The sequence below is a fragment of the Bacillus sp. FSL M7-1020 genome, from assembly GCF_038050415.1.
GTDB lineage: Bacteria > Bacillota > Bacilli > Bacillales > Bacillaceae_G > Bacillus_A > Bacillus_A toyonensis.
Window position 1 is genome coordinate 1 of sequence record NZ_JBBOTW010000002.1, and the last position, 115343, is coordinate 115343.

Annotated in this window: 91 protein-coding genes, 17 pseudogenes and 1 other annotated feature (1 of these 109 running past the window's edge); of the genes and pseudogenes, 57 read left to right on the forward strand and 51 right to left on the reverse strand. The window is 32.4% G+C overall.

Annotated elements, in window-relative coordinates; all coding sequences use genetic code 11:
- On the reverse strand, positions 1 to 613 hold a 613-nt coding region (locus tag MHB70_RS26690), incomplete at its 3' end, for a CPBP family intramembrane glutamic endopeptidase (RefSeq protein WP_341343700.1).
- A gap of 360 nt (positions 614 to 973) precedes the next feature.
- Between MHB70_RS26690 and MHB70_RS26695 the strand changes: the two genes are divergently transcribed.
- The 3 genes from MHB70_RS26695 (at position 974) to MHB70_RS26705 (ending at position 5008) form a co-directional block, all read left to right on the forward strand.
- Positions 974 to 2314 (forward strand): erythromycin esterase family protein, encoded by a 1341-nt coding sequence (locus MHB70_RS26695; protein WP_061530449.1) that lies wholly within the window; start codon positions 974 to 976, stop codon positions 2312 to 2314.
- A gap of 204 nt (positions 2315 to 2518) precedes the next feature.
- Positions 2519 to 3097 (forward strand): sensor domain-containing protein, encoded by a 579-nt coding sequence (locus tag MHB70_RS26700; protein WP_061530448.1) that lies wholly within the window; start codon positions 2519 to 2521, stop codon positions 3095 to 3097.
- Positions 3098 to 3211: 114 nt separating this feature from the next.
- Positions 3212 to 5008: a helix-turn-helix transcriptional regulator gene (locus MHB70_RS26705; RefSeq protein ID WP_061530447.1), complete on the forward strand. Its 1797-nt coding sequence runs from the start codon at positions 3212 to 3214 to the stop codon at positions 5006 to 5008.
- Between the two features lie 588 nt (positions 5009 to 5596).
- Here MHB70_RS26705 and MHB70_RS26710 read toward each other — a convergent pair.
- Positions 5597 to 5728 (reverse strand): annotated as a pseudogene (locus tag MHB70_RS26710) (NAD-dependent epimerase/dehydratase family protein); the annotation flags it as partial.
- Here MHB70_RS26710 and MHB70_RS26715 point away from each other — a divergent pair.
- From MHB70_RS26715 to MHB70_RS26735, 5 genes and pseudogenes are all read left to right on the forward strand, one after another.
- Positions 5722 to 6280 (forward strand): annotated as a pseudogene (locus MHB70_RS26715) (LysR family transcriptional regulator substrate-binding protein); the annotation flags it as partial. The pseudogenes MHB70_RS26710 and MHB70_RS26715 sit on opposite strands and share 7 nt — an antisense overlap.
- 137 nt (positions 6281 to 6417) lie before the next feature.
- A pseudogene (locus tag MHB70_RS26720) lies at positions 6418 to 6651 on the forward strand (GNAT family N-acetyltransferase); the annotation flags it as partial.
- A 283-nt stretch (positions 6652 to 6934) separates the two neighbouring features.
- Complete coding sequence (locus MHB70_RS26725; protein WP_061530445.1) at positions 6935 to 7609, forward strand: response regulator transcription factor; 675 nt, start codon at positions 6935 to 6937, stop codon at positions 7607 to 7609.
- Positions 7606 to 8973 carry a sensor histidine kinase gene (locus MHB70_RS26730; protein WP_061530444.1) on the forward strand — a complete coding sequence of 456 codons (1368 nt, stop codon included), beginning with the start codon at positions 7606 to 7608 and terminating at the stop codon, positions 8971 to 8973. Before MHB70_RS26725 ends, MHB70_RS26730 begins: the two co-directional genes overlap by 4 nt.
- A 186-nt stretch (positions 8974 to 9159) precedes the next feature.
- Positions 9160 to 10014: pseudogene (locus MHB70_RS26735) on the forward strand (alpha/beta fold hydrolase); the annotation flags it as partial.
- 81 nt (positions 10015 to 10095) lie between these two features.
- Here MHB70_RS26735 and MHB70_RS26740 read toward each other — a convergent pair.
- Entirely contained in the window at positions 10096 to 10668 is a 573-nt protein-coding gene (locus tag MHB70_RS26740; protein ID WP_061530443.1) for a recombinase family protein, read from the reverse strand.
- A gap of 349 nt (positions 10669 to 11017) precedes the next feature.
- On the opposite strand from MHB70_RS26740, the gene MHB70_RS26745 reads away from it, so the two are divergent.
- From MHB70_RS26745 to MHB70_RS26760, 5 genes and pseudogenes are all read left to right on the forward strand, one after another.
- Complete coding sequence (locus tag MHB70_RS26745; protein WP_061530442.1) at positions 11018 to 12079, forward strand: alpha-xenorhabdolysin family binary toxin subunit A; 1062 nt, start codon at positions 11018 to 11020, stop codon at positions 12077 to 12079.
- A gap of 173 nt (positions 12080 to 12252) precedes the next feature.
- Positions 12253 to 14574, forward strand: coding sequence for a hypothetical protein (locus tag MHB70_RS26750; RefSeq protein WP_061530441.1), 2322 nt, complete (start codon positions 12253 to 12255; stop codon positions 14572 to 14574).
- A gap of 47 nt (positions 14575 to 14621) precedes the next feature.
- A complete protein-coding gene (locus MHB70_RS26755) occupies positions 14622 to 15485 on the forward strand; it encodes a hypothetical protein (protein WP_061530440.1) in 864 nt (287 codons plus the stop codon).
- A 16-nt stretch (positions 15486 to 15501) separates the two neighbouring features.
- A pseudogene (locus MHB70_RS31195) lies at positions 15502 to 15738 on the forward strand (hypothetical protein); the annotation flags it as partial.
- Between the two features lie 76 nt (positions 15739 to 15814).
- Complete coding sequence (locus MHB70_RS26760) at positions 15815 to 16687, forward strand: hypothetical protein (RefSeq protein WP_061530438.1); 873 nt, start codon at positions 15815 to 15817, stop codon at positions 16685 to 16687.
- A gap of 143 nt (positions 16688 to 16830) precedes the next feature.
- Here MHB70_RS26760 and MHB70_RS26765 read toward each other — a convergent pair whose 3' ends face one another.
- Positions 16831 to 19833 carry a Tn3 family transposase gene (locus tag MHB70_RS26765; protein ID WP_061530437.1) on the reverse strand — a complete coding sequence of 1001 codons (3003 nt, stop codon included), beginning with the start codon at positions 19831 to 19833 and terminating at the stop codon, positions 16831 to 16833.
- 137 nt (positions 19834 to 19970) lie between these two features.
- Between MHB70_RS26765 and MHB70_RS26770 the strand changes: the two are divergent.
- The 3 genes and pseudogenes from MHB70_RS26770 to MHB70_RS31200 all read left to right on the forward strand — a co-directional run.
- Positions 19971 to 20102 (forward strand): annotated as a pseudogene (locus MHB70_RS26770) (alpha/beta hydrolase); the annotation flags it as partial.
- Between the two features lie 916 nt (positions 20103 to 21018).
- Complete coding sequence (locus MHB70_RS26775) at positions 21019 to 22395, forward strand: alpha/beta hydrolase (protein WP_061530436.1); 1377 nt, start codon at positions 21019 to 21021, stop codon at positions 22393 to 22395.
- Positions 22396 to 22551: pseudogene (locus MHB70_RS31200) on the forward strand (alpha/beta hydrolase); the annotation flags it as partial.
- A gap of 242 nt (positions 22552 to 22793) precedes the next feature.
- Here the strand turns inward: MHB70_RS31200 and MHB70_RS26780 are convergent.
- Positions 22794 to 23123 (reverse strand): hypothetical protein, encoded by a 330-nt coding sequence (locus MHB70_RS26780; protein ID WP_061530435.1) that lies wholly within the window; start codon positions 23121 to 23123, stop codon positions 22794 to 22796.
- Positions 23124 to 23795: 672 nt separating this feature from the next.
- On the opposite strand from MHB70_RS26780, the gene MHB70_RS26785 reads away from it, so the two are divergent.
- The 4 genes and pseudogenes from MHB70_RS26785 to MHB70_RS31205 all read left to right on the forward strand — a co-directional run.
- Positions 23796 to 24059 carry a DUF3937 family protein gene (locus MHB70_RS26785; protein WP_033666947.1) on the forward strand — a complete coding sequence of 88 codons (264 nt, stop codon included), beginning with the start codon at positions 23796 to 23798 and terminating at the stop codon, positions 24057 to 24059.
- 243 nt (positions 24060 to 24302) lie between these two features.
- Positions 24303 to 24608 carry a barstar family protein gene (locus tag MHB70_RS26790; RefSeq protein WP_061530434.1) on the forward strand — a complete coding sequence of 102 codons (306 nt, stop codon included), beginning with the start codon at positions 24303 to 24305 and terminating at the stop codon, positions 24606 to 24608.
- A gap of 242 nt (positions 24609 to 24850) precedes the next feature.
- Positions 24851 to 25351, forward strand: coding sequence for a GNAT family N-acetyltransferase (locus MHB70_RS26795; protein WP_061530433.1), 501 nt, complete (start codon positions 24851 to 24853; stop codon positions 25349 to 25351).
- A 456-nt stretch (positions 25352 to 25807) separates the two neighbouring features.
- Positions 25808 to 26089: pseudogene (locus MHB70_RS31205) on the forward strand (hypothetical protein); the annotation flags it as partial.
- A gap of 766 nt (positions 26090 to 26855) precedes the next feature.
- Here the strand turns inward: MHB70_RS31205 and MHB70_RS26800 are convergent.
- The 3 genes from MHB70_RS26800 to MHB70_RS26810 all read right to left on the reverse strand — a co-directional run bounded on the left by MHB70_RS26800 (position 26856) and on the right by MHB70_RS26810 (position 28874).
- A complete protein-coding gene (locus MHB70_RS26800; RefSeq protein ID WP_080451894.1) occupies positions 26856 to 27560 on the reverse strand; it encodes an anthrax toxin lethal factor-related metalloendopeptidase in 705 nt (234 codons plus the stop codon).
- Between the two features lie 542 nt (positions 27561 to 28102).
- The gene (locus tag MHB70_RS26805) at positions 28103 to 28540 is read right to left on the reverse strand and encodes an SMI1/KNR4 family protein (RefSeq protein ID WP_061530431.1); all 438 of its coding nucleotides are present in this window, start codon (positions 28538 to 28540) and stop codon (positions 28103 to 28105) included.
- A 22-nt stretch (positions 28541 to 28562) separates the two neighbouring features.
- On the reverse strand, positions 28563 to 28874 hold the full coding sequence (locus tag MHB70_RS26810; protein ID WP_061530430.1) for an HNH/ENDO VII family nuclease: 312 nt from the start codon (positions 28872 to 28874) through the stop codon (positions 28563 to 28565).
- Positions 28875 to 29260: 386 nt separating this feature from the next.
- Here MHB70_RS26810 and MHB70_RS26815 point away from each other — a divergent pair, with 386 nt between their 5' ends.
- From MHB70_RS26815 to MHB70_RS26830, 4 genes and pseudogenes are all read left to right on the forward strand, one after another.
- On the forward strand, positions 29261 to 29467 hold the full coding sequence (locus tag MHB70_RS26815; RefSeq protein WP_000788736.1) for a helix-turn-helix transcriptional regulator: 207 nt from the start codon (positions 29261 to 29263) through the stop codon (positions 29465 to 29467).
- On the forward strand, positions 29464 to 29895 hold the full coding sequence (locus MHB70_RS26820; protein ID WP_061530428.1) for a hypothetical protein: 432 nt from the start codon (positions 29464 to 29466) through the stop codon (positions 29893 to 29895). Before MHB70_RS26815 ends, MHB70_RS26820 begins: the two co-directional genes overlap by 4 nt.
- Positions 29896 to 30340: 445 nt before the next feature.
- Positions 30341 to 30580: pseudogene (locus MHB70_RS26825) on the forward strand (alpha/beta hydrolase); the annotation flags it as partial.
- 102 nt (positions 30581 to 30682) lie between these two features.
- Positions 30683 to 31669, forward strand: a complete 987-nt coding sequence (locus MHB70_RS26830) for a choloylglycine hydrolase family protein (protein ID WP_061530426.1) — start codon at positions 30683 to 30685, stop codon at positions 31667 to 31669.
- Between the two features lie 215 nt (positions 31670 to 31884).
- Here the strand turns inward: MHB70_RS26830 and MHB70_RS26835 are convergent, their stop codons facing one another.
- Positions 31885 to 32829, reverse strand: coding sequence for a nucleoside hydrolase (locus MHB70_RS26835; protein ID WP_061530425.1), 945 nt, complete (start codon positions 32827 to 32829; stop codon positions 31885 to 31887).
- A 359-nt stretch (positions 32830 to 33188) separates the two neighbouring features.
- Here MHB70_RS26835 and MHB70_RS26840 point away from each other — a divergent pair, with 359 nt between their 5' ends.
- From MHB70_RS26840 to nheC, 9 genes and pseudogenes are all read left to right on the forward strand, one after another.
- On the forward strand, positions 33189 to 33887 hold the full coding sequence (locus MHB70_RS26840; protein ID WP_061530424.1) for a DUF1963 domain-containing protein: 699 nt from the start codon (positions 33189 to 33191) through the stop codon (positions 33885 to 33887).
- Positions 33888 to 33917: 30 nt separating this feature from the next.
- Complete coding sequence (locus MHB70_RS26845) at positions 33918 to 34187, forward strand: hypothetical protein (RefSeq protein ID WP_061530423.1); 270 nt, start codon at positions 33918 to 33920, stop codon at positions 34185 to 34187.
- A gap of 181 nt (positions 34188 to 34368) precedes the next feature.
- On the forward strand, positions 34369 to 34674 hold the full coding sequence (locus MHB70_RS26850; protein ID WP_000836234.1) for a hypothetical protein: 306 nt from the start codon (positions 34369 to 34371) through the stop codon (positions 34672 to 34674).
- A 58-nt stretch (positions 34675 to 34732) separates the two neighbouring features.
- Positions 34733 to 35170, forward strand: coding sequence for a GNAT family N-acetyltransferase (locus MHB70_RS26855; RefSeq protein ID WP_061530422.1), 438 nt, complete (start codon positions 34733 to 34735; stop codon positions 35168 to 35170).
- A gap of 470 nt (positions 35171 to 35640) precedes the next feature.
- On the forward strand, positions 35641 to 36114 hold the full coding sequence (locus MHB70_RS26860) for a DUF1203 domain-containing protein (RefSeq protein ID WP_061530420.1): 474 nt from the start codon (positions 35641 to 35643) through the stop codon (positions 36112 to 36114).
- 184 nt (positions 36115 to 36298) lie between these two features.
- Positions 36299 to 37684, forward strand: a pseudogene (locus MHB70_RS26865) (IS4 family transposase).
- A 937-nt stretch (positions 37685 to 38621) separates the two neighbouring features.
- A complete protein-coding gene (gene nheA / locus MHB70_RS26870; RefSeq protein ID WP_061530419.1) occupies positions 38622 to 39782 on the forward strand; it encodes a non-hemolytic enterotoxin subunit A in 1161 nt (386 codons plus the stop codon).
- Positions 39783 to 39836: 54 nt separating this feature from the next.
- Positions 39837 to 40973: a non-hemolytic enterotoxin subunit B gene (gene nheB, locus MHB70_RS26875; RefSeq protein WP_061530418.1), complete on the forward strand. Its 1137-nt coding sequence runs from the start codon at positions 39837 to 39839 to the stop codon at positions 40971 to 40973.
- A gap of 272 nt (positions 40974 to 41245) precedes the next feature.
- Positions 41246 to 42334, forward strand: coding sequence for a non-hemolytic enterotoxin subunit C (gene nheC, locus MHB70_RS26880; protein WP_061530417.1), 1089 nt, complete (start codon positions 41246 to 41248; stop codon positions 42332 to 42334).
- A 213-nt stretch (positions 42335 to 42547) separates the two neighbouring features.
- On the opposite strand, the gene MHB70_RS26885 is transcribed toward nheC, so the two are convergent.
- Together MHB70_RS26885 and MHB70_RS26890 are read right to left on the reverse strand one after the other, a co-directional pair.
- Positions 42548 to 43807, reverse strand: coding sequence for an MFS transporter (locus MHB70_RS26885; RefSeq protein ID WP_061530416.1), 1260 nt, complete (start codon positions 43805 to 43807; stop codon positions 42548 to 42550).
- 80 nt (positions 43808 to 43887) lie between these two features.
- Positions 43888 to 44144 (reverse strand) — a binding site (T-box leader).
- A 273-nt stretch (positions 44145 to 44417) separates the two neighbouring features.
- Complete coding sequence (locus tag MHB70_RS26890; RefSeq protein WP_061530415.1) at positions 44418 to 45896, reverse strand: FAD-dependent oxidoreductase; 1479 nt, start codon at positions 45894 to 45896, stop codon at positions 44418 to 44420.
- A 491-nt stretch (positions 45897 to 46387) separates the two neighbouring features.
- Here MHB70_RS26890 and MHB70_RS26895 point away from each other — a divergent pair, with 491 nt between their 5' ends.
- The 5 genes from MHB70_RS26895 to MHB70_RS26915 all read left to right on the forward strand — a co-directional run bounded on the left by MHB70_RS26895 (position 46388) and on the right by MHB70_RS26915 (position 50180).
- The gene (locus MHB70_RS26895) at positions 46388 to 48175 is read left to right on the forward strand and encodes an ABC transporter ATP-binding protein (protein ID WP_255298220.1); all 1788 of its coding nucleotides are present in this window, start codon (positions 46388 to 46390) and stop codon (positions 48173 to 48175) included.
- Positions 48176 to 48197: 22 nt separating this feature from the next.
- Positions 48198 to 48728, forward strand: coding sequence for a thioredoxin fold domain-containing protein (locus MHB70_RS26900; protein WP_061530413.1), 531 nt, complete (start codon positions 48198 to 48200; stop codon positions 48726 to 48728).
- A gap of 19 nt (positions 48729 to 48747) precedes the next feature.
- Positions 48748 to 49320 (forward strand): MauE/DoxX family redox-associated membrane protein, encoded by a 573-nt coding sequence (locus MHB70_RS26905; protein WP_053446106.1) that lies wholly within the window; start codon positions 48748 to 48750, stop codon positions 49318 to 49320.
- A gap of 33 nt (positions 49321 to 49353) precedes the next feature.
- Complete coding sequence (locus tag MHB70_RS26910) at positions 49354 to 49911, forward strand: TlpA family protein disulfide reductase (RefSeq protein ID WP_061530412.1); 558 nt, start codon at positions 49354 to 49356, stop codon at positions 49909 to 49911.
- A gap of 113 nt (positions 49912 to 50024) precedes the next feature.
- On the forward strand, positions 50025 to 50180 hold the full coding sequence (locus MHB70_RS26915; protein ID WP_000919787.1) for a hypothetical protein: 156 nt from the start codon (positions 50025 to 50027) through the stop codon (positions 50178 to 50180).
- 643 nt (positions 50181 to 50823) lie between these two features.
- Here MHB70_RS26915 and asnB read toward each other — a convergent pair.
- Both asnB and MHB70_RS26925 read right to left on the reverse strand, forming a co-directional pair.
- Positions 50824 to 52647, reverse strand: coding sequence for an asparagine synthase (glutamine-hydrolyzing) (gene asnB, locus MHB70_RS26920; RefSeq protein WP_061530411.1), 1824 nt, complete (start codon positions 52645 to 52647; stop codon positions 50824 to 50826).
- Between the two features lie 95 nt (positions 52648 to 52742).
- Positions 52743 to 53404, reverse strand: a pseudogene (locus tag MHB70_RS26925) (SDR family NAD(P)-dependent oxidoreductase).
- Positions 53405 to 53576: 172 nt separating this feature from the next.
- Between MHB70_RS26925 and MHB70_RS26930 the strand changes: the two are divergent.
- From MHB70_RS26930 to MHB70_RS26940, 3 genes are all read left to right on the forward strand, one after another.
- Positions 53577 to 54470: a LysR family transcriptional regulator gene (locus tag MHB70_RS26930; protein ID WP_061530410.1), complete on the forward strand. Its 894-nt coding sequence runs from the start codon at positions 53577 to 53579 to the stop codon at positions 54468 to 54470.
- A gap of 1106 nt (positions 54471 to 55576) precedes the next feature.
- The gene (locus tag MHB70_RS26935) at positions 55577 to 55729 is read left to right on the forward strand and encodes a hypothetical protein (protein ID WP_230306537.1); all 153 of its coding nucleotides are present in this window, start codon (positions 55577 to 55579) and stop codon (positions 55727 to 55729) included.
- Between the two features lie 412 nt (positions 55730 to 56141).
- Positions 56142 to 57425, forward strand: a complete 1284-nt coding sequence (locus tag MHB70_RS26940) for a D-alanyl-D-alanine carboxypeptidase family protein (RefSeq protein WP_061530409.1) — start codon at positions 56142 to 56144, stop codon at positions 57423 to 57425.
- Positions 57426 to 57687: 262 nt separating this feature from the next.
- On the opposite strand, the pseudogene MHB70_RS26945 reads toward MHB70_RS26940, so the two are convergent.
- A pseudogene (locus tag MHB70_RS26945) lies at positions 57688 to 57835 on the reverse strand (IS4 family transposase); the annotation flags it as partial.
- 159 nt (positions 57836 to 57994) lie between these two features.
- Here MHB70_RS26945 and MHB70_RS26950 point away from each other — a divergent pair.
- Entirely contained in the window at positions 57995 to 58816 is an 822-nt protein-coding gene (locus MHB70_RS26950; protein WP_061530408.1) for a peptidoglycan-N-acetylglucosamine deacetylase, read from the forward strand.
- A 434-nt stretch (positions 58817 to 59250) separates the two neighbouring features.
- On the opposite strand, the gene xerS is transcribed toward MHB70_RS26950, so the two are convergent.
- From xerS to MHB70_RS26965, 3 genes and pseudogenes are all read right to left on the reverse strand, one after another.
- The gene (gene xerS / locus MHB70_RS26955) at positions 59251 to 60327 is read right to left on the reverse strand and encodes a tyrosine recombinase XerS (RefSeq protein WP_061530407.1); all 1077 of its coding nucleotides are present in this window, start codon (positions 60325 to 60327) and stop codon (positions 59251 to 59253) included.
- Between the two features lie 1089 nt (positions 60328 to 61416).
- Positions 61417 to 61517, reverse strand: a pseudogene (locus MHB70_RS26960) (DUF4879 domain-containing protein); the annotation flags it as partial.
- Positions 61518 to 61572: 55 nt separating this feature from the next.
- Positions 61573 to 61701, reverse strand: a pseudogene (locus MHB70_RS26965) (colicin E3/pyocin S6 family cytotoxin); the annotation flags it as partial.
- Positions 61702 to 62053: 352 nt separating this feature from the next.
- Between MHB70_RS26965 and MHB70_RS26970 the strand changes: the two are divergent.
- Positions 62054 to 62815 (forward strand): hypothetical protein, encoded by a 762-nt coding sequence (locus tag MHB70_RS26970; RefSeq protein WP_061530406.1) that lies wholly within the window; start codon positions 62054 to 62056, stop codon positions 62813 to 62815.
- Positions 62816 to 63254: 439 nt separating this feature from the next.
- Here MHB70_RS26970 and MHB70_RS26975 read toward each other — a convergent pair whose 3' ends face one another.
- From MHB70_RS26975 to MHB70_RS26995, 5 genes are all read right to left on the reverse strand, one after another.
- Positions 63255 to 64607, reverse strand: a complete 1353-nt coding sequence (locus MHB70_RS26975; RefSeq protein WP_061530405.1) for an ANL family adenylate-forming protein — start codon at positions 64605 to 64607, stop codon at positions 63255 to 63257.
- Between the two features lie 38 nt (positions 64608 to 64645).
- Entirely contained in the window at positions 64646 to 64963 is a 318-nt protein-coding gene (locus MHB70_RS26980) for a hypothetical protein (RefSeq protein WP_061530404.1), read from the reverse strand.
- A gap of 167 nt (positions 64964 to 65130) precedes the next feature.
- Complete coding sequence (locus MHB70_RS26985; RefSeq protein WP_061530403.1) at positions 65131 to 66219, reverse strand: hypothetical protein; 1089 nt, start codon at positions 66217 to 66219, stop codon at positions 65131 to 65133.
- Between the two features lie 28 nt (positions 66220 to 66247).
- On the reverse strand, positions 66248 to 67570 hold the full coding sequence (locus tag MHB70_RS26990; RefSeq protein ID WP_061530402.1) for an alpha/beta hydrolase: 1323 nt from the start codon (positions 67568 to 67570) through the stop codon (positions 66248 to 66250).
- A gap of 171 nt (positions 67571 to 67741) precedes the next feature.
- Positions 67742 to 69826, reverse strand: coding sequence for an alpha-amylase family glycosyl hydrolase (locus MHB70_RS26995; protein WP_061530401.1), 2085 nt, complete (start codon positions 69824 to 69826; stop codon positions 67742 to 67744).
- Positions 69827 to 70777: 951 nt separating this feature from the next.
- Between MHB70_RS26995 and MHB70_RS27000 the strand changes: the two genes are divergently transcribed.
- Positions 70778 to 72031, forward strand: coding sequence for an MFS transporter (locus MHB70_RS27000; RefSeq protein ID WP_061530400.1), 1254 nt, complete (start codon positions 70778 to 70780; stop codon positions 72029 to 72031).
- Between the two features lie 113 nt (positions 72032 to 72144).
- Positions 72145 to 72726 (forward strand): hypothetical protein, encoded by a 582-nt coding sequence (locus MHB70_RS27005; protein WP_000162402.1) that lies wholly within the window; start codon positions 72145 to 72147, stop codon positions 72724 to 72726.
- A 226-nt stretch (positions 72727 to 72952) separates the two neighbouring features.
- Here MHB70_RS27005 and MHB70_RS27010 read toward each other — a convergent pair whose 3' ends face one another.
- The 4 genes and pseudogenes from MHB70_RS27010 to MHB70_RS27020 all read right to left on the reverse strand — a co-directional run bounded on the left by MHB70_RS27010 (position 72953) and on the right by MHB70_RS27020 (position 77247).
- Entirely contained in the window at positions 72953 to 74080 is a 1128-nt protein-coding gene (locus MHB70_RS27010) for a hypothetical protein (RefSeq protein ID WP_061530399.1), read from the reverse strand.
- A gap of 361 nt (positions 74081 to 74441) precedes the next feature.
- Positions 74442 to 74519 (reverse strand): annotated as a pseudogene (locus MHB70_RS31210) (SdrD B-like domain-containing protein); the annotation flags it as partial.
- A 40-nt stretch (positions 74520 to 74559) separates the two neighbouring features.
- Entirely contained in the window at positions 74560 to 75981 is a 1422-nt protein-coding gene (locus tag MHB70_RS27015; RefSeq protein WP_061530398.1) for an MBL fold metallo-hydrolase, read from the reverse strand.
- A gap of 66 nt (positions 75982 to 76047) precedes the next feature.
- Positions 76048 to 77247: an NAD(P)/FAD-dependent oxidoreductase gene (locus MHB70_RS27020; RefSeq protein WP_061530397.1), complete on the reverse strand. Its 1200-nt coding sequence runs from the start codon at positions 77245 to 77247 to the stop codon at positions 76048 to 76050.
- Between the two features lie 1285 nt (positions 77248 to 78532).
- Here MHB70_RS27020 and MHB70_RS27025 point away from each other — a divergent pair.
- From MHB70_RS27025 to MHB70_RS27035, 3 genes are all read left to right on the forward strand, one after another.
- Positions 78533 to 78766 (forward strand): hypothetical protein, encoded by a 234-nt coding sequence (locus tag MHB70_RS27025; RefSeq protein ID WP_000718494.1) that lies wholly within the window; start codon positions 78533 to 78535, stop codon positions 78764 to 78766.
- Between the two features lie 225 nt (positions 78767 to 78991).
- On the forward strand, positions 78992 to 79237 hold the full coding sequence (locus MHB70_RS27030; RefSeq protein ID WP_000477969.1) for a hypothetical protein: 246 nt from the start codon (positions 78992 to 78994) through the stop codon (positions 79235 to 79237).
- A 31-nt stretch (positions 79238 to 79268) separates the two neighbouring features.
- The gene (locus tag MHB70_RS27035) at positions 79269 to 80246 is read left to right on the forward strand and encodes a CgeB family protein (RefSeq protein WP_061530396.1); all 978 of its coding nucleotides are present in this window, start codon (positions 79269 to 79271) and stop codon (positions 80244 to 80246) included.
- A gap of 215 nt (positions 80247 to 80461) precedes the next feature.
- On the opposite strand, the gene MHB70_RS27040 is transcribed toward MHB70_RS27035, so the two are convergent.
- On the reverse strand, positions 80462 to 81046 hold the full coding sequence (locus MHB70_RS27040) for an ABC transporter permease (protein WP_061530395.1): 585 nt from the start codon (positions 81044 to 81046) through the stop codon (positions 80462 to 80464).
- A 569-nt stretch (positions 81047 to 81615) separates the two neighbouring features.
- Here MHB70_RS27040 and MHB70_RS27045 point away from each other — a divergent pair.
- Complete coding sequence (locus MHB70_RS27045; protein ID WP_061530394.1) at positions 81616 to 82113, forward strand: hypothetical protein; 498 nt, start codon at positions 81616 to 81618, stop codon at positions 82111 to 82113.
- Between the two features lie 94 nt (positions 82114 to 82207).
- Here the strand turns inward: MHB70_RS27045 and MHB70_RS27050 are convergent, their stop codons facing one another.
- The 10 genes from MHB70_RS27050 to MHB70_RS27095 all read right to left on the reverse strand — a co-directional run bounded on the left by MHB70_RS27050 (position 82208) and on the right by MHB70_RS27095 (position 92311).
- Positions 82208 to 82495: an ArpU family transcriptional regulator gene (locus tag MHB70_RS27050; protein WP_230306536.1), complete on the reverse strand. Its 288-nt coding sequence runs from the start codon at positions 82493 to 82495 to the stop codon at positions 82208 to 82210.
- Positions 82496 to 82976: 481 nt separating this feature from the next.
- Entirely contained in the window at positions 82977 to 84026 is a 1050-nt protein-coding gene (pseI, locus tag MHB70_RS27055) for a pseudaminic acid synthase (RefSeq protein WP_061530392.1), read from the reverse strand.
- On the reverse strand, positions 84019 to 84579 hold the full coding sequence (gene pseH / locus MHB70_RS27060; protein ID WP_061530391.1) for a UDP-4-amino-4,6-dideoxy-N-acetyl-beta-L-altrosamine N-acetyltransferase: 561 nt from the start codon (positions 84577 to 84579) through the stop codon (positions 84019 to 84021). Before pseH ends, pseI begins: the two co-directional genes overlap by 8 nt.
- 1 nt (position 84580) lies before the next feature.
- Positions 84581 to 85681, reverse strand: coding sequence for a UDP-2,4-diacetamido-2,4,6-trideoxy-beta-L-altropyranose hydrolase (pseG, locus tag MHB70_RS27065; protein ID WP_061530390.1), 1101 nt, complete (start codon positions 85679 to 85681; stop codon positions 84581 to 84583).
- Between the two features lie 39 nt (positions 85682 to 85720).
- Positions 85721 to 86716, reverse strand: a complete 996-nt coding sequence (locus MHB70_RS27070; protein ID WP_061530389.1) for a glycosyltransferase family protein — start codon at positions 86714 to 86716, stop codon at positions 85721 to 85723.
- Positions 86717 to 87922, reverse strand: coding sequence for a UDP-4-amino-4,6-dideoxy-N-acetyl-beta-L-altrosamine transaminase (pseC, locus tag MHB70_RS27075; protein WP_061530388.1), 1206 nt, complete (start codon positions 87920 to 87922; stop codon positions 86717 to 86719).
- Positions 87922 to 88884, reverse strand: coding sequence for a dTDP-glucose 4,6-dehydratase (locus MHB70_RS27080; RefSeq protein WP_061530387.1), 963 nt, complete (start codon positions 88882 to 88884; stop codon positions 87922 to 87924). The genes pseC and MHB70_RS27080 overlap by 1 nt, the downstream gene beginning before the upstream one ends.
- Positions 88881 to 89906, reverse strand: coding sequence for an SDR family NAD(P)-dependent oxidoreductase (locus tag MHB70_RS27085; protein WP_061530455.1), 1026 nt, complete (start codon positions 89904 to 89906; stop codon positions 88881 to 88883). The genes MHB70_RS27080 and MHB70_RS27085 overlap by 4 nt, the downstream gene beginning before the upstream one ends.
- 229 nt (positions 89907 to 90135) lie before the next feature.
- On the reverse strand, positions 90136 to 91539 hold the full coding sequence (locus MHB70_RS27090; protein WP_061530386.1) for a CDP-glycerol glycerophosphotransferase family protein: 1404 nt from the start codon (positions 91537 to 91539) through the stop codon (positions 90136 to 90138).
- A 4-nt stretch (positions 91540 to 91543) separates the two neighbouring features.
- Complete coding sequence (locus MHB70_RS27095) at positions 91544 to 92311, reverse strand: glycosyltransferase family 2 protein (protein WP_061530385.1); 768 nt, start codon at positions 92309 to 92311, stop codon at positions 91544 to 91546.
- A gap of 281 nt (positions 92312 to 92592) precedes the next feature.
- On the opposite strand from MHB70_RS27095, the gene MHB70_RS27100 reads away from it, so the two are divergent.
- From MHB70_RS27100 to MHB70_RS27110, 3 genes are all read left to right on the forward strand, one after another.
- Positions 92593 to 93879: a glycosyltransferase family 2 protein gene (locus MHB70_RS27100; protein WP_061530384.1), complete on the forward strand. Its 1287-nt coding sequence runs from the start codon at positions 92593 to 92595 to the stop codon at positions 93877 to 93879.
- A 368-nt stretch (positions 93880 to 94247) separates the two neighbouring features.
- Entirely contained in the window at positions 94248 to 95363 is a 1116-nt protein-coding gene (locus tag MHB70_RS27105) for a response regulator aspartate phosphatase (RefSeq protein WP_061530383.1), read from the forward strand.
- A complete protein-coding gene (locus MHB70_RS27110; protein WP_061530382.1) occupies positions 95363 to 95524 on the forward strand; it encodes a hypothetical protein in 162 nt (53 codons plus the stop codon). The genes MHB70_RS27105 and MHB70_RS27110 overlap by 1 nt, the downstream gene beginning before the upstream one ends.
- Before the next feature lie 266 nt (positions 95525 to 95790).
- Here the strand turns inward: MHB70_RS27110 and MHB70_RS27115 are convergent, their stop codons facing one another.
- The 3 genes and pseudogenes from MHB70_RS27115 to MHB70_RS27125 form a co-directional block, all read right to left on the reverse strand.
- Entirely contained in the window at positions 95791 to 97773 is a 1983-nt protein-coding gene (locus tag MHB70_RS27115) for a methyl-accepting chemotaxis protein (protein ID WP_061530381.1), read from the reverse strand.
- Between the two features lie 844 nt (positions 97774 to 98617).
- Positions 98618 to 98908 (reverse strand): hypothetical protein, encoded by a 291-nt coding sequence (locus MHB70_RS27120; protein ID WP_061530454.1) that lies wholly within the window; start codon positions 98906 to 98908, stop codon positions 98618 to 98620.
- An 85-nt stretch (positions 98909 to 98993) separates the two neighbouring features.
- A pseudogene (locus MHB70_RS27125) lies at positions 98994 to 99130 on the reverse strand (IS1595 family transposase); the annotation flags it as partial.
- A 473-nt stretch (positions 99131 to 99603) separates the two neighbouring features.
- On the opposite strand from MHB70_RS27125, the gene MHB70_RS27130 reads away from it, so the two are divergent.
- Positions 99604 to 99978 carry a hypothetical protein gene (locus MHB70_RS27130; RefSeq protein ID WP_061530380.1) on the forward strand — a complete coding sequence of 125 codons (375 nt, stop codon included), beginning with the start codon at positions 99604 to 99606 and terminating at the stop codon, positions 99976 to 99978.
- 325 nt (positions 99979 to 100303) lie between these two features.
- Here the strand turns inward: MHB70_RS27130 and MHB70_RS27135 are convergent, their stop codons facing one another.
- The 4 genes and pseudogenes from MHB70_RS27135 to MHB70_RS27150 all read right to left on the reverse strand — a co-directional run.
- Positions 100304 to 100639, reverse strand: a complete 336-nt coding sequence (locus tag MHB70_RS27135) for a hypothetical protein (protein ID WP_061530379.1) — start codon at positions 100637 to 100639, stop codon at positions 100304 to 100306.
- 1558 nt (positions 100640 to 102197) lie between these two features.
- On the reverse strand, positions 102198 to 103466 hold the full coding sequence (locus tag MHB70_RS27140) for a glycoside hydrolase family 5 protein (protein WP_061530378.1): 1269 nt from the start codon (positions 103464 to 103466) through the stop codon (positions 102198 to 102200).
- 372 nt (positions 103467 to 103838) lie between these two features.
- On the reverse strand, positions 103839 to 104075 hold the full coding sequence (locus tag MHB70_RS27145) for a hypothetical protein (RefSeq protein WP_061530377.1): 237 nt from the start codon (positions 104073 to 104075) through the stop codon (positions 103839 to 103841).
- A 176-nt stretch (positions 104076 to 104251) separates the two neighbouring features.
- A pseudogene (locus MHB70_RS27150) lies at positions 104252 to 104821 on the reverse strand (peptide MFS transporter); the annotation flags it as partial.
- A 224-nt stretch (positions 104822 to 105045) separates the two neighbouring features.
- On the opposite strand from MHB70_RS27150, the gene MHB70_RS27155 reads away from it, so the two are divergent.
- On the forward strand, positions 105046 to 106038 hold the full coding sequence (locus MHB70_RS27155) for a DUF4046 domain-containing protein (RefSeq protein WP_061530376.1): 993 nt from the start codon (positions 105046 to 105048) through the stop codon (positions 106036 to 106038).
- A 282-nt stretch (positions 106039 to 106320) separates the two neighbouring features.
- On the opposite strand, the gene MHB70_RS27160 is transcribed toward MHB70_RS27155, so the two are convergent.
- Entirely contained in the window at positions 106321 to 106914 is a 594-nt protein-coding gene (locus tag MHB70_RS27160; protein WP_000053752.1) for a TasA family protein, read from the reverse strand.
- Positions 106915 to 107792: 878 nt separating this feature from the next.
- Between MHB70_RS27160 and MHB70_RS27165 the strand changes: the two genes are divergently transcribed.
- Positions 107793 to 108200 (forward strand): hypothetical protein, encoded by a 408-nt coding sequence (locus MHB70_RS27165; protein WP_061530375.1) that lies wholly within the window; start codon positions 107793 to 107795, stop codon positions 108198 to 108200.
- A 357-nt stretch (positions 108201 to 108557) separates the two neighbouring features.
- Here MHB70_RS27165 and MHB70_RS27170 read toward each other — a convergent pair whose 3' ends face one another.
- The 3 genes from MHB70_RS27170 to MHB70_RS27180 all read right to left on the reverse strand — a co-directional run bounded on the left by MHB70_RS27170 (position 108558) and on the right by MHB70_RS27180 (position 110130).
- Positions 108558 to 108785 carry a hypothetical protein gene (locus MHB70_RS27170; RefSeq protein ID WP_061530374.1) on the reverse strand — a complete coding sequence of 76 codons (228 nt, stop codon included), beginning with the start codon at positions 108783 to 108785 and terminating at the stop codon, positions 108558 to 108560.
- Positions 108786 to 108864: 79 nt separating this feature from the next.
- On the reverse strand, positions 108865 to 109464 hold the full coding sequence (locus MHB70_RS27175; RefSeq protein WP_061530373.1) for a hypothetical protein: 600 nt from the start codon (positions 109462 to 109464) through the stop codon (positions 108865 to 108867).
- Between the two features lie 447 nt (positions 109465 to 109911).
- Positions 109912 to 110130 (reverse strand): hypothetical protein, encoded by a 219-nt coding sequence (locus tag MHB70_RS27180; RefSeq protein WP_000622781.1) that lies wholly within the window; start codon positions 110128 to 110130, stop codon positions 109912 to 109914.
- Between the two features lie 363 nt (positions 110131 to 110493).
- Between MHB70_RS27180 and MHB70_RS27185 the strand changes: the two genes are divergently transcribed.
- Positions 110494 to 111594 (forward strand): response regulator aspartate phosphatase, encoded by a 1101-nt coding sequence (locus MHB70_RS27185; RefSeq protein WP_000217978.1) that lies wholly within the window; start codon positions 110494 to 110496, stop codon positions 111592 to 111594.
- Positions 111594 to 111752, forward strand: coding sequence for a Phr family secreted Rap phosphatase inhibitor (locus MHB70_RS27190; protein ID WP_000721406.1), 159 nt, complete (start codon positions 111594 to 111596; stop codon positions 111750 to 111752). Before MHB70_RS27185 ends, MHB70_RS27190 begins: the two co-directional genes overlap by 1 nt.
- 483 nt (positions 111753 to 112235) lie before the next feature.
- Here the strand turns inward: MHB70_RS27190 and MHB70_RS27195 are convergent, their stop codons facing one another.
- The 3 genes from MHB70_RS27195 to MHB70_RS27205 all read right to left on the reverse strand — a co-directional run.
- A complete protein-coding gene (locus tag MHB70_RS27195; protein WP_048538690.1) occupies positions 112236 to 113414 on the reverse strand; it encodes an FtsW/RodA/SpoVE family cell cycle protein in 1179 nt (392 codons plus the stop codon).
- A 492-nt stretch (positions 113415 to 113906) separates the two neighbouring features.
- Positions 113907 to 114698, reverse strand: a complete 792-nt coding sequence (locus MHB70_RS27200) for a 5-deoxy-glucuronate isomerase (protein ID WP_061530372.1) — start codon at positions 114696 to 114698, stop codon at positions 113907 to 113909.
- Positions 114699 to 114803: 105 nt separating this feature from the next.
- A protein-coding gene (locus MHB70_RS27205) for a class II fructose-bisphosphate aldolase (protein WP_061530371.1) crosses the window boundary here: on the reverse strand, positions 114804 to 115343 show its 3' portion. 306 nt of this gene lie beyond the right edge of the window; the window shows 540 of its 846 coding nt (coding positions 307-846); the start codon falls outside the window, past its right edge — the gene reads right to left on this strand; the stop codon is at positions 114804 to 114806.

Below are 115343 nucleotides of genomic sequence, written 5' to 3' on the forward strand. Positions count from 1 at the left end.
GTCCCTCTACGTATAGACCAGCAATAACAATTGGAACATGCCACGTTGCCCAAATCAATCCACTAATAAGGATGGGGCGTGAAAACTCTGCATCGACTAGCCTTGTAAGCATATAGCCTCGCCAACCCATTTCTTCTCCCAAAACTGGGATTAAGCTAAGCAAACTTCCGAAAATGCCGCTCAATACTACTAGATAAATGAAACTGAATGGGGCCGTTAGATACTGAAGCCCAAGTATATTGTAGATTGGTTCTAGCATACCTCCTTCGGGATTCTGAAACCCCGCAATTCCGCTCAACCAGGCGATAGAATAAGTAATTCCACAAATAATCATAGGGATTAGCAGAGCAAAACCAATCCCCTTCCATATCTTTAAGTTACCGAGACTAAAAGATACATCTTTAAACCCTTCTTTCAGTATTATGCGAGTCAAAATAGAAGAAATTGCTGGGGTAAACATATATACCACAATAAGCGGCATACTTTTCGTAATCATTATTACTACATTTAGGATAATAGAAGTAATGATTAAGATACTCAGAAAGAGTTGCAGTCCTATTTTAGCACGTTGAATTTTATCTTTATTGTGGAACGATTTTGCGTGTAATATCATTGTAATCCGCCCTTCCCCTTTAATTCACTTGTTTATCGAATTTACTTCTTGTCATTTCCACAGACACAACTTAGAATAAAAATATTTTGGCACACAGATTAATTCATCTTTAAAATCCCTCCCAAATTTATAATCTAGTCTTACTTGCGACTCATCAATGTAATTATTATTTATAAGTTGTCATAGCCGATAGTACAAAAGTGTAATGATTAGTCTATGACCTGTGTCAATTAACCTTATGACAATATGTAACTAGAAAATATGATATGGGATAGATAACAATTGAATTAGGGCAATTGATTCGTGCAAGTACATGAATCAATCTTGTTTTTAAAAATAATTCAATTGAGGTGGAAAAAAATGAATAAGAAAAGAATAATTACAATGGTTAGTACAGCTTTATTAGTCACAGGATGTGGAGAAGTAGGAAAAGCTCAAACAGTAGCAGTCGAAAAAGTAGCAGTCGAAAATTCAGGTCAATCAATCCAAAAAAATATAGTTAAATCAATACAATCACAGGCTTACCCATTAAAAACGATAGAGCCGTCAAAATCATTTGAGGATTTAAAACCACTTAAGAAAATGATTGGGAGCACACAATATGTAGGATTAGGAGAGAATACTCATGGAAGCTCTGAAATTTTCACTATGAAGTTTCGCCTTGTGAAATATTTGGTTACAGAGATGGGTTTTACAAATTTCACAATGGAAGAAGATTGGGGAAACGGCTTAAAACTAAATGAATATATCCAAACAGGAAAAGGAAACCCTAGGGAATTTTTAAACTTGTTATATCCTACTGATGAAATTATAGCCATGATTGAGTGGATGAAAGATTATAATGCTGATCCATCCAATAAAAAAAAGATCCAATTTATCGGGCTCGACTTAAAGGAATTGGACCAAGGTTGCTTTAATAAAGTAATTGATTATGTAAGGCTGCATCGACCAGATTTGCTGGCAGAAGTAGAAGAAAATTATAAAGAATTGCCGTCTTTTACGGGAAGTGTACAGGAATATATGAAACTTGCTCCTGAAATGAAAGAGAAGTTCAAAGCAAATGCTGAGAGAGTAGCTCGATTACTAAAAGATGAGAATAAGCAAGCCAACACAGAAATAGCTTCACCCGAGTACATCTGGGCGAAAGCAACGGCAAGTGCAATAGAGAAATTTACCACAATGCTAATTCCTAACGACTATCCAAGTATGTTAAAGCTACATGAGCAATACTTGGCCGATCATGCAATGTGGGCACAAGAGACATTGGGTGGTAAAACGATGGTATGGGGACACAATGTTCATATAGCTAAAGGAATTATCGATGAGAAATTATACCCTTATGTTGCGGGGCAGTATTTGAAGGAACGTTTAGACAATAATTATGTCACAATTGGCAGTACAACTACGGAGGGGAATTTCACCTTATACAACGACACCGCAGATGAGATTATAACGGATCTGATTCCACAAGATGTAAATAGTTTCAATTATACCCTCGGAAAAGTACCATATAAAATGTTTTTATTGGATAACCGTCACCTTAAAGGACCAGCAGAGAAATGGGTTAAAGCAAAAAGGCCATTACTAAGTATTGGGGGGCGACTCGTACCGAACGAATCGGCATACTTTGATAAGTCATTGCTTGAGCAATTTGATATTATTTTTCATATTCGAAAAACAAGTCCATCTCATATTAAATAAAAGTACAAAACAATCCCGTTCTTGCATCTGCAAGAACGGGATTGTTTTGTGGAGGTTAATAAAAGCATCTTTTTTTAACCAGAAGTAGGTTACTCTCCCCTTTTTAGCATCATTTAGAAATGTCATATGACACTTTTACACTAGTGAGAATGACAAAAAAAGCAGTACAATTCGGTTATTACATAGATAGGAGCGATGAACTTTATGAAATCAAGATTCATCCAGAATGGTTATTTTTTATTGCTAACTTTCGTTACAGGATTGTTTTATTTTTGTTTTTATCTAATAGCTCTGCTATTCAGCTTCACCCTTTCATTTACGGTAATTGGGATTCCGCTAGTTATACGCGTACTACAGACTACTACACCTTTTATCCAATTCGAGCGCATACAGACGAAAATTTATACAGATATTTCAACAGACTCTTATGACAGAAGTATAACAATAGATACATCGAACTGGACTCAGGTGAAATTAGTGCTTACCGATCGTCGCAATTGGTCTGCTGTCTATTGGTTAATGCAGAAATTAGTGATTGGCATTTTTAGTCTCATTTGTGCAACCATTTTTTATATAATGCCACTTATGTTGCTGTTGGCACCACTACTGTATCGCCACATCGAAATGAATATTATATTCATACAGATAGATACTTTTGCCAAGTCACTCTTTGTAATGTCTATGGGTATAGTATCTATCGCCATAAGTATTAGAATAGTAGATAGATTGACAAAGAAAATTGGGGGCTATACACGTAGCATGATTCGGCAACTAAATCGATAGAAGTTTGCCTTCTGTGAGAGAATTGCAGTGTGAAATTAAAGAGTATAACAATGTATGAAGGATTAATTCATAATATAGGAAGTAAAAAGGTAGGCTACTTAGGGGGTAAATAACTTGTTAGATATGGTTAAGTATTGGTTTTGGTACGATTGGATTATGTTAGGAGTCCGTATACTTGCTAGTGTCTCTATCGTCGTAATCACATTAGATTTTCAGGATGTTTTAACATTGCCACTTTGGATTATTACTTTTTGGGAGGTTGTTGCCTTCTCTATTCCATGGGTAGCCTTACTGTTCAATTACAAATATTACTTGTTCACAGAAATACCGCTATATGGTGGACTGTGTATGTATTTAATTTCTTTATTTCCGGAAGCTAACAAAGCATTTCTTATATCGGTTTTTCTGATTGCTGCGAATAGTAAGCATTTGTCCTATTATTGGACAGCTCCAACAACAGTTTTTGTAATAACTGGAATTTTCTATGCGGTTGCGCCGAGTAATAGCTATTGGATTATGGTTACCTACTATGGACTTGCTTATGTAATGGGCTTCGCTTTCCATTTATTAATCGTCAATCATAAGCAAAATGAAGCGATTCGTAAACAGAACGCGGTACTTGAGCAGTATATGTCTCAGATTGAACGCATTACACTGGCAGAGGAACGAAACAGACTGTCGAGTGAGCTTCATGATACAGTTGGTCACGCTTATACTTCTATTATTATGGGAATGGAAACGTTGCGCACCGATCTTGCTACTGAAATGGGTATACAGAGGCTAGATTCTTTGCTTGAAATGGGACGTAAAAGCATCGAGGACGTGAGAGGTTACCTACATCAAATGGATTCTCCGTGTCAATCGTCTTCCTTGATTCAATCTCTACAAAATCTTGGAGCCGAATTTCAGGAGCACGCTCAGGTAAATGTAAGTTTTAGGACATTCGGAGAGGAATATCAACTGTCTCAGCAAGCGAAGTTCGCATTCATTCGTTGCTTACAAGAATCTCTTACAAATGCAGTACGTCATGGTCAGGGGACTGAAATTATAGTTTCATTGCAGTTTGAACAACAATATACGAGGTTAGAAGTTCAAGATAATGGAAAAGGAAATGTAGAATGGCAGGAAGGCTTCGGTATGAATGCGATGAAAGAGCGGGCAATGAACTTGCAAGGTCAATTTTCTGTATATACAAAGCCAGAGGAAGGAATGCTTGTTACATGTACCATACCGCGACAAACTGAAATAAAAGATGGACTTATTCGTTTATTAATTGTAGACGATCAGCCATTTGTTCGGGAAAGTTTGAGGACACTACTCGATAGATATGAAGATTTAAATGTAGTCGGTTTGGCTGAGGATGGCAATCAAGCCATCGATTTGTGTGGACGCCTTCAACCTCATGTTGTACTTATGGATTTAGATATGCAGCACATGGATGGAGTCGAAGCAACCAAAAAGATTAAGCAACAATGGCCACATATACGCGTATTGATATTTACAACGTTTCAAGATACCGAACAGGCGTTGGAATCGCTTCGCAACGGTGCGGATGGTTTTTTACTCAAATCTATTGAAACGTTGGAGCTAGCTAATACGATCCGACTAATTCACAAAGGTGGGACACTAATTGATCAGGGAATGTCTCACAAAATATTTGAGAAGTTTGATGAGCAAAAAGAGACACCACAATCAAAAGCAACTGCTTATGAGCTAACAGCTAGGGAGATAGAAATATTGCAGCTAGTAGCAAAAGGACTTCGATATACTACCATAGCATCAAGGTTATATCTATCGAATGGTACGGTCAGAAATTATGCTTCCACAGCTTATACAAAGCTAGGAGTCCGTAACAAAGAGGAAGCTGTTCAAAAGGCTCTAGAAATTGGAATTATTAGACCTCTTCGATAATTAAAGCTTTTATGATAAATTAGTGTAAAAAAAAAAGAGGTTGTTATGAATATCTATGAAAAAAGTCACAAACTATCCGATGGAGAGTTCAAGTGTCTAATGGGGGTGCAAAGAGAAACCTTTGAAGAAATATTATAAAAGAAAGAGGTAATTATATATACAAACCCATTTTGTATGCCGTGTATTTGGGTTAAGAATTGGCTCGATTCTAAAAAATCAATTACGCTGAGAAAGGGGTAGCGCCACATCGCTATCAACCTAAGAAATTAAATGTTCCTCAAAGTGAAAAAATGGACTAAATTCTCATGGACACTTATGAAAAGGCAAAAACTTTCGTTTTGGGGTACTATAAAATTTTGGCTTGATGGGCATGTGACGGTACCCCTTGTTAAACTAAAAAAATCATGGTTTTGGACAAACTTCTCACCTTGGAGAGTTTGTCCTTTTTTAATCTGCCTCCATGCACTTCTATTTAAATTTCTTGTACCTAAACTGTTTATACTATTTGTAGGATTTTCTGTTTTTTTGTCGAATATATCTTTAAAGCAAGGAGGGACAATACATGATTATTAAAGACTATTGCCTTTCTCAAGAATCAAAGAACTTAATACCACTTAGTACAAAAGCATCAAAACTTGAGCTATAACCAACTAACTTTCTTGTTCCTTCAATATCAATTCGTTTAAACCTGTTGTTAGATACACCATATAAAATTGAAAATAGAAGAAAAGTTTCTAAATATTAAAATCTAATTACTGGAAGGAAACTATGCTGAGGTTGAGAATTGGTTACAAAACGGGAGATTAGATTGTGGATTTATTAATAATAATACTTACTTTGAATTATTTGAAAAATTATTTGAACTCGTACAATTGAAGAGGGATCAACTTTTATGTGTTGTATCTAACCAATCCCCATTATGTAAGGAAAGCCAAGTATCAATACAACAAATAGAAAATGTACCTTTTATTATGCCAACATATCAGTGTTATGATGATATTCAAAAAAAAATTTAGGGAGAATAAAGTTAGCCCCAATATTTGATTCGAAAATATGAATGAATACTCAGGGATCTCCATGGTGGAGAATAATCTAGGAATTAGTATATTGCTATAAATGATTATATCGACATCAAGAATTTCTTTTGCAGCCATTCCACTTGAAAGTGATAGCTATTGAACTATTGGATTAGCTATAAGAAAACCAACCTCACTCGCGACTAAGAAATTTTCTGAGATTACTAAAAGATGGGTATCATTTGAATCAATTTAATTTTGCCAAAATCTGAGTTATTTAAACTGATATGGTTCTTCTTGAACGGAGCAGATTAGTTCAAGAAGCAATGAGAAAAAGTTATATATTATGTGTCGATGTAGAACTATAATATACAAAAATCAGGAGGTAATTATATGGTGATATATACAAATTATACGACAGAACACCCTAATAACTTCGACTAATTACTAAACCTATATGAATCTGTATGATGGAATTCACTTAAATTAACAAGTAATGATTTGGAACGAATGTGCAATCAAAGTTGATACACCATTTACGCATTTGATGAAAAATAATTAGTGGCTATGGGACGTGTTATTTCAGATGGTGTAATTACTGGGGTAGTTTGGGGGAAATGCGTTGTTCAATCAGTTATTCACAGCTATAATTGCCTATGCTTTACTGAAATTTCTTCTTGCACAAGGCCAAAAGACAAAACAAACGCTTGTCTTTTTCAGGTTTCACACGCCTGTTTCTTTGTGAAGCCTTGTCAATTGAGTGGCAAATTAGTTTGAAAGAACCACTTGAATTCTATAGGTCGATAAATCAAGAAACTGTATTACTTTGGTTAATCAAGATACGTGTTAATTTATAGTATAATGATTTACTTGAAATAATGCGGTGGAAAACAGGGAAAAGAGGGAACCGATGCCTACTATACTAGTTGCTGACGACGATGCGAACATTCGCGAACTCGTCTGTTTATTTCTACGCAACGACGGATTCGCAACAGCTGAAGCAGCGGACGGCAAGGAAGCACTGGCCGTATACAGCTCAACGAATGTCGATCTTGTCGTACTTGACATTATGATGCCGATTATGGATGGTTGGACGTTAAGCAAGGAGCTTCGAAGAGCCAATCCTGATCTACCTTTACTTATGCTGACTGCGAGAGGAGAAACATGGGAGAAAGTGAAAGGTTTCGAACTTGGGGCGGACGATTATTTAACCAAACCATTCGATCCGTTAGAGTTGACGGTTCGTGTTAGGGCACTACTCAAACGATACAAGATTGGCTCCACGCAGACGATCCATTTCGGGAACGTCATCCTTGATCGACAGACCTATAAGGTGATGAAAGGAACGGAGTCGCTTACGTTGCCGCTAAAGGAATTCGAATTGCTGTATAAGCTCGCTGGAACACCTGGACAAGTCTATACGCGCGCGCAGTTGATCGATCAGATTTGGGGTATTGATTACGCTGGAGATGATCGAACGGTAGACGTACATATTAAACGGCTGCGTGAACGGTTCGCGACAACACCCGATTTTCGGATCGAAACGGTGCGCGGGCTTGGGTATCGGCTTGAGGTTTATGAATGATCAGGTCCTTATATATACGTGTTGTCCTGACATTTTTAGTCTCCATCATCGGGGGCACGATCATTTCTTTTTTTGTGTCAACTTGGATATTCGAAGATAAATTGAACGAAAACGCTCAAATCAACTTACGTAACTTTGGCCAAGACATCGTCCGGATTTACAAGACCCTTCCGTTACATGAAGCCGACTTGTTCGTAAGTGAAATGAAGCAGCTCGATTCTTATTATATTCGAATTTACGAAGCAACAGGTCAGTTCAGGTCTTACGGTAAACTTCACGAACACAAATCTGCGCCTGTGACGATGGAGCAACTAAAGAAAGTACTAGATGGAGGTGTTGTTCGGGACACTCCTAATGGTATTGCCACGGTCCTCTTAGGGTTGCCGTTGAAAACAGAAATGGGAACGAAAGCGATATTTTTGGAAGCGCTCGCCCCTCCTTCAGCCTCTTTTGTCACAAAGTGGGCATTGGCCTTTGCAACATGTTCGTTGATTGCAGGAAGCTTATTGATTCTAGTTGCCTCTGTATTCCTGGTAAGACCGATCAAAAAGCTGACAAAAGCGACCAAGCGGATAGCATCTGGAGATTTCAACGTCAAGTTGAATATTAAGCAAACGAGTGAGCTGGGTACTTTGGCTCGCAGCTTCGAAGAAATGATGCACGATCTGCAGCAACTTGAGCAGATGCGCAGGGAATTTGTAACGAACGTGTCGCACGAGGTTCAGTCTCCGCTCACTTCGATATCCGGTTATGCTCTAGCGCTTAAGCAAGTTGACCTTTCAGAATACGAACGAAGCCGTTATCTTGATATTATCATCGCTGAAGCGAAAAGGATGTCCAAAATGAGCGATAGCCTGCTAAAGCTGAGTTTGCTTGAATCACAGTCAAAGCAACTGCGGCTCGTCACACTCAGCCTCGATGAACAAATCCGACGGATAATCGTGGCGCTCCAGCCACAATGGTCTGCTCGGGATATACATTTCGAGCTTGATTTACAGACAGTTAAAGTAACGGCTGATCATGACCTGTTAAATCAGGTATGGACGAATATCCTCAGAAATAGCATCAAATTTTCCGAGGATGCCGGCGTGATTAACGTAAGCATCAAACAAGATATCAAAAACGTGACAATCCTAATATCCGACACTGGTATTGGTATTCACCTTGACGACCAGAAGCGTATATTCGAGCGTTTTTTTAAGGCCGATCGTTCCCACAGTCGTAAGTATGACGGAAGTGGTATGGGACTCGCTATCGTTAAACAAATCGTGTCGCTTCATCAAGGTGACATCGGAGTGAAAAGTGAACCTGGTCAAGGAACAACCTTCATTGTCACCTTGCCAATCACTACACCAACAGATTAGTTAGATTCATTCTCTATGCTACGACTCATATGCAAGTAAACTTGCATATGAGTCGTAGCATTTTTTTTTGACAGTTCATATTCAGTTCATATTGTCGTTATGGGGAGTACATCTTCATTGGCTAAGGTTTCATTACAGGCACATGAAGGAAGGCAAACAAACAGATCAGGACAGGAGAAGATGACAGTGACACAACAAGAGGAAGAGAAAACGCTGAGTGGAATGAAAATAAAGAAAGTACGAAACATCTTACTTAAAATCATAGGAGCAATCGTTCTAGCCATTGTACTTTTTTTAGGTATTGTTTATATCGCAAATGTGATGAGTAGTCATTCGGAGCAAAAACGAATAGTGCCCTACGGACAGCACGTATCTGTAGACGGGAAAAACATGAATGTGTTAATTCAAGGTGAGGGCGAGGAAACGATCGTGCTCCTGCCTGGTTATGGAACAGCTACTCCAGGGCTTGATTTTAAGCTTCTTATCGATGAATTATCTCCATTTTACAAAGTTGTTGCGGTAGAGCCTTTCGGTTATGGATTAAGTGATGAAACTGTAAAAGAGCGAACCACGGAGAATATGGTAAGTGAAGTTCATGAAGCTCTACAGCAGCTTAATATTAACAGATACATGCTCATGGGCCACTCCATTACAGGCATTTATGGAATTGATTATGTGAATAAATATCCAAACGAGGTGACTACATTTGTCGGAATCGATAGCAGTGTTGCAACACAACCGGGTATGGATATCAATTTCCCATTAAAAACGTTTGCATATCTCAAAAAATCAGGTCTCTTAAGATTGACTATGAAAATCAGTGCTGACCCCTATGCTGGACTAGCATTTGATGAAAAAACCGTAGAGCAAATGAAAATGATTTCGAATAAAAACATGTATAATGACACAACCTTGAATGAGATGGACCATATTTCGTCTAATTTTAAAGGGGCTCAAGGTTTAACCTTCCCTAAATATCTTCCACTTCTTCTCTTTGTACAAGCAAATAATGAAGGTGTAGCAGGATGGATACCTCTTCATGGCCTAGTGACAGGGTTGCTGCTCTAGTCCGCAATAACATATCCAAAATAAAGGAATTAGCAAAAGGTATAATGTATTCGTTTATTTTGAATCGTGTATCTTCCTATATAAAGAGGACCTGGATACACTCGTGATTTCGCAAATCTGTTTTACTGTCATATTTCCTTCTTCATAAAGCTTCATTGCATAATTCATTCCTGCATGTTTCTCATGGTACTTTTGAACTCGGCCTTGATATTTCCCTTCTTTTTTAGCAAGATTAATTCCCTCACGTTGGCGCATTCGGATTAAATCCCGTTCTAATTGATTTACTCCTCCCATTACTGTCATTAAGAACTGACTATATGGGTTTTCCTCAGATAAGTCTAACCAAGTATCTTTTAATGATTTTAAGTTTGCTTGTTTATTTTTTATGTAATCAACTAATTCAAATAAATCTCTTGTACTTCGAGTAATTCGAGTTAAATCTGTTACATAAATAATGTCTCCTTCTTTAAGGTCACCCAGCATATTTTGAAGTTCAGGTCTATCTTGCGTAGCACCTGATACTTTTTCTTGATATATGATATCTACTCCGATTTCTTCCATTTGCTGTAACTGCCTCTTCGGATTTTGATCTACAGAACTTACTCGTACATAACCTATTTTTCTCATATTTCACACTCCTATTTTGAAACAAGTCATATGGGACACTCTGAGATACCATTATACCAGACTTATAGAAATATCCCAATAGAGTAGACTCTATTGGGATGAAGATATGTTGAATAGAATTACACCTCGCAATTAATTTAATATTTTGAATTTTCTTGAAAAAAATCATACCTTTCATATCATGGATATATTTCTCTTTAGATTCGTATATAATTTTCATTATAAAATATTTACATTGGAGGTAATTATATGAATTCATATATTTCTTTTGCATTTTATTAAAATATGAAATTGTACTTAAAAAATTTAATAAATATAATACTTTATAAATTAGAGAGGGAGTATTGTAATGGTAAAACGAGATATTTCTCCAAGAAATCTTGGAGGTAAAGAAGATTCCCCGTTTTTACTTTCTAAAGAGGAATGGATTACGATTCAAAAATATACAGGTGATGGAGCCTATGTACCTGTGAATGAAGCTGAAATGCGTAAAGCTTTAGCACTTTCAGCTTCAGACGAGATTCCAGATTTTAATGAATTATATTCTGTTTATACAAATGTTAAAAATCATTGTCAAAACTGGACAGATAACACATATAGAGAAGTTCTTGGAGTTGCTAATGAAATTGTAAATTATGCAAGAAGAGCAAAAGTTTACTACAAGCCATTACTCGATTATTTACCAGCTATTATAGATGGTGATACTGAAGCTTTAGAAATGTTTAAGAAAATTTGTGAGAGGCTAGCAAAGGAAGCAGCTGAATTTCGTGATCATGCCGGTGCATTGGCAACCATGATTGGAACATTTGCAACTGATACGGCAAATGATTATCAGAGTTTAACAGTAGTTAAGGATAAATATGATAAAAAGTATGGAGAACATAGTGAAGAAGTAAAACAGCTTAGAGCTTCGGTAGAGCGATTAAGAGAAGATCTAGAGAAATATATGGATGAGTATGAGGATTATCAATCTCAATCATGGTTATCGTTGTTACTTGGACCTATTTTTGGATTCGCATTAAAGGGAATTCTCGACAGTACAAAAGGCAAAGCATTAAAAGCGAGAATTGATGCTACAAAACAACAAATCGAAGAATCCGGTAAAATAATCCAAAGGAATGTTTATCTGATGTCTTTACTTGATAAAACTGATACAGGAACGGATAAAATCCAAGAGCAAATGGCTGCTGCGTTACCTATAATACAGAAAATTCATGGCATTTGGAATTCTCTTCATAGTGATCTTGATGAACTATCTAAAATTGTTATGGAAGATATTCGTGATGATCCAGAATTTGCTGATCTTGGAGTTGAATTGGCTATTATGCAGTGGGAAGCTGTTGGGAAACAAGCGGATGACTTCCGAGTTAATGCAGATGTTGGATTTGTTGTTGAACAATACACAGCTTAAGTATGAAATAGTAATGTCACCTATAATACAAATCGCTCTTATATAGGAATAAATGATAAAAATACAGTTCGGGATATAAATCTAGAGACAAAAGAAGAATAAAAAGGATAAATTTTCATTTATTCCCTACATTCTTTCTTTTGTCTCTCATTTTTTAAATGGAGGAATTCATAATGGTTAGTAGTATTGATTATAAAGTTTTGTATGAGGAATTGTTAACAAATCAACAAATTCCCGGAACATCTTACTTAAATGCAACAAGAACAAAATATGAGATTCGTGATTTATTCGTTGATTTAGGAGAAGTATTTAAGTCTATTGAAGATAGTAAATTAACACCAAGTATGATTTCAATTTTTGCGGATGTAGTCCGAATTCCTAACAAATTCAGGTGTACTTTAAAAGATATGCAATTAGTTATTCGAGCAAGAAGAGTGGAAATAAAATCAGAAGGGACCGCAGAGATTTTACTAGACTATAAGAATGGAGGCAAGTTAGCTCAGTTGACGATATATGGTATTGAACTTTCTGGAGTGTTACATGCAACTCCAATTTATAATCAAAGTTCTCCACCTCCTTATTCTATAGAGCTCAAAAATAAAGGCGTAAGATTGTCCGATAAGGATGGAATATTTACTGCAGAAGAAATTACACACGTAGTCCCAACACCACAACTTCCAAAGCTTTTTATTTCAGTTTTCCAAGTAGCATGTCTATTTTTTGAATCAAGGCCTGATATTGCAGCCAATCAGTTAAATTGGTTAAAGATATTTACTACCCAATATGACGGACTAACTTCATTGTGTGTACAAAGCACTTCATTGTTGGCTATTTTAACTGCTAATCGTGGTGATAATACGTTTGTGCCCCTTTTAGATAAAGAACTCTACAGAGATGAAATTAATGCTTTTTTGGGAGCTGCACAGCAATTTGAGGCACAATATCATCGTTACTTAGATAAAAATTTGTCAATTGAAGATCGCAAAAATGCAGCCTTGCTCATGCTAAAACATGAACAAGATACCTTATTATTTAAAGAAACATTAATTAATCAAGCAAAAAACAATTTAAAAAATTCTCGAGATGCCATTGAGACATCTTTACGCCAATTTGAGAAACAGCAACATGTCTTAACATTAGCTAAAATTGAGTTCGAGTATGGACTTAAGAAATATGAATATGAACAACAGATGAGATTAGCTTTTAAAATGGTAAGTACTGTACTAAATTTCGCACAATCTATGGGTTCCATAATTGCTTCAGGAGGAGCTTCTGCCCCTGGAGAAATAATAGGGATAATTAATGCTTTAAAGGAAATTATAGAAGCTGGTGGTGAGCTATCAGCATTAGCTCAAGCATTAAAAGAAAATATGGAGAAACTAAATGACCTCGTTGAATTAATTAACAAGGTATATACATTAGCAGAAGATATATCAGAGGCATCAGGAGATATGCAATTCCCAGATAATTTATTTGAAAAAATTAAAGATACGGAATGGGATATTCCTCAAGAAGATTTAACTGGTAAAGCAACTTGGGACATATTTAAGTTAAAGACAGCTGCAGCTTTAGACGATGCAATTAAGAAAGAAATTGAAGGTGCTAGGGCATATCTACTAGAGTTAGACATTTTAGCTGTTTATGGACAAACACTTGCTTCAATTCAAGTAGCTGTCATTAGTTGTGGTCAAGAACTATTCCGTCTGTTAATTGAAAAACATATCCATCAAGCTGACCTTGCAAGATTAGAAGAGTATATTAGAAATCTAGAGGGACAAGAATCTGAAAATGAAGAAATGGAACAAAAGTTGTATCAACGCTATATAGACATGAAGCAAATTCTATTTGTGGCATTAGCAAATTACAAACATGCTTATAAATATTGGGCTCTCCGAGACTCAGATGTAAATCCAAATATCTTAAAAGATGTATCCGAACTAAAAGTGGATGTGGCAACAATACAAACTGACTGTATGCAGGCTTTAAAACAATTTAATCCACCTCCTCAACGCTTTCAAAATAGAATAGTAGAAATTACAGATTCAAAAGTTCTAGAGTCATTGAAGGAACAAAGAGAAGCTTCGTGGGAAATCAATTTAAACGATACTCTTTTTGAAAATGAGTATCGTGTGCGCCTCAAATTAATGCGAATTTGGTTAGATGGAATTGACGCTACTTCTAAAGTACAAATACGGATTACGAATTCAGGCCATTATTATGATAATTATATGGAGAAAAAGTTTCAATTTAATTCGGAATCCTTTAATCGAGGATTTAGTTATCAAGGAACTACCATTATTACTGATGGAATCATTGCGGACGAATTTGCTTACGATTACTTTATTCCAAACCCTTACACAACTTGGACAATTAAAGTTCAGGATGGGCCAGACCTTTCTAACGTGACAAAAATCAGAATGGAATTAGCAGGTTCTCTTGTTACTAATTACAAGAAAAATAATCTAGTTTTAAATGATTTAATAGAATCTGTCTAAAAAGCAATGAGTAAATACAACTAACCATTATCTAGAGGGGTATTCATATGAACCATTTAGCCTTTTCTCCACGAGAATTAGGAGGGAAAGATTCTCCTTTTCTCCTTACGATAGAAGAATGGCGTTCATTCGCTAATTATTTGAACAAATGGATCTCAGCACCGACTAGTATCGATCAAGTGAAAGAAAGAATATATCTCATACTCGACGGAAAAGTCAAAAGTAATTGGGATAGACTCATCACAACTTCTACTTTTCGTAGATTAGTTGAAGAAGCAATTGCAACTAAGTTAAACGTTATAGAAAAATGTAGATTCTGGGAAAATGGAGGGCATAAAGATATACTTATCATTGCTCAAAATATTGTTGCCTTTGCGGATTTAATTTCTATTAAATATCATAATGATCTTAATCAAGTAATATCGGAAGCACAAACTGGTAAATTATCTCCCAATACAAAATCTAAATTCATAAATATATGTAAAGATCTATCTAGTCACGCACAAACATATTATCAACAGTCTCAATCTATGGAAACATCCCTTTCCGAATTTTATTCAGAGATTCAAAAATACGAAGAAACAGTACAAACTTGGTCATATCTGATGTCACAGTTACCACTGCAAAACTCAAATGATTTTGTTGTCGCACAAAACACGGTTGTTTATTTAGTAGCTCCAGTCATGAGTTTGGTTCAGTATAAAGAGTCCGTGTGCACTGTTATTCGAAAAGTCCATAGAATATGGAGCGCTATATCTTATGATTTAAAAGAACTAGCAGATAATATTGAGGATATCGAAAATTTGGAGGAGTTCATTGCTGCTTTAGAGCTAGAATTGGCCTTTGAAGATTGGAAAACAATTCGGGATGAAGCGGAAAATTTTTATAAAAATGCAGAGAACTTTTCTTGAAGAAAAACATTTATAAATGGAGAAAAAGTTTCAATTTAATTCGGAATCCTTTAATCGAGGATTTAGTTATCAAGGAACTACAATAATTACTGATGGAATCATTGCGGACGAATTTGCTTGCGATTACTTTATTCCAAACCCTTACACAACCTGGACAATTAAAGTTCATGAGGGAACAGACCTTTCTCATGTGTCAAAAATTAGAATGGAATTAGCAGATCCCCTTGTTACTAATTATAGAAAAAATCTATAAATGTAATTAAACGTGTACAGATAAATTTTTAAAATAAAATGATTCATTAATCAAAAAGGAATAGTGAGGGATTTATATGAATTATGCTGCAGCATTTTCAACACATGAATTGGGAGGAAAAAATTCGCCATTTCTCCTCTCAGTAGAAGAATGGAGAGATTTTTCTAATTATATGAAAAAATGCATCTCACTACCAACAACTCAAAGTATTCTACAGGAGAGAATATCTAAAATAAATAACGGCCAATTAACACAAAGTTGGTTTAACCTCATAGAAAGAAGCACTTCATATTCTACATTGGTATTAACAGGTACAGAGATGACTACTAGGGTAAAAGAAGCCTCTGAATTTTGGGACAATGGAGGACGTGCATCAATAATTGCTCTCGCTCAAAACATTGTAGCTTATGCAGATCTGATTTGTATTAAACACCGTGATGATCTTAATCAAGTACTATTGGAAGCGCATAATGGAAATATGTCTCCAAGTACTAAAACTAAATTTATAAATATATGTAATGATTTATCTGAACATGCCCTAAAATATCATCTGCAGTCTCAAACGATGCTGACATATCTATCTGATTTTTATACAGTCATTGGAGAGTGTAAAGATACGCATCAAAGTTGCCTAAATCTAATTTCACAGATAGCGATAAGAGATCATCTTGAATATGCGGTTGTACATAATACGGTAACGTTTTTATTAGGTGCAATTAGTAGCGTGATCCCTTCTGAAACAAAAATTTTACCTGTAATTAGAAAAATCCATTTAATATGGAGTGCTATCTCTTATGATTTAAAAGAATTAGGGGAGAACATGAGTGAGGATTTGGTTAGTCTTCCTGATATTATTGCTGCTCTAGAGCTTGAATTAGCATTTGAAAATTGGAGTGCAATTCGTGAGGAAGCTGAAGATTTTTACAAAAATGCAGAGAACTTTTCTTGAAGAAAAGCATTTATAAGTAGATATTGATAGAAGTCACATTATAAAAAAACTCAGAAACCTCTGTTTTTGAGCTTTTTTGTTTTTTCTATTTATTTGGCTTAGGTGAACGATTATCATATCGAACCGTAGCATCTTAAAAAAATTCATGCTATTTTCAGTTTAATAGGGATTCTTTGATTCATATTTAATTTAAAGGTGCCGTATGGATTAATATGATTATAAAATAATGGTGTTAACCCACGGAAATCTTCAGGAGTCATTTTGTTAAGTAAATATTTATTATTGTCATACAAGACTTCTTGAACCATTAATGTATTCATAAATACCAAACAATTTTGTAATAATTGGAGTGATAATGCAGATACTTCTTGGTCTTCTAAAGAATTAGACCGAATTTCGCTATTTTTCCCATAAAATATATAGCTATTAACGGAATTCCAATGTTCAACAGTGTTTAAACCTTCATGAATTTCTCGACGAATTTCTTCAAAATGTAAATAATCACACAAGAAAATCGTTTTCATTGCTTTTCCTAATTCACACAGTGCTTGATAAGTTGGATGTTGTGTATCTCTAGTAAATCTTTTTAAAATCGATTCTGCAGAAGCTGTTCCTAACCGTAAAGCAGTTGCAAACTTAATAATCTGTTCATATTGTTGACGAATGATATCCCAGTTAATTGGTCTACTTAAAACATCTTGTAATTGAGGATACGCTTCATTCATGCCAGTTTCCGGACGATATAACTTTTGAGAACCGATATTTTTAAAACGTGGCATCAGTTTAAAACCAAGTAAATGACAAAAAGCAAAAGCAACAACACTTTGTCCGTGTGTATCCACATAATTACGATCAATTTCCATGTCTGTACAATGACGGAGAACCCCTTCCATCATGGAGGCTACTTCAGATGATAGACAAGATTTCACCTGAGAGTAAATACATGCAGATTTTCGATCGGTATGCCAATAAATCATAATGCCACGCCCCTTATAACGAGGATGCCATTCGGTAAGTAAATTTTGATCCCATGTACCAAATTTTTTTGAATCTGATGCACAAGCTGTTGTAGCTGCCCCCCATACTTCTTGCATTCGATGAGAGATAATATGGTTTGTTACAGTTGCATTTGCTTTGCGTAAATGATCCTTATGTATAAATTTATGCCGAATGTAGCGTAGTTCTCGATAACTATCCTTATGGCTACCAGTCGATACAGCTTTCAAACCTGTATTGGTACCTAAACCAAATAAACTAAGAAGAAGTCTTTTTTGAACAGTTTCTCTATCTAATATCTCCCGATTCGCTGTTGTTTTAAAGTGTTTCGTAAACCCTGTATGAAAATCTGTTTCTTTTACTAAATCCAGTAAATTTATATCAGACCAACGGTCTTTAATTTTATTTTTAATTTGCACTAAAGATTGAGGTTCTGGCTGTTTATCTAATGGAGTAACTCGAATCCATCCTTTCTTATTTTTTGTAATAATCTTTATTTTTTGGTTACTTTTATCTTCTAATCCTTGGTTTAGCATATTTAACCTTTCTTTCATGGTTTGTACGACCTGTGAAATGAAAGGTTCTACATCAAGTGGCATTTTGAGAGCTTGAAAATAGTTCGTTTTTTGTTCTTCAAAATCTTGAGGCAAGTCTTCATCAGGATTACGATAACGATTTGCACCTTCGATCCAAATCTCTTTACACCGAAGACGAATGCGAAGAGATTGTAAAACAGCAATTTCATATCTCATCTTATTTATTCTTTCTATGCCGTTATTATCTTTTTCGATAATAATATCTTTCCATTTTGGCTGGATTACACCATCTATAGGAACTGCATCTTTTACTAAAAAATACCGTTGACCACTTTTTTCATGATCACAAATAAATTGAACTGCCTCAATAATTGGTTGATGAGATGGATTATTGGAACGAAAAGTAAGGTTTGTTAAAATAGCAAAAAAGGCATTTCTATAATGTCCCCGATAAGAAGAATGCATCTTCATATAAATTTTCTTCTTATATTCTTGTTTCGTTCTTTTCATTTCTTTAATAATATCCTGGATGGTTTCAGAATTTACAATAGGATATAAAATATCTTGAATGACGCCGTTTGGATTTTCTACAGTTGCTTCTAAAAGATTTATAATATATTTATTTTTCCCTTGAACTCGCTGTAACTCTTCTATCACTTCTGTATGAGTTTTATTTTTCGCCCTATTCCCAAACTTATGAGTCATTTCATCAAGTAGATCTGTTAAATAATCGATCACCTCAGCAAGGCGCTGCCAAAATAAAATTGCAAGCAAAGTATAACGAATATGTTTTGGATGAGCACATAATTCAGTAACCGTCTCAGTCGCTGCACGGAGACTATATTTCGTTATTAATTTAGGGGGGATTTGTTTAAATAAACCTGAAGGAATTTGAAGATGTTGAATGGCCAAAAGTTTTTTAACTTCTAGCTCCATTGTATTTACACTTCCTTTTCCTGGTGAAGACAACAATTGCCGAAATGTCAAGATATCATCTTGTTCCTCAGTGTAGTATTCTGATTCCACCGCCTTATGAGATTCTTCATCAAAATGAGAGTGTAGTAAATCGTCTAATCGGGAACATGTCGTGGGAGATAGTTGCTTGTAAGTGGTTGTATATAAATCTTTTTCAAACATGTCAATGGCAGACTCAATCATTCGTTTTAAGCTTCCTACAGAAGGGGGTTCAACTTTCCACATACGAAATAAACTGTACGCTTGAATTTGTAAGTATTCTGTATCATGTGTAGATTGAACTTGTTCTTTTAACCACTCAAAAAAGCGTTCCTTATCTTTCGCAGTAAGTTCTCGAAACTCAAACAGATTACGTATTTCTTTTCGATGAGCTGTGTAGCTCCGCTCCTTGCCACCCCAACCGTATGTATCAAAAAAATCAGTATCAGCAATATCAATTTGATTCGCTACATATTGTACAACAACTGTGGGTACATCATGTTTGTCATTAGGAAATCGAGCTTCTTGCTGAAAGTATTTAAGTAGAATAGCAAAACCCAGCCTGTTAGCATTTGTTCGTTTATTCATTATTAAGTTCATTTCAGTTGGAAATAAGGTGAAGTGTTCTTCTAGTTCAAGTTGACTCCAGTTTCTTTTCAATGATTGTACCCCTTTTCTCTATATTGTTTTTAAACAGTATAAACCTCAATATAGAGAATGAACAATCTGTGCTTAAGAATAAAATCCATTATTAGGAAGCGTTATTGCGGACTAGAGCAGGGACCCTGTCACTAGGCCTTCATGAAGGGCAGATCAAAGACTCGGTACATGGAAAAGTAGTAATCATGGATGGATCACATTATTTACACCATACCAAATTCAAAGAAATCGCTGAAAACGTTAGACTATTTATGAAAGAAGTAAAGTAAGTGTTCAGAGAAAGGTTCATCCGTTATTTTATGCATTTGTCTACAGTCTGCAAGACCATCATTTTCGATGGTCTTTTTTATGTCCAAACAGCAGTATATTTCCAAACCAAGATTATACTTTCATCTGAAAGACATTGGGTTTCATTTTCATATTAACTAACGAGGCAGGTGTGCGGCCGAGCCTAGGTCGTATTATATAACGGGTGGGATTCCCGTCGAGTAAGAACTAGCGATTCGCTTGTAGCGAGTCTTGGAGGGCTAAAGGTAACTTTAGTCTTTAAGTGTAGACAGTTAGGGGCGGGCCGAAAGCCAAATGGTTGAAGGGATTGAGCTCCATAACGTTAGTAAATCGAGAGGGCTGATGCTTTACCTGCAGCAGAAAGCTACATTTTATCCTTCGTTTAAGGCAAGATGGATAAAACCTCTCTGGATTCAGAGACCTTGGCACGTTACACATTGATATGATACGGCAACTCGGGAGACCCTATCGGTCTTTTCTTGTTAGGAGAGTATGGTGTACAAACGATAAAAAGTAAGGAAACCAAATGCCATTGTAGGGAGTCGGATAGCAGCGTAGTACCAATGAAGTTGGATAATGGGGTAGAGCACCACATATCCATAAAGTTAAGGTTTTAAAATTTCACAAAAACAAAAATTTTATACACTTAAGGAATTTGTAAGTATCAAGTAAGAAAAACGAGAGCTTTGTTTCGTATAATCAAAATATAAAGTGAAGGAAGAAAGATTATTTCTGGGGTTAATATGCATGCGGAAAAAGGAGAAATCTACGGCTTTTTAGAGTAATAATATCAGTATGTTCAAGTCTTGGAGATTACTTGCAAACATTTTGAAGTTTTTGCACAAAAACCCTAATTACCATACCTGTTTTTTACCATCACATATTGGAGGTTAAAACATGAATAAAAAAAAGAAAATACAAAAATCAGTACTTTCCTTTACCCTACTCTTTTCTTTAGGCGTTTCATCTTTCCCACTTACAACAGCTATTCACGCAGATATACGTGAGGAACAATCTGCAGCAAAGAAACTAGTCTCTTTAACGGAGCGTACATTATTATTTTTTGAATATCTCCAGCAAGGCAAGTATGCAGAGGCACTCCAGTTGACGTCTGCTGCTTTTCAATCCAAGTTTACAGCAAACACATTACAAAACTGGTGGACACAAAGTGGGATAAAAATCATGGGAAAACCTGTAATAAAAGAACGAAACTTGGTCCATCAGACGGTGGAAATTCCAGGAGCTATTGAAGGAACTACCATACCGCTACTCATTAAATTCACACCTGGCGGGAAAGTAGATGAAGTTGGAGAAAGGCCGCCCCAGGAATCTTACATTCCGCATCCTAGATATGACCAACCTGCTTCCTATCAAGAACGTGAAATCGTCATTGGAAATTCTACTTATCCATTACCAGCCACATTAACAGTTCCGAAACATAAGCCTGGTGAAAAGGTACCCGTTGTTGTTCTTGTTCATGGTGCTGGCATCCATGATCGCGATGCTACCTATTTGGGAACAAAAATCTTACGAGATCTTGCGGTGGGCCTTTCATCCAACGGAATTGCAGTGTTACGCTATGAAAAACGTACCTTAGAACATGCATTAAAGATGAGTGCAGAACCTGTTACGTTAGACCGTGATACTACAGATGATGCCATATATGCAGCAAAGTCAGTAGCGCAGCAGGAAGGCATTGATCCAAATAATATTTTCATTCTCGGACATAGCCAAGGAGCTGGCACAATGCCGCGTATACTGAGCAAAGCGCCTTCCTCACTTGTTCGAGGAAGTATCTTACTCGCACCACCTGCACGCCCTTTGACTGACACTGCCATTGATGTGAGTCAATACCTTGGGGCGCCAAAGGAAGTAATCGATGAACTAAAAAGACAGTTCGCTTTTATCCTGGATCCTACTTTCAATCCTGACCATCCGCCAGCTGGCTACAATTTTCCGTTTTCGTCTCCTCATTTTATGTATGATGTTACTAGGTGGCGTCCAGTTGAAGAGGCAAAATTACGAAAAGAGCCTTTGCTGATTCTGCAAGGGGCACGCGATTATCAAGTAACAGTAAAAGATGAATATACAAAATGGCAGGAAGGACTTTCAAACCGCGGGAATGTTCAGTTCAAAGAATATCCGAAATTGAATCATTTCTTCACGGAGGGTGACGGGGAATTGAGTCTTCCAAGTGAGTACGAAATCCCTGCAAATGTTCCCGAGTACGTCATCCAGGACATTATTACATGGGTCAACGAGACAAAAAAATAAGATAACATTGATTATCGACTATATCCAAGGTTAAATCACTTCTTCACAGAAGGAGATGGGGAATTAAGTAAACCAGATGAGTATTATAGCCCTGCAATTATTCCTGAGTATGTTATAAATGATATCGCTGCTTGGGTGCAAGGAAGATCTAAATAGCATTAGCAATGATACTCTTTAATAGCCAATTTCAGTACTTAAGATAGAACTATGTTTATTAATTAAATCTACCTGAAAGATAAAAAAGGTCACTTTGAAATAACCCGCATAGCCATTAAGATGAAGTAGTATATAGTAGATATATAAAATAAAAAAAGCAGCCAGGTGGGTGCTTTTTCTTCGCAATATAATTAGAATATTTTTAAGTCAAACCTTAGAGAGGCAGGCTATTCAAAATTGATTTACTTTTTCTTTACGTCTTCTAAATTTTTATATGTTTCTATAAAAAGGTCTTCATAATAAGGATGTTTAGTTGAACGGGCAGCGTCATAACCCTCAACAATATTTTTATAATATTCGGAGGATGGTTTATGTTTACATCCCCTCAAAAATTCGAATAGACATAATTCACAAAGTGTAAATTCTATCTTTTCATTGTCAAATGGACTAGTGTAACCAAAGTAAACGCTCATATTATGGAATAGATTTGATGTGAATTCATCATCATCTATATCGAAAATAAAAAATCGACCACACTTATTACAGCATAATTCATCGCCACGTTTAGGCATAAATAAACGTCTCCATTCCGCATAATTATATTATTTTTATATATTATATTTAATGATCAATACGTTAGCACGACTAATTTTTAATTGCAATTTAGATGAATTAAAAATGAAATATAAATTTATCCAATTGCATCCGTTGTAGCGTTATTCGGTGGGTGTTTATTATGGTAGGTAGCCAGGAACGGGGATTCTCGTTGATAAGTCGTGTGGGGATTGGCTATATAGTTGTTTAAATGATTCCGTTGGTTATGAAACTTCTTGTTGAAATCGCAAAAGCGATATAAAAGCTTTAATAAACTTTATATGAATTAAATAAATTATAATGGGTGTATCAAAAGTTGAGGTAGATGAATTTGATAATTTTCACCATGTTATTTCTTATAATTACAGGTTCAATTTCTAATAAGTACGAATCCCAAATGGGTCAACCCACGATGGGGTGCGGGATATTACTAATTGCTTTTGTTATATCTATTATACTTATATGGCCTTAAATATAACGTGCTAAGAACCAAGCCCTATATATCAGGGCTATTTTCTTTGTAGGAATTTCTTAAACAGCATGGAATACTGTCAATACAATATGCAAATATGCATATTGTATTTATTTGGATTTTTTGTATGTTAAAATTAAATATAGGGATTTTTGTATATGATTAACAGGAATATTCAATGAATTTTGCGAGGTGTTATATGTTTACAAATAAGAAATTAATTCGAATTGGCCTAACGTTATTTGTATTTTTAAGTATAATTAGTTTTACAATCGGTTATTTTCAAACTTATCTTGAATCGGCAGCAGATATTAAATGGGTAATGCCAGAAATTTGGAAAACTATTTTAATAGATGTTCCTCAAGGTATACTTGTTCTTTTAGGTGCAATCGCTTTGTATGATTTCACAAGGGAGACATCCAAAAAAGACGCATCAATCTAATTACATCCTTCTTCAATTAACAATTACATGACAGTCGTCTTGCAAAAAGCCCTGATAGGGGCTTTTTTTATATGCAGGAATTTTCTAAACATGATGGAATACTGTCACTAGGAGGTGTCGTGACGTTATGACGGACGAGATTGTTTATTCTGCTAGTGTGAAGTATACAAACGACTAGGAATAAGTGATATCTTGTAAAATAATGATAAAATATAAGTCTAATATGTTAATGGAGTGTATAATTTGAGTAATGAACATGAATCAATTATGGTTATAGATGTAAGCAACATTTATAATGCAAAAGAATTGCATTTACTTCTTAAAGAGAAGCTCGAGTTTCCTGATTTTTACGGGGAAAATTGGAATGCCTTTTGGGATTGTATTACAGGATTTGTGTTTCCTTTGCCAAACAAAATGATTTTTGACGGATGGTCAAAGTTAGAAAAAAGGTTACCGAGAGATACAAAAATAATGAAAGAGTGTCTTCTTAATTATAATAAAGAGGATAGAAAAGACCCTGAATGGATAAGCGAATTCTTATTTAATTAAATAACAGGAAATCTTTTATTATAGAATAAGAGGCTCTAAATAGGGCTTTTTTATATGCAGGAATTTCGGGATGAGGTTGCTGCTGTGAAAGAGAAGAAGCCGTGGTGGAAGTTTTGGTGAGAACAAGGAGGTTTCCTTGTGAGAGTAGGGTACGTCCTTATCCTTGCTATCGATAATGATGCGTTACGTTAAACCCACTGAAAAAAGTATATTTTAAGTAAAACATTAGGAGGGACGTACTTATGTCTAATGAAATTTTGCCTTTCGCGGTAAGAATAGCTACTTCAGAAGATTTTTGGGATATATCAAATATAAACAAGCAAGTTCAACAGTTACATATAGAGGGAAGACCAGATATTTATTCTGATACTTCAGCTTCTATGGATTACAATGCATACGAAGAATGGCTTATTGATACAACCATAGAGATATTTGTAGTAGAGGGCAATAATAAAGAGATTCTTGCTTACATAATCTTAGATATTAAAGAACCATCCGAAAATCCCAAGTTAGTTGAGCGAAAGGTACTCTTTATCCGCAATATTGGTGTAAGCGAAATATGCCAAGGAACTGGAATAGGAAAAATATTAGTACAAAAAGTATTTGAGTATGCTAAAGAAATACAAGCAACAAGCGTAGAATTAAATGTTTTAGAATTTAACAAGAAGGCTATACGATTCTACGAAAAACTTGGGTTTAAAACACAGAGTAAGCAAATGGAATTTGTATTACCTGATGCTTAAAACTACTTCTCCTTATACTACTTGTAGCTTTGATATGGTGGTTTATTTGCAAGGGCAAAGAAAAAATCGATACATAGAATTTTTACCAGCTTTGATTGATATCGCGACCCTAAGCAAATTGTGTTTAAATCATTAGAAATGTAGCATCCTGATGGGTGCTTTTTTCTTTTGGAATAGAAATCCGCATGTTAACTATATTTTATATATAATTAATAATTACGGTGCATGAAATTTTATAGAGTGGACAGCTATGAGTTTACATGTAATAAAAATAGGGAAGAATAGCATGTTAGAGTATTAATTAAAAGTATTTACTATTATACAAAAGGAGGAGTGTTATGAACGCATTTTTTAAAGAGTGGAAACGGTCTTTAAACGTGATAGGAGCTGCCAATACATATTTAGATAGCTTATTGCAAACTAAAACGTATCTGCAGCTCCTAATACTAATCTTATTTTGTATCGCTATTATTCTTTTGGCGCAAGATTACACGAACCTTCATAATAAGTCCCATTACTTCAATTACAACCTTTTTAATATTGTCTGGAAGCTCATTTGGACTACTCCGTCTTTCTGCATATAATTATAAACGGATGCAATGTTTAACTATCATCGGTATACCAGCTATCGCTCAAATGATTTTCTTTCTAGTATTTAAAAATATCCATATGGGATATTTACTTCACTTCAATTACAATTTAATTAGTATACTTTTTAACTACATAGCTTCTATTTAAAATATTTTATAAATAAAAACAAAAGAAAAGGTACCCCTGCTGCAAGGTACCTTTTCCAAGGGGTATAACTCATTACCTAAGCGACCGTTGGTTAAGTATACCGCTTAATCTATTACATGAGTTATAATTTTATTATACATTGATCATAACAAAAATATTATCAATGGTGAAAATAACTTTAATTATTTATCATTTTAGGGGTAGCACCCTATGCTCATCAAGTTAAGGTAAATCTGTATTCCTATAACGAAAAAATGTCATCCTTTCTAGTCTAGATTTTTTAGAAAGAATAACGTTTTTTTACACTTGGGGATAGCGAAGATTTTTAAGTTGATGGGCATGGGGCGGTACCCCACATCCATCAAGCTAACATTTTGAAGTGCCCCCAAAGTGAAAAATTTCATCTTTTCATAGGTGTCCATAAGAATTGAGCCCATTTTTTACATTTTGGGGGTATCTGTATTTCTTAGCTTGATAGCGATGGAGCGTTGCCCTTTTTAGAACAAAAAATAGGATTCCCCTGGCCAGGAGAATCCTATTATATACCTTAAAATTATAATAAATAATGGCATAAATAAATTATTTTATAAAGTGAAAATCAGTGATCACAGCTTTTTTCGTACCAATATTGACACCTAGCAAGCATTAAATGGATAAAAAGGCTTTTCTTTAAGTAGCTCAAAAAAGAAGGAATTCTTGCCGTACCCCTTTTTGAATTCCGTTTCTATAACTTGGGAATCCCATGATTATGGAAAATTCTATAATTCTACTTATTTGAATGCTTTTCCGATGGGATATTCCGCTGCAACTCATTAATAAATTTATAAGTTAATGGAGCTTTTTCTTCTAACTCAGCCTTCGTGTCTGGACCAGCATAAAAATAGGCAAGGGCTTCGGCGAAATATTCTTCCTTGTAATCGAAATATGGATTGTCATTAAAATCATCATGCTCCAAAGCGTGAATTTCAGTAAACTTATTTGAATAACTAATATTGTCAAATACATAACGATCAATGGAATGGGCTGTTTCATGCAGCTCAAGGCTTACAGAACTATGCATCTTTTTATAGCTGTAACCGATTCGAGCAACAACCGTCTGCCCACCTGCACCTGGCACATCATCCCACGTATATGGAGTATGTTCCCATCCCCTAGGAACGGTTCCCCTTAAATATTCATACTCCGGCAAATCAGTAAGAGGGAAATTAATCAGTTTAACCTGAACTCCCTGTTTATGCATGGTGATCAATATATTAGTTGGGATGCTCCAGAGACGATCAACCATATTTTGGGTCTCTTCACGATCAAATTCCCCCTTTGTTTCAACCGTCACAACCCTTTCAAGAACATTGTTCATTTTAAGTGATTGGGTAGTTCCGGATTCTCCAAATGCAGCAGTAGAAAATGAGAATGTTAAAACTGTGGCCAATAATAACGCGGAAAATACTTTTTTCAATAAGTTACTTTTCATAAGCTCCTCCTAAATTTAGTATTTTATAGTTAAATATTTGACAATTAATTTTTTTTCCCTTTATAGGGTATGACACATGCCCATCAACTTAAGAAAACAAATCCACCCCAAAACGAAAAAAGAGCTTTTTTATTACAAGTTAGGACAAAATCTCGTTCTGGGAGAGTAGTATTTTCTTAGCTTGATAGCGATGGGGTAGTACCAAAAACACGAATTTCGTACGCTAAGCAAAATTTCATAAAGAAAAATTCGATTTTCTAGATGGGTAAGAATTATACAGTGTTGTAGGTAGAAAACATATCCAGATAATTTAAATCCGCTCATATTAATTTGGTCAATAATCTTTAAGGGAATCCACTCTAAGTAAGTTGGGTAATGAAGAAAAGCCTTGAATCTTATTAAAATATAAAAGGAGTAGAAAAAATTTTCTGCTCCAATCTCTTTTTGGTAATTTGTATTTTATTTCATTTAAAAAATGTACTTTATGCTTTGATATTCAATATCTTTAATGCTATGATAATTTTTTTAATAGCTATGACCTATTAATCCTCATAATCTTCAATTGCACTTTTCAATTTCCTAGATAAGAACTCATAGAAATCTTTAGCTTCAAGTACTGTCTTCTTACTTACAAAATCCCACGTTACCACTGGGCATTCACTATTTACAAGACTTGTTGTATCTAGGCAATATACGTATTCACCTACATCCCATATCACAACATAACTGTTAGGAAGTCCTATTTTACGATGCACTCCAGTTTCTGAAAGTATTGGTGAATTATCTATGTAACCTGCACATGTTAAATCTATTCCGAGTATACCTCCGCCACCGTAATGCTTTAAAAACCAGCGATAGCTATCTGGAAATTTACAATCTAATCTTTTTTCAAGTTGGTTAATAAATTCATCTTCAACTGCTCCAAAAAAATCTCCTTTTTCCTCCCGTTCGGAAAAAATGTTAGCAATCCATTCCTTCATTTATATTACTCCTTCTTTTATTTTATTTTTGATAATCTTGTGCTCTTTGTTTCCAGTAATACTCACGAAATCTCTCATACTGAGCTGTTAAAACTGGATCATTTCTAAAACTATCTCCATCCTCAATTGTACCATCAAGCTGCTTTGAGTATTTTCGATGTTTACTAGCCGGTAATTCAACCATGCTTCCTGGTTCTCGCTGAGTCGTATGGTGCAGTTGAATTTGTATATCATCCTTGTAAAAAGGATTCCTCTCTTTTTTTGCTAGTTCTAAATTTGATAAACCTTTCGCTCGCGGGTTTGATGATACATAATTCCAATCAATATCTTTCATCTGATATACACGTCTATCTAAATTTTCGTTATAAAGGAATAGATGGAAAAGAGACTGTAACAAGACATGGCTATGAGGAGTATATCTCAACTGATAAAAATAAAGTTATTTCACACGTAGCAGTTCTTGCCTTACCAAATGTAAATTTACATTGCATAATGCCTGTATTTTTAATAGAAATACAAGCGAGTAAGTTTACACGAAAAACAAACGAAGAAGGAGCAGATTCTTCATTACTTAAAAAGGAACAAGTGTCTCTTTGTGGACACTTGTTTTTCTTTTTTACTAGAGAAATATATGTACAAAGTACAAATCGGTACGAGATTAAAGTAATATATACTTTACATTAAGTAATATATAAGTTACATTTATATAGGAGGTTGCATATGAAAAATCACGTGAAGCTTGCTCGAGTAAAAGCAGATATGACCCAGCAGCAATTAGCTGAGGCAGTTGGGATTACCAGACAAACTGTTAGCCTTATTGAAAAAGGGAAGTACAATCCTTCATTAAAGTTATGTTTACAAATTTGTTATGCCACAGATGCAACATTAGACGAAATCTTTTGGATAGAACAGGAGGATTATGAATGAAGAAAATTACAGATGAAAGACTTGTACTAAGGAATCTACAAAATATCCGTATTCTATTCTTTGTACAAACTATGGGTATACTCTGCATTCTTGGATATGATTTGATACATGGCGGTTTTGAACATATGCGTGATAATCCGCTATGGATGCTATTTATTATCACTTCGGTCGTGTCAGCTTATTTATCCATGAGCATCAATGTGCAGCAAGAACATACGAAAAAGAATCCTAAAAAATCACTCCTTACAAGTTTACTCGTATTGGTAGTGATTGTACTTGGCACATCTTACCTTACATCGATCAGCCCAGAATCTAGTACAAGAGATGGGCTACTGTTAGGCATTATCTTATTTATTTGCGGACTCATTCCAATATTGTATGTTTATAAGTTACGAATGAAACAACTTGCTGATTTAGAAGAGGAATAATACATATTCATATACTTTTACTCGTACTACCAAACCACTTGGACACTTGTCTAAGTGGTTTATTTTTTATGAAATTTGTTGCAACTCGAGTAGTGAACACAAAAACAGTACAGTAACAACATGTTTGAATGATTGACTCGTAATTACAAATATGACTTCTTATATTTATCCCACCCTTCTGAAAATTTCCAGAAAACATAAATTTCCATTCACTAGGAGTTGGAGCTAATCAGCAAGAAGCATTTGCAATAAATAATTCTGTTTTAGATAACATCCAATCACTCAAAAAATCCAGCCATAAAAAAGAGGGAGAAGGCATCTTTTATTGAAGTTTGTTTATAATAGTTTTTTAATTTGTTAGGGGGAATCGTAAAGGAGATTAGTGATCTCTTTGATAATTTTTATTTTCCTTATAGTATTTGGCATATTGTATTAAAAAACTCAAATTTTGAAAGGAGAAAGAGACTATCAAGTTCAATTAAAAATCGAAATTCCTCTTTGGAAAGAACAATTAAAAGAACGGGATAATGTTGATTATCGACTATACCCAAAGTTAAATCACTTCTTTACAGAAGGAGATAGGCAATTAAGTAAACCGGATCAATATTATAGTCCTGCTAATATCCCTGAGTATGTTATAAATGATATTGCTGCTTGGGTGCAAGGAAGATTGAAAGAAAATTAGAAATCATACTTTTTAATAGAGGTCACGATACATGCCTATCAACTTAAGAATAGAAATTAAATATGTTCTTGTTCAAATAAACTAAATAAAGGGGTGTTCTTTATGTGTACTAGTTTGACATTACAGACAAAAAGCGGTCAGCATCTTTTTGCAAGAACGATGGATTTTACATTAGATTTCAATCAAGAAGTAATAATAGTTCCTCGAAGTTATCCATGGAACAATATAACTGGTGAAACCATCGAGGCGAAACAAGCTGTTGTCGGGATGGGGATTAACCATCAAGGAAGGATAATACTGGCGGACGGAGTAAATGAATCAGGTATGACATGTGCAACACTCTATTTTCCAGGATTCGCTACTTATAGTGACAGTATAGATGACAATAAAACGAATCTGGCTCCATTTGATTTTGTAGCATGGAGTCTCACACAATTCAATTCTGTCGAAGAGTTAAAGAAATCTGTAGATAGTATTTCATTTTTGGATGTACCATTACCTGTTTTAGGAGTTACTCCACCGCTACATTGGATTTTAGCGGATAAATGGGGAGATTGTATGGTGCTAGAGCCGACAACTGAAGGACTAAAAATATATGATAATCCTCTTGGGGTAATGACCAATAGTCCTGAGTTTAACTGGCATTTACAAAATTTAAGACAATTTATTGGTCTTAAATCGCATCCATATGCACCAACACAATGGAGTGATTTGCCGTTAAGTGCTTTTGGACAAGGATCGGGTTCGATGGGACTACCTGGGGATTTCACCCCACCATCAAGGTTTGTACGGGCATCATTTGGGAAACAAAATATTCAAGGTATAGATAACGAAGAAGAGGGGGTATCGGCCATATTTCATATCTTATCAACTTGCGAGGTTCCAAAAGGTGGAGTGATAACGGACGAAGGTACATTAGACAATACCATCTATACAAGTGCAATGTGTATGGAATCCGGTACATATTATTACCATACCTATGATTGTAGACAAATTATAGCTATTCATTTATTTCATGAAAATTTAGATACAGAAGAAATAAAAACATATCCCTTCCACAGGAAGCAGAAGATATTTTATGAAAACTAATTAGATTTAGAAGAACATTTAAAAAAGCAAACTTAATTAAGTTTGCTTTTTTATAATAGACGATACCCCATTACCATCAATCTAAGAAAATAAGTAACCCCTAAAACGATTAAAATAAATTTCAGGTCTATAAAAACATAAAATTTCCATTTAGAGGTTACTTTAAAATCTTAGCTTGATAGCAAAACATCTCCGTATATATGTAATGTTTTTAACTAAAATAGGTCGCCAGTCATTACAGTCATAAACTCCTTAAAAAACTGTTCATAATTCATCTGTACTGCAATCCTATGTTTTGGACGATTACCGAATGTTTCTGGTTCAAAGGTAGATCTAAAATCTCCTATACTTTGTCCTCTTACAGTATCAATTACATTAACTGTCACTGCTGATTGGTGGTACGTAAAAATATCATCACGATTAATCGCAATTAAAGTAAGTGCATCATGAACCGGGCTACCTTGTATTCCAGGAACTTTTTTTTGATAAAATTGATAATAGTAATAGTCTAAAAGGGGCTTTAAAAATTTAGTTTTTCCTTTAGAGTGGATATAATTGACCATTTCTGGTGTTACAATAGCCGATTGTGTAACATTCAAAGGATAAATTGATAGATTCTTTGCGTATCTCATTACAATATTGGCCGATCCAGGATCGCCATAAAAGTTAGCTTCAGCAATGGGAGTAACATTTCCTGGATATAGAAAAGCTCCTCCCATAATATAATAAGAATGTACATATTCCATCACCTCTCCATAAAGGAGAAATAAAGTTGCAAGTGAAGTTAGCCTTCCGGTATTCACGATAATAAGTTCATTTTTATGCTGCTCAATAAGTGTGAGAACCTCAAAAAAATTCTCAAATGTCTGAACCTCTAGTCCTGGGTAAATGGGCCCTATCCCAAATTTACCGTGAACTTCTGGATAAAAAGTTTCAGCTTCTGAAGACATGGAATGCTCCGCCCCACCAAAAACTTTTATATATTCTTTTCCTACACTTTTAAGTAAAAAGCGAACATTTCTAACAACTTCAGCTTTAGGTACGTTCCCATAGTCTGCAACAATTCCTATAACATCAATTTTATCTGTCAAATGCGCGTATATGATAGCTATCGTATCGTCAATTCCGAAATCCCCAAAAAACAGTACTTTTTTCCCCATACAATGTTGCTCCTTAATTCTACATATTTTTAAAACGGATCATAATTATGTATCGTAGGATAAGATTATTCTCATGTTTTTTGTAATACGGTATATGAATGTATTCATCAGGTTAACATACACTTTCGTTAATAATGAGCAAATTCCTTTTGTATGAAATGAAATAGTATGGAATTACTAATCTTAACAAGTTTTTTCTGATACCCTATACTCATTATGTGGTCCTCAAAATGATTAAAATACGTTATCCTTTCCTATAATTTTACAGAAAGAATAGCGTATTTTTTCATTATTGATACAATATAATTATCTATTAAAATTAGGAGAAAACAGAATACACATTTAGGGGGAGAAATGCTTTGGAAATAGATCAAATAAAGAATATCCTAAGACAAAGTGCAATTATCTTTCAAACAGGAGGGAAAAGACCCGAGTTATCTATAAATGAAAGTTGGATTGGAAAGATTCCCTATTCATTACCAAATGAAACTTACCCAATCGACCGCTATGAAGAAAAAATGTATGCAATCATGATGCTTAATTTAACTCAAGTACCTTTTGTTCCAGAAGCAGTAAAAGATATGAAAGCCATCGCAGTATTTCTTTCTCCAAACTTTGCTAAAGACTTGTCCAACTTATCAGGGAGTTTTTGTATTAGAGAATATGATTCTTTAGAGGAACTAGTACCGAATGAAATGTCACTTACGTTTCCTAATCTAAAACCTTTTCCCTTAATACCTAAATTAGTAACTGATGAGTTTCCCCAATGGGATACAGAAGATTTTCCAAACAATATGCAAGATAGAATTTTAGAACTTGAAAACACAAATGAGATTGACTACTACGAGGATATTTTTGAAGAAAATCATTACATACATAAATTAGGTGGCTATGCTTGTTTTGCCCAATCAGGCATCCAATGGCCCGCGGATTATGAATTTATTTTTCAAATAACAGATGATCCAAAAGCACATTTAAAGATTATTCATGGTGGCGGAATTTATTTTGCTAAAAATAGTAAAACAAATGATTGGATCGCACATTGTGATTTCTTATAGGGGCCCGGCCACATATTCGTTGAAGCTCGGATGAATCGATTAGCTAGAAGTTTAAAACGCATCTTAGAACTCATTGAAAACTTGGAAAAGCGAAATGTTCATATATTTAGTCTGGGTTATGAATGGGAACGAGAGTTATTGAAAGAAAAGCAAAGAGTCGGATTAGATATTGTTAAAAAAGGGGGACAGCTGGGTAGTCCTCGTAAGTGTGGAAAGAAACATAAAGGGATGGAACATGCTATTCATTTATATAAAGAAGGTAAACGTACAATAAATCAAATTTGCAATATTACCAAGTGAGTCGTTCAGCGTTTTATCGTGAAATTAATAAGAGAAATTTGAAAATGAATAAATAATGTTCTATGAATTTATTAGCAAATAAAATTCATAGAACATTGGAAAATGTCATAATTTCAAAAATTACTTTGCTAAATATTGATGCTAATTTTTATAGATATTATTGGAAGTGGGGTAATGTTGTATGAAATCGATAAATGTAAATGGGAATATATATCATATTGAATGTATTCCTTTTGAAGATAAGAGTGAGCAGGACGAAGAAGGATACTACGAATATTTTTACAAAGGAGTCAATTTATCGTTTCACTCCGACAAAGAAACAATAAAAGCTCGAATTTATGATGGGGAAGAAGTAATATATTTCTTAAAAAATCCAATTCTTACTTTGGATAAAGATTTTGAAGCGATAAAGGTATATATAATTAAAGAATATGATGTAAAAAAATTTAAGATTCCGGGTGGGGAAAAGGCCTATATAGAATTATAGCAATAATCGATTTCAGTCTTTACCATGGATATATTAAATACAAAAGGTAGGTAGTTATATGATTCGTGAAGCTGAACCAAAGGACAGCGATGTAATTGAAAATCTATATAAAAAATTAGCACCACATAGCAAAAATATTAAGGTTTTACCAGAAAGAATTGAGCAGATAAGGAATGATTCTAATAATTTTTTGTTTGTCTATGAGGAAAGTGGTAACGTCAAAGGGAGTATATTTATGACGTTTTGCCTTGATCCTGGGTATCAATTTAGACCGTATACTGTTCTAGAGTATGTGATTGTAAATGAAGATTTTCGAGGTAATGGGATAGGGGAAAAGTTATTGAAACATGTAGAACAGATATCAATTGCAAGGGGATCCACAAGAATTATCTTATTAAGTAGTGCAACTAGAATAAAAGCACATAATTTCTTCACTAAAAATGGATACAATGGAACCATAAGTAAGGGTTTCAAGAAGTATATACCAATTAATTAAATTTTATTTATAGGTGTTTTTTCTTAGAGTGTTTAGAAAGAATAATGTTTTTTTGTACTTAGGGGTAGTGAAAATTCTTAAGTTGATGGATGTGTGGCGGTACCCCATCGCTATCAAGCTAAGAAATACATTATTCCCCAAAACAAAAAATATATATTTTTAGAACATACTACAACTTCTGTTTGGCTACTAAAGTATCTAAAAAAAACAAGGTCAACGCCAGCTCTGAAACTAGGTTTAACCGATAAACGATTTACTTTAAACGATATTAATAAACTGGGCACTCATCTTCTTTTAAAAAGGATGAGTTTTTTAGAGGTTCCTGTGGAATTTTATGTTAAAATTACTATGAAGATTATGAAAATTCATTCTTCAATAAACGGGCAGGATTATTGAACAAGTTTTATGAACTTTAGTGGTAGCATCATTAGTGAAATGCTTTATAACAACTAATTAAGGAGAGATAGAATATGAGAAATAGCTTTCAAATCGTTGCGTTACAAGAGAAGGAATTTAATAACCTATTTCTAATGAATGAAGAAGCATTAAAAAGTATCGGGGCAGTCAAAATAATAGCAAATAAAAATCCTGGATATCCTTGCAGGATAAGTTTGAAGGATGCAGAGGTAGGAGAAGAGGTAATCTTACTGAATTACCAATATCATAGTGTTAATTCGCCTTATAAAGCAAGTGGTCCTATATTTATACGAAAGGGAGCAACTACCGCTAAGCTAGATGTAAATGAAATTCCGCTTATGTTACATCATAGGTACCTATCTATACGCGGCTACAATGCTGACTCAATGATTGTAGAAGCAAGGGTTACAGAAGGTGTAAATTTAAGAGAAAATATAGATGAAATTTTTGATAATAAAGAAGTAGAATATATTCACATTCTTAACGCTAAACCAGGATGCTATAACTGCCTTGTTAATAGAGTGTGAAAAAATTGAAAATGCAAACTTCTATTATCCTATAAGGGGTACCACCAATTACTATCAGGCTACTTCAACAAACCCTCCCCTAAAATGAAAAAATACGCTATTCTTTTTGTATAATCATAGGAAAGGATGGCGTTTTTGTATGTCTATTTCTGTATCTGATGAATTATAACTATTTGCTCAAGAGATTCAAAGTTTTTTATCTCCAAATACCTTACGGGATCTTGCTAGAGATGTTGGTTTCGTACAACGAACCAGTAAATATCAAGCAAAAGATTTAGTCGCTTTATGTATATAGATGAGTCAAAATATCGCTACAACCTCTTTAGCTCAGTTATCTAGCTGTTTAGAGGCATCCACAGAAGTACTCATCAGTCCGGAAGGACTGAATCAAAGGTTTAATAGATCAGCCGTTCAATTTTTACAACACATATTGACTAACCTTCTAAATAAAAAACTAACTTCATCTATGCGAATTTCTTCTCCATACACCTCTGTTTTCAAGCGTGTTCGTATTTTAGATTCGACTGCATTTCAGCTTTCAGATATATTTTCATCCATTTATCCTGGGGCGGGAGGATGTAGCCATACTGCTGGAATGAAAATTCAACTTGAATATGATCTATTAAGCGGACAATTCCTACATATCCATACAGGTCCAGGTAAACAACATGATCGAACCTACGGTTCCCTGTGTGTCCCAACTGTTACAGCAAATGATTTATGTATCCGAGATTTAGGCTATTTCCATTTGAAAGATCTTCAACATATACAAGAGAAAAAGGCTTACTATATCTCACGTATCAAATCGAATACTCGTATTTATCAAAAAAATCCTAACCCTGATTATTTTCAAGATGGCAGAATCAAGAAAGGTACAGAGTATATCCAGATAGATATGGAGGTTTTAATGAACTCTCTTCAGCCAATACAAACATGCGAAATATCCAACGCTTATGTAGGAATGACTGATAAAGTCCCAACTCGTGTGATTATTCATCGACTAACAAAAGAACAACAACAAAAACGATTACAAGATCAAACGGTAAGAGAAAAAAAGAAAGGGATGAAGTATTCTCCTCGTAGTAAACGACTTAGCGGTATCAATGTATATATGACAAATACTCCTACAGATATTGTCCCAATGGGACAAGTACATGATTGGTATTCTTTACGTTGGCAAATTGAGATTTTATTTAAAACGTGGAAATCATTCTTTCATATTCATCGTTGTAAAAAGATAAAACGAGAACGATTGGAATGCCATTTGTACGGGCAACTGATTGCCATTCTACTCTGTTCTTCTACCATGTTTCAAATGTGGCAATTACTTCTTAGAAAAAAGAAGCGAGAAATGAGTGAATATAAGGCCATATATATGATTAAAGATTACTTTCTTCTTCTTTTTCAAGCTATACAAAAAGACACCCAAGAGCTATCAAAGATTCTAATTCGCTTGTTCAATCTCCTACAGCAAAACGGGCGAAAATCTCATAGATATGAGAAGAAAACAGTCTTTGATATATTAGGTGTCGTTTACAATTGTACCATGTCTGATAATCAAGCGGCTTAAATCAAAAAAATGAAACCCATTAGGGTTTATTTCGTATGCAAATCTTTAAATTCCCTATACGTAGCCTTTAGAAAAAAGAAATAATCTCTACTATAATTGACGTTGTATGAGCTTAGCTTGATAGCGATGTGACGGTACCCCATATATGTTTCATTGACTCAATAAGGGGCATTTAGTTGTTTTAGATCATGTCGGATTCTTTTGTCCAAGACTGATGAATCCAACGCATAATTGTTATAGAAGTAATAGATAAGTTCCGTTACTCTAACGTTTTCAACAAGTTATGGAAACTTAATATTGATATAGCGGTAGTACATAATAGTTATTTGGAAAATTACCACTTATGACTATATATAATAGTGAACTTCCCTTATATGGATATGCAATTTTACATATCCATATAAGGGAAGAAATAAGTGAATAGTATTGAAAATTATACTAAAATAATTTCCGAAAATGAAAATTCACCTAGTTAAATTAAATTAGGTATCTTTTTATCGGTATTATTAAATTATAATTATTTTAATTACAGGAGTGAAGTTCCATAGCAATTTTAGGAGTATAGTATTTTAATTTGTACACATATTAAATAATTAAGATAATAAAGTGAAAAAGGACAAAATTATACAAAAACCTACAAAATTTTACTATATACGCACTGAAAATTTGATGTTTTAATAAGGGCACAAGGTGTTAGTTACATTTTAAGTCATATAAAATGAAGATTATCTTCGTATATGCCTTTTATGTAATGACTTAAGGAATAAGTTTATAGTAGGGCATTATGTACAAATGTTTACAATCTATATTTATATTCCTTAAAATTCATCTTAAAAATAATCTATATAGATTAATAGTTATAGTGTTGGATTTCAAATTAATTAAAATTTAGTCCAACTATTTTATCAAAAGACACAAATAAATGGGAGGAATCACCATGAAAAAAGCGTTAGTCGCAGGGTTATTAGTTACAGCAGTATCTACAAGTTGCTTCACACCTGTAAATACTTTTGCAGCAAGTAATACAACTTATTTACAACCAAGTAGTATACTTGGACCCGCTATGGATAGGTTATCAAATTCGATTACGAATTTAGGATCACAGTCGCCATTAATTCAAGGATATGGGCTAATCATATTACAGCAACCAGATCTTGATGTAAGTACTATATATGGAATAACAACTGATCAAGGCACTGTAAGAAACCATGTTCGAGACTGCCTGGATGTAAATAACCACAAATTATCCGTTGTAAATCAAGAGATACAGAGTTTCGGAATAAGATTTACAAATTACTACAATAAATTAGTTGAACTATCTGGAAAGATGAATGAAGATTCGGAAGCAAGAGCATTATTTGTACGTATTTTTAACTTACTTCAAGGTGACGTTCAAAAAATTCAGTATAATATGAAAATAACTTCGGAAGACTTAAACTATTCTAAAAACGAATTGGTTGAAGATAGTAATAAATTTTCTAGTAAAGTTAGCAAAGCGTTTGAATCTTATAAGGGTTCCGACGGAGACATTGAAAAATTAAGAACGGAAATGGGACAACTTAATGCAGGCATTCAAGAAGATTTTGAAAAACTTCTAGCTCTACCAAAAGAAAATCTAGACGGTTCTCTAAATATTACAAAGTCGATTATTAATATTTTGAAAGACGGAGTTAAGGATAAAACTGTAGACGTGTCTAATTTGGAAGCGGTTTATAACCAATATGGACAACTCACAAATGATAAAGTAACAGAACTGAATAAAGCTATTGCTCTGAAGCAACAGAAACTAATTCAATTGGTACAAAGTTTATCGAATATTGAAGTGCAAGCAACTCAAATGACACTTATTGAGCAGCAATTAAATAACTTTACAAGAACAGTTAAAAAGCAAACTCAGAGTTTTGACAATCTAGTAAGTAGTTGGGACACCTTTAATAACATAATGATTGAAACGGGGACAAGTCTTAATACTGATGTGAAAATAGATTCTAATTCATTACAAGCACGATTAAAAGAGCTTAAACAGTTTACGGATGAATTGAAAAAACAAACAACGGAATATCAAGAGAGTGTTACAAAAATAAAAGTAACAGGATAAAATTTGCAAAATTCAGAAATAAAATTCTTAATAATGTAAGGAGAGAAAAATGTGATGAAAAAACCTTATAAAGTAATGGCTTTATCTACATTAATAGCAACAATAGTAGCGGGTGGCATTATGCCATCATATGCCTCAGCAGAGGAACCAACACCTATTTATGCAAATCAAGACCTTAAATACCCTAGTTATTACCTTGGACCAACAGGACTTGATAATGCGATGAAGGATACTAAATCCAATATGTTGGTAATGGACCTGTATGCTTTAACTATTCTTAAACAAGCAGATATTAATTTGGATGGTTTACCTTCAGTTGGCGATAATTTAAGAACAGCCATTAAAGCCAACCAAAAGCTTACTAGAGAAAATGCAACATACTGGTTAAATAATTTGAAATCAGGGATAGTTACGACGAATCAAAATATTATTAGTTATGATACAAAATTCCAAAATTATTCTCGTTATTTATTACAATATAAAAATGACCCAGTCAAACTAACAGCTTTGCTTACAAAGTTGAATGGTGAAATTTCACAGAATAAAGATCAAGTGACCAAATTAGTGGAGGATTTAAAAAGCTTTCGCGGCAAATTAGAAAAAGATACACAAAATTTAAAAGGGAATTCTGAAGAAATCGTAAATATTTTAACTGGTCAAGAAGCTGGAATTCCACTGTTTCAAAAACAAATCGAAACAAATAAAGCATTAATCGATGAGAATAACAAAATTTATATTGCATCGTCGGTTGCAACTGCTGCTGGTGCATATTTAGTTCTTTCACCTTTTGCGCCGCTTGGTGCACCTATATTAGGAGGCGGGATATACGGAGTAGTTTCATCGCAGCAGCAGATAATCAAGGCACAAGAAGAAATTATAACGCTAACACAAAATATTTCAATGGCGCAACTACAGTCAGCTAGGTTAACGATAGTTCAAAGTGATATTAAAAATTTAACAGATACAATTGATAAAGCTATTGTTTCTCTTGAAAATATAAAGACCGCGTGGGATGGAATGGGAACAAAATATGACGCATTGATTAAGAGTGCTAAAGCTGTTGACCCAGAATTCCTTGCTATGGATATAACAGCAGATCTGGATACAGCGAAGGATCATTGGGCGGATATTAGAAAGTATGCTGAAAAAATTCAAAGTAGTGAAATTTCATTCGTAGAAGATAAAAAATAATATTACTTCAAGAAATTGCCGAAGTGATGAAAATATAATATACTGAGTTTCCTTTTTGAAGAACATATAATGTGAGTCTCCTGTTCATGTATGAGCAGGAGACTTCCTATATAATTATGAAACTTAATAAAGATTATAGAATAAGAAAGTACGAGAATCTCTATTTTAATATGTTGTTTTATTTGCAATCATCGTAATTCATTTGAAGTAAAGAATCGAAGCTTATGAATTTAATAAAACATGTAATGTATGTGAAAGAGTAGGTGAAAAAGATGAATAAGAATTTATATAAGAAAATTATTTTGTCAACAATCATTACGGGAATGGCAGCGAGTAATGTAATTCCACTTCATACTTTGGCAGCAGAACAAACTGTGTCCCAACAGCAAGAAAGTTTGAAGAACTATTCCCTTGGTCCTGGTGAATTTAAAGAAGTGATGGGACAAATGGTGGCAAATATCCTTACAATGGATTCATATGCTAGTACAATCAGTAATCAACAGCTGACAGATTTAAGTAAAATAAGTTCTATAAATGGTGATTTACAAGCAAACATGATTAAGCATCAACGGGATGCAATAGAGAATGCCGACTTTTGGTTCATGTATTTTAAAACTCGTATTATGTACACGCACCAGAATATTGTAAGTTATAATGATACGTTTCAAGCAAGTTATAAGCTTTTACTAACTGCTATAGAGCAAAAAGATACAGAGAAATTAAAATATGAACTAGAAAATTTGTACAATAGTATTTTGTACAATAGTCAAAAATTAGATGTACTGTTAGAAAAATTGAAAAATTTTCAAGGTGAAATAGCAGAAGATACAAGAAATTTCAAGGAAGATTTTAATCAATTGGAGGATATTCTAGAAAGTACGAACGTTGGTATTCCGCTTCTACAACAAAGAATTGAGAATTATAATAATACAATTAAAGAAAACTATGATAAACGTGGTGGCTATATAGCTTTATCTGTATTTATGCCTCCGATTGGTATACCATTGATTGTCACTACTGACAAGAATATCGCATCTGCACAACAAGAAATAGAACAATTAAAGTCCAGAATTTCTGGAGCAGAGGCAGAAGTAGTTATTTTGACTGATGCCAAAAATAAAACGGAACATATGGCCGCAACAGTTGGTACAGCTGTTACTGCTCTTGAAAATATAAAGACTCAGTGGGGGACAGTGGAGAAAAAATATAAATCATTGATTGACAGTGTTGACAACATTAGTCCAGACTTGTTTGACGAGATTATAAGAGCAGATCTGAATACAGCGAAGGATAATTGGCAGGACCTTAAAAATTATACGGATAAATTATATGAAGGTGCTAAGATTGCACAAAATAAATAGATTGTACAAATAGGACCAGATTACAACTGAATACGTGTAAAAATAGGTCATATATTTCCATTTATTCCCGCATTAAAAAGAAAGCTGATTTTCTGTATGATAATGAACTGCACCCCAATTGTTAGTTCGTGTCTAACAATTGGGGTGCAGTTCACAGTAAAGGTCCTTTTTATTTCATCGCTATTATCTAATTTTATTTATTAAACAAAGAGTTTATTGAAACGAATCTTTAGGCTCAGTTGAATTAGAATAGAATTTTGCTTTTGATGGTTGAACACTACAAATAAATAGTAAAATAGATATCAAAAACATTACAAATGCTCCTGAAACTACAACAAATCGTATAGATATAAGCTCTGAAAAGACACCAAAGATTACAGTAAATGTAATAATTAAAAAAGCCTCAATAAACCCGTAAATACTTAAAACTCTGCCCATCACATCAGCAGGTATATTGTTTTGATAAAATGTGTAAAAACCGGTATTAGAAAAGGCAGTAGCAAATGATAAAACAAAAAATCCTACAGATGCTATAAAAAATGTAGTAGAATATGTAAAAATCATATAACCTACTGCAGTTATTAAGGAACCCATACCCATAAGCCATGAGATAGGTATTTTTTTATTAATTATTGCATTAGATAGAGAACCTACCAATACTCCTGCTCCAGCAATGCTGACTAAAATTCCATATTCACCTTCCGATAAAGAAAGTACCCTAGTTGCAAAAGCGGCTTCCAATGAATCTATAGCTGTCATCATGACTACCATAGCACTAAATAAAATATAAATTATCATGACATATAGAAACTTACGGCTAAATCCAATAACAAGCTTCCAATCATCTATTAATAAACTAAGAGATAATTTTGTTGTATCTGATGTTTTTTCTAGCTGTGCAGAAAATTCAACATTAGGCATTCCTACTGTAATTAATGCCGATAAAAATAAAGCTCCAGCATTGATATAAATAGCCATATTAGATGTACCAATTGTAAACATTATTCCCGCTATTGCTGGTCCAGTCAAAAATGCTCCGGAATCAAGTAGGCTACGTAAAGAGTTGAAACGTTTTCTTTGCCCTATTGGTATTAACTTTGTAATATAAGTTACTGATGTTACGTCGTACATAGAGCTCGCTATTGTAATAAGAAAGACCATAGCATATATAAGCCCTAAAGAAGAGAAGAAAGGTAATAATGCAATTAGCACAGTCTGAAAGACACCTAGTGCTATCATGAGATATTTTTTATTTGAACGATCTACAAGACTTCCTGCCCAAATAGTAGTAAACAATGTTGATAAAGCCCTAATAATATATAAACCAGAGACAGCAAGTGCTGATTCTGTTATGTTAAGAACGATTAGGTTTAGAGCAATAAAGTAAATCCAACTTCCAACACTTGAAACACCAATACTAAACAATAAAATAGATGGATACCGCCAAGTTTCCAATGTTTTTTCATAATTCAATTGAATTCCCCCTAAAATATAATTAGATAGAATACAGTCTTAAAACAAAATAAAAAAATCCCACCCCCAAGACTTGAAGTCTTAGGGACGAGATTTATCATCGCGGTGCCACCCTAGTTTATTAATATGTCGCCATATTAACCTTATCAGGTACGGCATTTAAAAATGCTTATACCTTATCTCTATAACGGGAGCTCCCGTCACATCACCCCCTCCTAAAAGGTTCCGACATGCTGCTCTGAGGCTTGCTTCGATAAAGAAATTCTAACCCTTTTTCAGCTACCAGGGTTCTCTGTATAGAATTCACTTTATTTACTCTTCTCTTCATCGCATTTATTTTTTATATAATATCACCTATTGGCACATGTGTAAATATCTGAATTTTTTTACAATTAAAAAATAATCTATTAAAATATACGATTCTCATCTAACAACTAAAAAAAGAAAAATACTTCAGTGCAAAACTCATTTGCAACTTTAATACAAAGTCGTTTTTTTTGTTTTGGGGGCCATATAAAATCCTAATGTTTTAATGTTTATACTAAAAATTTCTTAATTCATGCTATAAATAGTTTAGTACAAAACCATCTATGCTAATAAGTGGGGTTTTTTAAAAATTATTCAATTTTATTTTCAAATCTTTACAGTAATCTCTTTTGTCATACTCAATGTAAGCTATGTGACCATCGGGGCGAATTAAAATCACATCCATATTTTTTAACTGAGAATCCTGTATTTCTCCTACAACCACCTTTATATGCGAATTAATGTTCATTTTATCTATTTTTTCTTTATAAGACGGATGTATTAATAAAATATATTTACCATCTTGCATCAATTCAAAGAGTTTATAAGTTTTCATATTTTGAGAATAAATAGTAAGATTTATACATCTTTTCCCTGTAAATGGGTGCCTTTCTTTCGTATGCATAGAGGAATATATAACCCCTAAGCCACTTACTCTTTCAGCTAAATCTTGATTCACCTCTGGGTATGTGAGTAAATGCGAGAATAACTCTCTTAACTCTATACCTGCATTTGAAAAGTTTATCATTAATTGTTCTTGCGCTTGTACTTCCTTGAAAAATTGTCTTCCCACAGCATGTCGTTCAATATGATAACTTTCTAATAGGCTTTCATATTTTTTTTGTTTTATAGCGAGTCCCAATTTCCATCCTAAATTAAAAGCGTCTTGTAAACCTACATTTAAGCCTTGTCCTCCTGCAGGGAAATGAATATGCGCCGCATCACCTGCCAAGAATACACGCTTATATTGATAAGTATTCGCTAGTTTGGTTGCATTTCCAAAACGAGAAAGCCATATTGAGCTCTTAATTCGAATATGTTCACCTGTAATGCTATAAATACTATCTATAAGCGCTTTTTCTGTGACAGCAACATGAACAGGTATTGTCTGATTCTTAGGATCTACAATTGCAAAACGAAATACATCACGTGCAATAGGTGCCATCATTATTATCCCATTTATATTAGATGTAGATAAAAATGGATTATCTGGTACATTTTCTAAAATGACATCACCCAATATAGCAGTTGTTGTTGTATCTGTTCCATTAAACGATATATGTGATAACTCACGAACTACGCTTCTTGCGCCATCAGCGCCTATTACATAAGGAACTTCTATTTTATATATTGTTTCTCTTTGCTCTATTTCTAGTTGTACGAATGTATCATACTGTTTTAAATTTTTTAAAGTATGACCACGTTTAATGTCTACACCTAATTCCAATGCACGCTCTTCTAATATTTCTTCTGTAATAGATTGGGGAATAAAAAGCGTATATGGAAAATCAGTATCTAAATTTTTAAAGTTTAATTTTGTATCTAGGGCCGCAAAATGACTTGTATCTGATTTCTTCCCTCTAGATAAAAATCGATTTTCAATACCTCTCATAGCCATTAATTCTAAAGAGCGAGGGTGCAGTGTGAGTGCTCTAGAATTTCGAATCCGATTTAATCTTCTCTCTAAAACAACAACTTTTACGCCTTGAATAGCTAATTCACATGCTGTCATAAGTCCAACTGGACCACCGCCAACTACCGCGACATCATAATAATTTTCCATGTCATGCCCTCCATTTATTTACGTAATTAAAAGCTAATGCAAATTTAATTATAATATATTTTGGTTTCCGAGGAAACCAAAATAGGATGTCTTAGACTATTTCTTATATCAAACATCCGATATAGGGTCTAATTGGATTCAATATAAGAAAGATAGCAGATCAATCTATTTCTAATCATTTAAAGGGAAGGGTATGTGATTGAGATGGATAATACATATAATGGAAATATTCATACTTAGATTAATTGAGACACCTAATTCATCACACGGTTGAACTAGTTGATTATATGGAATTTGCAAGAACTTATGAAGTTAATACAAAACTTATAAATGGACAAGGAACAATAATTTCTCAAGCAGGAAGTTTTATTTTGTGGAAAATAAAGTAAAATGATTATTTACGTTATAGAAGAAGTACTGTAATATATTGTTTATATTAAGAATTTTTCGTCTATTTCATTATTATTATAGGGGCTGTTTGATTGAATAATATGTCATTATTTCTTTATTCTGCAGGTGTTTTTTGGAGGTCATGTAAAAGTCATTTAATATTTTTAGTGTTTATTAGAGTTATAGAAGGTTTTATACCAGTTATTAACATTTTTCTTTTTGAGCGTTTAATAAACGAAGCAGCAAAATTTATAAATCATTCTGGTAACTTAGAACAAGTATTTGTATATTTAGCGTGTCAATTGGCTACTTTTCTACTTCAATATATTTTAGAACATCTTAGTATTATTAATGATAAATATATTAATCAAAAAATTGGTTTGCATATCAAAGAAATCACATTTAATAAAATGGAAAAGTTAGCATACATACATTTTGAAAATCCCGAATTTCAAAATAAACTTCAGATGATTAGTGGTATTGATCAGCGTATCGTAAATAATGTAACAAGTTCTTCTAACTTGTTAAAAGAATGTATAACACTAATTTCTATATTAGTTTATTTAATAAATATCCACTGGGTATTGGTAGTTATATTATTTATTGGAATCATACCCTTATTTATTATTGAAATAAAAAATGGTTCATCTAAATATGAATTAATGAGGAATTTAACGCCAGTAAATAGAGAAATGTTTTACATATCTAACCTATTATATAGAAGAGAGAGTGTTAAAGAGCTACGTTTATTTCAAATAACAAGCTTTCTAATTAAAAAATGGCGTCAAAAATATCAAGAAAATAATCTGGAGGAGATAAATTTATTAAAGAAACAAACATTTTGGTTATTTGCTTCAGAAATTATACTTGTATTGGTATATGCGTTAACTAGTGCTTTTCTCCTATACTTAATGAAATTAGGAAGAGTGTTAGTAGGGTCATTAGTAGCAGTTTTACAAGCCATTCAAAACATCCAAGCCAGTCTAAGTAGTCTAATTAGATCTATATCAAATATTTATGAGAATTTATTATATGTTAAGGAGTTCTCATCTTTTATCTCTTTACCTGAAATTGATGACGTGGAAGATAAAGAAGAGATTCATGGTATTCAAGAAATAAGTGTTCAAAAATTAAATTTCACTTATCCTAATCAAGATGTACGAATATTGAAAGATATTAATTTAAAAATTACACCTGGTAAAAAGATTGCAATTATTGGTGAAAATGGCTCAGGAAAGACCACTTTAATAAAATGTTTAACAGGTTTATATGAGACGGATTCATCTATGGTACATGTGAACGGTATGCCTTTAAATAAGATAGATTTAAACAAATATTTCAAGAAAATTTCCGTTCTATTTCAAGATTTTAATCGCTTTGAATTTACGGTAAGAGAAAATATAGGTTTTGGAAATTTAGAGGAGTTAGCCGATACAGAAAAATTAAAAGAAGTAATAAAAAGGGTTGGATTAGAAAACCACATTCAAAGTCTACCTAATCAATATGATTCAAGATTGGGAAGGTTTTTCGATGGAGGAAATGAACTTTCAGGGGGACAATGGCAAAAGATTGCGATAGCTAGATGTTTATTTAGAGAGTGTGATCTTATAGTATTGGATGAACCAACATCTGCTCTTGATCCAAAATCTGAAGTGGAGATTATGGAGGAGTTTTTTCGATATTCCAGTGATAAGGCTGTCATATTTATTACTCATCGCCTTGGGGCAGCGTGGTTGGCCGATGAAATTATTGTAATGGAACGAGGAAGAATTGCTGAACGAGGTACACATCAGGAACTCTTACATTTAGATGGTATATATAAAGAGTTATTCGTTTCACAATCGAAATGGTATATGGAGCATAAAGAACTGGTAAAAGGGAGTTTTTAAAAATTAAAAAAGGAGGAATATGATGTCGATACTTTTAATGTTCATTTGTGTTTGGTTATTACTATTGTGCATTGTATTGAGGCAGATACATTTTTTAAAAAAGGAAATAGATTTACTTCCATTAATAGAGAGTGGGAATTTTAGTTATAAGGATAATAATCTTATGGGAGTAAATATGAAAAGATATTTCTTAGAAAAACATTTGAATTTTGAAGATATAACTATAATTGCATTTACGTCAATTACATGTCCTTTTTGTAAACAAGCATTAATAGAAATGATTGAGGAGAATAACGATATCTATAAAATACCACTAATAAATATTGAAAAGGTATTTGAATTGTCAGGTGATAATAAAAAAAACACAGATTATAAAGGCTTTGTCAAGATACAGGAAAATGAGAGCTTTTTTACTTCCTTAGATATAGATACTTTTCCAACATTCACCCTAGTTGATAATAAAGGAACAATAATATATCAAAATTCGTATCATAAGGGAATTTTCTCACATTATGAAAAGATGAGAAATATTAAGGAGGATAAAGTTATTTAAAAATATGAGGTGAATAAAAATGATTTCTTTGTTTTTTATGATGAAAATTGGAATTGCGACTTTATTTATTAGTACAGGCATTGATAAAATTAAGAAATTTAATATCCATCAATTGATTATAAAAGAATATCAGATTATTCCTGAGAATCAAATTAGGTTATTTACTATTATAGAAATTTTTGCAGAATTATTTATAAGTATATGCTTGTTTATAGGGTTGTTTCATAGATTTACTCTAATTTGTGCAGTACTACTACTTCTTGTATACTCTGTTGCTATTTTAGTAAACTTACTTAGAGGAAGAAAGGAAATATCTTGTGGATGTGGCGGTGTATTAGGAAATCATAAATTATCATGGATGTTAGTTGTTAGGAATCTTTGTATTGGTGCTGTTTCGGTAATCTTATTAATGTATCCGGTATCATTAGGGAGCTTAGATCATTTATTAAAAACTAATCAATTTGTGCTTGATATCTTTAATTTTCAGTATTTTACTTTAGTATTTACTAGTTGGATAATTATATTAATAGGAATAAATATGATACAACTATATAATATTTCTTTACGAATAGACCGTTTAACAAAAAATTGAGTTAGTTCAAATTATCAGGAGAGGACTTAAAAAATGAGTGAAAAATGGTATGTCATTTCTAATATCACATTGTGGATTGTTGTTATCTTCCAAACTATATTAATACTATATCTGGGTAGGCTAGTTGGACAATTTTTAAATCGTTTTCGGATTCGTGAAAATAAGCAAATAGAAGAAAAATCATTGGCAGTCGGACAAAAGGTACCGGTGTTTCAAAAGAACTCTATGGAAGGAAAAACACTAGTAGTACCATCAGATGCATATGAATACACTTTACTTTTATTTGTAAGTAATACATGTTCTAGTTGCAAAGAACTATTTAAGAAGATGCCTGATGTTATAAATAAATATGATATTAATTATATCTTTGTTTCTAGTGAAATATTAGATAGTAGCATGATGCAAAGCAGTTCAAATGCACACTTTATAGTAAGTGCGGATATAGTTGAGGATTTCTTTGTCCATACCTCACCTTATATATTATTAATCGACAAGTCAGGTGAAATTAAGCATATTGCAGATTTATCAAATTTTGGTGAACTAATAATGAAACTAGATAGTATTTTAGAACAAGAACTGGTTAATGTGTGATATAAACAAATCTAGTGATTTATTTCTGATTATTCAGAATGTTATTGACAGTTGAAGGGAATAAATGTATTCTAAAGTTGTTGTTTTCAATTAAATGTAATAGGAGGGATAAAATGTTAAAAAGATTGCTAGGTATAGCACCATTAAGACCTGTATGTTCTTGTACTGTCGAAAGGTATTCTTGCGAGGGTGGAAGAGAAGTATATCGCTACTATGATTGTACAGTAAATGAGTTATGTGAAACGATTCGTACAAAGTATCCGTGCTAATTTGTTAGATAATTATTTTTATATTTTTAATGAGAGGATGATTAAAATGTTAAAGAAAATATTAGGAATAAGTAATAAAGCAGGAGAATGTGCATGTGTAAGGTCTCATTATGAGTGCGACAGCAGTGGACGCGTTTATGATGTATATATAAATTGTATTGGTCAGGTATGTAAGAGAGTTAGCACTCCGATGAGGTGTAATTAATATTTAGAAGTCTAAGGGGTACCAACTCACTTCCATCAACTTAAGGATTTGGAGCGTTTTTAAAATTACAAGCGCGTTACATGATAAAATGTATTTTAGAAGAAATATAGAGAGTAATATTAAAGCATCCGGAGGGGTGCTTTTTTCTTTTGTGATAGAAAGGCCCTTTTTAACTATATTGTATATATAATAAAAAATTAAGGTGCGTGAATTTTTAAAATTTCTTAAGTTAAGTAAAATAGATGCTATGACTGTACTGGTATATTGAGAAACAGTACAGTCGTAACACAATCAGAAACTCCTTTCTGATTGTTAATGGTGTCTAACAATTGGAAACATAACAAGGTAATAGCCCTTTTTCTTCTTAATATCTAAAAAATATAATGGTTAATTTAATAATAAAGTTATTAAATTTGTTCAGTAAAGTAAACAGCTGTTTTAGATAAGCTTAATTTGGTATTCTTGAAGCCAACTATTTACTTGAAGTAGATAATCAATTAAACCTCTAGCCTCATTACCAGTAATGATTTCATCTGTACCTAGTGCAATCGAACGGACTTTTTCTACGTTAATAAGAGGTAGAATAGGAGAGGTACTATCGTTTAATATGTCTAGCATCCATTCACTAATTCCTTGTAAATAGGCGTTATCTTTTGTACTTGGATATGCACTTTTTTTACGATAACATACATCTGTGGGAAGAACAGTCTGGAAAGCACGACGTAAAATTCCCTTTTCAATATTATCGATACTTTTTATTTCAAATGGTACATTCCAAAGATATTCAACAAGTCGATAGTCACAAAATGGAACACGCACTTCAAAACCTGTCATCATGCTTGTACGATCTTTTCTCTCTAACATAAAAGGTAGGAATCGTGTAATAAACATATAGGACATTTGACGTTGTTTTGTTTGTAAATCATTTTCTCCTTCTAAAAAAGGTATTTCATGTACAGCTTCTTGAAAACGTTGTTTTTGATAATCGATAGGATTTATTTTGGTTTTTAAGTCTTCAGATAAAATTTCAGTAATATAAGCATAGTTTACATTCCAAGGGAAAATATCTGCTTTTAAAAACTCTTCTTGATGGAACCAAGGATATCCTGAAAAAACTTCATCTGCTGATTCTCCTGAAAGGGCAACTGTAGCATCTTTTTTCATTTCTCTAAAGAGAAGATAAAGAGATGTTTCAAGTTCTCCAACACCTGGTAAGTCACGAGCCCTCATTGGAACTAATAAATTTTCAATGAGCTTTTCTGATCCTAATTCAAAAGAGTGGTGTTGTGTTCCAACATGCTCAGATACACGTTGTACCCAAGGTTCATCTCGATCGCGGCGAAGAAAATCTTCTTCGAAATCTCGTTCTTCATTTGTAAAAGTTAGAGAATAAGTATGAAGTGTCTTTCCGATTTGTTTGAATTCATCTCCTGCTAACCCAGTTAAACCACTGGAATCTAAGCCTCCAGATAACATAGTAACCACGGGTCTATCGGCAACTAATTGTCGTTTTACTGTATCCTCTAAAATAGATTGAATTGTATTAACTGTAGTATTTATATTATCTGTATGTGGTTTACTTTTTAGTTTCCAGTATTGCTTGCTTTCAGTTTTATTAGAAGTAAACAGAATGTAGTGTCCCCCGCGTACTTCATGTATATCTTTAAATACTGCATGGCCAGGTGTTCGCATTGGCCCAAGACAAAAGATTTCGGAAAGTCCTTCTGTATCCACCTCTGCTTGTACATTTGGATGAGAAAGTAATACTTTTATTTCAGATCCGAAAATAACCGAATTATCACGTTGTGCAAAAAAGAGTGGTTTCACCCCTAAATGATCACGAGCTAACATGAGTCGTTGCAATTTCTCATCCCAAATACCAAAGGCGAAGATCCCATTAAGATGTTGTACACAATCCTCTTTCCATTCTAGATATGCGTGTAATAATACCTCAGTATCTGATTTTGTTTGAAATACATGGCCTAAATGCTCTAATTCAATACGTAGCTCTTGGTAGTTATAAATTTCTCCATTAAATGTTAATGAGACAGTTGTCTCCCCATCTTTATACAACATGGGTTGTAGACCACCTTCAGGATCAATTACAATAAGGCGACGGTGACCAAAAGCCGCATGTTCAGAGAACCAAAATCCTTCTGCATCTGGTCCACGATGTATAATAGAATTTGTCATATTCTTTAAAGTTTCTTTTTGTTTAGAAAGGTCTATTGACCAATCAACCCATCCCGCTATTCCGCACATATATAGTACCTACTTTCCATTTGATTAGTAAACATCTTTAGTATTCTTATAAATTTTTTTGGACAGTAAAGAGTTTTTAATTATATTCATAATGCTTAATTAAATAATGCATATCCTGAATCTACCTTAACAACACTACCATTAACTGCACTTGCTTTCTCTAATGATAATAAATAAACAAAACCAGCAATTTGCTTGAAGGTTATTAACTGATTTCCAATTATTTTTCCGTCCATTCTATGAATTTCCCCGCTACCTAATATGTGTATCAACAACTCCTGGTGTAATTGCAAATATTCGTATTCCATAATCAGTTAATTCTAAAGTAGCTGATTTTGTCATCATAATAACAGCACCCTCTGAAGCGTGGTAAGCATAAGTACTTGTTGATACTAGAAAACCAAAAACAGAGGCCGTGTTGATTGATATTAATGATACGATGGTAATCATTCAAGTCTTAGTCTAAAACAGGAGTGGGATAGCCAATAACGACATTGTTAAACATAATGTCAATTCTCCCAAAAGTTTGAACAGTTTTTTCTATCAATAATTCAACTTCTTTAAACTTTGAAACTTCTGTTTTCACAAAAATTGCTTCACCATCATTTTCATGAATGGCTATAGCGGTTGCATTACCTAGCTCCGCATTAAAATCAGCTATTACAACTTGATCCCCTTTTTGAGAAAACTTTAATGTAGTTCCTTTACCAATTTCTCTGGCTCCACCTGTGATAACAGCGACTCTTATCGGGTTTATTGTTATCCAACTCCCTTATCTTTATATAATGAATGTTAAATGTGTTTATACAAAATTGTTATTAATTGAAAGATTAATAACAACTATCTGTATTGTAACTCTATTTATAATTCATTAAAATTTAGATATATTTACTAATAATTAAGTAAATCTTAATAAAGGGAGTATTAAGATGAATTTTGAACAAATGGAGTATATCGTAGCGGTAGCGAATACTGGATCATTTACTAAGGCTGCACTCCAGTCTCACGTTACTTTATCAGCAATTAGTCAATCTATTTCTTTGTTAGAAAATGAGCTGGGAGTAAAACTTTTCGCACGTTCACGGGGGTTGGGGGCAGTTCCCACTTCCGAGGGGAAATCAATTATAAAAAGAGCTAGTGGTATTCTATTACAAGTAAAAGAATTGAAAGAAGAAGCGCAAATCTACAATCATACTTTAAACGGGGAGTTAAGAATTGCGACAATCCCTGGGCCTATGCATGTACTAATAAATATTATTTCGAAATTCAAAAAGGAGCATCCTTATGTAAATATAAAGGTTTATGAAAAGGATCATAAAAAAATACTAGAAGACCTTCAACAAGGTGAGATTGATATTGGATTTATCGCATCTTCAGAGAAGTTTAGAGAGAGGAACAATAATTTTACATTTAATAAAATTATTGATGCTAAAATAGTTGTAGGAGTTAATAAAAATTCTTCACTTGCATTAGAGAAAATCCTTGTACCAGAACAGTTAGTAAATCAGGCTTTGGTTTTATATGATGATGAATACATTCGAGACAGCATTAAAAAATTATTTTCAAAGCATGGGAATGTGGATATATTATTCATCTCTAATAATACGCAAGCAATAGAAAATGCAGTGAAGCAAGAACTAGCTATTACAATTGGATTGGATTATTCATTCAAACATAATCTATTAAATAATCAAAAAGAAATAGTTTCCATTGAATTAGATGTACCTAACCTTGAGCCTCTTTCTTATGGATGGCTTCTTTGTAACGACAAGCAACCTTCAAACATACTAGTGAGGTTTATTAATAAGCTTCAGTTTGAGTAGAAGATTAGTTTAAATTGCTTAGTAGACGGTATAAATGAACTTTATTAAAAATTAAGCTATTATTATCTGAGGTCCCTCCACATCGCCATCAAGATCGAGAAACTATTTTTAAAGTTGAGCCAATGGGATACAAAGACGGTTAATATCCGTTTTGTTAATTTTTGTAAATGATTACAGATAATACATTCAGCTATTTTGAGTAATATTGTTAAAACAATTAATAATCTAAAAATAAAGGGGTCATATATTAAGATTATAAAAATCCGATATCCTTTAACTTTTAATTATGCCAGTAAAGGGCTAGAGATTAACTATTGAAATAGATAGTCTCTAGCTTTTTTATTAGTGGAGAGAAAAGGGTGTGGCAAAGGGAAAAATTATTAATTATTTTTCACTCTAACAGAGACACATTAAAAATGTATCTCTTTATTTTAGAACCTACCTTAATCATTTATTCCATGATAAAAGTGGGAATGTTCAACATTTATCCTCAGAAGACTCTTTAATTCCTTTAAAATTTTCAGACATTTAAAATCCTCCGTTTAAAAAATAAAACACGTGCTTTATTCCACTTACTTCTTTTTATCATACAAAAATAAAAATAGAGGCTATTAGATTAGGCTTTTTAGTGGCTCCATTAAAGCGCCCGACGGCAGTATAAAGTTCCTAAAAGTGCAACCCCAACATGTAAATAATTCACAATCACTGTCACTCCATGCTTTGTTAATAATGCCCAATATTTCAATTCATCTATTAGTCATAATTCCCGTATCTAATAACACCAATAATTAATAACAACACTAATAAAAAAATGCATATAGTTCCAATTGAAGCTAAAACATTAAGGATTTTATTAACTTTTGGGATTCTTCCACATCTCTATCAAGCTATACTTTTAAAATAGGAAATTTCTTATATAGAAGTTTCCTATTTCTTTATAAAATCTTTAATTTATCTTTCTTTTAATTTAAATAATCTACTTTAAACTCAAGGTGAGTTAAGAAAAAAGGGATGACAAATAATTTATTAAAAAGATTAGGCAATGTGAACAAAACGTTGCTTAAACATAGATTTTTTAGACTTATTAAATTTTCGGAGGTGAAAAAATGAGACATAAAGTATTCGTGTGGTATGGTAGTAAATCTGCTGAACATGAGATTTCATTAGAATCAGCCTTAAATGTATTAAATGTATTAAATAAAAATCAGTATGATGTATATATTACACGAGAAGGAAAGTGGAGCAAAACAGGATGGTAAAAGGATGATTTCTGTTGTAATGGGGACTAGTAATTATTCTCATATGGATTTAATAAATTTTATATACCTTTTCTTTAATAGGATACCACCATATGCGGTGCACACTGATTTCATTTTTTTGTGAATGTGGAACAAATGTATTACTTAGATTGTCTATTAAGTGTAATCCTTAAAAACATGTGGATATCGGTATGACTCTTGAAGAATTTGCAGGGACCACTAATCGTTAAGGTGATAAAACTGCAGGAGACTAACTGATTCGTGTTAGCGCCTAAAAGATTGAGATGAGATGGTCTATTTAAAAAGGATTCTAATGTCTTATATTTATATAGGATTTGATAACACTGTCTATTTTTTGGCGGATTATGTTAGAATAACGTTTTTTGAGTACATGATATTGGAGGTAACAGAAGTGAGAGGTATGTTTTGCAAGAGATTCATTGCAATAGTAACAGTGCTTACACTATTTTGTAGCATGTTTGTTACATATGGAAGTGTATCAGCAGAAACAGGATCTGCATTAAATATTGAAGCAGGTGCAGCAATATTAGTAGAAGCAGATTCCGGGAAAATTTTGTATCAAAAAAATGCGGATGAACTATTAGCAATTGCTAGTATGACAAAAATGATGAGTGAGTACTTAGTTAGTGAAGCTATAGCTAAAGGGAAACTTAAGTGGGATCAGAAAATTAAAGTTTCTAAATACGCACACGAAGTTTCACAAGATCGCTCATTATCAAATGTGCCCCTAGAAAACGGTGGTTATTATACGGTAAGAGAACTATACGAGGCAATGGCAATTTGCTCTGCCAATGGTGCGACAATTGCTTTAGCTGAAGCAATTGCTGGAAAAGAAGTCGATTTCGTAAAAATGATGAACGATAAGTCGAAAGAATTTGGATTGAAAAATTATAAATTTGTAAACTCTACAGGCTTAACAAACTTTGATTTAAAAGGACAGCATCCTGAAGGGACAACTCCAGATGACAAAAATAAAATGTCTGCAAGAGATTGTGCGGTTTTAGCACAACGTTTGATTCAAGATTTCCCGCAAATATTAGAAACAGCAAAAATCCCGAAAAAAACATTCCAAAAGGGCGGCAAGTATCCAATTGATATGGCGAACTCGAACTGGATGTTAAAAGGTTTAATTAAGCAATACGAAGGTGTTGATGGCTTGAAAACAGGAACAACTCCAGAAGCCGGGGACTGTTTCACTGGCACAGTAGAAAGAAACGGTATGCGTCTTATCTCTGTAGTGATTAAAACAAAATCTCATACAGCACGTTTTGATGAAACAAAGAAATTATATGATTATGGATTTGCGAATTTTGAAGTAAAAAAGGCCTATGAAAAAAATTCAGCAGTAAAAGGGCATGAAACAGTGCGGATAGAAAATGCAAAAGATAAAGATGTAGCAGTTCAAACGAAACAAGCTGTTTCACTTCCGATGCCAAAGGGGAGCATAGACGTTTATAAAAAAGAATTTAAAGTATCGAATAAAGAACAAGAAGCGCCTATCAAAAAAGGTGTAACAATTAGCCAAATGATTATAGTGCCTAATGATAGTACAGATCCTGGATTCTTATCAGGTAAATCATTACAAGTAGACCTTGTAACAAAATCTGAAGTAGAACAAGCTAATTGGTTTACACGTTTTATGCGCGAAATCGGTTCTTTCTTTAGCGGTAAATAAAGACAACTCTTGTTTTTAATGCATATTCATAAGAAGCACGTCACCCTCTCTTGTAAATGTAATAAAATAGTAATCAACTTTTTGTTTTAGGAATAGTGCAAATTCTTAAGTTGATGAATGTAGGGTATCGCCACACGCTCATCAACTTAAGAACGGAAACAAAATGAACTTTCGTTCAAATAAACTACAACACTCTTAAAACATTCTTTATTCTTAAAAATGAGCGTGCCAAATAAACCTAAATAGGTATCGTTTTTAAAGATTATGCAGCCTTCTTTTGTTTTTTAAGTCCACTATATTCATAGACAACACCTATAAATATCAAAGACTGTTTTCTTCTCATATCGATGAGATTTCCGCCCGTTTTTTTGTAGTAGGTGGAATAGACGGATTAGACTCTCTGTTAAATCAAGGATTACATCTTTAGCGCACAGAGCACACAAAATGTTGATGCTATCCATTCATAAAGTCTATTAATATTTACTTGTAGGAACGAAAAAAATTGAATATATTTAAATATAAATAGAAGTATTATAGATAAATGCTATTAAAGAAAGGAATTTCATAGAATGGGAAATGTATTAAATGTAAAAAGCGTTATAGTCACAATAGTGGCTATTATTGCAATCGCAATTGGGTATTTTATGTTTCAATCAATTACTTCACCGGCTAGAGCAGTAGCCAGCCAAGTAAATGCAGTACACCTTGCAGGTGAACAGTCGAAAGTGGAGAGGAATAAGGCTGCACCAGTTCAATTTAATGGTCAAGTGAGGAAAATTGCTTATCTTACATTTGATGATGGTCCAGGAAAATATACAGCTGAATTGTTAAATATATTAAAACAAAATGATACAAAAGCAACTTTTTTCTTAATTGGTGCAAATGTAAAGCAGTATCCTGATTTAGTAAAACGTGAAAAAGCAGAAGGGCACTATGTTGGTATGCATAGTATGACACACAATTCCAAGAAGTTATATACAAATGGCGAGTATGTCAATGAAATGAAAGAAAATCAGGGGTTAATAGCAAATATTATTGGTGAATCACCAAAACTAACACGTCCTCCCTATGGTTCTTCGCCTGGATTAAATGAAGCACTTCGTAATAAGGTTGTAGAAAGTGGTTTAAGAGTTTGGGATTGGACGATAGATACTTCAGACTGGAGATATGGTAACATGCCAGTGGATGCTGCAGCGGCAAAAATTGCTGAAAGTGTAATTACAGGTGCAACAAAGCCCAAAGAAGTTATTTTAATGCATGATATTCATCCACAATCTGTTGCAGCAATACCAGCAATAATAGAAGGATTAAAAGCAAAAGGTTATGAATTTGAAGCATATCATGAAGAAGAGCACTTTGCATTAAACTTTTGGCATGATAAGCGTATATAGCATGGGAAAAAAATGAAGCTGACTTATAAAAAAGAGTTCTGTTGCATATATTTCAAAAAAACTTGTGAAATTCGAGTTTTCTTGCAAGTTTTTTTGAAAAGACAGGTGTAATTTCTCTTTATAATTCCTTGTCAAATGATTGTAATTCATCTTTAATTATGGGATTCATAAAAAACGTTATTCTTTCTAATCTAGCTTATTTAGAAAGAATAACGTTTTTTGATACTTACGATAAATTTGATACAAATATTACTTCAGATTAAGTAGACATAAAGGACAAGTAAATATGAAATAAACGTTTTTATATACCAATTAATTTGAATTATATATTTTTTACACAATAAAGTTACATTCTAAGCGGAATATATATATAACATTTAATATAAGAGCTATGAAAAAGAATAAGAGTTTAGCAATGCAAGATTGCTAAACTCTTATTCTTTTTCTTTTCCTATTCTTCCTAGACTATCTTTAATAGTTGTTTCTCCAAGTTGAGTGTATAACAAAGCTGTATCTTGACTAGTATGCCCAAGTTGCTGCATGACTTGTAATGAGTCTTTTTCTTCCATATATAATTTATTTGCCAATGTATGTCTTAATTTATGAGGAGACATTTTTTTGCCATAGGCCTTAGTATATTTTTCTACTATATCTTGGATAGCCCTAACGGAAAGTGGCTGTGCAGTATGTTTATACTTTGATAAAAACACATTTTTTAATTCTTTTCCTGGAGCATATTTGTTATCTCTGATTTCCATATACCTTTCAAGATCATTCAATGCAATTGGGGTAATCCAAACAGAATCTTCTTTGTTTCCTTTTCGGATTACATCAATTAGTCTTTCTTTTAAGTTTATATCTTCTATACGAAGATCGGCTAATTCGCTTACTCGAATACCACTACCAAGAAAGAGGGAGAGGATAGCTACATCACGATCTTTATCTCTTAGGAAATAGAACAACTGATGTTTTGTTAAAGATTTTTCATGTTCATACTTAACGTAATTTAAAAACTCTTGATCATCATCATTATGAAATATTTTAGATCTCATACGTTTTGCACGAGCATTTAATGTTTCTTTATCTTTATGTATTTCTATTTTAGCCATTACATTTCTATAAAAATAACATTCTCCATCTTCATTTTCTGATAGGGAGGTAAGGTACTTAAATAAAGACTTTAAGGCTGAAATTTTTCTGTTAACAGAGGAATTCTGCATGTTTTGTTGTAGTTTTAGAAATCTCATAAAGTTCTCAACATCTTTTTTCTTTAAATTCTCCAAATCAGAGAAGGATATGTCTTTAATGGGCTTAAATTCAATAATTTGTTCAGATAATAGCCAATTAAAGAAGACTCTAAAATCATATACATAATTCAATAGGGTGGAGGGAGAGGCATCATGCAATTCTTTGTACTCCACAAATTCTTCTATGTAAAAAGGCATTTCCTTTAAATTCTCGTATAATTTCTTACGATGTACGGATTTTTGACGTTGCTTGCTGTATTCCATAAAAATCACCTCATATATACTATAACAGAAAAGAATAGCGAACACAAGTTCGCATTAAATTCAATTTTTACACAAACTTATTTACATAATTAAATTATGAAATACTAAAATATGCTCAAAACGGAATGGTATAGTGTAGTTAGTCAAATGAAAATTTTAGCTAACTAGGTGATAAATTTGTATATGACCATAAAAATTAGTGCAAAAACTACATATAAATGTATGTAAAATAAAACAATTTTTATATATAAATTTATACAAAAAATCAATATATGAAAACAGTTTAAAGTTCGTTATCTAACATGAATTGGTTAATTTAATCATAATTATGAGGAGTTAATTAGATCAACATAAGAAAAAATCCTATATAGTAAAAGGTAATTTACTATGAATAATTTCAATTCATATTTCAGTATTTAATGATTTCTATATAAAATATGAATTATATAGACACATACCAATATACTGAGATTCATGTAATTGAGCTCGAAATCCCTAAATACTGTATTAGATTTTTATTTACATACCTTATTATTCGTAAAATTGGTATTTCGTGCGAAGTTATACAGTCTTTATTTTTTTCTTTTTTTATAATACTCTTATGTTAATCCAATAAAATGCATCATTCCCTTTCATCAGTATGAATATCTTCTAGTTTCAAATACATTCACCTATACATATTATATTGATTACATGGTTGCTTATAGGCTATAGCTAGCATGTAAATACACTTTAACAAAAACAGTTAACTTTAACCCCTTAAGACTAAATAGCTTGTGTTGTACTCAAAACTTAATAGTGCGTGATGTCGATAGAGAGTGTTTCCTTTAGTTCTTTTGCATCCAAGGTTTTTTTATTGTACTTGCTTTAGGTAAACATTCAGTTTAGTTTCATTCAAATGCAGATTTTAAAATATAGCTACAAAATTTTTCTCCCGTCTCAATAAGTTAAGTGTTCTTTTCATTACGAGATTAGTTTCACTCTTTTTTTAAAACTTATCTATAAAATTTTTTATATAAACATGGCAACTTTATTCAAAACATCATATTTTTTATAAGTGGTACAACTTTATTTCAAATCTACATTCTACTTATGATACCAACCAACGATTGGTTTTCCGCCAATTAAAGTGAATCCATTCATTTTTACAAATGGGTTTTGACCTATTCCATTTCTTTTGTGGTAAAATATTGGATTGCTTTTTTTACTAATTCATTCATAAATGAACCCTTTCTTAACCCATTTTCAAACCATGTCCCCAGATTTGTCCGCAGGTTTTGTTGAGTTTAAATTGAAGTCTACTTCTCCCTGGTGTTTTCCTTTTTTATTAAGTATTTCAAATCTACCATGTTGTGTATCTAAAGCATAAAGATTAGTTGATTTTGAATCATCATAGTCAAAATTTAAACAGAGATATAGAGTAAACTAGTTAATGGTATTCTTTATTCTACTAATATCCCCTAGAAAGTCTGAATTAACTCTAATATTTATTAGTTAGATTTATTAATTATAGCCTTCTATTTTCCTAAAATTCAATTAAATATTTATAAATTTCTAACGAGTATTTATTGATAGGAATCCTGCAGTGAAAAATGGAATTTATTCTCAAAAGTGATTATTTATTGTATCTGTCAAACGATTAGTTTATCTTCTCCTCATATTTCAATTGCTTTTCCACCACGATCAAACAAATAAATAAAATCACGGATAAGTAAGGAGTATTAGTATGATTATACAAGAAAAATTATCTTTTTCAGATCTAGATTCATTAGATTCAACTACAGATTCCATAATGGACGCGTTTAAAGATCTTTATGGAATACTTCCTGATGAAATCGCAGTAAATAATGAGACGTTTCCAATTCATAATAAGCCTGCAATTACTGAACATTATGGTCACGCTTGTTATAAAATGCTTGGCCCTTTTATATTTCGCAATATTGAAGAGCCTTCAAAGAATGAAGTAAGCCTAGGGGAACAATTTGTATTTAATCCGAATAATGAAGAAGCAGAAATTGTAGTCTCAATAAAAGAGCAATGGGCTAATATTCAATCTTGGACTTCGGTATCTACTACAGGTTTAACTTTAACATCAGATTTTATCATGTCAGGTGAATTTCAATCCGGTAACAAATTTAATATTTCAACTTTTGTGGGAGAAAGTAATTCAAAATCAATCATTACCTCTCCTTCCATTGAGCGTTCTATTAAAGTACCTCCAAATAGTAAGATGAAGATAACAACAATCGGCACATTAATTACAGAAATTCTACATTTTCAATCAATTATATCGGTACACGGTATGTTTGGTGCATGTTTTCCACGGATGGTCCGTGGGCATTATGTTGGATTCAAAAGCGCTGGTCACATCCTAAATAAAACATTTGGATCCATTAAAGGTTCCATTAATAATACAGCAATTCAGGATATTCAAATACAAACTGGAGAAGTCGAACCTTATTTCATTAAACTAAAAGTTGGAAAATAAAAACCAATGCATTTCAACCTTATTTTCTATACTTTTGGCTGGACCGATTATTACCATAAAATTCAATAAAGGATTTATATGAGGGTTTGAATTTGAGTTATTTTTAGCTGTATCTTTATTTTTTGTATTAACTAACATCCAATCTATTTCCTTAGATACATTACTACTAAATCATAAAACTAAGCAACAGCAAACTTTATAAGTACACTAACAAAAATAAAGCTTCTCCCCAACACTTCATTATTTGTGTTAAGGAGAAGCTTATTTATGCGAAACTTTTAATTAAATTAAAAACAAGCCAATTCGAAAAAGGATAAGATAACATATCCCAGACGTAAGTCAGGCCACTCTATTTCCTAAATTAAAAGAACTTAAATAGAAGTACTTTTTTATTTGTATTTTAATCTAAGGCGACCTCTCCCTATTATAAAAACTATAATTACATAAATACTTTCTTATTTTTTTTAAACCTATCTGTATGCATTTTCTCAGTTGTTAGAACCACTTTCTGTGGAATCTTATATACTGGTAGTTTATCTTTACAGAACTCTCTCAATCGCTTTCTAAATTCACTTACAGTTTCATTCGTATTCAATTTAACAACAGCCTTAACCATTTGCCCCGTGATTACATTTTTTTCACCAACTACGGCGACTTCTTCTACTCCACTCATTAGCTGTATTACATTTTCAACTTCAGCTGGAAATACTTTTTCTCCGCCAATATTTATAAGCTCTGATTTTCTTCCTAAGATTTTAATATAATCTCCGTCTACTTCCACCATATCGCCTGTCATAAGCCAGCCATCTATGGTAAATGGGCTTGGAGCATTAATATAACCAATCATCGTAGACACTGATTTAACCTGCAACATTCCATCCACAACTCTTGTCTCAATATTCCCATCGCTTAGTTTGATCCACAAAGAATCATTCGATTTAGATTGTGAATATAAAACCCCCAATTCTGACAAGCCATACATTTGTATAATTTTAATGTGAGGGAATATTTCGTTTATTTTATTTAATGTAGCCTCCGGCATAACTTCTGATCCATAAGAAATAGTCTGTAAACTATTTAATTTATACTTTTTATAAACTTCACTCAGTATAAGTAAATTTATAAAAGTTGGTGATGCGGGTAAAGCTTGCACTTGATGTTTCTCAATCATATTACATACTTGATTAGGGGTACGATCATCTATAATTACCAAACACCCTAGGCTAGAAAGAATTTGGAAAAGCGTATTAACTCCTCCAATATGATCAAATAACATAAATGGTATAACCCGCTTTGCACTTCTTGCAACGCTGTACTTCTTTTGAAGTAATGTAAAGTCATGTACAATTGCTTTACTGCGTCCAGTTGTGCCAGATGAAAACAATACTAATCCTGGATGTTTTAACTTTTTCAGTTGTAATAATAATTCATTTTGAATGTAATCTCTTTGCATATTAATGATTTCAAAACATCCACTTTCAACTTTAATCACTTTTTCTAATTCAACTATTTCGTAGTATTCTTTCTTCTTGCTGTCAACCAAGGAATTTAAGATTGGTACTACTGTACATCCTAATTCAATAAGTGCTAAAAACATTGCTATGGAATATGGAGAATAGTCCGCTTCTAAAGAGACTATTTTATACTCCATCTTTCTATGTTCATTTAACTCCCTAGTATAAATCTTTGTTTGATTTAGTAACCACTCATACGTGTAAGTTTTATCCTCCCAAACAATAGCTTCGCATTCTTTGTTCAGTTCAAACCTTTCTAATAAAAAATCAATGTGCATACCCAACCTCCTTTTAAGTTTTATCCTTTATTATTTTGCTATGTTAGTGATTTTAATGTTTCCTGGGATTCTATGATATACGTAACTAATGTATCTATTGTTTTAAATGGACTATTATGTTGTGACATTGTATCTAAATTAACCAAATCAACGGATAAACCCAATTCATCTTCTAATCCTTGTTCAATACTTACCAGCAAAGATACCAGTCCCAACGAATCTAAATACCCTTCCCAATCATAAAGATGTGCTTTCAAGCCTTTTTCAAGATCAATTTTATTTTCAAGATTTTCATTCACTTCTTCAACACAGCACAATACGATTTGAATAATCTTTTCTTTATTAGTATTTTCCAAGTAAATGCACTCCTTTTTATAAATCATTTTTTACTATGAAGATTTCCTTCCAACACCTGTAGAAGTGTTTAACATGAACACTAGATACACGTTTTCATCTACTACTAAGATACATAAGTATACACATAGTAGTTCCCTTACTTTACTTCTCAATTATCTCTTCTCTATCAAGACTGGAGACTATAATTATGTTGCAGAAGAAATAAAATATTCTCATGTAATACACTCTCTCTAGTAATAACATCCATCATTATCAAATTAAAAGATTCAAGATCACTTAAGTTACTATCTTTTTTTAATAATTTAATATGTGCAATCTTATACAGTCTTTCCCATGATTGCTTTATATCCATTAAGTCACTAGCAAGATGCATAAATTTATCTTTAAATAAATCATTCATATCTATAAGTAAGTCATATAAAAAATATCTACTCCATCTCATATCAAATAAACATTTTAAATACAAAGGAAACATGTTTCGTTGCTTATGAAAATCGGTATTTATATTTTCTTTAAGTTCAAGTGCTGCAATCTTGCCAAAATAATATATCTTATTGTTTTTTCTCATAACTAAACCTCTAATATACTCACTTGATATCTTTTGTAATGTTCTCAAAAAAACATCTCTAATATTTTCTAGGTTTATTTTTTCCTTTATAATCACATTAATTGAGGAGTAAGATGAGATTCTTTCTATTCCTTTTGCCTGAACCAATTCAGGTATACCTCTCCCGCCTTTCCAAAAAGAATGAAACTCCTCAAGTGATATCTCTCCCATATATTTATTAGGGACAGGATCTTGAACAAATACACTATCTTCTGTAAGTTTGTTAATTGCTAAGTAGTGGTCGGTAACATACTTATCCGTATGGATATCTATATGACTCTTTATAAATTTTGGGTTCAAATAATCATTACTATAAGGTAGAAAAAATGTACTTCCTAAGGCAATAAAAACTTCTTGACGATTCAGACATTCTTTTATAAATTGAAGACCTTTTCCAAAATCAGAATATACATTTTTCTCCATACGAAATGTTTGATTATGTTCTAACAACTGTGTATATCTAGCTACAGAAGGTAAAGCTGTAGTAGTATCCACACGGTAAGATGGTATGCTATATAATTCTTCATTTGCTATTAAGCTCATGTAACTAATACTACCCATACTTTTTAATTTATCGTGAAGAATTGGTATATAACATGAATAATAATAAGGAACATCAAAGGTTGGTGTTAATTCCTTCATTTTCACTACAGCACTCACCCCACACTTTTAATTTTTATAGCCCTATCCAGTTCTCGACAGTATAATTTAACTGTAAGTCCTTAGTAGCTTTAAATTTCCTATTTTGAATAGGTTGTCCAAATTTATCCACTTCAAAGAGCCTAAAGCCTCTTGAAAACTTAAACTTGCATGCAAGATCCCTTGGCACTGTAAAATTCCCAGCAAAACGATTTTTTTCTATTCTATCTAGTATCATACCTACACTCATATAAATTCGTTCACCAGCTGGTGTATTTTCAGGTACTTCGACTGTTACGGAAACATCTACAAATTCTGATAATGTTTCTATTACCTTATATTTTTTTGGTATTCCCTTTACACCTTGTGTTACAAAGGTGACTTCGGCTTCTCCTATTTTTTTTGGTATAATCGTTCCATCATTCAAAACATCTAATACGTCTGGGTTATTGACTAAAAACACACCATCTAAATCACTCATTTTAAAGCCACTATCGTACGTCACAATTGGATTAATTTTCACCTTCATTCCAGTTAATCCAACTTCATCTCGCCCATCTAAGGTAACATTAACTATATTCCCTATATCTCCAAAGAAATATATTAATGGAAGATGCATACGATCTCCCCAGTCTTTTTCAAAATGAGCACCATTTGGATCCTGATAAAAAATTAAATTATCTCTATATTTATAACCATTTTTTAATAAAGTTTCTGCAATATCTCTTACGTGTTTCACCAAGAAAAAGCCTTCTGCACTACCTATATCCATCCAAACTTTCAAGTCTTTTTTCCCTTTGTACATCTCATATAATTTTAATTCTGAATGGTCATCTTCGACTTTCACAAAGAATGGAGATATCATCCCTATTTTCCCAAACACTTTAGGATTACGGAAACCGATATTATAAGTTGATAAACCTCCTGCTGAAGAACCTATTAAAGCAGTATTTTTAGCGTCAGACATTGTTCTGAAATTATCATCTATATAAGGTTTCACCTCATTGATTATAAATTTTTCATATAATAAACCTGAGCATTTTATATGTTTATCTGGTGAAATAAAATGGCAAAACTCATTGTTCTCTATAATTCTTTTATGTGCTATACCTACAATTATTATTTTTTGAATTTTACCTTCAAGAATTAGCTCATCAGCTGTCTTGTGGACATTCCAAGATTCATCATTTTTTAGTAAAGGCTCAAATAGACGTTGCCCGGCATGCATATATAATACAGGATACCTTTCCTGTGAATGCTTTTCGTAACCAGGTGGTAAATATACAAATAATTTTCTACTATTTTCTAGTGTTTCAGAGTAAAAATCTTCAATAGTAATCACTTTAGAAGCTTGTACCATAGCAACCTCCAAAATTGTATTTTTCACTTCTCATCATACAGTTCAACACGGATTTTTCAACTCCAAAGCTATACTCTAAAAATCTTTAATATAAATTTTTGATTTAACCCTCAAAACGAAATAGCTCATGGATATAAATTAATATTTTTAATAGCAAGTAGATTTATATCATTAAGTCTCAACCAGGATAGTTTTTTCTGCAGTTTGCCATTTTACCACAACTTCCCCCGTTCCAAACCTCGGTGTCTGATATCGATGATTCTCTCCCCCTTCAATAAGTAGTTTTTTATTTACCCTTCTAATAAATTTAAATTCAAGCAAGGTATCTGCTGGAACACTTATATCAAAATAACCAGTGGGAAATTGATACATGATTTGGTTAAAAAATGGCCCCACTGCTTTGCAAGGGTTCATATCCCCTAATGAATAAGTATTCCCCATTATAAAAACTTCACTCTCGGGTATTTCATATCCGTTTTCAATAACAAATCGAATACAAACTTGTTTTTTATTTAAGACCTCCACATGTTTATAGATATTACTTCTAGTTCCTTTATCTGTTACAACAGTAATTCCATATTTACCGTCGTTCACCACTGGAACTTTTACTTGAATACTAGTATGTGACCATGAAATCACTTCCGCCTCTTCTTCTTCAAAAAATACAGATCCTTTTTTAGAAGTAAAACCACATCCATCAATACAAATTATTTGACCAACCATAGTCATTTTATGTCCCACAGTTCCTATTAAAGGTAAACTATTTACTCCTTTATGATGCCAAACATGTACAGATCCTGGTCCGAGCCATAATGAATTTATACTATTATTCTCAACTGTAATTACCTCACCATCTAAAAGGCCCTCTAATATATCTTTATACTTTCTAGAAGGAAGTGCTGTTTTAACATCTTTTATTTCATATCCTTCTGTTAAATTTCGATTCAAAGCTATTAATACCACATCACTGCCAAAGCATCTTTCATATACATAGAGATTATCTGTTATATACCGTTCCTTAGTAGTTCCATATGGAAGTGCATTATTTAATCTACGTAGCGAAGATAAAGCTTGTATTATCTTAAAATTGTCTGTATTTACATCAAAAGATTCCATTTGACCACGATTATTCGGATCTCCATTCCCGACCATATACTGTTCTGTACCGTAGTATATAGAAGGTATCCCCCTTGAAGTTAATAAAAATACCAATGATTGTTCTATTCCACGTTTACTTTGTCCATTCATGTGAAAACGATCCATATCATGATTGTCAATAAAAGTAACAAGATTGTTCGCATCATTATAAGTTTGATATGTTTCTTCAATCATTTTGTGTAAACCATAAATGGAATCAATTCCATCTCGAAAAACTTCACGTACTTTATGAGCAAAACTAAAATCTAACAAACTCATACCACTATTATTTGCAAAATGAATATTTCTATGATCATACTCATTCGGATTTATATACCATTCACCAAAAATAAATACTGGCCTATGATTATAGATTGAATTTAGCCAACTTTTTTGCCAGCCGTATGACATGTGTTTCACTGCATCAACCCGTATGCCATCTATTCCTTGGTCTAACCAAAGTTTAATAGCTTCTTTAAAATACAAATCAATAACGATATTTTGATGATTTAGATCTGCAAGATCAAATAAATTACGATAAACTCCATCTTCATATTCTTCAAAATCCGTCCCACCATTATGATGAAAATAATGATTGTAATCATTATCGTATCCAGCAAGTAATAATCCATCATCATATAATCTACCATTTTCAGCATAGGTCGCATCATTGTGTAATGCAGGTGAAGTATGATTTGGTGCAAAATCCATAATAACTTTTATGTCTTTTGCATGAGCAGTTTTGATTAATGTTTGAAAGTCTTCAAATGTTCCAAAAAAAGGATTTGTTCTTTTAAAATCACGAGCCCAATACCCATGATATGAAGTACTTCCTACCAAATCATTTATTGGTGTAAAAATATTTTCAACCGGTTGAGATATCCATAGAGACGTCACACCAAGTTCAGTAAAATAATTTGCATTTAATTTTTCGATAATCCCTATCCAATCCCCACCAAAATATTTCTTTTTATTTCTTCTAGATTCATCGTATAACTCTCCTTTTGGGTTGTATGATGGACATCCATTAAAAAACCTGTCAGTTACAATTTGATATATTATATCTTTAGAAAAATTTACACTACTCCTACTAAATTTAAGCCTATCTTTTTCTTTCAAATGACAACCTCCATCCTATAGAAGTATTACTCCGCTATTTTCAAACATTCAGTACTTTACCCTTAAGTACCATTTGAAAAATAGTTAAAATGGATTTTCTCTCCTAACTAGTAACTAATGTTTTTTTATTTTTTATACAAAATAACGTCTACAAGTGAGTTCTACGTTTGTCCTGTAAACTGTACCATTTGATTTATGTCGAAGTAAGGGAAAAATTGTCATTATATAGGGAGGATAAATATAGAAAATCTTTTCATTGAATCAGCTTATAAAATGGAGAACTAATAAAATATATAGACAAAACATTTTTAATTTGGTAATATTCTCCTGAAAATATTTGGTAATTTTTTCAGGAAAGAGGAGTATTTAAAATAAATGCTAGATTTTTAATAAAATCACCATTTATACTACTAATTTCAATCTTATATGCCTAAATTAACTATAAAATATAAATATAGTTTCTGTTATTACAAATATTAAAAACCTAGGAAAAAGTTGTAAGGAAATTTCAAAATAATCTGGAGAAATATTTTATTTTTGAAAATCTTATATAAAAGTTAAAACATTATTGTACAGTTAAAATGCTCTCCCTTAAATATTCATTAACAATTTCTCTATACATTATAGACTTGCTTCTACCAATGTAATAATGCTATTAGTAGTTATTTTCATGTAATTTGATTTCATAAAAATTTTAAAAGTAATATATCTTAAAATTTTTATGATTAAAAAGTAATGTATAGGGATTATATTAGTTACTTATGTACTTAAATCTATCTCATCGCTGCCTTTATTACCTCAGAATAACAATATTTTATATTAATATAACTCTAATGCAGCAAGATTCTATTTCATTAGTCTTCTAATTAACTTGATTACTGAAATTCACCACTTTTAGTTTGTAAGCAAATTTTCAAAATTAAATACTTAAATTTGTGAGGTGGCCATACTATGCAACAACAAGTCGAATTAGATTCTTCTCTTGCTGTTTCTTCTAAAAAGACAATATGGAAAAATCGTACATTTACATTTGTATTTACAGGTTATACTTTGTCAATGTTTGGGAATTCATTTCACAGTATTGCTTTAAATCTCTGGGTACTGCAATCCACCGGTAGTGCTAAATTAATGTCTACCATTGCTATAACTCATATGGTTATGAGCATGTTGTTTTCTTCCATCGCAGGTACTGTCGCTGATAGGGTCGATCGCAGAAAATTAATGTGGATAACAGATATGATACGAAGTCTTTTGATACTGGGTATTGCACTTTGTATTGCACTTCCTGGCACACCATTTATTCTCATTATTATCTTAACTGCCCTCACTTCTTGCGCAGGGCTATTTCAATCTCCCGCCTTCCATGCTTCCTTAATCGATATTGTAGGAAAAGAAAAAGTTCAACAAGCAACTGGTGTATTAAATGTCGCAGATAACGTTTCCCGAATATCAGGGCTGGCTATAGGAGGAATTGTCGTTGCAGCCTTCGGTGGCAGCATCGCTATTTCAGTCGACGCATTTACTTTTATGCTATCTGCTATTCTAGTGTTGTTAAGTGGAAAATTTCCTAATTCTATTAAAAAATCCGATGTGAAAAAATCATTTCATGAAGACCTTATTGCAGGCTTTAAGTATATATGGACGAATCCATTTGCTAAGTCTGTTATTATTCTCTCACCCACTTTAATTACATTTTTCACCGCTTCTTTAATGCTTATCCAGGTAATGTCTGTAAAAGTATGGAAAGCAAATCCTATTGAATTTGGGATAATAGAATCCAGTATTCCAATAGGTTATATGTTAGGCGCAGGAATTATCATCTTTTTTGATAAAAAATTACATCGTCGTGGTTGGTGGATAATTCTTAGTATGGTTTTATTGGCTCCAATCTTTGTAGGAATATCTTTTGCACCATCAGTACTGTATGCAGTGCCTTTAATTCTACTCTTGGGAATACTTTTTTCGTTCTGTACACTGTTAGTCAATGTCATTATTAAGGTTGAAGTATCACCAGAATTGCAAGGTAGAACCTTTGGAACACTTGGTTCCCTTACGAGTATAGCATCACCAGTCGCTCTAGCTATTTCCTCATTTTTTGCTGATATATATGGTCCACCATTAATCTTATTAATAAATGGAGTCTTATTATTTATTTCAGGGCTAATTGTGCTGTTCTTTCTTAGATCAATTAGATCATATAAATAATAGTCTTTCGATATACCAAAAACACAGTAAGTATCTAAACATGAAAAATGCAGATAGTGTTAGGGATACCTACTCTTTCTGCATTTTTCTATACTACTTAAGGAGAGATTCATATGACCAAAAAAATCCTTCTACTAGGAACTTTTCTGTTAGCAGCTAGCCTATTAGGTTGCAAAGATACAGAACACAAGGATACTCTAAATAAAATGGAAACATCTCAAAAAAATCCTGAAGGTGAAAAAGAAAAAATTCCATTTAATAATATGACAACAGAAGAATATTTGAAGAACTATAATAATATAAAGAGTACATTATCTGCTCAGGATGTCAAAATTCTCCCATTTAATCTTGAGCTAGAAAAAAAATCTAATACATATAGATTTTATTATCCAAAAACAAGAGATGTTTCAGATAGAAATGCAAAATGGGTAAGTGTTATGTTAAGGGAAGGCGGAAAAATGATTGATGGCATTATGTATAATGGCCATGCAGATAAACCTACGATTAAAGCGATGATACAAGCTACTAACATTACATGGACTAATGAATTAGATCAATTAATTGATTCAATTGGACATGAAGATTTTTCAAAAACAGTACAACTTGAAAAAATGAAACTATCAGTTAAAGGTAATTCGAATAATATTACAGTTATGATAGATTCAATTAAGTTAAACCCACCTGAATCTCTTTAAAATAAATTATGTTCCGAATTTCTATTAAATATGTGACGCTCCTTTGATTTTACACTCAAAAGAAATTTATATAACCTTAAACACTTAACTATAACTATGAGACTATACAAAAAAATCGTCAGTGCTTTTAAACAGCGACTGACGATTTTTTATTCTCCTACACCTTTGTGACAAAAGGGCATCAACAATATGCTCCACCTTCTTATTTACTCTTAATCCCAAATCATTATTCAATGATTTCAAAAAGATTATTACCATTATTACCACTTGGTAAAATGAATTTTACATGTTGGTCTGCTGGAATAGTTATATAATGATATTGATCGGGTTTTGTTAATTTATTAGTACTTTTCCAAGTTCCTGAAGTCCAATAAGTTACTTGTGAAAAAAATGCTAGTGGCGGAAATTTCTCTGGATCAGATGGCTTATCATTTTCTGAAATAATTTCAGGTTTAATTCTAATTTTCTTTCCTGCCGCATTTTTAAATTGAAAATCGTAAACAATTCCATAATTCCCTTCAAGAGTTGGGTTAGAATTTCCTAGATGCCATATAGGTGCTTCGTATTCATTAATACCAACACGGGATTGAGGATAGGCTTTACTTGTTTTTGAACCTACATAAAAGCTACTTGTTGTCGCATTATCAATAACAGCATACCTTTCATCGTAATTATAATTAGCAGTTGAAGTATTTTTATTATAATTTTTAACCTGCGGTGTTTTTATGGAATCAAAGATTTCTGAAGGGCTAGGGAACTGTCCATCTGGTTTTTTCTTTGAAACAAATTGACGTAGTGTTAATTTTGTATTCGGAATGAATTTAATTTTCCCATTAACTGCAAAAGTGTCTTCTACCTCTTTCTCTAATATAAATACATGGCCACCTGCTGGAATAGTAATAGCTTGATCATTGCTACTATTTCCATATTTAACTATAGTACTAGATGTAATCCCCATTATGTCCCAAGAACCGTCAGGGCTAACCGGGTATGCCGCATTTACAGCGCTATTTTTAATTCTTATAGTTTGTGGTATACGATCTTCATTGTGTATAGCATATCCAAATTTCAATGTAGCCCCAGTATAATTTCGATTAAAAAATTCAGCACTATATTCTTGATTTGCTTCTAATTTTCTTTCGTTTGTGTAGTAAGCATACTTACCAGCGTCAAAGTTCGATCCCATATTTGGATTATCGTATACAACTTCAGGTGCATTTGTATATATGTACTTTGCCCCGCCTTGGTTATATTTTACCTGTGTAATCGTAGAAGCATCTACCCCTCCTGAATCAGTTACTCCTAAAAACAAAAGTGACGTTAGCAAAACTGATGAAAAAACTTTTCTTTTCAAAAATACAGCTCCCTTCCATTTATTACAACTAAATCTAGCATACGCTTCACATACAATAAATGTAAATAAAATATACAGCTGTTGTTATTGAGAAATACTGATTCATTTAAAGATAAATCCCTTTGTTCATTATGTATGTATCAATAACAACTTATAATGGTTTAATAGTTTTTCTACTCTAAGTTCACAAATACACTAGTTTATCCAAATGAAAATCCCTAGCGAGGTTACGCTAGGGATTTTCATCTGGATAAATTAATTAAATCTAATGTTATTAATTCATTCTAAAATATTTCTTTAAATAAAATAAGCATCTCCCACTTTTAGTTTAATAGCTAGAAATAGGCGATGCAATTTCTACCTATCGAACTAGATTTTTTTTATATCCTAACTGTATACTATCTATATTATAAGACTTAATAATTTCATAATATCTCGTTTATTTAGTTGCAGGATTAAAAAACTAGTTTATAAAAAAATTAATTCTCGTATGGTAATCCCGACTTTTTCCACGCAAGAAATCCTCCCTTTAGATTAACTACTTCCTTTATACCAGCTCTTTGTAAAATACTAGCTGCTATAGCGGAACGTAACCCCGTTCGACATTGTAAAACTATTGGACAATTTTTCGGTACATCATCTAGCCGTTCAAGTAGATTACCTAAAGTGATATGTATTGCATCATGAAGATGTCCTTCATCCCACTCTTTTTTACTACGCACATCGATAACCTTTACACTTTCATCTTTTATTAACGGATATAATTCATTTGATGTTTTTTCCTTATAAATCTCTAAACTTTGGAATCCTTGAATTACCTTTGAAGGTGCAAAAGCAATAATATTATCAAAGCCAATGGACTCAAAGTCTCTAATAACTTCCTCCACTTTAACCTTTTCCGTATCTAAAATTATTAAAGTTTCTTTTTTATAATCTAATATTCCCCCACACCAAGTTGTGAAAGAATTGTTATAAGGTATGTTAATTGACTTCTCGATGTGGCCAGCGGCAAAACACTCTACATCCCTTATATCAACTATTTGCTGAACATCCCTCATCACTTCTTGAAGTTCTTCTATTGTATAAATAACAGTATTCTTTCCCTTCTTACGAGTTGGTGGACCATACTTATTTAAATTCTTCATTAATGGGAAATACTTTGGGGGCTCTGGTTGTTCAGTCAATAAATTCGATACAAAATTATCTTCATCATTACACTGAAACGCCCAATTAAACATCTTTTCATAACCTAATGTAGAAGTTGGAATTGCTCCTAATGCTTTTCCACAGGCACTTCCTGCACCATGTGATGGCCATATTTGCAAATAATCGGGGAGTATTTTTATTTTTTGTATAGAATCAAATAATTGTTTCGCTCCTATTTGTGCAGCATCTTTAATACCGACAGCTGTTTCTAATAAATCAGGTCTTCCTATATCTCCTACAAATATAAAATCACCTGTGAATATTCCTATCGGTTTATCATTCGTAAAATTATTTTGACTTGTATCAGTTACTAAAAAAGAGATACTCTCAGGCGTATGCCCTGGGGTATGAATGCCATTGAATTTTATATGACCAATCTTAAACTCTGTGCCCTCTCTAACTAAATTGTATCCGCCCTCGTTAAGATATTGATATTTCCAATCACTATCTCCTTCATCTGATACATATAAATTTACATTAAAAAGAAGGGAAAGCTCTCTAGACCCAGAAAGAAAATCTGCATGAATGTGAGTCTCAGCCGCAGCAATTATTTCCATCCTCTCTTTTTTAGCAAATTCTATATATTGTTCTATATAGCGGCCAGGATCAATAACAATTGCTACGCCTTCCTTCTGACAACCAACTAAATAGGAAGCATGAGCTAATTTTTCATCATAAAAATATTTTAAAAGCATAGCTATTCCCTCCAAAAACTTATTTCAAATTACTTCTCGGTTTTTCCAACAACTCTCTATCTTTCCTTATAGAATCCCTTTCAACATTAAATTCCAATACATATAGGGCAACATATATCTTTTAAGTAAAAACATACTATACCGTTCTTTCGCTTGATTAAACGGAAACGTTTCTTGAGGCTCATGTTCATAGTTAAATTCAGCGAGTATAAGACTTTTATATCCTGTAACAATCGGACAGGATGTATACCCATCATAATTAGCCTGCAAGTCTCTGCCATTAAGTACGTCCAAAATATTTTGTTTTAAGACAGGTATTTGTTTTCGAATTGCCGCTCCAGTTTTAGATGTAGGTAAATTGGTACAATCTCCAAGTCCAAAAATATTCTTATATTGTACATGCTGCAAAGTATAAGGACTTATATCTACCCACCCCTGATGATTACTTATCTCACTTTCTTTAATAAAGTTAGGTGGCCCCATTGGTGGAACAACATGTATCATACTATATGGTACTGTTTCTTTTTCCATTGTTTGCGTATCTTCAAAAATTGCTTCTCTCTTTTCAGCGATAATTTCAACTAAGTTTTTATTATAATTCGTTATAATTTGCTTTCTTTCTAGTACTTGTTCTAATGTATCTGCATAACGTGGCACCTGAAATATGTTAGCGTTCGCAGAATAAAACATTACTTTACTTCTGTTTCTAACACCGCTATTACAAAAATACTCTTCTGCTAAATACATAATCTTTTGTGGAGCGCCACCGCATTTAATAGGAGTATTTGGATGGGTAAAAATCGCATTTCTTCCTTTAAATTTTTCAATTTCTCTCCAAGTTGAATCAACATATTTATAAGAGTAATTACTACAAATCCCATTATTCCCAATAGACTCTTTTAAGCCTTTAATACCTTCCCAATTAATTTGTATACCGGCTGCTACAATAAGAATTTCATACTTAAGCAGCAGTCCATCATCTAAAAGTATCTTATTTTCAGTCGGAAATAACTTAACAACACTTTTAGGAATCCACGTTGCTCCTTTTGGAATAAGCGATTCTTGATCACGCATCGTACTTTCCTTTGAAACAATGCCTCCCCCCACTAAACTCCATAGTGGCTGAAAGTAATGTTTTTTTGACGAATCAATAATCGCTATACTTTCTTTCAATAGGGGGACATTTCGTAATAAATGTGCAGTAGATGATAGTCCTGCAGTCCCAGCACCAATCACAATAATTTTATAACTATCTCTGGTCTTCATTATCCTCCTCCTGTCTGAAATTAATTTTTAAATTAACTCATTGTTAGCCTTATTTCATCGTAGTAACAATATTATAAGTTATAAACACTATTATTTTTTCTGATTTAAATGAATATTTTGTTAATATTACCCATTGAAATTACTATATGCGTAAATCTCTTATGTTACTTCTTTAATTTGTTTCAAACACTACAAACTTTACATTTTCCAATGTTATCCTGTATAATATGTCACTTTATTAAAAGTTAAATTTCTAAAGATAATGAAATGCAAGTTCCTTTGGTATGGTTTGTCCATCCTCCTTTTCAGGGGACGGACAAAAACAAACTTATTCCAATAGCACTGATTTTCCGAATGGGAAAGTCCACTACGGTGCAATAGCAACCACTTTAGGGGTGGGATGAGAGTGAGGTTAAATGCGATGTACAGATAAAATACCGAAGGTACGTTCTGCACATCGCATATTAGAAATAGTATAATTTTCATAATAGACAAGTAAAAGTCTCTAAAACAATCTTGTTCTCTGAAAACAGAATACATATGAGGTTGGAGTAACAAATTCTTCTACTCCGTAAAATGTATTGAATCGTCAAGCACAAGATGCTAAAACACAATTGAGAACTCACGTTTGGTAATAGAACGAGTGCCGTGTCTGCTATATGCACTGGATACGGAGTGGTGATGGCACACCGCAATCTTACACGTGAGCGATACTAGAAATAGACTTCGCCTTTGGTAGCAAGAATCCCACTGAAGTTAGTCAGCTTGTGGCTTTGGCCGTGAGAGTGTCAAATATATGTGCTTTATTCTTTAATTTTGTTTACACATTTAAACGAAACGAGCATATGATATTATATACTAATCCAAAAACCATATTGTCTACTTTCTAAGAGCACTGATCTGTGTTCTTTTTTTGTTTTCAAATTACTCTAGATTTCCATCGATACTACTAAAAACTTAAGACTTGTATCTCATCCTACTCAAATACCATTCAGTATAGCTCCATGTACTTGTTATCTCCTACCTCATAATTCCGATCCATATCAATTGAATCTTGCAATAGCTGATCACTAGATCATACAATATCTCTTTCATATATCTCCTTACCATTTTTTATCTTTTAAACTTTTGTATCTTAATATTTGATAATTATCATATTGATCATGAAGGGATAAAACCAGAAAGTGATTTCTATTAGTCCAAGCACTTCATATTTCAACCACATACACTATAAAATGTTTGGAGTTTAATACATTATTATAACTTAGAGTTAGGAGGGTTTAATATGGCAGCATGTGAAGGTTTAGCTTGTGTTATATTCTCTATATGGCCAGTGGGAACAATTGTTACAGTTACTACTAGATCAGGCCAAATTATTGGTCCTGCTACTTTTTCTCAATTTATTCCAAATACTTGTGCGGTGATTTTAGTTGAAGAAGATGTGATTACCCCCTCTTCTACCAATACTATATTCATAAGTTGTGAGGATATAGAAAGTGTGACTTTAACCACTCCTTAAAATGATTCATATGGTTCTAGCTTAATCCATATTTAAGACAATCTAATGAATGTTTTTTTTCATGAAAAATCTAATCTGTATGCCCTAAAGTTCTCCATTCTAATGTATCTATTATTTCAATAAATTGCTTTAATTTAAATTTTTTCTCTTCTAAAGGTTACTTGTCTACACATCGTTCTACAAACTTTCATATGATATAGTATATTGTTTAAAGGAGGGATAAATTTGTTCTTATGCAATTTATTTGGTTGTTCAGGTGGAGTATGTAGTATTTTTAAAAATTTACAACCAGGCGAAGTCGTTACTGTGACTGGTAAATCTGGAAATATTATTGGACCTGCTATTTTTACAAATTTTAATCCTAATACTTGTATCGTCACATTAGAAGAGGAAAATTCAGTTACTCCTCCTACCACAAGTATTACTAAGATTAGTTGTAAAGAAATAGAAAGTGTTACATTTTTCTCATAATATATTTTAAACCTAAAGCAGGGATTGAAATATGAAACTCTTATACATTACTTCTGGTTACTCAAAAATCTATCAATATTTAGATCAAAGCATACAGGGAACACTTATCGATCAAAATTTCGAATGGTTAGCAGTAGAGCCGAGTGAATTAATACAGCAATTGGATTTCATTACAACAACGTTTCATCCCGATATTGTTTTCACCTTATTAGGTAATCATCTACCACAAAAAGCAATCCAATATTTTAAAAAAAGAAAAATTAAATTAGCTGTCTGGTTAACTGAGGATCCATTTTATATAGATACCTCTCTTCTCCTATTAAATAACTTCGATTTTATATTTACTATTGACAGTGAAGCACTTAAATATTACACAGCCTTAGGATATACCAATGTGTATCACTTACCTTTAGCAACTAATATAGATGTATTTAAACCTAATCTAAAAATTCCAGAATATAAAAGTGAAATATTGTTTATTGGATATCCTTATCCACTCCGAGTAAAATTGATACATTTTCTTTTGGAAAAAACCCCTTATCACTATACTATTATTGGTCAACACTGGAGAAATAAGTTATTAAAAAAATGGAAGAATCACGGAAGAATTAAGATTATAGAAGAATGGGTTCCACCTCAAGAAGTTGCACTCTATTATAATAACGCTAGTCTTATTTTAAATCCTCATCGTAGTCATCTATTTCCACAAAATAAAAATAATAATAAAGTAAAAAATAATACCATTAATAACCGTACCTTTGATATTGCCGCTTGCCAAGGCTTTCAAATTATTGAAGAAAAATCTGACCTTTCATCTTTCTTCAATAAAGATGAAATTATATCCTATAACAGCTTTGAAGACTGTTTAAATAAAATATCCCATCATCTAGATGATACGATTTCAAAAAGATTAATGGTCGAAAAAATTCACACAAAAGTGATTACACAGCACACTTTTCATGAGAGAATCCATTTTATAACGACTATTTTACAATCACACCTTCATTAATTTAAAAAGATTCCCTTCTGCATATAGGTGCACAAGGGGATCTTTTTAAATTAATCTATTCGTTCTACAGATAATGCCCATAGATAATTAAAAAACGGTGTAAATTCACACTAACATCTATAATCATCCCTCTTTTTATCGAAAAAAAAGACCTGCATTAACGCAGGTCAAATATAAATTAGGGATTGTTCTTAGATAAAATTATTGACGATCACTTATTCTTGTGGAGACGGGAATCTTGCAGCTTCAAAATGCGTACTATTTTCTACATTTGAAATAACTCCAGCTACGCTACTTTGTGCAAAAACCTCAACTACATCCCCTGCATTCAATTGAATTATTGATGAAACCGCTACAACATTAGCAAAGTTTATTGGACCAAAAAAATCATTATCTATTGCAATTGCCGGATTTCCATTAACTCGAATTTCTACCCGCGCTCTATAGTTTGCGTTTAGATTATTGGGAATGAACGCAATTGTTCCAATAACAGAGTAAACGCCTCTTGTCTTTTGTAAAAAAATGGATGTTGCAGGGTTATATTCATTTGCTAAATCAAATTGTTCATTTTGGAATAAAACTTTAACAAATGTATTTGCTGGCGCATTCTGATTAACTGTGCTCACAGCTCTAAAAGCAGATGCTCTTACAAGATTGTATCCGTTATCATCAAAACAACAATTAACTTTTACATTAAACCAAGGTTTTTCATCACATTTTTCATAACTCTTACTGCCTCTATGACAATCATGATATTTCTTTTTGTAATCCTTACAATGATCACTGTAGTAATAAGACATACTAGATTCTTCCTTTTAATTTATTACTACATACTATGTAAGGTAGATTAGAATAGTTTGGACAAACTATTACTATTTTTAATAGAATTAAAAAAGCCCGACCAACAATCGGGGCAAGGAGACAATACAACATCTAAATTAGAACAACCACATCATATACTATCTATATCAATAGTATAAAATACTAGAATTTCATTTTCACTAATATAAAATTTATTTTTTAAAATCCAACTCTTCTAAAATCTGATTTCACCCTCCACTTGCATAAAAAATCATTTCACTTAATCATTCATTTTTCGAAAAATCATTTCAAATACCTTTATCAACTCGTTTTTGAATATTTCAACAATAAATTAATATACAAACCTTGCATAAACTATTCGTTTCTTTCCCTAAGGAAACACTTTTAAATTTTGACAACTCTTTGAACGACGAATTATTATACATTATTTAAAATAATTGTATAATTTTGTCTAAACAAACGTATTTACACTTCATTATGTCAAATATAGACTGGAAAGCGTAAGGGAAAGATATATTCCTAAAAAAACATAGGGAGGCTTTATAGAATGGGAAAAATAAAAAAGTGTGCGGGAATGGCCTTAGCAGGCGCAATTGGATTAAGTGGTTTAAATTTATTTAATACAACAACTGCCAGCGCTGCAGAGCACGAGTCATCTTTAAATTCAAAGCAATTCATAAACATTTCTAGTCCCCAGTTACAAATCAACAACTTACAAGAAAACATTAATGCTCGGACTAGCGCTAAAATTGTAGGGAAAAATATTCAACTTGAAATTTATAATTTGGAAAACCCCTTTAATACACAGTTCTACAAAAAAGTGTTATGGTCTTTTGATGCGGATCATCCATTTGGATCAGAAGAATCACCTTCATACTTTCATTATGTAAATACAAAATCAAGCAGTTCAAAACTTAATTATACTAAAGCTAGCTTACCATTATGGAAGTATCCAGAAATAAAAGAAGATACAACAATTTACGGCTATGTTCAAGCAAAAAATGGACACTATTATCCAGCTGGATCAACACAAGTTACTAAATAAAATAATGGTAACGCTAAACTAATACTCTAGCATTCCTTTCCCAAAGTTAACATAGAGTAAAATTTTAAAAAAGACACTCTTATAGTGTCTTTTTTTATATAATCCCCAAAGCTGTAACTATCAACCAAATAGTACTTTTTTTATTTTCATAGAAATTATCGCGCCTCATCATCAACCAGTTATAAACATAGGAATCTTTGATTTTCTCATTCCCCAAATACTTCAATTCAATAATCTGCTGCTGATCTTTATCAAACGCATTTTGCAATGTCCGTTCAATTTGTTTGAAACATATCACATGATTCTTATCATCTTTTATTTTAGGAAAAAGAACGATGCCCCCGCTTGAGCCTGTTCTTCTTGATTTTTCATCCGAACGCACAATGCCTTATAGTTTTTCAGCTCCTTCACCACAAGACTATGCATTTCCTTTTCATCGATGTCCTCAAAAAATGACAATTGATTCATACGATACGGTTCCCCTCCGTTCGATCTACTTACTTGAATGGTTAGCCTTTTTCTTATCCATACTATATTTATGCATCTAGATTGTCACTTTTAGAACGAGCAGTTAGATTTTGCTAGTTGCTCGTTTATTTACACTTATTGTAAGACTTCGAATACATAATGTTTGAAGTTGCTCTGTTTTATTAAATGGCAATTCACTACGATTTCCTTTTTTATTTCTCAACATCCAAAATATGGTATCAGCATTCAAGTAATGGTAATATAAAGGTACCTTCAGTTGTTAACTGTCATGCCCTTTTCAAAGGCCCTGTCTAAAAACAGGGCCTTTGAAATTTATTCTCTACTAAAATATTTTTGTTATAAGTCTCTCTATAAACACTTTAATTTTCTCAGTATCAAATTAAATCCCACGAAATAGGTGTTCCTTTTTTAATATCCTTACTCGCTTTCTTTCCGATAAATTTGGATAAGTGTTTTGGTAATAAGCCATTCCCTGGTCTAATGGCTTTAACATTTTCATTTGTAAAGACTTCTCCCGCTTTTATGTTTTCTACTATATATAATGATCTTCTAAATTTTAAAGAATCTTTTTCTATATCAGTAGGGCCATAATATACATTCCCCAAAGATTCCCATGCTTTTTCAGTTTCGCTTACTAATAATTTAAATTCAGCTGGTTCCATTGAGAATTTAGCGTCAACTCCTCCATCCGATCTTGAGAGCGTTAAATGTTTCTCAATTACTGTGGCTCCCAAAGCAACACTCGCTACAGATACACCTACTCCCAGTGTATGATCAGATAAACCTACCTCACATTTAAATAACTCCTTCATATGAGGTATGGTAACTATATTTGTAGATTTTGGAGATGCAGGATACGTACTTGTACATTTTAATAGAATTAATTCTTTACACCCCGCTTCTCTCGCAGCTCTTACTGTTTCATCTAGTTCAGCAATCGAAGCCATACCAGTCGAAATGATTATTGGTTTTCCTGTTGCGGCTACTTTACGTATGAGAGGAATATCAGTATTTTCAAAAGATGCGATTTTATAACAAGAAACATTTAATGTCTCCAGAAAGTCTACAGCTGTTTCATCAAATGGCGTACTAAATGGTATCATTCCTAACTCTATACAGCGATCAAAAATTGGTTTATGCCACTCCCATGGTGTATAAGCTTCTTTATATAAATTATAAAGTGATTTACCTTTCCATAAGCTTTTTGTATCGTGAATTAAAAAATCACCATTTTCTATATTTAAAGTCATTGTATCTGGTGTATATGTTTGAATTTTAAAACCTTGTGCCCCAGCCTCCGCAGCTGCCTCTACAATTTGCAACGCCCTATCTAATGATTGATTATGATTCCCTGACATTTCTGCAATAATAAATGGTGGCAAGCTATTGCCAATCTCTCTACCTCCGATATATACATTACTCAATTTTTTCACCTTCAAGTTCTTTTTTTATAGCTTCTTTCTTTTCCATCCATTGTTCATGAGACAGGGTCATTATAATAACATCAATATAATCATTATTCCTATAAATATAGTTTTCATATCTTCCATCTTCTTGGAACCCAAGTTTCTGATGAAAGTTTAAACTAATACGGTTTGATTCTATTATTTCTGCGCACACTTTGTGTATGTCTTTCGTTTCAAAAATATAGTCTAATGCTAATAAACCTAATACAGTTCCAGCACGTTTTGCGCTTTGTTTTTCACCTATATAAAATCCCCAATAACACGTCTGATTCATTTCATCTATTTTTGTAAAATTAACAAATCCAATTGGTTTTTCTTTATATGTTAATAATCTTGCAACCTTTGTATCATCTATTATTAGTTTTTCATACCATTTTACATGCTCGTCTATTGTAATTTGATGGTCGTCATACATAACTGATCGTATTTCTTTTGTATTCCGCCACTTTAAAATAAGTTCTAAATCTTTCTTTTCTAAACTTTCCAATTGAAAATCCCCAATACCTAACATACTATCCTCCTAAAATAATTTTTTCTATTTCCTTTGAATTACTGGCACACTGTATAGAAAGAGCTTTATTAGACATTTCTTTCACTATTTTAGAATCTGATAAAAATTTGTTTAGACATTTCGTAATTGTTTTATCCGATACACTTTCAGCTGTACCAATATTCCATGTAGCTCCAGCCTTCGCTACAGCCTTGGTTACTTCAATTTGATTATCGGCAGTTGTAATTGTTATAGAAGGTAATCCAAGAAAGCAGCGTTCCCATGTGGTTGTACCCCCAGCTCCTATCCCTAAATCGGCTCGTACGAGAAACTCTTCTATGTTCTCTATTTGACAATAAAATGAAGCGTTAGAAACACTCTTGCAATAAGTTTGAATCTCCTCTTTATGCGGATTTTGGCTTCCTACGACAACGTCTATTTTTAAGTTATCTTTATTTATATTTTGTAAGGCTCTTAACGTTTTTAATGTCTCATTTGTTACATCATGTCCTCCAAAAAAAATAAAAATCCTTTCAATTTCTCCTGTTCTTTTTCGTGAAAATTTATTAGCGGCATGAAATTCTGGCCGTAATATAGCATATTTAGGTCCCAGTTTTACTAATGAATGCTCTGGTATTAAATCTTTATAGCGACCATTAAGGTTATCGTATAAATTTTGGTCTAGTAACAAATCACAATCGTGCATTCGATTGGCAAGATCATCTATTACCATTATTTTCCTTGTGTTTTTTCTTAAAGCAGACTCCCACTTATTATCTAATCCATAATGATCAACAATTAACCAATCAAAGTTGGGAAGTTGTGACAAGATATCATTGGTCTGTTTTGCATCAACAAACCAATGATGTTTTAACCAGTTTAAATAACTCCCGTGTACTGTACTTAAGAAATTCGTATTTTCACCATCTGCATCTAATAAAAACACATGAAATCCTTTATTTAAAATATATTGATACAAGTCACCTTGCAGCTTACGACATATGAAATAAACTTGAGCACCTTTATTCCGTAATTCATTGGCCAGTGTTAAACAACGCATAATATGACCAGTACCTATTTCAATAGATGCGTCGGCGCGAAAGGCAATTTTTTTCTCAAGCAAGATACTCCCTCCTCACTAAAAGCACTACAATTTATTCATTTATAATTTTGTTTCTTTATTTAGCTCATCTACTAATGACTGTTGATTTGCCCATTTCAATTTCACATGACTATTAATTTGAATAATTTCAGGATTTCGAAGGATGTAATCTTTTATTTGATGAAAAAATAAAGGTTTAGATTTTACATTCAAACTTTTATAAAGTTCATTGAACATATCTAAATCTGGTTTTTCGTCTAATGTTAACCTCCAAGTAGGGTAACAAAATGATGGAGGGAGTTTCACTATATTGACCCGAAATAAATGTGGATTATTAATAAAATAAAACGGAAGGTATTCTGCATAGGTTAAAGGTTTTGGGGTTTGTAGTAGTCGTTCGATTGCCTCTAATGTAAAAACATCGCCTGCTGTTCCGACAGGTAACGTACTTAACTCTGCCTGTGTATAATCTGCACCGCTTTTCAGATGTTCATCTAGTAAAAAATTATTAATTTCTGGTGACACAGCGGGACAATCCCCGGTAATCCGTATGACAATGTTTGCATTTTCTTGTTTTGCAGCTTGGAACATACGATCAGCGGTATTTTCTGGATCACCTCTAAAAATCTTAACTTTTCCATCTAAATCAAATTTTTCCAAAGGATCATCTTGTTCAATATCTGAAGTAGCAAGTATGACCTGGTGTTTTCCTGGAATAGTTAATGTATTTATAAGACAGCGTTCAATGGAAGGAACTCCGTGTATTGGCAATATTGCCTTTAAAGGTAACCTAGTAGATTTTAACCGGCAAAGTACAATTATTGCTACCTTTGGAGGTTCAATAACCTCTTTTGTTAATGGGGTACCTGCAGACAAATTATATAGAGCTACCTGAGGTAATAATTCCTCTACTTCAAGCTCGTTCAGCGCATTTTCTACAACATCTAATTCCATAGTTACTTTATTAGCTGTAATAATCTCTCCTTTTCTAATATCAACTTTTATAACTGCTCTTAATAATTTTTGGTTTTGCAATTTTAATAACACCCCTTTCATTTAATTTTTAGCAACTCTATAAAACGAAAGAACTTTTCTTACTGCTTTTATTACATCCCACACATCAGCTTCCGTCATTTTAGGAAATAGAGGTAGCGTAATAATTTCCTCATATACGTTTTCTGCTTGCGGACAAATACCTTTTTCATATCCTAACTTTTGATAAAACGGTTGTAAATGCACGGGTATATAGTGCACATTCACACCGATATTTTCTTTTTGTAATGCCTCATAAATTTCTTTTCGATTACATTTTAATAATTTAGTATTTAAACGCAGAATATAAAGGTGCCAACTTGAATCGGTTTGTGGCAATTGCTTTGGTATGATGATTTCAGATAAACAACTAAATTCTTTATTATAGATGTCTACATATTTCTTTCGAATATTAATAAAAGAATCTAATTTACTTAACTGTGATAAACCAAGAGCAGCTTGTATATCCGTTAATCTGTAGTTGTAACCTAAGAATTGCATTTCATAATACCAAGGCCCATGATTTTCGAGAAGTTTTTGAGGATTCCTTTCAATTCCATGTGTACGGAATTGAACAAGTCTTTCATAAAACAGAGGATTATTTGTGGTAATTACTCCACCCTCTCCGGTAGTAATGTGTTTCACCGGATGGAAACTAAACATTGTCATATCACCAATAGAACCAATCTTTTTATTTTTATATGTGGCTCCTAATGCGTGGGCTGCATCTTCAATGATAATCAAATTATTTTCTTTTGCTATTTTTTGTATTGCATTTAATTCTACAGGCTGTCCAGTAAAGTGTACGGGAATAATGGCTTTTGTTTTGTTAGTAATCTTTTCCTCTATAGATTTAGGACTAATGTTATATGTTTCATTGTCAATATCGGCGAATACTGGCTTTCCCCCCTGATATAAAATACAATTTGCACTTGCTACAAATGTCATTGGAGTTGTAATTACCTCATCTCCATCAGTTATGCCAGCTGCATAGCAGGCAGCATGCAATGCAGCTGTACCATTTGAAAAGGAAACAGCGTATTTTGCTCCCGCATATTTCGCTATAGCTCCCTCAAACTGCTGAACCATTGGTCCTGTTGTTAAAAAGTCCCCTTTTAATACGTCTACAACAGCTTTAATGTCACATTCATCAATTTGTTGCTGACCATATGGTAAATATTTTTCTCTAACAGGCTTTCCTCCGTGCATAGCGAGAATTTCCCTTAACATCACTCTTTCTCCTTAGGGGCAATTTTTAGAGATTTGATCCACTCTTCTGTTTTAATAACTCCATCTTCTAAAGAAACTTTCGGCTCCCAGTTTAATATTATTTTTGCCTTTTCATAGTTACATAATAATTTTTGAATTTCACTTTGTGGATGGATATGAGTTACATGTTGAATACTTACTTTATTTCCTAAAATCAATTCTGCTAATTTATTTATAGATATATCTTGTCCTGTTCCAGCATTGATAATATGACCATTTGCTTTTGCAGAGTATCCTGCTGCCACAACAAAATCTGCACAATCTTCAACGTATAAAAGGTCTCTTGTTTGTTTTCCATCCCCATAAATATTTAGTGGTACATTATCTAATTTATTATTTATAAAAATAGCAACAACCCCACCTTCACCACCTGTTTTCTGGAATGGGCCATACGTATTAAATGGGCGAATAACCACAACAGGTAGCTTATAAGCATAATAGTAAGATAAAACCATGTTTTCAGCAGCAATTTTTGATCCAGCATATGGAGAAGCTGGTTTAATCGAGTCTAATTCTGTTATCCCTTGTATATTAATAGCTTTATCATATACCATACAAGTACTCATAAAGACCATTTTGACATGATACTTAAGACATTGTTCTAACAAATTAAAAGTACCTATTGTATCATTTTCAAAGGTTGTTCTAGCATCATCTATACTATCTTGAACATTAATACTCGCTGCTAAATGATAACAAAGGTCAAATGAATTATTTTCAAATAATTGAGCAACTAATTTTTTGTCTTTTATATCTCCTTGAATGCATTGCTTTAAATTTAGATCGTGTGCAAACTCGGTAATATTTGCAGTAGTTGAATTTGCTAAGTTGTCCATTATCCATACTTCATGCTTATCCTGCAATAATCTCTTTACAACCCATCTACCAATAAAACCCGCACCACCAGTTACTAATATTTTCATAGTTTCTCTCCTCCAGTTAGTAGTTGCTGGTTTAATATTAAATTTCTAAGTTCTTCTTTTGCAATTGCATTTTGATGATCAGAACGGTAAAACCCTGCCTTCGCCCTTTTTGCATTTTCATATTGAGTATCCTTTTTTAATGGGCTAGGAATGATAAACATTTCTGGTAATTCAAAAGCCTGTAAAGATTCATCATGTGTCATAAGTTCTTCATACATTTTTTCACCAGGTTTTAACCCGATTTCTTCAATTTTAATAGTCTCCTTGGGCAACCCATATAACTTTGTGACTTCTTCTATCATCACTTCACTTAAATGGTTTAATGAAATAACTGGCATTTTTAATATAAAAGTTTCACCACCCTTTGCTATTTTCATTGCTTCAATTGTTAACATAGTTGCTTGGTTCAGTGTCATCATAAATCTACTCATACTAAGATCCGTTACAGTTATTTTTTGGTTTTCTTTAATTTGTTTTTCAAATAAGGGAATAACAGAACCTCTTGACCCCATAACATTTCCGAAACGAACACTGGCAAATATCGTTTCACTTGAACCTTTTGAATATTCCGCTGATGTAATCAATCTTTCAGCAGTCAATTTTGTTGCACCGTAATTATTTGTTGGTGAAATTGCTTTATCAGAACTTGTAAAAATCACCTTTTTTACTTTCTGAGCAATTGCCGCTTTTATTACATTTTGTGTTCCAAAAATATTGGTCAAAACTGCTTCAAACGGATTATATTCACAAAAAGAAACATGCTTCATTGCGGCCACATGAAACACATAATCAATATTTTCCATCGCACTAAACACTCGATCATAATTGCGAACATCTCCAATTAAATAACGAATATTTTGACTCTTATCCCTGAATTCTTCTTGTAATAAAAATTGATTATATTCACTTCTACTAAAAATCCTTACCACTTTTGGCTTTTCCTGTAGAACATTAGAAAGAATACTTTTTCCAATTGTTCCTGTTCCACCAATAATTAAAACGTTTTTATCTTTAAAAAACATGAACATATATACCTCCTCATATTGAAATTACTTTTAGCTAAGAAAAACCTCTCTTCAAATTGTGTGTAGTTCCATAGGCAAGCCATTTGTCGAAAGATAAACTAGCTTGAAGGATATTTAAACATACTTTTCCATTGCACATTTATGATACATATTAATCATAGAAAACTGAGGAAATGATGTTGCTTTAGTAATCCTTTACTTCAAACATTAGTAAGTGGTGATTAGTTTAATCTTTTTCACTTTGAATTAATTTTATCAATCTTTTCGTGCATGCTTCTTGCGGATAGTTTTCAGTAATAAATTTTCTTCTTAATTCTTTCGCTAGATTTGATTGTAAAGAATCATTTAGAACTTTTTTAATCGTGCTAATCATATCTTCCATAGAATGATTTACAAGCCAATCTAATGTATCGTAATATTTATAATCCCTTTCCTCTAATAAAGATTTATAAACAACTACAGGTATATCTAATAACATTGCCTCTAACCCTACTGTTGAATTCGAGATAACCACAAGATTTGCATGTAAAATAACATCATACATGTTCACTTCATTTGTTATATATTTAACATTAGGATATACGTTACTTAACCTAATATATTCTCCTACTAGGTTACGCCCTTTTTCCCAAGGGTGAGGCTTTATAATAACCGTAATATTTTTGTCTTTCACTAACTTTTCTGTTAGTTCAATATAAAATGAAGTTTTAAATGGCTGGGTTGCAATAAAAACCACTTTTGTAGAGGGGTCTATTTTTAATTTATTAAAAATAGTTTTTTTATCCACATATACTCTATTGAAGATTTCATCATATCTGGGGTGCCCTATTATCTCAATTTGAGATTCACAGCCCCCTTTTTGAAGGTACCAATCTTGCTCATATTTTCCATATACGACCTGCTTTGTTGCAAAAACCGGAAAGTATGCTTCCTCTCCCATTATTGCACCATGCTGAAGACAATAACTTGGTATCCCCTCACTTTTAGAGAGAAAAGTAAGAGCTCTACTTGTTATATCTTCCGTAGTACCAACAATCACACCAGAAATATCTTGTTCTTTAAAAATAAAATGGGTCATATTAAGTTTCTCAATCATGATAGGGAGGTCGCTGAGTAATTTTTTTTGAAAAAACATGTTTGATAATAGTGGGTGTTTATTAAACTTTAAAAAGAGTTCTTTAGCTTTTTCTATGAAAACATGTGCGGTATTAGAGGCTTTATTTATATAATCTGGTGCACAAATTGTAGGAAGACCGTAAAGTTCTGTCTTTTTTGATCTTGTTAGTATCTTTGTTTGATTTGGATTAAAGTGGGTAAAGTTACTTACTGAAAAACGGAGATAATCTGAATTTAGGAGGATTGCTCCATTTTGATTTTTTCTTTTTATTTTTGATTGAAATACAGAAATTATTTTTTCAAACTCTAACTGTAACTGTGTTTCCTCTATGGGCTCAATTGACAGTTGCTTGTAAAAATTATGATCTTTCATTTTATTTTTTATATCTTCATCTAAATATTGATAAAAATTACTTAGTAATGGTAAAGGAATGTTATAATGCTTTAACTCTGAAAAAATATTTATATATTCTAGATTTAATAACCAGTAATTTTTCAAATAAATGTCACTCAATATTTCACCCTCTTTTTCTTCTTAAGTCTTCTCTTAATTCTTTACATGTTCTTTGTGGTGGTAATAGTTGTACAAATTCATTTTTTTCTTCGGCAAATAACTGCGCATGTATTGAATGAGGAGTAATATAATTAATATCTAAAACTTCATCTAAGGGATAAAAATCCCAATAGTGATTTAACCTCCAAAAGAAGCGTGCATCTCCTATCCGATAAAACTGTGGATCTTCATCCCAGTAAGAATTCCACCTTTTTTCAAGAATTGGTAAAACAGAGGCTCTATGCATAATAGAACAATGATCAATGGTACACGGAGCATTATTCGTAATTTTTTTTGCAGGTCTTTCAACCGTTTTAGTGGGCATATCTGATTCATCTATATGAATCGTTTTTGATGCAGAGTAAATAATTTGAACATCTTCATTCTCATCAAGATAACTAGACATCTTTTTAAGGCGTTCTTCTTCATATTGATTATCATCTGTAATATAAGTTATATATTCCCCTTTCGCATGCTTAAGTGCCTCATTAATTAAAGCAGCATATCTGACTCTTTTTGTCCGTTCAGAAATATGGGCTACATTACTTTTATAAAAATGTACATTTTCCTTATTTATGAATGGTTGAATCACCTTCTGGGTCATTTCATCTGAATCATCATCCATTATAAAAAGCTCGAAGTCTTGAAAAGTTTGGTTTAATACACTTAATATCGATTTTCCAACAAACGCAGGCTTATTGTAACTTGTCATTATAACTGAAATTTTAGGCAAATACCCCTCTCCTCCTTATCAACAAATACAAAAACAGTTACGTTATTATATAAACAGAAAGGACAATCCGTTCCGATAATTTTAAAAAAGGCTTCTTTATTTATTAAAATTAATAGCAGTATTTATATTCACCTATGTATCTTTTTTCACTCCACTATAGTCCATACCATATCTATGAAAAAGTAATAAACTATTTAAGTATAAAAAAGTGTCGATAAAGCTTTAATTTTTAGATTTCACTAGATAAAACACATCCTATATTCTCAAGAGAGGTGAGGACTTTGCAACCCAAAATATCAATTATCCTTACTAGTTATAATAAGCCATCATTAATTAATCAAGTCATTGAAAGTGTTCTAATGCAAACTTATAAAGAATGGGAACTTTTTATTATGGATGACAATTCCTGTCAAGAAACCATAAATGTCATAAAAAATTATCTAAATGATCCTCGAATTACTTATAAGAATAGTTTTATACAAAATAATGAAAGATATAAAACCACAAGATATGCAACACTTATCAATGAGGCACTTCTATTAACCCGTGGGGACTATATTTGCTATTTAACAGATGATACTATATACCTTCCAAATAGATTAGCTGAAATGTTATCTTTCTTAGAAAAACATCCTGAAATTGATGTGGTGTATTCTTCTCAATCCGTAAAATATGTTGATTATAACCTACAACCTATAAATGAATTTGTGAGAGAAGCTTCGAAAATTTTATATACAGCTGCTAATGTTGTAGACCACTGTTCAGTTATGCATACTAGAAGAATATTATTAAAAATCTATGAAAAGTACTGTGAATTCTGGGATACAAATCCTTTATATTGGTATGCTGGAGATGCAATGTTTTGGAAACGTCTAAATACATTCCAACCTTTTTATCCCATTAGCAAAGTGCTTGATATTACTTTTAAAACACCTTTCTCCTTCCAAAACCTATATGCTAACCTCCCTTCAAAAGATTTAAATGGCATTTTATTTAGTAATTCACAAAGTGAAGTATTTTTAATTGATAATTTTAAACGTAGGCTCATTTCGAAAGACATGCTTTCCTACTTCAAATATAATCAAAATGAAATTGTCTTAATCCCCGATCCATTTATCTACAAATATACAGAAGGTCCCCCCATAACCCTTACAGAATTAATTCCAAATTTACGGGTTGTACAAAACGAAATAAAAGAGTTATTTTATATAGAAAATAATCAAAAACGTCCTTTCATTAACACGATAGCATTTCGCAAGTTTAAATTTACAGTTCAAGAAATCATTAAAGTTTCACAAAATAGTTTAGATCAATTTTCAGATGGACCACCTATTCATCCGAATCTATCCAATCAAACGATTCTCCCAGAAGGAAAAGTATTTATTTATCATCACAATTATTTCATTATGACAAATCACATGCTTCATCCAATAGATAAAGACATTTTACAAAAACTTTATTTATTAAAGAACTGTATACCAATTTCAAAGAGCAATTTATCCCACTTTAAGATTGGTCCTCCTATTTCATCATATCCCTCATACCTAGCCGAAAAATACTTAGAATAGTACCAAGAAGGAGTATTATCAAAAAAAAAATAGTAATAGGTGCTGAACTAGGTTCCATGATTACTTAAAGTATTATTAAAGAATTAAACGGAGTGTTAGAAAATGAACTAAATAAAGCTCTACATTTTTCTAGTAGAATCATATCAACATATTTGTGTATAATTTCAATAAATTTAAATTAATTTCACATTAGATTGATGACATATACCGTACAGATAACTTAAATTATAAGTACATTCGACAACAATCGGATATTTTCTGAATCTTCTTGAAAAAGTTGTAAAATCACTCTATTTTTACTCCTATTTTGCTATGATAGTTACAATTAAATTGGATTAGGATATTTCTATAGGATGGGGGAGTATATAATGAGTGTTCCAGTAAAAGAAAATGAGCAATTAACCTCTCTATTGAACGACTGGTATCGATCTATGCTATCTCAACAAGTTATAAAAGCTACTAATCTAAAAAAGAAAATTGATGAAAAGATTAGTAAGTTAAGCATTGAGCCGAATCAAGAACGTCAGGATCAAAATTTGTTACTGTATTACTCACTACTTGAATTTCGCTATACGGTCTTAACAGATAGCCTTGGTATTCAACAAAATAGTTTTGATGCTATTAGCGATTATGATATGCCTTCAGATCGTTTTCTACGCTTCTATTATCACTTTTTTAAATCCATTCATTCCACTTTTATATCAAATTATACTGAGGCAGAAGAACATTATAAACTGGCAGAAAAATTATTAGTAGATATACCAGATGAAATTGAACATGCTGAATTCTACTATAGAATTGCCACTTTTTATCATCATACCTATAATATGGTTGCTTCTATTGAATACGCAAATAAATCGAGAGCAATCTTTTCGAAGTATGAAGGTTATAAAGTAAAAACAGCTTTTTGTAATAGCTTACTAGGTGGCTGCTGTATCTATTTAAAGCAGTACGAACAAGCCGAAGAATATCTATATTCTGCAATTGATTTACTCAAAAGTAATAAGGAGGTAGATTCCTTGTTATATGTAAAAAGTACCATAGGGTGGCTCTATTCTGATCAAAGCATGTCTACTTTAGCTATTCGTCATCTTTCAGAAGTAACAGATAAAATCCCTACACACTTTAAGGCTATCTTTTTACAAGCTAAGGAACATTATAAATTAGGGGAACAATCGATAGCTAGCACACTTATTGATAAGGGATTAAAGATTTGCAGAGAAATTCATAACGAGGAATATATACATCACTTCTTTATTTTAAAAAGATTAAACGAAAACATTCCATTGGAAGAATTAGAAAAAATCATTCAAGAAGGAATCTTATACTTTGAGAAAGAAGAGTTATGGGAATATGTTGTCGAATACGCTGAATTATTTGCTACAAAATGTAGACAATTAGAGAATCACAAAAAGGTAAGTGACTATTTCCAAATTTGTTATCAAGCAAGACGAAAATCAATCGAAAAAGGAGTATTAAAATAATGAAAAAATTTAGCTTAGTATTATCTGGTATTGCTTTGATTGGAGCGTTAACGGTAGGAGTTTCTCATTATTCTAAAACAGATCAGCTTGCTACTCATGGACATTACCCTACTCCTTCATATAGTATTGGCGATTATGGTGGTGCACCACAACAAATTTAATGTAAGTGCATGTAAAAGCCCTCCATTTGGAGGGCTTTTACATGCCGAAATATGAACTGTGCTTTTTCTGCAGCTTTCTTTTTTTTAACATAAGTTTTATACTTCAAAATTTGCGATGCATTAAAAAAGATTAACTACCCTCTAAAGTAGTTAATCTTTTTATAAAACAAATATAGAAAATACATACTATAATTTTTACTATGATATAAGATTTCTAATTCCCGTTCTTTAACACGCTTTCTAGTATTCTATCCTAGAATCTGAACTTATATCTTAAACCCACCGATTAGCTCTTGTAGTTCTTCCGCCATCTGTGCTAATTGTATTGCTGAAGAATTTATTTCTTCCATAGAAGCATGTTGTTCCTCAGATGAGCCAGCTATCGTTTGCATGCTTGAAGAACTCTCTTTTACAGCCATAGCTATTTGATCAATTGATGTATCGACTTTCATTGCATCAGTTGTCATTTTATTTGATAGTTTCACCATACCATGCACTTTTGATACAATATCATTTGCAGATTTTGAAATCTCATAAAAACTTTGTTTTGTGTCATTCGCAACCTGAATTCCCGACTGTACTTCTACTCCTACTTCATTCATAGCTTTTACAGTCTCATGTACGTCTGCTTGTATTTCATTGATTAAACTTCCAATTTCCATTGAAGATTCAGATGATTGCTCCGCCAACTTCCTAACTTCATCGGCGACAATTGCAAATCCTCGCCCCTGTTCACCTGCTCTAGCTGCTTCAATCGCTGCATTCAATGCTAATAAATTTGTTTGTTCCGCAATATTTTGAATCGCTTCTAATATACTTCCAATTTGTTGAGATTTCTTATCTAATAATTTTATTACATTATCGGATTGAGAAACAGAGTGATGTATAGACTGCATTTGTGTTACAGTTTGTTCTACTAATTGTTCACCCTCATTTGCTTTTTGTTTTGTGTATAAGGATGAGGCCGATACTTCAGAAGCATTATCAGCTACGCATTGAATATTACGCGTTACCTCACCAATTAATTTCGCTCCAGACGCAACTTCATTATTTTGAACTTCTGCACTATTCGATATTTCTTCCATTTCTTTTGTAATTTGTTCTGTCGCAACGCTTGCTTGCTCTACGCTTGCAGTTAGTTCCTCAGACGAAGCAGCCACATGTCCTGCAGATGTGTTAATTTGAGAAATTATATTACGTAACGACTCTGCCATTGTATTAAAACTACCACCTAATTGACCAAGTTCATCCTTTGAACGAATATCTATTTTCTCAGTTAAATCTCCCTGACTAATCCTTTGAGCTGAAATAACTAATTGTCTTAGTGGAGTAATAATAGATCTAAGTATGAAGAAAATTACAATTCCACCTAACATCAATGAAGCCCCTATTATAGTGAGCGTTTTATAAAAAATAGGATTGGCAGCCTCTTCAACCTCTTTAATAGGCATTACACCAGCTATTTTCCAACCTGTTTTTTTGTTTGTCTTAAAGCTTATGTTTCGATCTTCCCCGTTAAGGCTATAAGTAATTACTCCATTTTCTTTCTTGTATAGTTCATCTGCTAATGATTTCTCTAATTTCTCACCTGGCTTAAGCGATGGATGAACAACTATAGTCTTATCTTGACTTACTATAGATACAAAGCCTTGTTTTCCTATTTTTATCATTTTAGAAGTTTTTACGATATCATCAATATTTAAGTCCACACCAATGACACCACTTTTATCAGCATTTTGCTTTGCAATTGCAATTACCATATTTCCTGTAGCCTTTGATTTATATGGAGATGAAACAATAATCTCTCCATTTGCTTTTACCGCATCCTTATACCAACTACTTTCTAACGGATTAAACCCTTCTGGTATTTTCCCTACAGGTGCATGAATAAATTGATTATTACTGGATGCCGTATAAATTGTTTCTATTTCTGGATGTAACTGTATATACTGATCAAATTTACTCTGAACATTTTGTAATTGTTCAGGATTATAATCACCTTGTGTAAATAACTTTGCAAAATGGGTTACATCTGTATGCTTATTTTCTAATTCATCATCTACAATCTTATCTAAAATACTTACATTATCATTTGCTGATTGTAGGATTGTTTCATTAAGGTCAGTTTTTGCCTTATTATAAGATGATACTCCTACAATAAGACTAGGTATAATTAATATGGCGATAAATGCCATAGACAACTTCGTTTTAAGCTTTATTTGCCCAATTCTTTCTTTTATATTTAACACTAGATACTTCTCCTTTTCATTCATACTACTTAATTAAATAGTTTATTTAAATTTTTCTCCTTTATTTTCTCTACATTCATTTATGGTACCATTCGAAATGAAACCCCTATTAAATCCTATTATCTGTACTTTCTTATTTTGTGATTTAGATTTCACAGGCAGCGTTTTATCTATCCTCCTTTCGAGTATGTTATCTTTCCATATTCAGCAATTCTAAACCTACGAATTGTTCCCAATAAAATGGATGAAACATAACCTTGATTGGATAAAAAGTTTAATTTAGCGCTATTCAAATCGGATGAAATCTTTACCATAATAAATTCTCTAAAACGTAGCTACGTAAATTTATTCTTTGCATGATTATGTTTAACAGCCTTTGAACCATTCTAAATGCATCACTCTATTCATGAATCATTTACTACGGCCGATTTTGTTGTAAGGGATAAATAAACCATAAATTCTATATAGGAGAATAAAATAAATTGGAGAACTTCATTGTAACACGTATATATAAGTTATAGATATAAAATCCAATGATACATTACCTTTTTATAATAAATAAATATTTTAGTGTAAATTTTATTTCTACAGAAGAATCTTTCCCTATATGCAATATTACATATAATCTACCTTATGTAGTTTGTTATACTATGCATGTGGATTTTTCATCCAAAATTCCACTCAAACGCATATTTATGCATATGCCACCCTAATTGCTGAAAGTGAGAAGAATGTTATTCATTCTTCTCACTTTCAGCAATTAGGCTCTGTTAATATTGATTATTGATAAAAAGTATTAAATATGGGGAGATACCTTAGAGTTGGTTCTTCCCTTAGTTGTTGATTATTCACATTCAAATCTAAAATAGGTATTTTCTAATCCTATTCTTTGCTTTAACGTTTTGCCCAAAGCATAATTATTTGGTAATTCTTTTTCAATGACACAAATAATATAACCTGCTTTTCCTGTTGTTAAATTAGTTAGTTGTAAGTAGTTATTGTTGTCGTAGATATAAGAAATAATATATTCATAGAAATCATTTTCTTTGTCTTCTCTATTCATACCAACATTGTACAACCTAACTCTTGCTCCTGCCCAAATTTCCTCATCATCATCAACATTACTTAAAGGCATCCATTTTGACTTATCCAATATTTCACCCTTTTCTTAACTCATTCTTTTATACACTGAATGTTGCTAGACGCAAACTATCATAAGCATCAGTCATTTCATTGATTAGACGACCACCGACAGAGAAAAAAGGCTCAACATAACGTTTTACCCATTGAAACACTTGCTCTCTCTATGTGACAAATCACGAATATGTTTCCATAGATTACTGAACGCTTTGCTCAACCTTAATACATCCCGAATATTTGTTCTTATACAATAATACTAAGATTTCGGATTGGTTTCAAATATCAACATTTATCTTTAACAGAGCTTTTATTTAAAATGTGTGCTTGTACTTAATTCTTTAGTTATTTTACATTATAAAAACTCAAAAAGAGAACCTTTCTTCCAAGTTTCACCTATGGAATTATTTGTTTTCTAAAAAAACTCCCCACACCTTTATCAACTCATTTTAGAATATTTAAACAATAATTTTATATACAAGCTCTGCATAAATTATTCGTTTTCTTTTATATAAGACTTACCTTTTTACTTCTGATAAATTATTAAACATTGGATTATTATACACAAAACCCAAAACATGAGTTATTTTGTAGAAATTTGTCTATCAATATATATGTACACCCTTTTGTAGTGGATATAGACTGTGAGGTGTAAGGAGATACCTTACAAAATAATGAAAAGGAGATTATAGAATGAGTAAATTAACAAAATTCTCAAAGTTAGCATTTGCATCATTAATCGCGGGAAGTAGTTTAAGCGTATTTGTTTCGTCACACAGTGTACAAGCTGACACCTTAGATCATAATTACCAAGACACTGTCAAATTCATACCACTTTCTAGTGCTAGACAAGCATTGGAACAAAAAAATACCATTGTTCCTGAATCAAAAGTTATTAAAAACCATTATGTAAAGTACTCTAAAGCACATTTCCAATCTAAAGAAAGTATACCAAAAGACATTTACTATTCTTCAGAAGGCTTTAAGGGCTATATACATGCAAGTACCGTTTGGGATATGGGAGATCATTTCGTAACGCTATATTTAGGAACCGTTATTCGATGTTAGACTTTTAATATTACTTCTCCAAATGCTTCTAACGATCAATAGCGCAATGCCAATACTGTAAAATCTATTGTTCAAAAAATAAACCACAAAATCTCTCGATTTCATGGTTTATCAAATATAAAGATAACGCTAAACGAATACTCTAACATTACCTTCCCCAAAGTTAATTATAGAGTATTTTCAAAAAAAAGACACTCTTGTAGTGTCTTTTTTAGTATCTTGATTTACACCCATCTTACTTTTTCAAATTTAATTATTATATAACGTCCCTTGCATATTGTATATTTTAATAAGAATTCCACCTACTAACACCTTATTTTTGCGGCTATTTATTTGTTTCAATATAATAATTTTTCATCTCGTATATACAATAGACAATAATAGCTAAACTCCAGCTGACACTATAGTAATCATGTGTGTAGAAGTCATATCCTGCCTTAATACCTTTTTCTATTACAACCAACGTAAATCCTAAAGCCACCCATTTGTTAATTTTCATCTTGAGAAACGTTATAGATATAATTATTAAAAATAAAATATTTGTAAGGCTATTTATCATTAACTCATATTTTTGAATGTATACTGCCAATATACAAGCAGCGATATTAGTCGCAATGCCAAAGGCAACCACCGCTCTCCAAATCCTGTCTGAAAGTCCCAATCCTGAGTCAGTCCCTTCCTTTCCTTAATTCATACCTACACCCTATTCAAGGTATGCTACATTACCCTTGTCTGATGAATATCTATTTATCTTTTCATATAGAGCAAGCAAAACCTTTACTCATAATTTTTTCTTTATTAGGCAAACTATGTCTAAGCCGTTTGAACTAGCGGCTTCACTCTTCTGGTAATGGGATAGCAATTTTTTGTAATTGACTAACTCATTCAATTCACTGGCACCGGCAGACAACAAAATAGTTGTCTGCCATTTTCATGTATACTTTTTTCATTTCATTACAAACCAAGTGTGCGTTGTAATGATTTCAAAAAGGACAGAATTTCATTTTTGAAAAAGTAAAAAGATAAGGCCCTGTCTACTTTTTGTATAGGACTTTTTCTTTTCACATATACTATTTTTGAACCTGTTTTCCAATACCTGTCTGGTGTCTTGAATTCCTCCTAAAAAGGGCGGCAGATACGACTGCACGCCCTTTTTATTTACATGGCTGTTCTATATTCAATAATGCAAATGAAAACTAAAAATGTCATATTACATATTCTTTTCAGTCAAGATTATGTTAAGCTTTATTTCTTAGTCGAATTATGGTTTCGTATCTAATTCAGTAATATGTGAACTGTATACCTACAGAAAAGACACCCAAAAGGTGTCTTTTCTTCTTTTAATCTAAAAAACATTTTTCCTTTTCAGTAAGATCCAATTATCCCCCTAATCTAAACCACGTATATAAAGGCAATTTGATCAAGGTACTCAAAAGTTGTCATCTATATCAACATGCTAATAGTTTAATTCCAAACCGAATTTCCAGCACTATATTCGCCTTCTTAAAGATTTTCTGTCTTGTTCTTAATTTTGTCAAAATCCTGATATGGCTATACAAAAAATAAATGCTATTATGATTTTAAGAAACTATGCGTTCCCTTAACCCTGTATCCGGCTCTGTATTTTTACAGGGTCTTTGTTTATTTTATTTGAATTATTAGAGTTGATACACACCCATTTTCAATTAACATCGTTTAGATATTAGATAGGTTTTGAAATGATATATCTATAAGCTTTTTTAATACATGAAATCTTAGTTATATATATATAACTAATTATTACTATTATTGGATTTCTAAATGTATACTACGCTAAACGATTATTAACACTATACATACAGTGTTAATAATTTTAATTGAATATTAGCAATAGTAAGTATAAATATTATCAATTTACTATATATTACATTTATGTAAAAATAGATGTATGTTAAGCTTTTTCAAAATCTTTCCCCTAATAAAGATTTGAAGTAGCATTTCATGATTCTCCTTACTGTTAATATGCCTTGAAAAAGAACCCTATAGGGTTCTTTTTCCTCTCATAACATCCTCAGCAAGTCTTATTTAACATACAAAAAGAACTGCCAATTACTTGCAGCCCTTTTTGCACATTAATATACACTTGTATTAAGTCCTTAACACTTTATTGTGTTAAGGACTAAACAACTCCGCCTTTTTTGATATAAAAAGCATCTAATTCTTAAGCCAAACATTCTAAACTATTTATGTCCCTGTAAATCTTTTTTAATTACATCCCAGAGTGAATTATCTTGACGTATCGGTTTACCCTCTTCATCCCATTTTATTTTTTCTGTTCCCAATTCATAATTCATCCCTGTCCATGTGTCTTCACGGAATGCATAGAATGATTTATGCCATCCTTTTTGGTTAAAGATAGAAATAAGATCTTGCATGTATTGGGTAGCACCTGGAACAGTACGGTTAATTCCAAACTCCTCTGCAATAATTCGATTAGATGGTACATGGTTTTTCTTAGACCATTGTTGGATTGGCTTCAAAAATTTCTCTAATCCTTGTTTATTCCACATTACAGGTTTCTCTAAATCTCCTACTTTTACTAATCCTGGATATTGATATTCCTTGTTTTGTTTTTCACCTTGGCTCGTTAATTCATATGGTTCATACATATGAAATGCGTATAGTGTTTTTTTATCATTTACTGGTTTTAAATATTTAAAGGCCCATGGAGTAGCATATAAACCCGAATCTAAAATAACCGGTGTTTCTTGGTCTACTTCACGTATGGAATTAATCACCTTTTGATAAAATCTATTTAAATCCGCTGTCGTTCCCTTCACTTTTGCATACCATTTCTCGTAATCTTCCGTCCAAAAATCATTATATCTATTATTTTTAGCTGTTTCTGGATGTGGTTCATTTATAATATTATAACCAACCACCGCGGGGTGATCTTTTAGTTCCAGAGCAAGGTCCTTCCAAAATTGACTTGCTTGTTCTTGATACTTCTCTTCTTCCCATATTCTGTCGTCATTCTTGTTATTATTAAATTGACGCCATCGATCACCAGGTAAAGATAACATTGTAAGGACAACTTTCATTCCTTGCGATTGGGCAGCATCTAAATCAGCTTTTAATTTTTCTAGATCCTCCTTTACTAATCCCTGATAGTTATCTGCATTACCTATCAGAAAATCCTTTCCGGAAGTATCTGGTTTATCCTCAAATAGAAAATCTTTATCTTTTGCCCATTTATCAGGTGCTAAACGAACATATTCAATATTTGCTTCTCTTGCACTTTTATAGTTTTCAGGTAATGACGTACTATTCATGAAATTAGTACCCTTCCTTTTTGAATCCCAATAACTAATTTTTGAATCGCTCTTGTGATAAGTATCAGCTCTTACATTCATTTCCTGTACTCCAAAACTCATCATGCCTAATAACGCAACAATTGGCAAAAATTTTTTCACAACTTTTCCTTCTTTCTCTTTATATTTTTCACACATAACATACCTTTGTTTTGTTACAGGAATATGGCAATTTTCCAAAAATAAATTTTAAGTTTATAAGGTGGTAGTTCATTCATAAAAAAGAAAGAGACAATTAGAACGTTGCTTCATTTAAAAAAAACAAAAAAGGAATCCTTGACGGATTCCTTTTTTTGCAATGCACTCTTTTTCAATTGGTACATTTTGCACCTACGTTTAGTATACCTCATAATTCCTATAAAATAAATACGATTAAACAAAATTTACTGCATGCATTTTCATAAAAGTATATGAATCTAGAAATTAATACTACTAGGTTCACTTACAAAAGATTTGTGTTCTTTCACTAAGAATAAAACATCATACTCCTTTAAAATTTTACAAATATAATTAAGTATTTTTTAACCTCTCTCTTGAACATTCTATTAGTTGTTCCATAGCAATCTTTTGCGCATGTTCCTCACTATCTATCAAAGTCAATCCTTGTGATATATAACTCCAAAATTCATATCCACAATCCTCCATCCACCTATAAGCTTCTGTTGTATATAGACCATCCTTTCTTTTAATGATTTGAACCTTATAGTTTTTACTTGGAGAAAAAAACTCTTGTATAACCCGTTCCATTTATGCAATATCCTCCTAAAATAAGCGCTAGGCTTTTTCACCTAACCCTACTAATATATTTATCCATGTTTAATCAATCTCATACGGAAATCTTCATCTGCACTATAAAGTTGTAACGTATTTAAATCATAATTTTGTACCTGATATCTAAAACTCTCAGTTCTTTGAGCCTTATGACCGTTCTCAAGGTGAAAGTTATACTTTTGACCAAGTGTTCCTATCACAAACGGAGATAATAGTGCCCCTAAATTAATACCCATATAGAAAATACTGAAACCTGAATCACGACGAGTATCTGATTCACTATATAAATCACCAACTATACTAGATACATTCGGTTTTAATAACCCTGTTCCAAGTACTAAAAATACCATTGAGATAAATAACGTGCTAACCGTTCCTGGTAGAGCTAATATGAGATGACCGATCATAATTAAAACGCCACCCCAAAATATTGTTCTACTTGAACCTAGTAGGCGATCTGCAATCCACCCACCAATAATTCCAGACATGTAAACTAACGAACCATAGATAGCCATAATGGATGCAGCTGTAGCATGATCCATCCCTAGGCCACCTTTTGAAATGGAATAATACATATAGTAAAGTAATATTGCTCTCATTCCATAGTAAGAAAATCGCTCCCAAAATTCTGTAAAGAATAAAGTAAATAGTCCTTTGGGATGTCCAAAGAAACCATTTTGCGGAACGGTGCGAATGATATCGCTTTTGTTAAGCTTCTCCATACAAATGCACTCTTAATATACAGATATAGTGATTCTAATTAAGTATATACCAAAAATTAGAAAATTTAAACAAATATACATTTGTTTAATAATTAGATTTTTAAGAAAAAACAAACTATGTATTGTTTTTAATGATACTTCCATGTAAATTAATTAATATAGATATATTAATTAAAACGCTAATACTGTATAAATATAAATACAAATGTAGGAGGATTTATATATTGTCAATGAAAGCCGTTGCGATAGAAGAAATTTATCAAGAAATATTGGATGGAAAAAGGAAACGATTCCCTCCGAATACTTGGAAAGAAGATATGGATAATAAACAGGCTCGCAGAGTAATCACATATTTATTACATAGTATTTTAAAATGGAATAAGGAAGACATCAGAAAAAAGTGGAACACTCAATTGCTTGTAAAATATAAACTACGAGGCTTACTCAAACATAGATACGAAAGTAGTCCTTTTAAAGCGATAAATGATTTATATCCAAGTGAGTTTAAAGAATGGGAGTTTGGTATGACTCCTTTAAATTTTTGGACGAAAGAAAAGGCATTAACCATTTTGAAATGGCTGATTGAAGAAAAAGAAAAGTTATCAAAAGAAAAGCTCTTACGGGTATATGGTAAAAGATGGTTAGAACGAACGAAACTCGGTGCCCCCCTGGCGATGTATTGGAATAGCAGTCCTTTTGCAATGATTAACGATCTGTACCCCAGTCGTTTTAAAGAATGGGAATTTCTTATGACGCCCAATAACTTCTGGACAAAAGAAAAAGCATTAGAAGCATTGAAATGGACTATTGAAGAAAAAGAAAAATTAACTCCCGAACAATTACTGATTGTATACAATATAAAGTGGCTAAAGACTCACAGATTAGCGTCTACATGTCAATTAATGTGGGGGAATAGTCCATTTAAAATGATTAATGACTTATATCAAGGACGTTTTAAAGAATGGGAATTTAAAGTTACGCCTGTTGGCTTTTGGTCTAGAAGTAAAGCATTAGAAGCATTAAGGTGGACTATTGAAGAGAAAGAAAAACTAAACGAGAAACAGCTATTAAAAGTATTTAATCAAAGATGGCTGATAAAACAAAAGTTATGGACACCCTTAAAACGCTATTGGAAAGGAAGCCCTTATGAAATGCTTGTTGCTTTGTATCCAAATCGTTTCTCAAAAAGCATGTTAAAAGGGTATTTTAATAATTAAAAAGGAAGTTAAGCATAAGTTTTTATAGCTCGCTGCCATCTCATTTGTAGAAAAGTCAGGGGGTACTTTTATTTTCCCCTTTTTTCTTAAACATGTTTACTATTTATAAATTAAATGTTGGTTTTACAAAACATACAAAATGTTAAACTTACAAAAGCCATTGATATCATGCGTAAATGCTGATATCAATGGCTTTTGGTATAGATATGTAGTAATCATTCTTTTAAATTATTAAAAGGCATAAACTCAGTTTTACTTTTTCCAAGTAATCTGTTCTTAAATTTATCTTTCTTGTCCATCTGTTTGATTGGCTTGGAACTCCATTTTTAATGCAATACTATCCCCTTGGAACACATTTTGATCTGTGCCGTTGTCTTCAAATATAAACTTTATCCAAAACCAATCCATTTTCCCAGGTTTTAATCCCCCTGTTTCAGTCCACTTTGGATGAAATACTTTTTTGGAGGCAATCTCTGGGCTTTGTGATTTTAGTTCTGCAAGAGTTGTCTCGTATACAGGGCTTTTTTCAGGATCCCAATCCCAAAGAAATTGTACTTTAATATGTTTACCGAAATCTTCTGTAGTGTTATTTTGTTTTAAATCGTTTACAGTATAGTCTATTTTCATCATGAGATCTTTAATATCTAATGTACCACTATTTATTAAATTGAATTTCTTTAATATTTTGTCCCCAGGTTTTAAATTTTCTAAGTTAAGTGAAGTAGTTGGTTGCATAGCTAAATCCAATGTACCTGCAGCAAATGAATTATTTGTCACCACTTGATCGCTAAAATATGCATATGTTCCCCCACCAATTAAAGATAAACCAAGAGCGGCTGAAACCACCCCAACACCTAATTTTTTTTTCAATGACATTTTTTGTTCCTCCCATATCATTTTTATAATCTTTCTCCCTAGTCAACCGAAAAGGTTCCCGTAATACAGATATACCATGAATTGTGAAAATTTTATATTAAAAGAAGAAAATTCCTTATTGAGAAAATTATGTTATTATCTATCTCCTGTAAATAAAACGCCTCAAAAATAGAAATGCTAGATTTATAATTATCAAAACCTTTGCCAAAAACAATTTAATATTAACTGCCCTTTATAATTAGAATTATTTATTTCTTCAGGAGTATTTCAACACTTCAAAAGATACCATTTCCTGAACTTTTATAATTTTCAAACATCAAAATTAAATATGTTGAGATTTGCTATATAATGAAATCAAGCCATATGTAAGATGGTTTCCCTGTTACGAGTAATGAGATAGTTTGATTCACCTTTTATACATTGGCTGAAAAAGAACTTGTAGGGATTCCTACAAGTTCTTTTTGTTTTTCATTTTAAATAACCTACAATAGATCTTTAAAAGAAAATAAATATCTTAATTGAGGAAGTTTGTTATTGTGCCGTCTTCAACATGTTTTTTGAACTCTTTCCTATTAACCTTATTTGTTTGATACACTCTCTATACGGTGTTCAGCCGGGATACATGTAATTTTGACTTATAATTTGTATTTTATCTCCATTATCGTGTAACAAAAAGGTATTTTAATAATACTGTTGCGGATTATTTTTGATACCGTATTTTGTTACAGTAAATTCAACAGTTAGGATATTTCATATTTCCAAATAAAAAATGTAACAAAACACAATAAAAACAATATCTTTTGTTACATTAGTTGGCGTGTTATAATGAATTATCGTTAACTTTAAGAGAACAAAATTTACATATAGGAGGAGTTTAAGTGAACTTATCTCATGAAAAAAAACTAAAATTGATGATGCATACTGTTACTTTATTATCTTTCATCATTCTCATTTTTTTTAGCATTACAATTTTTTATATACCCTTAATTTTTTATTTCATATTCAAATCAAAAGAACTTCGTATAATTGCTATTGAAACAGCTGTTTATCAGCTATTCACTTGGATAATTGTATTGATTTGGAATAATTTTGTAATGAGAATTTTAATGTTTTCTATGTTCCATTCCGATATGAATGCAAGTAATATGTCAATGATATTGTGGACAGCCCCATTTTATATAATCCTAATTATTTTATTAGTTTTCGGGCCTCTTAAAGGAATTTTACATGTATTAAAAGGAAAAGATTTCCATTATCCTGTTATCTCCAAATGGATTAGCAAGTAAAAAATCAATAAAGAAGATTCCAGTAAATTATGGATTCTTCTTTATTTTGTATTTAGTATCTATTTATGAACTATAAACTCATATTTTGTGTTTTAATTCTAGTTGTGTTTATAATTAAGCTATTTTAATGAATTTGAAAGAATGACCTCTGCGTTTTCAATATATATTAGATTGCTACAAATATTAATTTTATAAGATAGAAGAAACCCAGACTCTTTGAAAAAGTTTAATCAAAATGTGTGGGTTTTCATTTTAGAATCCGTAATTTTTTATAAAAAAGATTAATCATTTTTCTGTGATCTTTCCTCCATTACAACGCCGTATCTTCATTTCTAGCTGACAGTTACTATTGAGGAGTTATCTATCACTCTTTATTTTATATATACTTTTCTTTAACTTAGGCTTCTTATGTAATCTTACTCTGGTTCCATTAATATCAAAATCAATCTTTACTTCCTCCAAAGACTCCATTTTCTCCTTATTTTCTTTTTCTATTCTATCTCTTTCTTCTTTTCTCTTAGTCGCTTTGGGGCCAATTACGAATAAAATTAAGAAAATACTTACCATTACAATAAACGTAGTCACTAGTACCCCCCCTTTGCCAAAATCTCGTACAACAAAAACCTTTTTAATTTATTCCTCCTTCTCCTTATATAAACCAAGATTATAAATGTCGCAGTAAGGCCGGTACTAACAATGTCATTACAAATATAAAAATCGAACTATATCTCAAACTTGAACTCCATTTTCCATATTTGGGATGTTCAAATTTCTTATAAAGCATACCTAATGCTAGAGATATTAAAAACATTAATACAGCTGTCCCTAAAATTATTGAAGTAATTAAGCCCACCATATTACTCATAAAGGTTTGAAAATCAAAAGAACGTGTTGTCAACATTAACACTGGTAGAATCCTTATTAATAGAATGAGAATAAACGAACCTACTCCAAAATATATAGATCTTTTTTTCCACTTTATATGTTTAAACCATAAAGAAGCTCCAAAAACTAATAATGAAATTAAAATTACTACAGAAAGAATAAGGAAAATAACATCAAAAAATGCAGGCACACTCGCATGAACTGCACCATCTACTTTATTTCCCCCATCTTTTATTACATCACTGCCGCCATTAAACAAAGAACCAAGCCAGTCTACAATCCAATCAGTCATCCACGAAATATCGAATGGTAAATCTTCGGTTTTTGTTTGCGCAGGAGCAACTGAGTTGAAAATTTTCAAATTCTCCTCCCCCTTCATTAAAAATTCCCCCCTTTACTTTAAGTATATAAATTTCCTTAACCAAAACTAAGAAAGTATTAAATCATCCTTGATTAAATAGAAGAACCACACTTATGAAAAGAAATTTCATTTGTTATATTTGTACACTCGCGTTTTGACAACTATCCGTTGCATTTAGCTTTGTCCCTATTTTGAAATAAGTAAAAAAGTACCCATCCAATTGTGATACACATAATAATTGGATGGGTACTTCATTACACATTCTTTATTCTATTTTTATTGATATAGACGAGGTTTATACATTTCATGGTGATACAAACTATAGTACCCAATTAAATAATTTTTAAATATTACTACGTAATTCAATCGATTTAAGAAAATAAAATTTCACAAACCTTTGATGATAGCTTCTTGGTTTATCGAATAGAACATATGTATAAAAAACGCAGCATAATATCGGTTTTTCTAACCTTGTAAATGACTTAATATATATCTTTGCGTATTTATGTCTTGGCGTTTTAATGCCGTTACTAATTCTCGATTAACATCTGATACAGGTAATGGTTCTCCATATATATCAAATAATCTTATACCCAACTTACTTAAAATCCGTATATTGTTAAGATTCCTATTCTCTTGTGTATAACTAATAATATTGCGTAAATTAATCCCAAAACTTATCATAAACTAACGCTCCCTCTTCAATGTAAATAGATATGGATATACTTCTATTTATTTTCGAGGAATCCCTTGAAGCTTAATAAGCCCTATATATTTCTCAATACCATAACAGTATAAGCCTCTCTTTTTCTACTATAGTGCTACGCCACCTCTTATAAGAAGTATTCAATAGACAACAGTTAATAAATCAAAAAAAGCATTAACGAAACTTGTATTGTCTTAACTATACTTTTTCAAATTTAAAAGCATGGACATCATTATAATTCAGAATATTCTGTATATTAATGAAAAAAATCGTAGTTAAATTTAATGTATCTATTTCCTGTTATTATCAGAATAAGCCTTTAAAGAGAAATGGGGGATATTATGACTGTTCAAGAAAAAAGTAATAAGCAATTGATGGAATTATTACATGAATGGTATGAAGAAATTCGTTTATATCATGTAAAAGAAGCAAAACAGATATATCTACAAGTAAAAGAACGTTTAAAGGAAATAGAAACAGACCAATATGTATCATTCTATTATTCCCTACTGAATTTTAGATATAAAGTCTTGGTAGATGGAATGAGTATTACAAAAGATTCTTTTAATCAAATAGAAAAACTCCCTAATATCAAAGAGGAATTTTCATTTTTAGCTTACTATTATTATTTCTTTAAGGCAATTCACTCTACAATTTTAGCAAATTATACTGAAGCGAAAACACACTATGAAAAGGCAGAAGAACTTTTAATTGATATACTTGATGATGTAGAAAAAGCCGAGTTTGAGTATAGATTTTCAACTTACTGTTATCAATCTTATCAACCATTTGAAGCGATTCAACATGTAGTAAAAGCCAAAGAAATATACCGGAATCATGGAGGCTATGAAATTAATATTGCTTTATGCGACAATGTATATGGACTGGCTTGTATAGATCTAAGAGAATTTGAACGAGCGGAAGAATGTCTCAATACGGTTATTGATGTTTGTAAGAAGTATGATGAAGAACAATTATTATTACGAGTACGATCCAATTTAGGCTGGTTATATAATATTCAAGATTTATATCCATTGGCGATTAGACAGAGTTCTGAAATTATAAATACCATACCGAACCATTTTAAAGCATTATTTGTCTTAGCAAGAGCATATTATAAATTAGAAGGCGTTGAAACAGCAAAAGCATATATCAAGCAAGGAATAAAGTATACAAATGAATCAGGAAATGAGGAATATAAGCATCGTTTCGCAGTTTTAAATGAACTAATCACAGAACTACCTAGAATTAAACTAGAAAAAGTAGTTACTGATGCAATTTCTTATTTTGAAAAAGAGGACATGTGGGATTGTGTAAAAGAATATGCAGAGATTTTAGCACTCCAATTTTACGATGCAAATAATCATGTTAAAGCGAGCAAATATTTCTATATTAGTAATAATGCTGATAAGAAACATTTGAGAAAAGGAGCGTTAAAGTAATGAAAAAAATAAAAAAAGTGTTATTAAGTATGGTAGTAGTAAGTGCATTAGCATGTAGCATGATTAGTTTAAATGTATCACAACACTCTTCGTTTAATGGTGGAGATACGCCAGCACCAACAAAACCGATTGTCTCTAGTGGAGTATCTATTGATTAACGTAATACATTTTTCTCGCTTTAAAAATCAGAAAATTCCGCCCCTTAATCTTTAAACAATGTTAAATAAATGGATAAAATATTGAACCCCTAGTCCGAAACATATTTGTTTCGGACTATTCACGTTCTTCTTTCAACTTTTCTATATAATCGTGAGTAGAATGAAAAATATTTAAAGATTCATTCATAGCGTGGTTCATGAATTCCCATTTAACCTTCAATGTCACAAGTGCTTAATTTCTTTTTTCGTTTTTTCTTAGTTTTCTTGATTCGATTATTTTTTTCACACACGTAAATAATCCTTAGCGCCTTCATTTTTTCCCCATCTCCTTTTTCAAAATAAAGAGGACACCAATTCTTAAAACACCTTTTATGGCTGCTTTAATGAATTAGTGTCCCCTAGTTTTTTAGCCGGACTATATCTTATTTCTTTTCATTTCCAAAAATGAAAATTCCTAAAAAATCCCTAACACATTTTTAACTTTTAATTAACTTGAAACATGTATTTTTTATAATTTTTATGCACCGATAAAATAAGCCCCATCATTATCATATTTGAAAATAGCGAACTCCCTCCATATGATAAAAAAGGTAGTGCAATTCCTTTTACCGGCATTATTCCAACAATCATACCAATGTTTTGGAAGATTTGTAGTGTTAAAACACTACTTGTCCCAGCACATAATAATGTACCAAACAGATTCTCTGCTGAATAAGCAATTATAGTTATTCGATATATAAGAAGTAACAGGACCAATACAACGATAGCTGCAATTATGAATCCACCTTCTTCAGCGATGGTAGCAAAAATAAAATCAGTATGTTTTTCAGGAATATATACACTACCTTGACCGAATCCTTTTCCATGTAATTCACCACTTCCAACAGCTAAAAGAGATTGTTGCGTTTGATATCCTTGATCTGCATTTTCAGCTGGATTTAGCCAACCTATAATGCGTGATTGTTGGTGCGGTTTTAACCTAGTAACTAATTCTTTAAAGAAAAAATCTGGATATTTTTTATATATAAATATTAATGTAGATAATATAGTTACCGGAATGACTGTACAAAATGCAATTAATTTCTTTTGAATCCCTGACATAAATAAAATACATGCAATAGATGCTGCGTATAAGAACACCATACCTGTATCTGGCTGACTGTATACTAAAGAAATAGGAGGAATTGAAACTAACATAATTTTTCCGACCAATATGAAATCAGTTTTATATGTCCGAATCATATATTTGGCGTTATGATTCACTACTAAATTGGCGACAAATATAATTAGTGCAATTTTGAAAAACTCCGATGGTTGAATTTGACCGATAACAGGAAATTGAAACCATCTTTTTGCTCCTAATTTAACGGGAGTAAACGTTGACTCCGGTAGTATTTTTAGTATAACAATTGCCACAGACCCAACAATATACAATGGCCAAGAGAACTTTTGCCATTGATCCCAATCAATACTTGCAACAAATATTAACAGTACAAAACCAATTATATAGTTCCTACCTTGCTGCAATGCAAAGTTTGTGCTTCCATACTGACCAGTTTGTTGACTACTATAAATTGCAGCGGTACTAATAATACAAAACATGCATAAAATTAAAATTAGTTTTGTATCTAGACTCCTTAATAATACTATTATTTTACTCATGAAACCCTCCTGTAGTACTCAATAAATTCCACGCTCCATAATAATTACTAGTACCCTTTTTATAAGATTTTTTGTTATTCAAATGAAAATTACATTATTATGTTATAACGCGAAATTTTATTTTATCTAAACTTTCTCTTAAGGTTTCACTTTAAATAGTTAAAGTAATAATAAGTAAATCTTAATTTTTCCTAAACTAAAATGAACAAGTCCTTATTATCCAGAATTACTTTTCTTCTTTAAAACTTCCTCATTTCCTTTCGTTCCAAATAACTGTTTAAAAGCAAAATCAATACGTAAATTTACTAATTTAGTGGATATGGATTTTCTCTCCCTGTCTATATTCTTATTGTACATAAAAAAAGGTAGTACATTTAAACAGGCTCTTACGTTACCTCACATAAGAGCCTGCCTACATTGACAAAAAATTAATGGTTCTGAGCAAAAACAATTGCAAGTGACATCGTTTTTGTCCAGAACCTTTCTTTTCATCTATTCTTTTTCTGGCCAAATTTTCGCATTTGGTTCTAATAACCACTTGTGTTCTTCCTCCATGATACGATCATTCCATGGGTTATTCTCAAGATGTCGAATCATCCAACAAAAATACATTGCATATCCAGGTGCCGTTGCTTGCGGGTGGTCTAGCTCACCTGGAATTGTAATAAAACTATTATGTACAACGCGATAAGCATCCTCCCCAACCATTGCACATCCAAATCCCTGTGGCTTGTTAAAGCGATAATAATATACCTCCGGTTGATCATGGTGATGCGGTGGGTAACTCGACCATCGCCCGGGATAAGAAATAACTTCTCCTACTACCATGTTAGAATATGCTGCATTATTATAGTCAAAAATTGTACGAATAACACGCTGCGCTGTTCCCTCCCATAATCCATCTCCAGCTACAACACTTTGACACTCATTCGGAGTATACAACTTTGACGCAAATTCTTGGTCATTATCTGTTTTTTGGACAAGCACTTCACTATCTGAAAGAGCAGTAATTGTAACCTTCACATTTTTAGCCACATGTAAACACCAAGGGTTTTCTTCAAAAACAGACTGCCTTTGAATAACTTTTTCCATTCCATCCCACTCTAAACGTATTGCCCCTTCTAGTAAAAGTACTGCCGTTTCATTCTTATTATCAAATAGCACCTCTTCTTTTCCATTAGACATCTTATATATGCCTATATCCATTAACATATCACTGCATTGACCGTTCATTTCTGTTAATACATTATACCCTTCATTTAATTCACCTAATTTTCCTAACACGGCTTTCTCCCCCTTTTAATTAATGGCTACTCTATCATTCTCTATCTTTGTCAGCTAACTAAATTATGAGTTCCTTCTATTATTTAATGAAGAAAGCTTTTCTGGTTATGCTTTGTTTTCACTTCCGAATATACGCATATGATTTTTAACGTTTTCGTATGCGGCCCTAATAACATCCTGGTGGTATGTAAAGTAATCTGAATACGGAGTATTTAGAACGGCAGTGTTAACCGCAGCAATTACATTCTGAAACGTCGCTGTTGCTACATTAATTTTTCGAACACCATGTTGAATACATTGCTTGAAATCCTCTGGACTAATGCCAGAGCCACCATGTAAAACGAGTGGGATATGAACTACCTCATTAATCTCTTGCAAGCGGTCTAATCGTAAATCAGGATCTCCATTGTACATACCGTGCGCATTTCCAATCGCAACAGCTAATGCATCAACGTCTGTTTCTTCTGCAAATCGTTTTGCTTCTGTGATACTTGTCAGCAACATCTCAATATCTTCTGATCCGTCCTCACTACCACCTACTCTGCCAATCTCAGCTTCTACCGTCGCTCCGTACTGTTTCGCAAGCGCTACAATTTCTATTGTCTTTTGGATATTCTCCTCTAACGGATAGTGAGAGCCATCAAA

Excerpts from the sequence above, each read along its gene's own strand:
- MHB70_RS26695 (WP_061530449.1), top strand. The coding sequence starts at position 974 with ATGAATAAGAAAAGAATAATTACAATGGTTAGTACAGCTTTATTAGTC.
- MHB70_RS26700 (WP_061530448.1), top strand. The coding sequence starts at position 2,519 with ATGAAATCAAGATTCATCCAGAATGGTTATTTTTTATTGCTAACTTTC.
- MHB70_RS26725 (WP_061530445.1), top strand. The coding sequence starts at position 6,935 with ATGCCTACTATACTAGTTGCTGACGACGATGCGAACATTCGCGAACTC.
- MHB70_RS26730 (WP_061530444.1), top strand. The coding sequence starts at position 7,606 with ATGATCAGGTCCTTATATATACGTGTTGTCCTGACATTTTTAGTCTCC.
- MHB70_RS26740 (WP_061530443.1), bottom strand. The coding sequence starts at position 10,668 with ATGAGAAAAATAGGTTATGTACGAGTAAGTTCTGTAGATCAAAATCCG.
- MHB70_RS26745 (WP_061530442.1), top strand. The coding sequence starts at position 11,018 with ATGGTAAAACGAGATATTTCTCCAAGAAATCTTGGAGGTAAAGAAGAT.
- MHB70_RS26750 (WP_061530441.1), top strand. The coding sequence starts at position 12,253 with ATGGTTAGTAGTATTGATTATAAAGTTTTGTATGAGGAATTGTTAACA.
- MHB70_RS26755 (WP_061530440.1), top strand. The coding sequence starts at position 14,622 with ATGAACCATTTAGCCTTTTCTCCACGAGAATTAGGAGGGAAAGATTCT.
- MHB70_RS26760 (WP_061530438.1), top strand. The coding sequence starts at position 15,815 with ATGAATTATGCTGCAGCATTTTCAACACATGAATTGGGAGGAAAAAAT.
- MHB70_RS26775 (WP_061530436.1), top strand. The coding sequence starts at position 21,019 with ATGAATAAAAAAAAGAAAATACAAAAATCAGTACTTTCCTTTACCCTA.
- MHB70_RS26780 (WP_061530435.1), bottom strand. The coding sequence starts at position 23,123 with ATGCCTAAACGTGGCGATGAATTATGCTGTAATAAGTGTGGTCGATTT.
- MHB70_RS26785 (WP_033666947.1), top strand. The coding sequence starts at position 23,796 with ATGAATTTTGCGAGGTGTTATATGTTTACAAATAAGAAATTAATTCGA.
- MHB70_RS26795 (WP_061530433.1), top strand. The coding sequence starts at position 24,851 with ATGTCTAATGAAATTTTGCCTTTCGCGGTAAGAATAGCTACTTCAGAA.
- MHB70_RS26800 (WP_080451894.1), bottom strand. The coding sequence starts at position 27,560 with ATGAAAAGTAACTTATTGAAAAAAGTATTTTCCGCGTTATTATTGGCC.
- MHB70_RS26805 (WP_061530431.1), bottom strand. The coding sequence starts at position 28,540 with ATGAAGGAATGGATTGCTAACATTTTTTCCGAACGGGAGGAAAAAGGA.
- MHB70_RS26810 (WP_061530430.1), bottom strand. The coding sequence starts at position 28,874 with ATGAAAGATATTGATTGGAATTATGTATCATCAAACCCGCGAGCGAAA.
- MHB70_RS26815 (WP_000788736.1), top strand. The coding sequence starts at position 29,261 with ATGAAAAATCACGTGAAGCTTGCTCGAGTAAAAGCAGATATGACCCAG.
- MHB70_RS26820 (WP_061530428.1), top strand. The coding sequence starts at position 29,464 with ATGAAGAAAATTACAGATGAAAGACTTGTACTAAGGAATCTACAAAAT.
- MHB70_RS26830 (WP_061530426.1), top strand. The coding sequence starts at position 30,683 with ATGTGTACTAGTTTGACATTACAGACAAAAAGCGGTCAGCATCTTTTT.
- MHB70_RS26835 (WP_061530425.1), bottom strand. The coding sequence starts at position 32,829 with ATGGGGAAAAAAGTACTGTTTTTTGGGGATTTCGGAATTGACGATACG.
- MHB70_RS26845 (WP_061530423.1), top strand. The coding sequence starts at position 33,918 with ATGAATCGATTAGCTAGAAGTTTAAAACGCATCTTAGAACTCATTGAA.
- MHB70_RS26850 (WP_000836234.1), top strand. The coding sequence starts at position 34,369 with ATGAAATCGATAAATGTAAATGGGAATATATATCATATTGAATGTATT.
- MHB70_RS26855 (WP_061530422.1), top strand. The coding sequence starts at position 34,733 with ATGATTCGTGAAGCTGAACCAAAGGACAGCGATGTAATTGAAAATCTA.
- MHB70_RS26860 (WP_061530420.1), top strand. The coding sequence starts at position 35,641 with ATGAGAAATAGCTTTCAAATCGTTGCGTTACAAGAGAAGGAATTTAAT.
- nheA (WP_061530419.1), top strand. The coding sequence starts at position 38,622 with ATGAAAAAAGCGTTAGTCGCAGGGTTATTAGTTACAGCAGTATCTACA.
- nheB (WP_061530418.1), top strand. The coding sequence starts at position 39,837 with ATGAAAAAACCTTATAAAGTAATGGCTTTATCTACATTAATAGCAACA.
- nheC (WP_061530417.1), top strand. The coding sequence starts at position 41,246 with ATGAATAAGAATTTATATAAGAAAATTATTTTGTCAACAATCATTACG.
- MHB70_RS26890 (WP_061530415.1), bottom strand. The coding sequence starts at position 45,896 with ATGGAAAATTATTATGATGTCGCGGTAGTTGGCGGTGGTCCAGTTGGA.
- MHB70_RS26895 (WP_255298220.1), top strand. The coding sequence starts at position 46,388 with ATGTCATTATTTCTTTATTCTGCAGGTGTTTTTTGGAGGTCATGTAAA.
- MHB70_RS26900 (WP_061530413.1), top strand. The coding sequence starts at position 48,198 with ATGTCGATACTTTTAATGTTCATTTGTGTTTGGTTATTACTATTGTGC.
- MHB70_RS26905 (WP_053446106.1), top strand. The coding sequence starts at position 48,748 with ATGATTTCTTTGTTTTTTATGATGAAAATTGGAATTGCGACTTTATTT.
- MHB70_RS26910 (WP_061530412.1), top strand. The coding sequence starts at position 49,354 with ATGAGTGAAAAATGGTATGTCATTTCTAATATCACATTGTGGATTGTT.
- MHB70_RS26915 (WP_000919787.1), top strand. The coding sequence starts at position 50,025 with ATGTTAAAAAGATTGCTAGGTATAGCACCATTAAGACCTGTATGTTCT.
- asnB (WP_061530411.1), bottom strand. The coding sequence starts at position 52,647 with ATGTGCGGAATAGCGGGATGGGTTGATTGGTCAATAGACCTTTCTAAA.
- MHB70_RS26930 (WP_061530410.1), top strand. The coding sequence starts at position 53,577 with ATGAATTTTGAACAAATGGAGTATATCGTAGCGGTAGCGAATACTGGA.
- MHB70_RS26935 (WP_230306537.1), top strand. The coding sequence starts at position 55,577 with ATGAGACATAAAGTATTCGTGTGGTATGGTAGTAAATCTGCTGAACAT.
- MHB70_RS26950 (WP_061530408.1), top strand. The coding sequence starts at position 57,995 with ATGGGAAATGTATTAAATGTAAAAAGCGTTATAGTCACAATAGTGGCT.
- xerS (WP_061530407.1), bottom strand. The coding sequence starts at position 60,327 with ATGGAATACAGCAAGCAACGTCAAAAATCCGTACATCGTAAGAAATTA.
- MHB70_RS26970 (WP_061530406.1), top strand. The coding sequence starts at position 62,054 with ATGATTATACAAGAAAAATTATCTTTTTCAGATCTAGATTCATTAGAT.
- MHB70_RS26975 (WP_061530405.1), bottom strand. The coding sequence starts at position 64,607 with ATGCACATTGATTTTTTATTAGAAAGGTTTGAACTGAACAAAGAATGC.
- MHB70_RS26990 (WP_061530402.1), bottom strand. The coding sequence starts at position 67,570 with ATGGTACAAGCTTCTAAAGTGATTACTATTGAAGATTTTTACTCTGAA.
- MHB70_RS27000 (WP_061530400.1), top strand. The coding sequence starts at position 70,778 with ATGCAACAACAAGTCGAATTAGATTCTTCTCTTGCTGTTTCTTCTAAA.
- MHB70_RS27005 (WP_000162402.1), top strand. The coding sequence starts at position 72,145 with ATGACCAAAAAAATCCTTCTACTAGGAACTTTTCTGTTAGCAGCTAGC.
- MHB70_RS27015 (WP_061530398.1), bottom strand. The coding sequence starts at position 75,981 with ATGCTTTTAAAATATTTTTATGATGAAAAATTAGCTCATGCTTCCTAT.
- MHB70_RS27020 (WP_061530397.1), bottom strand. The coding sequence starts at position 77,247 with ATGAAGACCAGAGATAGTTATAAAATTATTGTGATTGGTGCTGGGACT.
- MHB70_RS27025 (WP_000718494.1), top strand. The coding sequence starts at position 78,533 with ATGGCAGCATGTGAAGGTTTAGCTTGTGTTATATTCTCTATATGGCCA.
- MHB70_RS27035 (WP_061530396.1), top strand. The coding sequence starts at position 79,269 with ATGAAACTCTTATACATTACTTCTGGTTACTCAAAAATCTATCAATAT.
- MHB70_RS27040 (WP_061530395.1), bottom strand. The coding sequence starts at position 81,046 with ATGTCTTATTACTACAGTGATCATTGTAAGGATTACAAAAAGAAATAT.
- MHB70_RS27045 (WP_061530394.1), top strand. The coding sequence starts at position 81,616 with ATGGGAAAAATAAAAAAGTGTGCGGGAATGGCCTTAGCAGGCGCAATT.
- pseH (WP_061530391.1), bottom strand. The coding sequence starts at position 84,579 with ATGTTAGGTATTGGGGATTTTCAATTGGAAAGTTTAGAAAAGAAAGAT.
- MHB70_RS27070 (WP_061530389.1), bottom strand. The coding sequence starts at position 86,716 with ATGAAAGGGGTGTTATTAAAATTGCAAAACCAAAAATTATTAAGAGCA.
- pseC (WP_061530388.1), bottom strand. The coding sequence starts at position 87,922 with ATGTTAAGGGAAATTCTCGCTATGCACGGAGGAAAGCCTGTTAGAGAA.
- MHB70_RS27080 (WP_061530387.1), bottom strand. The coding sequence starts at position 88,884 with ATGAAAATATTAGTAACTGGTGGTGCGGGTTTTATTGGTAGATGGGTT.
- MHB70_RS27085 (WP_061530455.1), bottom strand. The coding sequence starts at position 89,906 with ATGTTTTTTAAAGATAAAAACGTTTTAATTATTGGTGGAACAGGAACA.
- MHB70_RS27105 (WP_061530383.1), top strand. The coding sequence starts at position 94,248 with ATGAGTGTTCCAGTAAAAGAAAATGAGCAATTAACCTCTCTATTGAAC.
- MHB70_RS27110 (WP_061530382.1), top strand. The coding sequence starts at position 95,363 with ATGAAAAAATTTAGCTTAGTATTATCTGGTATTGCTTTGATTGGAGCG.
- MHB70_RS27120 (WP_061530454.1), bottom strand. The coding sequence starts at position 98,908 with ATGCCTTTAAGTAATGTTGATGATGATGAGGAAATTTGGGCAGGAGCA.
- MHB70_RS27130 (WP_061530380.1), top strand. The coding sequence starts at position 99,604 with ATGAGTAAATTAACAAAATTCTCAAAGTTAGCATTTGCATCATTAATC.
- MHB70_RS27140 (WP_061530378.1), bottom strand. The coding sequence starts at position 103,466 with ATGTGTGAAAAATATAAAGAGAAAGAAGGAAAAGTTGTGAAAAAATTT.
- MHB70_RS27145 (WP_061530377.1), bottom strand. The coding sequence starts at position 104,075 with ATGGAACGGGTTATACAAGAGTTTTTTTCTCCAAGTAAAAACTATAAG.
- MHB70_RS27160 (WP_000053752.1), bottom strand. The coding sequence starts at position 106,914 with ATGTCATTGAAAAAAAAATTAGGTGTTGGGGTGGTTTCAGCCGCTCTT.
- MHB70_RS27175 (WP_061530373.1), bottom strand. The coding sequence starts at position 109,464 with ATGAAGGGGGAGGAGAATTTGAAAATTTTCAACTCAGTTGCTCCTGCG.
- MHB70_RS27180 (WP_000622781.1), bottom strand. The coding sequence starts at position 110,130 with ATGATAAGTTTTGGGATTAATTTACGCAATATTATTAGTTATACACAA.
- MHB70_RS27185 (WP_000217978.1), top strand. The coding sequence starts at position 110,494 with ATGACTGTTCAAGAAAAAAGTAATAAGCAATTGATGGAATTATTACAT.
- MHB70_RS27190 (WP_000721406.1), top strand. The coding sequence starts at position 111,594 with ATGAAAAAAATAAAAAAAGTGTTATTAAGTATGGTAGTAGTAAGTGCA.
- MHB70_RS27195 (WP_048538690.1), bottom strand. The coding sequence starts at position 113,414 with ATGAGTAAAATAATAGTATTATTAAGGAGTCTAGATACAAAACTAATT.